Source organism: Hymenobacter arizonensis (assembly GCF_900115775.1).
GTDB classification, from domain to species: domain Bacteria; phylum Bacteroidota; class Bacteroidia; order Cytophagales; family Hymenobacteraceae; genus Hymenobacter; species Hymenobacter arizonensis.
Window position 1 is genome coordinate 55,415 of sequence record NZ_FOXS01000004.1, and the last position, 115,343, is coordinate 170,757.

Annotated in this window: 92 protein-coding genes (2 of these 92 running past the window's edge); 51 read left to right on the forward strand and 41 right to left on the reverse strand. The window is 59.4% G+C overall.

Translation table 11 applies throughout. From position 1 onward, the window contains the following. From porU to BMZ66_RS14720, 3 genes are all read left to right on the forward strand, one after another. Window positions 1-3,732, forward strand: partial view of a type IX secretion system sortase PorU gene (gene porU, locus BMZ66_RS14710; protein ID WP_177204739.1) — the 3' portion only. The gene continues 309 nt to the left of window position 1, outside the view; the window shows 3,732 of its 4,041 coding nt (coding positions 310-4,041); the start codon falls outside the window, past its left edge; it ends in the stop codon at window positions 3,730-3,732. Window positions 3,733-3,781: 49 nt separating this feature from the next. Continuing rightward, window positions 3,782-5,011 (forward strand): type IX secretion system outer membrane channel protein PorV, encoded by a 1,230-nt coding sequence (porV, locus tag BMZ66_RS14715; protein ID WP_092675056.1) that lies wholly within the window; start codon window positions 3,782-3,784, stop codon window positions 5,009-5,011. A gap of 156 nt (window positions 5,012-5,167) precedes the next feature. Continuing rightward, entirely contained in the window at window positions 5,168-6,475 is a 1,308-nt protein-coding gene (locus BMZ66_RS14720) for a M16 family metallopeptidase (RefSeq protein ID WP_092675059.1), read from the forward strand. Between the two features lie 142 nt (window positions 6,476-6,617). On the opposite strand, the gene BMZ66_RS14725 is transcribed toward BMZ66_RS14720, so the two are convergent. Together BMZ66_RS14725 and BMZ66_RS14730 are read right to left on the reverse strand one after the other, a co-directional pair. After that, entirely contained in the window at window positions 6,618-8,003 is a 1,386-nt protein-coding gene (locus BMZ66_RS14725) for an NAD(P)/FAD-dependent oxidoreductase (RefSeq protein ID WP_092675062.1), read from the reverse strand. Window positions 8,004-8,113: 110 nt separating this feature from the next. Beyond that, window positions 8,114-8,800, reverse strand: coding sequence for a carboxypeptidase-like regulatory domain-containing protein (locus tag BMZ66_RS14730; RefSeq protein ID WP_177204740.1), 687 nt, complete (start codon window positions 8,798-8,800; stop codon window positions 8,114-8,116). Window positions 8,801-8,902: 102 nt separating this feature from the next. Between BMZ66_RS14730 and BMZ66_RS14735 the strand changes: the two genes are divergently transcribed. The 4 genes from BMZ66_RS14735 (at window position 8,903) to BMZ66_RS14750 (ending at window position 12,597) form a co-directional block, all read left to right on the forward strand. Beyond that, entirely contained in the window at window positions 8,903-9,292 is a 390-nt protein-coding gene (locus tag BMZ66_RS14735) for an ArsR/SmtB family transcription factor (RefSeq protein WP_092676109.1), read from the forward strand. Between the two features lie 94 nt (window positions 9,293-9,386). Continuing rightward, window positions 9,387-9,704: a (2Fe-2S) ferredoxin domain-containing protein gene (locus BMZ66_RS14740; RefSeq protein ID WP_092675068.1), complete on the forward strand. Its 318-nt coding sequence runs from the start codon at window positions 9,387-9,389 to the stop codon at window positions 9,702-9,704. A gap of 114 nt (window positions 9,705-9,818) precedes the next feature. Continuing rightward, on the forward strand, window positions 9,819-11,057 hold the full coding sequence (locus BMZ66_RS14745; RefSeq protein ID WP_092675071.1) for a BamA/TamA family outer membrane protein: 1,239 nt from the start codon (window positions 9,819-9,821) through the stop codon (window positions 11,055-11,057). A 325-nt stretch (window positions 11,058-11,382) separates the two neighbouring features. Next, the gene (locus tag BMZ66_RS14750) at window positions 11,383-12,597 is read left to right on the forward strand and encodes a glycosyltransferase family 2 protein (protein WP_092675074.1); all 1,215 of its coding nucleotides are present in this window, start codon (window positions 11,383-11,385) and stop codon (window positions 12,595-12,597) included. A gap of 17 nt (window positions 12,598-12,614) precedes the next feature. Here the strand turns inward: BMZ66_RS14750 and BMZ66_RS14755 are convergent, their stop codons facing one another. The 4 genes from BMZ66_RS14755 to BMZ66_RS14770 all read right to left on the reverse strand — a co-directional run bounded on the left by BMZ66_RS14755 (window position 12,615) and on the right by BMZ66_RS14770 (window position 17,910). Continuing rightward, window positions 12,615-15,071, reverse strand: coding sequence for a S9 family peptidase (locus BMZ66_RS14755; RefSeq protein ID WP_092675077.1), 2,457 nt, complete (start codon window positions 15,069-15,071; stop codon window positions 12,615-12,617). A gap of 243 nt (window positions 15,072-15,314) precedes the next feature. After that, window positions 15,315-15,920, reverse strand: a complete 606-nt coding sequence (locus BMZ66_RS14760; protein WP_092675080.1) for a class I SAM-dependent DNA methyltransferase — start codon at window positions 15,918-15,920, stop codon at window positions 15,315-15,317. Further along, window positions 15,917-16,669, reverse strand: a complete 753-nt coding sequence (locus BMZ66_RS14765) for a PIG-L deacetylase family protein (protein WP_234795108.1) — start codon at window positions 16,667-16,669, stop codon at window positions 15,917-15,919. The genes BMZ66_RS14760 and BMZ66_RS14765 overlap by 4 nt, the downstream gene beginning before the upstream one ends. A gap of 20 nt (window positions 16,670-16,689) precedes the next feature. Continuing rightward, entirely contained in the window at window positions 16,690-17,910 is a 1,221-nt protein-coding gene (locus BMZ66_RS14770) for an acyl-CoA dehydrogenase family protein (protein WP_092675084.1), read from the reverse strand. A gap of 185 nt (window positions 17,911-18,095) precedes the next feature. Here BMZ66_RS14770 and purH point away from each other — a divergent pair, with 185 nt between their 5' ends. From purH to BMZ66_RS14800, 6 genes are all read left to right on the forward strand, one after another. Then, a complete protein-coding gene (gene purH / locus BMZ66_RS14775) occupies window positions 18,096-19,631 on the forward strand; it encodes a bifunctional phosphoribosylaminoimidazolecarboxamide formyltransferase/IMP cyclohydrolase (protein WP_092675087.1) in 1,536 nt (511 codons plus the stop codon). Window positions 19,632-19,915: 284 nt separating this feature from the next. After that, a complete protein-coding gene (locus BMZ66_RS14780; RefSeq protein WP_046244199.1) occupies window positions 19,916-20,941 on the forward strand; it encodes a rod shape-determining protein in 1,026 nt (341 codons plus the stop codon). Between the two features lie 155 nt (window positions 20,942-21,096). Beyond that, on the forward strand, window positions 21,097-22,035 hold the full coding sequence (gene mreC, locus BMZ66_RS14785; protein WP_092675090.1) for a rod shape-determining protein MreC: 939 nt from the start codon (window positions 21,097-21,099) through the stop codon (window positions 22,033-22,035). Then, the gene (locus tag BMZ66_RS14790) at window positions 22,032-22,559 is read left to right on the forward strand and encodes a hypothetical protein (protein WP_092675094.1); all 528 of its coding nucleotides are present in this window, start codon (window positions 22,032-22,034) and stop codon (window positions 22,557-22,559) included. The genes mreC and BMZ66_RS14790 overlap by 4 nt, the downstream gene beginning before the upstream one ends. Window positions 22,560-22,709: 150 nt before the next feature. After that, the gene (gene mrdA / locus BMZ66_RS14795; protein ID WP_092675097.1) at window positions 22,710-24,545 is read left to right on the forward strand and encodes a penicillin-binding protein 2; all 1,836 of its coding nucleotides are present in this window, start codon (window positions 22,710-22,712) and stop codon (window positions 24,543-24,545) included. 114 nt (window positions 24,546-24,659) lie between these two features. After that, window positions 24,660-25,376, forward strand: coding sequence for a 3-ketoacyl-ACP reductase (locus BMZ66_RS14800; RefSeq protein WP_092675100.1), 717 nt, complete (start codon window positions 24,660-24,662; stop codon window positions 25,374-25,376). A 318-nt stretch (window positions 25,377-25,694) separates the two neighbouring features. On the opposite strand, the gene BMZ66_RS14810 is transcribed toward BMZ66_RS14800, so the two are convergent. The 3 genes from BMZ66_RS14810 to BMZ66_RS14820 all read right to left on the reverse strand — a co-directional run bounded on the left by BMZ66_RS14810 (window position 25,695) and on the right by BMZ66_RS14820 (window position 29,535). Then, window positions 25,695-26,363 (reverse strand): M15 family metallopeptidase, encoded by a 669-nt coding sequence (locus tag BMZ66_RS14810; RefSeq protein ID WP_092675107.1) that lies wholly within the window; start codon window positions 26,361-26,363, stop codon window positions 25,695-25,697. Window positions 26,364-26,496: 133 nt separating this feature from the next. After that, window positions 26,497-27,897, reverse strand: a complete 1,401-nt coding sequence (locus tag BMZ66_RS14815) for an NADH-quinone oxidoreductase subunit N (RefSeq protein ID WP_092675110.1) — start codon at window positions 27,895-27,897, stop codon at window positions 26,497-26,499. A 171-nt stretch (window positions 27,898-28,068) separates the two neighbouring features. Next, a complete protein-coding gene (locus BMZ66_RS14820) occupies window positions 28,069-29,535 on the reverse strand; it encodes a complex I subunit 4 family protein (RefSeq protein ID WP_092675113.1) in 1,467 nt (488 codons plus the stop codon). A 243-nt stretch (window positions 29,536-29,778) separates the two neighbouring features. On the opposite strand from BMZ66_RS14820, the gene BMZ66_RS14825 reads away from it, so the two are divergent. Further along, a complete protein-coding gene (locus tag BMZ66_RS14825; RefSeq protein ID WP_092675116.1) occupies window positions 29,779-30,675 on the forward strand; it encodes a glutamate--tRNA ligase family protein in 897 nt (298 codons plus the stop codon). Window positions 30,676-30,807: 132 nt separating this feature from the next. On the opposite strand, the gene nfi is transcribed toward BMZ66_RS14825, so the two are convergent. Further along, window positions 30,808-31,497, reverse strand: coding sequence for a deoxyribonuclease V (gene nfi / locus BMZ66_RS14830; protein ID WP_092675119.1), 690 nt, complete (start codon window positions 31,495-31,497; stop codon window positions 30,808-30,810). A gap of 157 nt (window positions 31,498-31,654) precedes the next feature. On the opposite strand from nfi, the gene BMZ66_RS14835 reads away from it, so the two are divergent. Then, a complete protein-coding gene (locus tag BMZ66_RS14835) occupies window positions 31,655-32,236 on the forward strand; it encodes a DUF1990 family protein (protein ID WP_234795109.1) in 582 nt (193 codons plus the stop codon). Beyond that, on the forward strand, window positions 32,229-32,927 hold the full coding sequence (locus BMZ66_RS14840) for a DUF1990 domain-containing protein (protein ID WP_092675125.1): 699 nt from the start codon (window positions 32,229-32,231) through the stop codon (window positions 32,925-32,927). Before BMZ66_RS14835 ends, BMZ66_RS14840 begins: the two co-directional genes overlap by 8 nt. A 28-nt stretch (window positions 32,928-32,955) precedes the next feature. Here the strand turns inward: BMZ66_RS14840 and BMZ66_RS14845 are convergent, their stop codons facing one another. Next, window positions 32,956-33,261 (reverse strand): DUF3817 domain-containing protein, encoded by a 306-nt coding sequence (locus BMZ66_RS14845; RefSeq protein WP_092675129.1) that lies wholly within the window; start codon window positions 33,259-33,261, stop codon window positions 32,956-32,958. 168 nt (window positions 33,262-33,429) lie between these two features. Between BMZ66_RS14845 and BMZ66_RS14850 the strand changes: the two genes are divergently transcribed. Continuing rightward, window positions 33,430-34,476 carry an NAD(P)-dependent alcohol dehydrogenase gene (locus BMZ66_RS14850; RefSeq protein ID WP_092675132.1) on the forward strand — a complete coding sequence of 349 codons (1,047 nt, stop codon included), beginning with the start codon at window positions 33,430-33,432 and terminating at the stop codon, window positions 34,474-34,476. 98 nt (window positions 34,477-34,574) lie between these two features. Here BMZ66_RS14850 and BMZ66_RS14855 read toward each other — a convergent pair whose 3' ends face one another. The 3 genes from BMZ66_RS14855 to BMZ66_RS14865 all read right to left on the reverse strand — a co-directional run bounded on the left by BMZ66_RS14855 (window position 34,575) and on the right by BMZ66_RS14865 (window position 39,283). After that, entirely contained in the window at window positions 34,575-36,560 is a 1,986-nt protein-coding gene (locus tag BMZ66_RS14855; protein WP_177204741.1) for a T9SS type A sorting domain-containing protein, read from the reverse strand. 486 nt (window positions 36,561-37,046) lie between these two features. Then, window positions 37,047-38,069, reverse strand: coding sequence for a T9SS type A sorting domain-containing protein (locus tag BMZ66_RS14860; RefSeq protein ID WP_092675138.1), 1,023 nt, complete (start codon window positions 38,067-38,069; stop codon window positions 37,047-37,049). 395 nt (window positions 38,070-38,464) lie between these two features. After that, a complete protein-coding gene (locus BMZ66_RS14865; RefSeq protein WP_214607006.1) occupies window positions 38,465-39,283 on the reverse strand; it encodes a 3'-5' exonuclease in 819 nt (272 codons plus the stop codon). A 186-nt stretch (window positions 39,284-39,469) separates the two neighbouring features. Between BMZ66_RS14865 and BMZ66_RS14870 the strand changes: the two genes are divergently transcribed. Continuing rightward, entirely contained in the window at window positions 39,470-41,980 is a 2,511-nt protein-coding gene (locus BMZ66_RS14870; RefSeq protein ID WP_177204742.1) for a TonB-dependent receptor, read from the forward strand. A gap of 1 nt (window position 41,981) precedes the next feature. Here BMZ66_RS14870 and BMZ66_RS14875 read toward each other — a convergent pair whose 3' ends face one another. Both BMZ66_RS14875 and BMZ66_RS14880 read right to left on the reverse strand, forming a co-directional pair. After that, the gene (locus BMZ66_RS14875; RefSeq protein ID WP_092675144.1) at window positions 41,982-42,728 is read right to left on the reverse strand and encodes a LytR/AlgR family response regulator transcription factor; all 747 of its coding nucleotides are present in this window, start codon (window positions 42,726-42,728) and stop codon (window positions 41,982-41,984) included. After that, window positions 42,728-43,765 carry a sensor histidine kinase gene (locus BMZ66_RS14880; protein ID WP_092675147.1) on the reverse strand — a complete coding sequence of 346 codons (1,038 nt, stop codon included), beginning with the start codon at window positions 43,763-43,765 and terminating at the stop codon, window positions 42,728-42,730. The genes BMZ66_RS14875 and BMZ66_RS14880 overlap by 1 nt, the downstream gene beginning before the upstream one ends. 362 nt (window positions 43,766-44,127) lie before the next feature. On the opposite strand from BMZ66_RS14880, the gene BMZ66_RS14885 reads away from it, so the two are divergent. Beyond that, window positions 44,128-45,030 carry an ABC transporter ATP-binding protein gene (locus BMZ66_RS14885; RefSeq protein ID WP_092675150.1) on the forward strand — a complete coding sequence of 301 codons (903 nt, stop codon included), beginning with the start codon at window positions 44,128-44,130 and terminating at the stop codon, window positions 45,028-45,030. A gap of 217 nt (window positions 45,031-45,247) precedes the next feature. Next, the gene (locus tag BMZ66_RS14890) at window positions 45,248-48,832 is read left to right on the forward strand and encodes an ABC transporter permease/M1 family aminopeptidase (protein WP_234795110.1); all 3,585 of its coding nucleotides are present in this window, start codon (window positions 45,248-45,250) and stop codon (window positions 48,830-48,832) included. A 93-nt stretch (window positions 48,833-48,925) separates the two neighbouring features. On the opposite strand, the gene BMZ66_RS14895 is transcribed toward BMZ66_RS14890, so the two are convergent. The 6 genes from BMZ66_RS14895 to BMZ66_RS14920 form a co-directional block, all read right to left on the reverse strand. After that, window positions 48,926-49,483 carry a carboxypeptidase-like regulatory domain-containing protein gene (locus BMZ66_RS14895; protein WP_092675157.1) on the reverse strand — a complete coding sequence of 186 codons (558 nt, stop codon included), beginning with the start codon at window positions 49,481-49,483 and terminating at the stop codon, window positions 48,926-48,928. A gap of 287 nt (window positions 49,484-49,770) precedes the next feature. Beyond that, window positions 49,771-50,073, reverse strand: coding sequence for a carboxypeptidase-like regulatory domain-containing protein (locus tag BMZ66_RS14900; RefSeq protein ID WP_092675160.1), 303 nt, complete (start codon window positions 50,071-50,073; stop codon window positions 49,771-49,773). 361 nt (window positions 50,074-50,434) lie between these two features. After that, complete coding sequence (locus BMZ66_RS14905) at window positions 50,435-51,103, reverse strand: SdpI family protein (RefSeq protein WP_092675163.1); 669 nt, start codon at window positions 51,101-51,103, stop codon at window positions 50,435-50,437. 32 nt (window positions 51,104-51,135) lie between these two features. Further along, window positions 51,136-51,390: an autorepressor SdpR family transcription factor gene (locus tag BMZ66_RS14910; protein WP_092675166.1), complete on the reverse strand. Its 255-nt coding sequence runs from the start codon at window positions 51,388-51,390 to the stop codon at window positions 51,136-51,138. A 136-nt stretch (window positions 51,391-51,526) separates the two neighbouring features. After that, on the reverse strand, window positions 51,527-51,907 hold the full coding sequence (locus BMZ66_RS14915) for a hypothetical protein (RefSeq protein WP_177204743.1): 381 nt from the start codon (window positions 51,905-51,907) through the stop codon (window positions 51,527-51,529). 107 nt (window positions 51,908-52,014) lie between these two features. Continuing rightward, the gene (locus BMZ66_RS14920) at window positions 52,015-52,584 is read right to left on the reverse strand and encodes an RNA polymerase sigma factor (RefSeq protein WP_092675169.1); all 570 of its coding nucleotides are present in this window, start codon (window positions 52,582-52,584) and stop codon (window positions 52,015-52,017) included. Window positions 52,585-52,842: 258 nt separating this feature from the next. Between BMZ66_RS14920 and nuoK the strand changes: the two genes are divergently transcribed. From nuoK to BMZ66_RS14935, 3 genes are all read left to right on the forward strand, one after another. Further along, window positions 52,843-53,175, forward strand: a complete 333-nt coding sequence (nuoK, locus tag BMZ66_RS14925) for an NADH-quinone oxidoreductase subunit NuoK (RefSeq protein ID WP_092675172.1) — start codon at window positions 52,843-52,845, stop codon at window positions 53,173-53,175. 126 nt (window positions 53,176-53,301) lie between these two features. Then, a complete protein-coding gene (gene nuoL, locus BMZ66_RS14930; protein ID WP_092675176.1) occupies window positions 53,302-55,242 on the forward strand; it encodes an NADH-quinone oxidoreductase subunit L in 1,941 nt (646 codons plus the stop codon). 19 nt (window positions 55,243-55,261) lie between these two features. After that, entirely contained in the window at window positions 55,262-55,600 is a 339-nt protein-coding gene (locus tag BMZ66_RS14935) for a superinfection immunity protein (RefSeq protein ID WP_092675179.1), read from the forward strand. A gap of 93 nt (window positions 55,601-55,693) precedes the next feature. Here BMZ66_RS14935 and BMZ66_RS14940 read toward each other — a convergent pair whose 3' ends face one another. Continuing rightward, window positions 55,694-56,038, reverse strand: coding sequence for a winged helix-turn-helix transcriptional regulator (locus tag BMZ66_RS14940; protein WP_092675182.1), 345 nt, complete (start codon window positions 56,036-56,038; stop codon window positions 55,694-55,696). A 128-nt stretch (window positions 56,039-56,166) separates the two neighbouring features. Here BMZ66_RS14940 and BMZ66_RS14945 point away from each other — a divergent pair, with 128 nt between their 5' ends. Together BMZ66_RS14945 and BMZ66_RS26365 are read left to right on the forward strand one after the other, a co-directional pair. Then, entirely contained in the window at window positions 56,167-56,883 is a 717-nt protein-coding gene (locus BMZ66_RS14945) for a pirin family protein (protein WP_092675185.1), read from the forward strand. A gap of 186 nt (window positions 56,884-57,069) precedes the next feature. Next, on the forward strand, window positions 57,070-58,653 hold the full coding sequence (locus BMZ66_RS26365) for an OmpA family protein (protein WP_092675188.1): 1,584 nt from the start codon (window positions 57,070-57,072) through the stop codon (window positions 58,651-58,653). A 336-nt stretch (window positions 58,654-58,989) separates the two neighbouring features. On the opposite strand, the gene BMZ66_RS14955 is transcribed toward BMZ66_RS26365, so the two are convergent. The 5 genes from BMZ66_RS14955 to BMZ66_RS14980 form a co-directional block, all read right to left on the reverse strand. Further along, the gene (locus BMZ66_RS14955) at window positions 58,990-59,709 is read right to left on the reverse strand and encodes a DUF72 domain-containing protein (RefSeq protein ID WP_092676118.1); all 720 of its coding nucleotides are present in this window, start codon (window positions 59,707-59,709) and stop codon (window positions 58,990-58,992) included. A 32-nt stretch (window positions 59,710-59,741) separates the two neighbouring features. After that, window positions 59,742-60,491, reverse strand: coding sequence for a DUF72 domain-containing protein (locus BMZ66_RS14960; RefSeq protein WP_214607007.1), 750 nt, complete (start codon window positions 60,489-60,491; stop codon window positions 59,742-59,744). A gap of 27 nt (window positions 60,492-60,518) precedes the next feature. After that, window positions 60,519-63,917: an efflux RND transporter permease subunit gene (locus BMZ66_RS26110; RefSeq protein WP_234795111.1), complete on the reverse strand. Its 3,399-nt coding sequence runs from the start codon at window positions 63,915-63,917 to the stop codon at window positions 60,519-60,521. Beyond that, window positions 63,914-65,296 carry an efflux RND transporter periplasmic adaptor subunit gene (locus BMZ66_RS14975; protein ID WP_092675191.1) on the reverse strand — a complete coding sequence of 461 codons (1,383 nt, stop codon included), beginning with the start codon at window positions 65,294-65,296 and terminating at the stop codon, window positions 63,914-63,916. Before BMZ66_RS14975 ends, BMZ66_RS26110 begins: the two co-directional genes overlap by 4 nt. Window positions 65,297-65,494: 198 nt before the next feature. Beyond that, the gene (locus tag BMZ66_RS14980; protein WP_177204746.1) at window positions 65,495-66,817 is read right to left on the reverse strand and encodes a TolC family protein; all 1,323 of its coding nucleotides are present in this window, start codon (window positions 66,815-66,817) and stop codon (window positions 65,495-65,497) included. A 331-nt stretch (window positions 66,818-67,148) separates the two neighbouring features. Here BMZ66_RS14980 and BMZ66_RS14985 point away from each other — a divergent pair, with 331 nt between their 5' ends. The 6 genes from BMZ66_RS14985 to BMZ66_RS15005 all read left to right on the forward strand — a co-directional run bounded on the left by BMZ66_RS14985 (window position 67,149) and on the right by BMZ66_RS15005 (window position 76,562). After that, the gene (locus tag BMZ66_RS14985) at window positions 67,149-69,614 is read left to right on the forward strand and encodes a S9 family peptidase (protein ID WP_092675197.1); all 2,466 of its coding nucleotides are present in this window, start codon (window positions 67,149-67,151) and stop codon (window positions 69,612-69,614) included. Between the two features lie 228 nt (window positions 69,615-69,842). Beyond that, window positions 69,843-70,496, forward strand: a complete 654-nt coding sequence (locus BMZ66_RS14990; protein WP_092675200.1) for a response regulator transcription factor — start codon at window positions 69,843-69,845, stop codon at window positions 70,494-70,496. A gap of 176 nt (window positions 70,497-70,672) precedes the next feature. Beyond that, complete coding sequence (locus tag BMZ66_RS14995; RefSeq protein WP_092675203.1) at window positions 70,673-73,738, forward strand: sensor histidine kinase; 3,066 nt, start codon at window positions 70,673-70,675, stop codon at window positions 73,736-73,738. A gap of 480 nt (window positions 73,739-74,218) precedes the next feature. After that, window positions 74,219-74,422, forward strand: a complete 204-nt coding sequence (locus BMZ66_RS25160; RefSeq protein ID WP_143080228.1) for a hypothetical protein — start codon at window positions 74,219-74,221, stop codon at window positions 74,420-74,422. 211 nt (window positions 74,423-74,633) lie between these two features. Beyond that, window positions 74,634-75,848: an aminopeptidase gene (locus BMZ66_RS15000; protein WP_092675207.1), complete on the forward strand. Its 1,215-nt coding sequence runs from the start codon at window positions 74,634-74,636 to the stop codon at window positions 75,846-75,848. A 144-nt stretch (window positions 75,849-75,992) separates the two neighbouring features. Continuing rightward, window positions 75,993-76,562 carry a hypothetical protein gene (locus BMZ66_RS15005; RefSeq protein WP_092675210.1) on the forward strand — a complete coding sequence of 190 codons (570 nt, stop codon included), beginning with the start codon at window positions 75,993-75,995 and terminating at the stop codon, window positions 76,560-76,562. A gap of 246 nt (window positions 76,563-76,808) precedes the next feature. On the opposite strand, the gene BMZ66_RS15010 is transcribed toward BMZ66_RS15005, so the two are convergent. Then, on the reverse strand, window positions 76,809-77,255 hold the full coding sequence (locus tag BMZ66_RS15010; protein WP_092675213.1) for a hypothetical protein: 447 nt from the start codon (window positions 77,253-77,255) through the stop codon (window positions 76,809-76,811). A 1,018-nt stretch (window positions 77,256-78,273) separates the two neighbouring features. On the opposite strand from BMZ66_RS15010, the gene BMZ66_RS15015 reads away from it, so the two are divergent. The 3 genes from BMZ66_RS15015 to BMZ66_RS15025 all read left to right on the forward strand — a co-directional run bounded on the left by BMZ66_RS15015 (window position 78,274) and on the right by BMZ66_RS15025 (window position 84,251). Beyond that, window positions 78,274-82,086, forward strand: a complete 3,813-nt coding sequence (locus BMZ66_RS15015) for a S8 family serine peptidase (RefSeq protein ID WP_177204747.1) — start codon at window positions 78,274-78,276, stop codon at window positions 82,084-82,086. Window positions 82,087-82,384: 298 nt separating this feature from the next. Then, window positions 82,385-83,749 carry a PQQ-dependent sugar dehydrogenase gene (locus tag BMZ66_RS15020; RefSeq protein ID WP_092675220.1) on the forward strand — a complete coding sequence of 455 codons (1,365 nt, stop codon included), beginning with the start codon at window positions 82,385-82,387 and terminating at the stop codon, window positions 83,747-83,749. 100 nt (window positions 83,750-83,849) lie between these two features. Then, window positions 83,850-84,251, forward strand: coding sequence for an NUDIX hydrolase (locus BMZ66_RS15025; RefSeq protein WP_092675223.1), 402 nt, complete (start codon window positions 83,850-83,852; stop codon window positions 84,249-84,251). Between the two features lie 63 nt (window positions 84,252-84,314). Here the strand turns inward: BMZ66_RS15025 and BMZ66_RS15030 are convergent, their stop codons facing one another. Both BMZ66_RS15030 and BMZ66_RS15040 read right to left on the reverse strand, forming a co-directional pair. Beyond that, complete coding sequence (locus tag BMZ66_RS15030; RefSeq protein WP_092675226.1) at window positions 84,315-85,799, reverse strand: hypothetical protein; 1,485 nt, start codon at window positions 85,797-85,799, stop codon at window positions 84,315-84,317. Window positions 85,800-86,352: 553 nt separating this feature from the next. Next, entirely contained in the window at window positions 86,353-87,543 is a 1,191-nt protein-coding gene (locus BMZ66_RS15040) for a hypothetical protein (RefSeq protein ID WP_092675235.1), read from the reverse strand. 239 nt (window positions 87,544-87,782) lie between these two features. Here BMZ66_RS15040 and BMZ66_RS15045 point away from each other — a divergent pair, with 239 nt between their 5' ends. Continuing rightward, window positions 87,783-89,906 (forward strand): prolyl oligopeptidase family serine peptidase, encoded by a 2,124-nt coding sequence (locus BMZ66_RS15045; protein WP_092675238.1) that lies wholly within the window; start codon window positions 87,783-87,785, stop codon window positions 89,904-89,906. A gap of 343 nt (window positions 89,907-90,249) precedes the next feature. Here the strand turns inward: BMZ66_RS15045 and BMZ66_RS15050 are convergent, their stop codons facing one another. Continuing rightward, window positions 90,250-91,047: an ion transporter gene (locus BMZ66_RS15050; protein WP_092675241.1), complete on the reverse strand. Its 798-nt coding sequence runs from the start codon at window positions 91,045-91,047 to the stop codon at window positions 90,250-90,252. A 246-nt stretch (window positions 91,048-91,293) separates the two neighbouring features. Here BMZ66_RS15050 and BMZ66_RS15055 point away from each other — a divergent pair, with 246 nt between their 5' ends. Further along, window positions 91,294-92,229 carry a carbonic anhydrase gene (locus tag BMZ66_RS15055; RefSeq protein ID WP_214607008.1) on the forward strand — a complete coding sequence of 312 codons (936 nt, stop codon included), beginning with the start codon at window positions 91,294-91,296 and terminating at the stop codon, window positions 92,227-92,229. Between the two features lie 32 nt (window positions 92,230-92,261). Here BMZ66_RS15055 and BMZ66_RS15060 read toward each other — a convergent pair whose 3' ends face one another. The 3 genes from BMZ66_RS15060 to gntA all read right to left on the reverse strand — a co-directional run bounded on the left by BMZ66_RS15060 (window position 92,262) and on the right by gntA (window position 94,483). Next, on the reverse strand, window positions 92,262-93,032 hold the full coding sequence (locus BMZ66_RS15060; protein WP_092675246.1) for an oxygenase MpaB family protein: 771 nt from the start codon (window positions 93,030-93,032) through the stop codon (window positions 92,262-92,264). 211 nt (window positions 93,033-93,243) lie between these two features. Continuing rightward, the gene (locus BMZ66_RS15065) at window positions 93,244-93,831 is read right to left on the reverse strand and encodes a DUF1989 domain-containing protein (protein WP_092675250.1); all 588 of its coding nucleotides are present in this window, start codon (window positions 93,829-93,831) and stop codon (window positions 93,244-93,246) included. After that, the gene (gene gntA, locus BMZ66_RS15070) at window positions 93,803-94,483 is read right to left on the reverse strand and encodes a guanitoxin biosynthesis heme-dependent pre-guanitoxin N-hydroxylase GntA (RefSeq protein WP_177204748.1); all 681 of its coding nucleotides are present in this window, start codon (window positions 94,481-94,483) and stop codon (window positions 93,803-93,805) included. Before gntA ends, BMZ66_RS15065 begins: the two co-directional genes overlap by 29 nt. Window positions 94,484-94,837: 354 nt before the next feature. Here gntA and BMZ66_RS15075 point away from each other — a divergent pair, with 354 nt between their 5' ends. Continuing rightward, a complete protein-coding gene (locus BMZ66_RS15075; RefSeq protein WP_092675257.1) occupies window positions 94,838-95,458 on the forward strand; it encodes a class I SAM-dependent methyltransferase in 621 nt (206 codons plus the stop codon). 140 nt (window positions 95,459-95,598) lie between these two features. Here the strand turns inward: BMZ66_RS15075 and BMZ66_RS15080 are convergent, their stop codons facing one another. From BMZ66_RS15080 to BMZ66_RS15095, 4 genes are all read right to left on the reverse strand, one after another. Beyond that, the gene (locus BMZ66_RS15080; protein WP_092675261.1) at window positions 95,599-96,516 is read right to left on the reverse strand and encodes a pirin family protein; all 918 of its coding nucleotides are present in this window, start codon (window positions 96,514-96,516) and stop codon (window positions 95,599-95,601) included. A gap of 72 nt (window positions 96,517-96,588) precedes the next feature. Beyond that, window positions 96,589-97,101 carry a DUF2243 domain-containing protein gene (locus tag BMZ66_RS15085; RefSeq protein ID WP_092675264.1) on the reverse strand — a complete coding sequence of 171 codons (513 nt, stop codon included), beginning with the start codon at window positions 97,099-97,101 and terminating at the stop codon, window positions 96,589-96,591. Next, on the reverse strand, window positions 97,082-97,459 hold the full coding sequence (locus BMZ66_RS15090; protein WP_092675267.1) for a hypothetical protein: 378 nt from the start codon (window positions 97,457-97,459) through the stop codon (window positions 97,082-97,084). The genes BMZ66_RS15085 and BMZ66_RS15090 overlap by 20 nt, the downstream gene beginning before the upstream one ends. Window positions 97,460-97,563: 104 nt before the next feature. After that, window positions 97,564-98,052, reverse strand: coding sequence for a GAF domain-containing protein (locus tag BMZ66_RS15095; RefSeq protein ID WP_143080230.1), 489 nt, complete (start codon window positions 98,050-98,052; stop codon window positions 97,564-97,566). A gap of 395 nt (window positions 98,053-98,447) precedes the next feature. Here BMZ66_RS15095 and BMZ66_RS15105 point away from each other — a divergent pair, with 395 nt between their 5' ends. From BMZ66_RS15105 to BMZ66_RS15135, 7 genes are all read left to right on the forward strand, one after another. Then, entirely contained in the window at window positions 98,448-99,293 is an 846-nt protein-coding gene (locus tag BMZ66_RS15105; protein WP_092675279.1) for a phytanoyl-CoA dioxygenase family protein, read from the forward strand. An 83-nt stretch (window positions 99,294-99,376) separates the two neighbouring features. Then, window positions 99,377-100,240 carry an SDR family NAD(P)-dependent oxidoreductase gene (locus tag BMZ66_RS15110; RefSeq protein ID WP_092676129.1) on the forward strand — a complete coding sequence of 288 codons (864 nt, stop codon included), beginning with the start codon at window positions 99,377-99,379 and terminating at the stop codon, window positions 100,238-100,240. Between the two features lie 485 nt (window positions 100,241-100,725). Beyond that, window positions 100,726-101,493 (forward strand): DUF4142 domain-containing protein, encoded by a 768-nt coding sequence (locus BMZ66_RS15115; RefSeq protein WP_177204749.1) that lies wholly within the window; start codon window positions 100,726-100,728, stop codon window positions 101,491-101,493. A 337-nt stretch (window positions 101,494-101,830) separates the two neighbouring features. After that, complete coding sequence (locus BMZ66_RS15120) at window positions 101,831-102,406, forward strand: hypothetical protein (protein WP_092675288.1); 576 nt, start codon at window positions 101,831-101,833, stop codon at window positions 102,404-102,406. A gap of 147 nt (window positions 102,407-102,553) precedes the next feature. Further along, window positions 102,554-102,823 carry a hypothetical protein gene (locus tag BMZ66_RS15125; protein ID WP_092675291.1) on the forward strand — a complete coding sequence of 90 codons (270 nt, stop codon included), beginning with the start codon at window positions 102,554-102,556 and terminating at the stop codon, window positions 102,821-102,823. 173 nt (window positions 102,824-102,996) lie between these two features. Further along, a complete protein-coding gene (locus BMZ66_RS15130) occupies window positions 102,997-103,833 on the forward strand; it encodes a TlpA family protein disulfide reductase (RefSeq protein WP_092675302.1) in 837 nt (278 codons plus the stop codon). 231 nt (window positions 103,834-104,064) lie between these two features. Continuing rightward, complete coding sequence (locus tag BMZ66_RS15135) at window positions 104,065-104,790, forward strand: NADPH-dependent F420 reductase (protein WP_092675307.1); 726 nt, start codon at window positions 104,065-104,067, stop codon at window positions 104,788-104,790. A gap of 166 nt (window positions 104,791-104,956) precedes the next feature. Here the strand turns inward: BMZ66_RS15135 and BMZ66_RS15140 are convergent, their stop codons facing one another. Then, entirely contained in the window at window positions 104,957-105,922 is a 966-nt protein-coding gene (locus BMZ66_RS15140) for a sodium-dependent bicarbonate transport family permease (RefSeq protein ID WP_092675311.1), read from the reverse strand. A gap of 501 nt (window positions 105,923-106,423) precedes the next feature. On the opposite strand from BMZ66_RS15140, the gene BMZ66_RS15145 reads away from it, so the two are divergent. The 7 genes from BMZ66_RS15145 to clpB all read left to right on the forward strand — a co-directional run bounded on the left by BMZ66_RS15145 (window position 106,424) and on the right by clpB (window position 115,014). Next, entirely contained in the window at window positions 106,424-107,212 is a 789-nt protein-coding gene (locus BMZ66_RS15145; RefSeq protein ID WP_092675314.1) for a hypothetical protein, read from the forward strand. A 217-nt stretch (window positions 107,213-107,429) separates the two neighbouring features. Further along, window positions 107,430-108,905: a serine hydrolase domain-containing protein gene (locus BMZ66_RS15150; RefSeq protein ID WP_092675317.1), complete on the forward strand. Its 1,476-nt coding sequence runs from the start codon at window positions 107,430-107,432 to the stop codon at window positions 108,903-108,905. A 194-nt stretch (window positions 108,906-109,099) separates the two neighbouring features. Next, window positions 109,100-109,672: a DUF3800 domain-containing protein gene (locus BMZ66_RS15155; protein ID WP_092675321.1), complete on the forward strand. Its 573-nt coding sequence runs from the start codon at window positions 109,100-109,102 to the stop codon at window positions 109,670-109,672. Between the two features lie 55 nt (window positions 109,673-109,727). Continuing rightward, the gene (locus tag BMZ66_RS25570; RefSeq protein ID WP_177204750.1) at window positions 109,728-109,868 is read left to right on the forward strand and encodes a hypothetical protein; all 141 of its coding nucleotides are present in this window, start codon (window positions 109,728-109,730) and stop codon (window positions 109,866-109,868) included. A gap of 438 nt (window positions 109,869-110,306) precedes the next feature. Continuing rightward, window positions 110,307-110,915, forward strand: a complete 609-nt coding sequence (locus BMZ66_RS25165; protein ID WP_143080231.1) for a hypothetical protein — start codon at window positions 110,307-110,309, stop codon at window positions 110,913-110,915. 83 nt (window positions 110,916-110,998) lie between these two features. Next, window positions 110,999-112,219, forward strand: a complete 1,221-nt coding sequence (locus BMZ66_RS15165) for an ATP-binding protein (protein ID WP_177204751.1) — start codon at window positions 110,999-111,001, stop codon at window positions 112,217-112,219. Between the two features lie 185 nt (window positions 112,220-112,404). Beyond that, complete coding sequence (gene clpB / locus BMZ66_RS15170; RefSeq protein ID WP_092675335.1) at window positions 112,405-115,014, forward strand: ATP-dependent chaperone ClpB; 2,610 nt, start codon at window positions 112,405-112,407, stop codon at window positions 115,012-115,014. Window positions 115,015-115,089: 75 nt separating this feature from the next. Here the strand turns inward: clpB and BMZ66_RS25170 are convergent, their stop codons facing one another. After that, window positions 115,090-115,343, reverse strand: the 3' portion of a protein-coding gene (locus BMZ66_RS25170) for a hypothetical protein (protein ID WP_143080232.1). The gene runs 163 nt beyond the window's last position; only the last 254 of its 417 coding nucleotides appear in the window; its start codon lies off the right edge, out of view; it ends in the stop codon at window positions 115,090-115,092.

A 115,343-nucleotide genomic window follows, 5' to 3' on the forward strand; every position in this document is an offset into this window, starting at 1 on the left:
TTGCCCGCTGGCCCCGAGCCCGTGCTTAAGTCGGGCACCGAAATGAAGCAGGTGATAACTCACCTGAGTGTGCGCCCGGTGCGCCGCAACCCCCAAACCGGCCAGCCCGAACGGCTAATGTCATTTGACTACCGCTACGCTCCTGCTTCGGGGCCGGTAGCAGCCCGGCGCGCGGCCGCGGCGCGCACCCATGCCAGCGCATCGGTGCTGGCTACGGGCGACTGGTATAAGATGGGCGTGGCCGAAAGCGGCATCTACAAACTCGACAAAACGGCGCTGCTGGACATTATGGGCGTCAGAAGCCTGGACGGCATCAACCCCAACAACCTGCAGGTGTACGGCAACGCCATGGGCATCTTGCCCCAGGCCAACGCCGCCCCTCGCCCCGACGACCTGACCGAGAACAACGTGCTGTTTGTGGGCGATGGCAACAACGTGTTTGAAGACAACGAGTACTTTTTGTTTTATTCGCCAGGTGCCCACACTTGGGAAGCGCAGGGCGGCCTGTTTCGGCACCGCAACAACATTTACACCGACACTGCTTACTACTTCGTGACGGTGAAGAACGCGCCCGGCCGCCGGGTGCCTACCGCAGCCGCGCTAACCGCTGGCAGCAATTCGGCCACCATCACCACTTTCAACTACCGGGCATTCTATGAGCATGACCTGGCTAACCTGCTGCACTCGGGCCGCAACTGGGTAGGCGAAAGCTTTGCCAACGGCGGCACGCCGAAGGGATTTACATTTGGCGACGTCCCCGACCTGGTTCCAAATGCTCCGATTCGGGTTACGGCCTCGCTGGTAGCTCAGGCCGTTACGGCCAGTACGTTTCAGTTCACGCTAAATGGCACGTCGATGGGCGCTCAGTCGCTCAATGCCCGACCCGCCTACGAATACGGCGCCATTGCCACCGTGAACACCAGCACTAGGCAAGTTGCGCTGGCCAATCCAGGCAGTGAGCTGAGGGTAGGTATGACCTTTAATAGCGGCGACCCGAAGGGCGCCGGCTACCTCGACTACCTGGAAATCAACGCCCAGCGACAGCTGCGGCTGAGCAACGCGCAGCTTGAGTTTCGCTCGCTGGCCAGCACCGGCCCCCAGGCCCAGCACCGCTTTGAGCTAACCAACGCCACCGGCGCCGTGGTGTGGGACGTGACCAACCCCCGCCGGCCCGAGGCGCGGCCCCTGGTGATGGCGGGCAGCACGGCCAGCTTTGTGGCGCCGGCCGATACCCTGCGCGAGTACGTGGCCTTTCTGCCCACGGGGCCGCTCAACAACCGCCCGCGCGCCTTTGGCAAAGTGGCCAACCAGAACCTGCACGCCCTGAACAGCAACCCCAACGCGCTGGTCGACCTGGTAATTGTGACCTACCCAACGTTCAGGGCCGAAGCGCAGCGGCTGGCCAACCACCGCGCCCAAAACGACAACATGCGCGTGGCCGTGGTCACGACCTCCGAGGTCTACAACGAGTACAGTTCGGGTGGGCAGGACGTGACGGCCATTCGCGACCTGATGAAGCAGCTCTACGACCGGGCCCCGGCCGGCAAGCAAATGCAGCTGTTGCTGTTCGGCGATGCGTCGTTCGACTATAAATCGGACCCCTTCAATAACAAGGCCTTCCAGCCGGCCTGGTGGAAGGAGCGGACGCCTTTCCAGAATGACCCCGACTTCGACGCCTTCAACCAGAACTACGTGCCCACCTACGAGTCGCGGGAGTCGCTGGCACCTTTTTACCCCGACGGAGCTTTTGGCCGAGCCAGCTATTCTTCCGACGACTACTACGGCTTGCTGGACGACGACGAAGGCGAGTGGAACGAACTGCAGACCGGCACCGAGCTGCTCGACATTGGGGTGGGCCGCTTGCCGGTACGCACCCCCAAAGGCAAGGAAGGGCGAAGCAATACGCAGCAGGCCAAGCTACTGGTGGACAAACTCATTAGCTACGATGCATCTGCCGCTTTCGGAAAATGGCGCAATCGCATTACGCTGGTGTCTGACGATGGTGACAATGACTTGTTTGTGGGCGAAGGCTCGGAACCCATTGCTAGCATTATCGAAACCAACCATCCGGTTTACAATGTGCACAAGGTTTACATGGACTTGTATCCGCAGGTGGTGGTGGCAGCGGGCCAGCGCTCGCCAGCCGCCAAGCGGGCCGTTGAGGAGGCGGTAGAGCAGGGCTCGCTGATTGTTAACTATCTGGGACACGGAGGGCCCCTAAGCTTGTCCGACGAGCAAATTGTGACAAATGCTTCGGTTAAGGCTTTGCGCAATCCCAACAACCTCACCTTCTTCACCACGGGCACCTGCGACTTTAGCACTTATGACAACCCCGACTTCAACTCGGCAGGGGAGGAGTCATTAACCGACAACCCAACCGGCGGCGCGGTAGGCCTATTCACCACGACCCGCGTGGTGGATGCTGGCGCCAACGCCGGCCTGAACCAGGCGTATTTCAACCGCGTGCTGCGCCCCTACAATGGCCGCATGCCAAGCATCGGCACGGCCATTATGCTGAGCAAAAACGATTACCCTGGCGCGGGCCAGCCAGGTATTATCAACAACCGCAACTACGTGCTGCTCGGCGACCCCAGCATGACGCTGGCCTACCCCAAGCAAACCGTGACCCTAGATAGTGTGCAGACCCGCGTGGCGGGCGCCTGGGTTCAAGTAGATACCCTGCAGGCCCTGGCCCGGGTGCGCATGAAGGGCCGGGTGCTGAACAACAGCGCGACGAATACGGCTTTCACCGGCCGCGCCCAGGTTACGATATACGACAAGCCCACCACCGTAATGACCCTAGGCAATGAGTTCGACCCCGTTCGTCGGCCAAGAGACGCGCCCCGGCCCGTGGTGGTTCAGGAAAACGTGATTTACAGCGGACTGGCCGAGGTCAGGAATGGCGAGTTCAACCTGACCTTCGTGGTGCCCAAGGACATCAACTACAACGCGGGCTTCGGCAAAATCAGCCTCTACGCTTTCGACGGCACCAACCGCGTTGATGCCAACGGCTACCAGCGCAAGCAAGTGGGTGGGGTGGCCCTGAACGCGGAAAAGGACACGATTCCGCCGACCATCAAGCTTTCCATGGACCACGAATCGTTCGTGTTCGGGGGGCTCACCGGCCAAACCACCACGCTGCTGGCGCAGCTCAGCGACGACAGCGGCATCAACACCACGGGCGCCGGCATTGGTCACGACATCACGGCCGTGCTCGACAACGACCCCACTAAGCTTATTGTACTCAACGATAAGTACGTGACCAACGTAGGGGACTTTCGGGCGGGCAAGGTCGATAACTTGTTTAAGGACCTGGCTACCGGACCGCATACGTTGCGCCTGAAAGCCTGGGACACGCACAACAATTCGGCGGAGCAGGACATCGAATTCATTGTGGCCACCAACGAAAAGCTGGCCCTCACCCACGTGCTGAACTACCCCAATCCGTTTGCCACCTCCACTACGTTCTTCTTCGACCACAACCAGGCGGGCGGCGAACCCGGCAACCTGGACGTGCAAGTGCAGATATTTACCGTGGCCGGTCATTTGGTGCGCACGCTCACGGCCACCGTGCCCAGCACCGAGTCGCACCAGCGCAGTATTTCGTGGAATGGCCGCGACGAATACAATGACCAGCTGGCTCGCGGCGTTTACGTGTACCGGCTGAGCGTGCGCTCGCAGCAAAACGGCAGCACCGCTTCGAAATACGAAAAGCTCGTCATCCTCAATTAATCCGCTTTTATTTGTGCCCGGGCCCGGTAGGGTCTTCTTTCCCTCTTATATGCACTCACTCTTTTCCCGTTCGCGGCTGTTTCTGTTAGGTGGCTTGCTGGCTGTTGCAGCCACGTCGCATGCCCAATCCGAACAAAATCAAGGTGTCATCACCACGGCCGTTCCCATCCTCACCCTCAGCCCCGATGCGCGTGCTTCGGCCCTGGGCGAGGCGGGCGTTGCTACTTCGCCCGATGCTAACTCGGGGTTTTTCAACGCGGGTAAGCTGGGGTTTGTGCCCTATAAATACGGGGCCTCGGCTTCGTACTCGCCGTGGCTGCGCAACATCACCGACGACATGAGTTTGTCGTACCTCTCGGGCTACGGCAAAATTGGCCAGCGCTCGGCTCTGGGTGCTTCGCTGATGTATTTTGACCTCGGTACCATTGATTACCGCACCGGCGGCAACTTGCCCGCTGGCTCGTTTAGCCCCAAGGAATATGCCCTCACGGTTTCCTACGGCCAGCAGCTCACCGATAACTTCGGCGTGGGCATCTCGGCCCGGTACATCCGCTCCAACCTTGTGGGCACGGTGAACGGCAACGACGCCCGCCCCGGCAACGCGGCCGCCGTCGACTTGGGCGCTTACTACTCAAAGGATGCCACCATTGGCACGGGCTTGTACAACCTGGCTTTCGGCGCCTCCATCACCAACATCGGCAATAAGATAACCTATAACGACGCCGAAAACCCCAGCTTCCTGCCAACCTCGCTGAAACTGGGCACGGCCCTGACCCGCGAGATTGACCAGTACAACAAAATCACGCTGGTATTCGATGCTACCAAGCTGCTGGTGCCATCGCCGTACTACGAGCCGGGCGTGTTGCGCAACGACCCGCGTATCGTTGCCCGCAACCGCGAAATTGCTAACAAACCCATTGTGAGCGCCATGTTGGGTTCGTTCAACGACGCTCCCGGTGGTTTCAAAGAAGAGCTGCGCGAAATCAACCTCTCGACCGGCATCGAGTACAACTACAACGACCTGCTGTATGCCCGCGGTGGCTACTTCTACGAAGCGCCCGACAAAGGCGACCGCCAGTACGTGAGCTTGGGCTTGGGCGTCCGCTATCAGGTGTTCGGCATCGACGGCACTTACCTGGTGCCTACCGGCAACAACTCGCAGAATAACCCGTTGGCCCAAACCATTCGGATATCCCTGCACTTCAACCTGAACAAGCTGGCCGAAGCCTTCGACGAAGGCGGGGCCGGTGGCACCAGCGGCGACTTGCCTACCAACTAAGCAGCCAGGGGCTTAGCCCTGCTGCTGCCCGAACAACGTCATGCTGAACGCCTCGAAGCGGCAATTCTGCTTCGAGGCGTTCAGCATGATTTTCTTTATAGTACCTGCCTCAAGGCGTCAACAATCAACGCCTGGGCTACTCACTCAATCAACATTATGCTCGACCGTACCGTCGCTCCTCCCGTTCAGCCGCTGGCCCGCGTAACGCTGCCCGCGGCCGACGTATCTAACCTGCCCAGCGGTGCCCGCCTGCACGTGCTTGCCAACGCTGCCCAGCCCGTGGTGCGCCTGCAAGTGGTGTTCCGGGCCGGCAAAACTACCGAACACAAGTCCGGCCTGGCTTCCCTCACGGCCCGAATGCTGCTGGAGGGCACCACCACCCGCACCGCCCGCCAAATTGCCGATGAGGTGGCCTTCTACGGCGCCTCGCTGGAGTGCGACGCTGGCTACGACCGCTCCACGCTCACCCTTTATTGCCTGACCCGGCACCTGCCCGCCCTGCTGCCGCTGGTGACCGACGTGCTCACCCACCCGGCCTTTCCCGAAGCCGAGCTGCAGCAGCTCAAAACCCGCACCATTCAGAACGTGCGCGTGGAGCGGCAGAAAACCAGCTTCCTGGCCTCCGAGCGGTTCAATGAGCTGCTCTTTGGCTCCGAAACGCCGTATGGCCGGCCCTTCGACAGCGACGCGTACCAGGCCCTGACGGCCGATGAGGCGAAGCTTTTTCATCAGGCCGCGTACGCTTTTGGCAATGCCGAAGTGTTTCTGTGTGGCGATGTAGCGGCCGAGCGCGAGTTGGTGGCCGCCGCGTTTAGCGTGGTGCCATCTGGCGCCCAGCAGCTCATTGCCTCACCGGCCGCTGGCCTAGCCGGTATTCCTAGTGGGGAAGCGGTAGTGCTCCCCAGCCGCGTGGTGGTGGCAGGCAGCCTGCAGGCTTCCGTGCGCATGGGCCGCAGCTGGCCCGCGCCCACCCACCCCGATACCCACCGCCTCAAGCTGCTGGTGAACGTATTCGGCGGGTATTTCGGCTCTCGCCTGATGCGTAACATTCGCGAAGACAAGGGCTTGACCTACGGAATTTACGCCAGCGTGGCGCCCCGCGAGCTTGGGGCCAACCTCATTATCGGTACCGACGTGAAGGGCGAAAGCGCCGACTTCACCGTGAGCGAAATCGAAATGGAAATGCGCCGCCTGCAGGAAGAGCTGATTCCGGCTGAGGAGTTGGAAACGGTGAAGAACTACCTATTGGGCAAGTTTGCTAACGAGCTATCTACGGTGTTTGAGCAGTGCGACAAGTACAAGACGTTGGTCTTCATGGGCCTGCCAGAGAGCTACTACACCGATTTCATGCAGCAGACCGAAGCTGCCGATGCCGAAACCCTACGGGAGCTGGCGCGGGAGTACTTGTCGCCGGCCACTATGAAAGTGGTGGTGGCGGGGCCCGTAGATGGTCCGATGGATTAAGCTTGCTACCTGTCCGAATTAAAAATGCCCTCAGCATGAACTGAAGGCAGCCCTAAAACAAAAGGCCCCGTTGCTTGCAAGCAACGGGGCCTTTTGTTTTAGGGCTGCGCCCTAGGGAATGTGCCCGGCAGTAGCCTGAAAGCTAGGCTCTGCTTTCCGCCTCGGCCTGAATAGCCGGCGGCGTGGGGTTATACTCCGGCGTAGAGGTGCGATGCTCGTCTCGCTTCTTGCCTTTGTCGTCTTTCATGTCGCGGCGGCTGAAGGGGCGAATGATGAGCCGCAGGGCTTGGTCGGTACTGAAGTAGCTGAAGGCCCAGTCCACGAAAGCCACCACTTTGTTGCGGAAGCCCACCAGCGTCATCAAGTGAACAAATAGCCAGGTTGCCCAGCCCAGAATGCCATTGAAGTGCACGTTGCCGGGCAGGTCGACCACGGCTTTGTTGCGGCTCACAATGGCCATGGAGCCTTTGTTTTTGTACACAAAGTCTTTGGGAGTTTCGCCGCGCAGCAGGCGCATCAGGTTTTCGCCCAGTTGGTCGGCTTGCTGCTGGGCTACGGGTGCCAGCATGGGCATACCGCGGGGCATGTCTTCGGTTACCATGTTGGCCAGGTCGCCGATGGCGAAGATGTTGGCGTGGCCTTCTACCTGGTTCCAGCGATTCACGGTCACGCGCTTGTTGCGGGTCACCACTTCGGCGGGCAGGCCGGGCACTTCGGCGCCGTTCACGCCGGCGGCCCAGACCAGGTTTTCGGTCGGAATGTATTCCGTATCGGAGTAGTAGGCCCGACAGTTTTCAAAGTTTTTGATGGAGGTGTTGAGCATCACCTTCACACCCAGCTCGTCGAGGTAGCGCTTGGCATCGGACTGCGAGGCTTCCGACATGGGCCCGAGTAGGGCAGGGCCGGCTTCAACCAGAAAAATCTGCATCGACCGCAAATCCAGCTCGGGGTAGTCTTTGGGCAGCACGTGCTTGCGCATCTCGGCCAGCGAGCCGCTGATTTCGACGCCCGTGGGGCCGCCGCCCACCACCACGATGTTCATGAGAGCCTGCCGTTCGTTCGGGTTCTCCATCAGGAGCGCCTTCTCGAAGTTCTGGAAAATGAAGCTCCGCAGGTTCAGGGCATTCGGGATGCTCTTAATCTGCATGGCGTTGCGCTCGATGCTTTCCAGGCCGAAGAAATTGGTGAGCGAGCCCGTGGCTAGCACTAGGTAATCGTAGCGGATGTTGCCGACGCTGGTGACCACCGTGTTGCTGGCCGGGTCGACCCGCTGCACGTCGGCCATGCGGTAGTAAAAATTCTTCCGACCCGCAAAAATTTTGCGAATGGGGTAGGCAATGCTGCCGGCCTCGAGGGCACCGGTGGCCACCTGGTAAAGCAGGGGCTGAAAGTTGTGGTAGTTATTACGGTCGACCACGACCACCTGCACGGGAGCATTGCGCAGGGACTGGGCCAGGCGCAGGCCGCCAAAACCGCAGCCAATAATGACCACGCGCGGGTTAGCCGAAACGGGAAGGTTGGTATCCATGGGATAAAGCTAGAGTTAACCCTTACTTTACCCGGAAAGCCTTCAATATGTTGCCGCTAGCCCGCGTTTGGGGCCGGCTGCCAGGGCCATTTGCGAGCGGCCGGGACCTATTAATCGTCGTTGTCCTTCTTCTTGAACTCGCCTTTTTTTACCTGCTGAATCAACTGTAGCCAGCTGAAGGGATTGAGCAGCGGGTTGTTGGAGTATTGGCTGGGGCCCATGCCTTGGCGGCGGTCATATTCAAGTTGCTGCTGCTGCATGGTTTGCCGAAAATTTGCCGTCGGGCCCATGGGCTGCGAGTTGAAGATGCGGCGCATGAGCTGCTCGTTTAGGTTGTCGGCGGCAGCGGTGCCCTTTTCGGTGGGCAGGCGCAAGGCCAGGAAGGCTTTTTTGAAGTCGCGCTCGGTGGTGTAGGGAAATACCCGAACCTCGCCCAGCATGGTGGCATCTTCCTGCAGCTGAATGATGACGGAGTAGCTCTGGCGTTGGAAATCGGGCGGAATGACGATGGTTTGGTTGGCGTAGCCCAGCGAGCGAATCACGATGCTGTCGCCGGCCAGCACGGCCATCGAGAAGTAGCCGTAGGCGTTGGACGACGTGCCGCGGCCGGCCTTGGGCACGTAAATGGTGGCGCCGGGCACGCCCAGCAGGCTGTCGCCGCTGGCCACAATGCCGGTGAACTGTATCACCTTACGCTTGCCCTGGGCGTGCGCCGAAGGGGCTGCCAGGAGCAGCACGCCCAACAGGGCCACGGCAAAAAACAAAGAGAAGCGACGAAGGCGCAAGAGGTCAGGCATGTTCAACAGGTGGTTGTACAAATATACGACGCCGGGTTCGGGGCCGATTGTAACTTTGGCGAAAGGAAAACCGAAGGGCTTTGCACCCTTCTTATACAGCAGATGCGCTTGAAACATTTCACGGTTGCTTTTGGGCAGCAACTTTTTAAATCGTTGGGCGACGAAAGCCGGGTGCGCATCCTGCATCTGCTGTGGCGCAACCGCGAAATGGTGGTGGCCGACTTAGAGCAAGTGCTCGACTTTACCCAGACCAAAACCAGTCGGCAATTATCGTACTTAAAAAACGCGGGCCTCGTGAGTGTGCGCCGCCTCGACAACTGGATGTACTACTTCCTGAAGGAAGAGGCGGCCGAATTGCTGCAAGAGTTGCTTGGGCTCATGGAAGAAGACCCGCAGCTGCTACATGACCAGAAAGTGTACCAAACCCTGTGGTCGAACCGGGAGCTGGCCGCGTATAAGCTGCAAAACCGGCACTGGCACGGCGTAAAATGATGGTGAACGGCCAGTGGGCCAACGGCTAGCGGGCTCAGCGCCCGGCTTCACACCAGCACTACGCCAGCGCCGGCCGCTCACCACCACTCTATCTATGGACCACGACCGTCGTCTCTTTGTGTGCATTAATCAGAAATCCGGAGTAGGGGAGGCCGTGGCCAAGTCCCTGAAGAAGGAGCTAAAAGTACAGGGCCTGAAAAAACTGCTGACCGGCGGCGAACGCCAGCGGGTGCGGGTGCAAACCTGCAACTGCCTGGACATTTGCAAGCAGTGCAAAAAGGGCCCCGGTGCCGCCCTCATTGTGTACCCCGAAGGCACGGTGTATGGCAATGTGCGCCCCGCCGACGCGGCTGAGCTTGTGGCCGAGCACCTGGGCCGCGGGCACGTAGTGAAGCGCCTCCGCGTAGACTAGCCCACCGGTTCGGGCCCAAGCGGCGAATTTGTAGATGAGTTTTGCCGTGTATTCCAACCGTGGCAGGGGAGAATCCGTTGTTAGCTCAACTCAAAGATTTTTACTCCTCTACACATGCGCTTTATCCTCGCAGCCCTGGTATTTGCCGGGCTGACTTTCACCGCTGCTGCCCAGCCGGCCGGGCCCTCCGATTCCGTTTACGCAGTGGTGACCCCAACTCCCCCTCCCGGTTTGGCGCCGCTGGGTGCTCCGGTCCGAGCTCCAAAATCGTTCGGGCAAATTGGCAAGAACGGCCGCCTGACCCTGCTCCCCATTCCGGTATTGTTTTACCAGGCCGAAACCGGGCTCGGCTACGGCATAGGCGGGCTGCTGAGCGGCCGCTTTTCCGAAGACACCCTCACCCGCCCCTCCAACGCCCGTGTGCAGTACTGGACCACTCAAAAGGGCCAGTCGCTGCTGCAGCTGGTGCACACGGTCTACACGCCCGGCGAGAAATTCTACCTCAACGGTGAACTCAGCGCCTACGATATTTTGCTGAACTACTACGGCACGGGGCCCAAAGCCACCAGCGCCAACGAGTCGCAGACGGAGTACAAGCTCTTAATCATCAACCAGCGGCTGCAGAAGCAGATTGTGCCCAAGGTGTTTTTTGGTGCTCAGTACCGCCTCACCAACGTTACGGACATCAGCTTCCCTGCCCTTACCACCGACGAAAAGGCCCCCAGCGTGTTTCAGCGCGACCCGCGCATCACGGCCCGCGAGCGGCAGAACACTCGCGTGTCGGGCCTGGGTCCGGTTATTACCTACGACACCCGCGACGTGCCTTTGGCGGCGTTCCGGGGCGACCTGCTCGACTTTGGCGTGACGTTCAACGGCACGGGGCTGGGGTCTGACTACCGTTTTGTGCGCTATCAGTTCGACGCCCGCCACTTTCAGCCCCTGGGGTCAAATCGCACCATTCTGGCGGCGCAGTTCCTGGGGCAGTTCCATACCGGCGACGTGCCGTTTCGGGAGTTGGCCGGCATAGGCGCCAACCTCGGCGGCACGCTCTACAACAATGCCAACCTGCTGCGCGGCATCTACGAGCAGCGCTTCCGCGACCGGCAGATGGTGATGTTTCAGGCTGAAATTCGCCAGAAATTGTTCTGGCGCTTCGACGGGGCCGTTTTCGGCGGCGTCGGCAACGTGAACAACTACATCGACAAGTTTGAGCTGCGCGATACCAAGTATGCCGGCGGGGCGGGCATTCGCTTTCACTTCATCGAGCGCGACCGGGTGAACCTGCGTTTCGACTACGCTTGGGGCACGGGCAGTGCCCCGGGCCTCCTGTTTGCCATTGGCGAAGCATTCTAAGCGGTGCTACTTGGCTCAAGCCAATAAAAAAAACCCTTCTGCTTTGCAGGAGGGTTTTTTTGTGCCCGGTGAGGTGGGTGGGGCGCTAGTCAGCTGCTTGCTGTATGCGTGTGCTAAGGCCTCTGATGCGGGGGCTCCACGTTCGGTGCAGCCATGAGTTAAGCTGAGATTGATTGCGCAGGAAATATTGCGGGTGAGTCAGTGATTTAAATCCCTTGGTTCTTAGAACAAAAGGACAATTCCACGGTTCAGGATACACAAAAAAGTGAAGCTGTAGGGTAAGCTGAACACTATCGTTTGCTATTGCCTGACGTATAAAGCGGTAATGGACCACGCTACGCCTGCTCGCTTTCTCGGTTCTCACGAGGCCACTGCTTCAGTTGCAATTATTCCGCTGGCCAAGCTACCCGTGGTGCCGCGCCGGAGCCGCTACGCCAAGCTGCTGCACCAGCAGTTGCCGCCGCCCCGCGCTGGGCTACTGACCAGCGTCATCATCCCAGCCAAGAACGAGGCCACCAACCTGCCGGCCTCGCTGGCTGCCTTGGCCGCGCAGACGGACTTGCACGGCCACCCCCTGCCCCCTGACAGCTTTGAAGTAATTGTGCTGGCCAACAACTGCACCGACGCCACCGCAGCCACCGTGCGCCAGCAGGCCGCTGGTTTTCCAGAACTGGTGCTGCACGTGGCCGAGCTGGCCCTGCCCACGGCCAAGGCCCACGTGGGCTGTGCCCGCCGCCTGCTAATGGACGAGGCCTGTGCACGCCTGGAGCAAGCAGGCCCTGCCATCAGCATCATTGCCAGCACCGACGCCGACACGCACGTAGCGCCCACATGGCTGGCCGCCATCCAAGCCGAAATCGGGGCGGGAGCCGATGCCGTGGGCGGCCGCATCTTCACCGAAATCACCGAGCCTGCCTTGTTGCCGTTGCGCCGCATTCACGTGCGCGACACGGCTTACCGCCTGCTGTGTGCCCGTCTCGAACACGCGCTGGACCCCAACCCGGCCGACCCTTGGCCGCGACACCACCAACATTTTGGCGCTAGCCTGGCCCTTACCACCCGCGCCTATCGCCAGGTAGGCGGCCTGCCCGAAGTGCGGTTTCTGGAAGATGAAGCCTTGTGCCAGGCCCTGCGGCAGCACGATTTATCGGTGCGCCACAGCCCGCATGTGCAGGTGCTCACCTCGGCCCGTCGGCAGGGCCGGGTAGAAGTGGGCTTGTCGTGGCAGCTGTGCGAATGGCTGAAGATGAGCCGACAGCACCGCGAGCCCCACGTGGAAAGCCCGCGCCAGCTGGCGGCTTTGTGGCGGTTGCGGCGCCAGCTCCGCACGTATTGGGCCGCCCGCCCCGCGCACTGGGACGAGGTGCTAGCCTCCGTGGCAGCCCGGCTCGGCCTGCCCGCGCCGGCCCTGCTGGCCCAGGTAAAAAAGGCCCGCACCTTTGGGGAGCTCTGGGCTGGCGTGCAGGCAACCGCCCCAGGCGCAGCCGTGCCGCTGGTGCCGCTGTCTATGGCACTGTATGAGCTGCCGCTGCTGCTGTAGCGCGCGGCTGCTCCGGCTTACTTCTCTGTTTTGAGGCCAGTGGGCGGCGAGGCGCCCGGGTTCAGGTTGGTTTCGAACAGCTTCAGAATGCGCTTGTACTCGTCGGTCCAGGAGCTGGGCTCGACGAAGCCGTGGTCTTCGACGGGGTACACGGCCAGCTCCCAGTTTTCTTTGTGAAGCTCGATGAGGCGCTGCGACAGCCGCACAATGTCCTGGAAGTGCACGTTGGTATCGACCATGCCATGGCACATGAGCAGGGCACCCTTGAGCCCGGCCGCGTAGTTGATGGGCGAAGAGCGAGCATAAGCAATGCTGTCCTGGTAGGGCTCGTTCAGGATGTTATCGGTGTAGCCGTGGTTGTAGTGGGCCCAGTCGGTCACCGAGCGGAGCGCGGCCCCGGCTTTGAACACCTCCGGCTGAGTAAACATGGCCATGAGAGTGATAAAGCCACCGTAGCTACCGCCATAAATGCCAATGCGCTGGGGGCTGACGCCGTATTTCTCGGTCAGGAGCTTGGCACCGTCTACGTGGTCGGAGAGGTCTTTGCCGCCCATGAAGCGGTAGATGCCGGTGCGCACGTCGCGCCCGTAGCCCGAGGAGCCGCGGTAGTCAATGTCGAGCACCGTGTAGCCGCGGTCAACCAGCAAGTTGTGAAACATGTACTCGCGCGAGTACTGGCTCCACCACTTGTGGGCATTTTGCAAGTAGCCCGCGCCGTGCACGAAAATAACAGCCGGCCCCTGCGCCTGCGGGTTGGCTGGGCGGTAGAGCCGGGCGTACACGTCGACCCCATCCTGGGCTTTGATGGTAATTACCTCTGGGTCGCGCCAGGGGTATGCCTCGAACTCCGCAGTGGTAGAGTGCGTGAGCTGGCGCATGGTAGCGCCGGGCTTGTTGGGCATCACATACAATTCCCAGGGCTTGTTGGCGTAGCTGTAGCGCACGGCCAAGGTCTTTTCATCGGGCGAAAGCGTAACCTCGCTGGCGCCGGGCTTGGTCGTGATTTGCGTGAGGGCACCGCCTTCTACGGGCATCCGGAAAAACTGCTGCTCGCCCGGGTTGGTCTTGTTGGTGATGAGGTACCAGGTTTTCTTGTCCTGGCTGAGCTGGGCCTGCTGCACCTCAAACTTGCCGCTGGTGAGGGCCTTTTTCTGACCCGTGCTCACGTCCACGGTGTACAGGTGCGAGTAGCCCGATTCCTCGCTCTGAAACCACACCCGGCGGTTGTCGGCCAGCCAGCCCACGTTGCCAGCGCCGTTGCCAATGCCGGGCCCGCTAATCCAGGCCTCGTCGCGCTGGCGGTCGAGCAGGCTGATTTTTTGGGTGGCGGGGTCCAGCGATACTATCCACCGGTCTTTGTTGTCGGCGGCGCGCATCACCAGGAAAGCCCGCTGGCCATTGTCCGACCACACGGGCCGGAAAGGAATCACCCGGCGGGTTTCCGTGGGCTTTTTGGTTTGTTTGGCCTTAGTGGTATCCGCTGGCTGCGGGGCTTTGGCTTGCAGCTGGTATTCTTTGCGGTACGCCGGCAGCTCGTCCAGTCCTTTGAGCTCTTTGTAGCCCAGCACAAACGTGGTGTCGCGGCCGATGTCGTACAGCCCCATTTCATAGGCCGTTTGGTTGGAGCCCACTTTGGTGCGGGTCGAAATGTCTTCCGTGAAGCCCGACGCTGTCACAAAGCTGGGCACAATGGCGAGCTTCGCCTTATCGGCCGGCGTCACCAGCGAGTAGGTTACAAACCGGCCGTCGGGGCTGAGCTGCAGGTTTTCTACGGTTTTGGCGCCTAGGTAAATGGCTTTGGGGCGCAGCTGGGCCAAGGTTTTCTGCAGCTTCTCGCGGGCTTTCACGTCCTGGTCGCGCTGCCGGAGCACTTCGAACAGCGCCATTTGCTCGGCTTTCAGGAATTTCTCGGCCGGGCTCAGGTCGGTACCTGCGGGGCGGGGGCCGCGGCGCAAGTCGGTGCGCTGGGTGGTTTCGCCGGTGGCAGGGTCCCAGGTGAAGAGGTTGCCGTTGCGGGTGTAGCTCACCACGCGGTCTAGTAGGGCAAAATCAGGCTCAGTTTCGCGCTCGGCTGTGTTGGTTACGCGGCGGGCTTTCTGGGTTTTCAGGTCGAGCAGGTAAATGTCACCGTCCTTCTCATACACCTTGCGTGTGTAGCGCCGGTCGTACTGCCCGCGGCTGGTCGGCAGCGCCTGCTGCTCTCGCAGGCTCACTTTGCGCGCCTGGCCCCCGCTGGGCGCTATCGAGTAGAGCGAGTCGCGCCGCGCCTTCTCCGGGTTCCAGCTGAAATAGATGCGTTTGCCGTCTTCGCCCCAATACACGTTCGAAGGCGAGGCCCCGACCCACTGCGCCGGGTCGCGCATGATTTTTTCAACGGTAAGCGAAGCCGGGGCAGGCTTTCCGGCAGTCGGAGCCTGAGCACGTAAGGCCACGGGCAAAGCCAGCGGCAGGGCCGCAAGAAGAAGGAAACGCATAGAAAGTAGTCAGTTGGATAATAGCGCTAGCGAGGGCTGGTAGTAGCAGCTATTGCCACACCTGCAACCCAAAGTGCCAAGGCAACAAAGCTACTTATCTCAATGATGACAACGTACTGAGAGGACGGATATCAGCAAAGCTCTGTGGCTTAAGGTGCGAGCCCTGTTTCCGATACAGTATGTCTGAACGATGTAGAGACGCCAAGTGTCGCGTCTCTACATCGTTCAATGAATGCGAGTGACTTAGGGTTTCTCAACCCTTTCCAGCAAGTCGAGCCGGTAGGTTTCCTGCCGCTGGCCAACCAAGTGGCGCAACGGGCCATTGTCTCCAACTTGGGCTAGAAAGTGCTCGTGCACATAATCTCCGGTCAGCGGATAGTCGTGCACAGTTGGCGTCCAGTGCACCAAGAGCAGTTGGCCGCCTGGCCGCAACGCGCCTATTAGCAGCTGGGCGGCCCGAGCCAGGTCGCCCTCCGACCAATAATATCCCACCTCCGAAACCACAATAAGGTCGAACTCCTGGCTGGGGAACTCATCCGGCACCCGCAGCAGCTGCAAATCCACCTGTGGAAAGTCTGCGCAACGCTGGCGTGCTTGGGCCAGGGCCGCCTCGCTCACGTCAACGGCCAATAGGTGTCCACAGCGCGGCGCCAACTTGGCCGTGAGCACGCCTAACGAGCAGCCCACCTCAAACGCTTCGACGTATTGCGGATGGGGCAGCGCCGCCACGGTAGCCGCGTATTTGGCTTGCTCGTACGGACTGGTTTCAAAATTCCAGGGGTCGCGGTTGGCCTGATACACGTGGTCGAAGTATTCGGGCGGTAGCGTGTTAGGCTGGTTCTTATTCATGAATCAAGCACTTCAAAGTAGACTTCGTACGGACCCGCGAAATGCGCCAGCATCTGAGCCGATAGTAAAAAGCCGTCGGGGTCGTCGGTGAAAACGCCGGGTGCCACCTGCGAGCGGTGGGCGGCAATGGCCTGCTGCTTAGCCGCAATAGCTTCGCCGACATCGAGGCGGAAGCCGCGCACGCCATCAGTTGCCGTGGGAAGGTCTTCTGCTCCGGCTCGCTCCCAGGCCCACACCACGTATTCAAGGCGGTGCGGTGGGTGCGCCATTGCAGCTAATGCGGCCTGCACCAGCAGGCTGGTGGCGCGGTGGTCGGGGTGAGGGTCGCGCCGCCAGGGCACTAGTACCGTCGTGGCTTGGTGGGTTTTAAGGAACGCAGCCAGTTGAGCGGCCGCTTCCGCAAAGCCCGGGTCCTGCGGTGCGGCGGGCACCCGGCTATCGGGCAAACCGAGCAGCAGGGGTTCGGCAGTGACGCCGAGCAAAGCCAGCGCTTCCCGAAACTCAGCTTCGCGCACGGCCTGGCGGGCTAGAGCCGGAAAATGCACCGAGTTGGGGTGCGACATGGTGCCGTCGCTCACCAAAACGGCGGCTACGGGCTGGCCAGCACGGCGCAGCAAGGCCAGCAGCCCGCCGCAACCTAGGGCCTCGTCGTCGGGGTGCGGGGCCACTACCACCACCGAGCCCAGCGCTGCCACGTAGCTAGCCGGGCGCACGGGGTAAGAATCAGATGGCAGAGCAATGGCAGGCAAAACAGCGTAATGTTCTGAAGTTAGCTAACGAAACTCTTGCCTTCCAGCACGAAGCGGCCCACGTCGGCCAGCGAGCCATCGGGCGCGGGCTGGCGCAGGTAATGCGTCAGGTCGCGGTGCAGGCGCTCGAAGGGAAGGGGCTGCAGCAGGCCGCGGGCCCCTACGCTGCGCTCAGCCAGCTGCAACATCGTGAGGCAGATGGTCTCGATGGCGGTGCGGGTCATGTTGGCGTAGGCTACCGTGGCTTCGGCTGCTTCAGGCGTCGTGGCGTCGGGGCGGGCGGCGTGCTCGGCGGCCCCGCGCAGCCACTGCTGGCCACTTTCCAGGGCAATGGCCATTTCGCCCAGGCGCTGGCGCTGGTAGGGGTCGTCGGTGCGGCCCAGGACCCGCAAGAAAGCGTGCGTCTCTTCAAACACGGCGGCGGCTCCGCCCAGCTGCACGGCCGCAAACCGAATAGCGCCGCCGCTAAAGCCCGGCTGACGGTAATAAGAGTTAGGAGCACCAATTAAGTCTTCGGAACCAATTTCCAGGTCCGTTAAATCGGCTCGAAAGCTGGCGGTGGCCCGCATGCCCAGGGGCCGCCAGAAAGAGCGGTCCAGCTCGGGAGGCTGCTGGTCGGTGGGCAAAACGAACAATTGCCAACCTTGCCCGTCAGGCAAGGCGCCACTGATGAGCGGCCGCTGCAAATGGCCCGCCCCCGAGGCAAAAGTTTTGGCGCCCCGCAGCCGGTAGCGGCCATTGGCCAAGGCTTCCAATCGCACGCCTTCAGCAGGGTCTTCGGTGTTCCACACGCCAAATAGCAGCCCAGCCCGCGCATCGGCAGCGTAGCGCTTCACCTGAGCCGGGGTGCCCAGCTGCTGTATTAGCAACAGGGCATTCAGATGGCCCTCGTAAATGCGCCCCACGGCCAAATTCCCCTGCCCAATGTGCTGCAACACCCGCAATAGCGCCAAGGTAGCGGCGGGGTCCTGAAGTCCGGCTCCGCCCATAGCCGCGGGCAAGGTTGCCGTGAGCAAACCAGCTTTCCGCATCCAGTCGAATTCCTTGCTGGGAAAAGCCCCCACTACATCAGTTTCGGCAGCTTGCGCAAACAGGCGCGGCGCCATTTTAGCCGCCGCCGATTCTGCCTGCCCCGGGGTGCTCAGAACAGCAGAGGCGGCCGGAGTGCCGGTTGGCACAACGGCCTCAGCAGTGGCTGGCCAAAGCTCGACACTGAGCTGAGATTCGAAAGCAGTAGACATGGACTTAAGAAACGTGGCGGGGAGGAATAAGCTATACCGTAAGAGGGGGGCTATTGTTCAGTTTGGGCAATAGTTGTGCATAGCGCATGGCTGGTAACAATTCGGTAATGCGGGTGCTAGGCCCTCGCCGCATCGGGGCCGTACCTTCGCGGCGGCAATTGTGCCCTGCTTATTCGCCCCTTTTTATGTCGTCCCGCCCCATTCGCGCCGCGCTGCTTTCCGTGTACCACAAAGACCGATTAGCCCCCCTTGTGCAGCTGCTGCGGCAGCATGGCGTAACGCTGTACTCCACCGGAGGCACCCAGAAATTCCTGGAAGAGGAAGGTGCCGAGGTAACCGCCGTGGAAGACCTGACCGGCTTCCCCGAAGTGTTCGGTGGCCGCGTAAAAACGCTGCACCCCAAAGTGTTTGGTGGCATCCTGCACCGCCGCCACGACGATGCTGACCTCGCCCAGGCCGAGCAGCACGGCATTCCCCCCATCGACCTGGTCGTCGTCGACCTCTACCCATTCGAAGAAACCGTAGCCAGTGGCGCCGACGAAGCCGACGTCATCGAGAAAATTGACATCGGTGGGATTTCCCTGCTGCGTGCCGCTGCCAAGAACTACCGCGACGTGCTCGTGGTCAGCAGCCGCGACCAGTATGCGGCCGTGACCGAGCTGCTCACCGCCAAACACGGCACCACCGACCTCGAAGACCGCCGCCACTACGCGGCCGCGGCCTTTGCTACCACCTCGCACTACGACACCGAAATCTTTGGCTACCTCAGCAAGGGCACGGCCGTGGCCGGCACTACGCTGCGCCTCAGCGCCCAGCAGGCCACGCCCCTGCGCTATGGCGAAAACCCCCACCAGGCTGGCACCTTCTACGGCGACCTCTCGGCCCTGTTCGACCAGCTCCACGGCAAGCAGCTCAGCTACAACAACCTGGTAGATGTGGACGCCGCCGTAGCCCTCATGGCCGAGTTTGCCGAAGGCCAGCCCGCCTGCGCCATCCTCAAGCACACCAACGCCTGCGGCGTGGCCCAAGCTGCCACGTTGCGCGACGCTTATCTGAACGCGCTGAGCTGTGACCCGACCTCGGCTTTTGGCGGGGTTATTATCGTAAATAAAGAAGTGGACGCGGCCACCGCCGCCGAGCTCAACCAACTGTTTTTTGAAGTCCTGATTGCGCCCAGCTTCGCCGCCGATGCCCTGCCGGTGCTGCAAAGCAAGAAAAACCGCATTTTGCTGCTGCAAAAGCCGGTGCAGTTCCCCGCCAAGCAGGTCAAGACCTTGCTCAACGGCATCATCGAGCAGGATGCCGACCGCCAGAGCGAGGGCCCGGACGATTTCCGCACCGTGACCCAGTCGGCTCCGACCGACGAGGAAACCGCGGCCCTGGAATTTGCTGGCAAAATCTGCAAGCACACCAAGAGCAACACCATCGTGCTGGCCCGCGCCGGCCAACTGCTGGCCTCCGGCGTGGGCCAGACCTCGCGCGTCGACGCCTTGCGCCAAGCCATTGAGAAGGCCCGCAACTTCGGCTTCGACCTGCACGGCGCCGTAATGGCCTCCGACGCCTTCTTCCCCTTCCCCGACTGCGTGGAGATTGCCGGCGCCGCCGGTATCCGCGCCGTGGTGCAGCCCGGCGGCTCTATTAAAGATGCCGATAGCATCCGGACCTGCGACGAGCTGGGCATGGCCATGGTTCTCACCGGCGTGCGCCACTTTAAGCACTAAGCCGGCCGCGGCGGGGCAGGGAGCGAGGTAATCAGTGCCACTTCTTAACGCCCAAGCTGCTAGGCGAAAAAGCCCTGACTCCCGTCGAGTCGGGGCTTTTTTTATACTAAAACGAGGTGGGTTCCGTTCCCCGCTCTTGCAGCCAGGGAGCCAGGGAAGGTTGCGTGCTTCAATCTGCCGGCCGGCCCGGAAGTTATAATTAACCTCCGCCGAAACCTTCCGTACCTTTGCCCATTAATTCACTTAGGCCCCGGTCTAAGTTCCGCCTTATTGCAGCTAACTCAATGGGTTTCTTTAACTTCCTTACTAGCGATATAGCCATTGACTTGGGTACCGCTAATACGCTCATCATTCACAACGACAAAATCGTGGTGGATGAGCCGAGCATCATCGCCAAAGACCGAACCACCAATAAAGTCATCGCCGTGGGCCGCCAAGCCCAGCAGATGCACGAGAAAACCCACGACAACATCCGCACCATCCGCCCGCTGAAGGACGGGGTAATTGCCGATTTCCACGCCGCCGAGGAAATGATTAAGGGCATGATTAAGATGATTGACACGCGCACGCGGCTGTTTCAGCCCTCGCACCGCATGGTCATCTGCATTCCCTCGGGCATCACCGAAGTAGAAAAGCGCGCTGTACGTGACTCCGCCGAGCACGCCGGCGCCAAAGAAGTCTGGATGATTCAGGAGCCCATGGCCGCGGCCATTGGCATCGGCATCGACGTGGAGCAGCCCGTGGGCTCGATGATTATCGACATCGGAGGAGGCACCACCGAAATTGCCGTTATCGCCCTCTCGGGCATCGTGTGCGACCAGTCCATCAAAACCGCCGGCGACGTTTTCAACCAGGACATCCTCGACTACATGCGCCGCCAGCACAACCTGCTCATCGGCGAGCGTTCGGCCGAGCGCATCAAAATTGAAGTGGGCGCCGCCCTTACCGAACTCGACGTGCCGCCGCCCGACCACGAAGTGCGCGGCCGCGACCTGATGACGGGCATCCCAAAGGTTATCAAAGTCACGTTCTCGGAAATTGCCATTGCCCTCGATAAATCGGTGGCTAAAATCGAAGAAGCTGTACTGAAAGCCCTCGAAATTTCGCCGCCCGAGCTGTCGGCCGATATTTATGAAAACGGCATTCACCTCACCGGCGGCGGCGCGCTGCTGCGTGGGCTGGACAAACGCTTGGCCGCCAAAACCAAGCTGCCGATTCACATTGCTGAAGACCCGTTGCGCGCCGTAGTGCGCGGCACCGGCAAGGCCATTAAAGATATTCAGGCATTTAAAGGCGTATTGCTGACCTAATTAACACCCATCGGCTGTCATGCTGAGCGCAGCCGAAGCATCTCTACCACGCAACCAAATCCTCCGATTGGATTAGTGTTGCAGTAGAGATGCTTCGGCTGCGCTCAGCATGACGGTCCGTTAACAGACATAATCAAACAAACAAGTTAGCCTCCGTGCGGAATTTATTTCAGTTTCTATTTCGCTTTCGCGGGGCGCTGGTGTTTGGCTTGTTGGAGGTAGTCAGCCTGTATTTATTTGTCACCAATAACTCGTACCAGCGGGCGGCGTTTTTCAATTCGGCTAATAAATACGCCGGCATAGTTCTGGACCGGCGCACCCAGATAGCCGACTATTTTAAACTGGCCGAAATGAATCAGCAGCTGGCCGTTGAAAACGCAGCCCTGCGCCAGCAGCTGTTTCCGGAAGACAGCAGCCGCCGCGAGGCCGATTCGGTGGCGCTGCCCCCAGCCCGCACCGACTCGCTGCGGCGAGTTCGCTATCAGCGGCCCGCTGCCAAACCGGACACCTTATTGCTCGGTTTGCAACCCTTGGCCGCCCGAGACCGGAGTTATCCACTTATTCCGGCCCGAGTTATCAACAATATGCTCCGAAATGTGGATAACTATCTTACATTGAACGTGGGCAGCGCCCAGGGCGTGAACCCGGGCATGGGCGTGGTGGCCGCCAACGGCGTGGTAGGGCGAGTGAAAGTTGTGAGCGAGCACTACGCTACGGTTACCAGCCTGCTGCATTCCAAAACCAGCGTGGCCTCCAAAATCAAGCGCGACGGTACATTTGGCACCATCCGCTGGCTGGGCGACGACCCCACCCACGTAGCCCTCGACAACGTGCTTCGGGAAACGGAATTGGTGAAGGGCGACACCATTGTGACGTCGGGCTACAATGCGGTGTTTCCGGAGGGCGTTTTCATTGGTACCATCGACTCCTTCGTGAAGGAGCCCGACAAGAACTTCTGGACTATTCGGGTGCGGCTGGCCGTCAATTTTGCCAACCTGACTTACGTGTACGTCGTCACCAGTCGGCCCAAAATAGAGCGCGACACGATAGAAGCGCGCACGGGCATTAAGCCGGAAGGAGGGCCCCGCCCATGAGTGGCCTACGCTTTATTCTGGTGCAGGCCCTGCGCTTTATCATTTACGGGGGCGTGCACGTGCTGCTGATTAGCCGGCTGGTGCTGTTCGACCTGGGGTGGTGTTTCTTTTACCTGGGCTTTCTGCTGTTCCTGCCCATTGCTACGCCTATTGTGGTGCAGCTGCTGGTTTCCTTTTGCATGGGGCTGGCCATGGACATCTTCTACGATACCGGCGGGCTGCATGCGGCGGCGGCCGTGCTGCTGGGCTTTGCGCGGCCCTGGGTGCTGCGCCTGCTCACTCCGCGCGACGGCTACGACAGCGCCGATACGGTGAATGTGCACCAAATGGGCTGGCAGTGGTTCAGCGTGTACCTCACCCTGTTAGTCACGCTGCACCACGCGGCGTTCTTTCTACTGGAGCTGGGAAGCTTCCGGAATATCGGCATTACCATGGGGAAAATCCTGGTAAGCGCACTCTTTACCAGCCTTGCGCTGTTGATAGTGCAGCTGTTATTCTTCCCGGTGCGCCGGGGGCGCCAGTAATTCTTCTGTCATCCTGAGCTTGCGAAGGACCTTATTACCACAGCACGAAAAGCGCAACGGTGATAAGGTCCTTCGCAGGCGGACGCCAGACGAGGATGACAGACGAATTACAATCAAGCTAAAAAATTAATAATCAGATTATAATAACAAATGCAATACCTGGAAGGCCGTAAGTACGTTGTGCAAGGCATCTTTTTGGTGGTTGCTCTTATTTTTCTTACCCGCCTGTTTTTCATGCAGGTGCTGGATGGCACTTATAAGCTGGCGGCCGACAAGAACACGCTGCAGCGCATCGTCCAGACGCCCTACCGCGGGCTTATTTACGACCGAAAAGACCAGCTTCTGGTGCAGAACACGCCGGTGTACGACTTGATGGTGGTACCCCGCGAGGTAAAAGACCTCGACTCGGCCCGGTTCTGTGAGCTGCTGCAGATTCCCATCGAAGAGCTCCGCACAGGCTTGTTGGCGGCTAAGAAATACTCGCGCAATAAAGCATCTCCGCTGGTTCAGAACCTGACCACGCCCGACCTGGCCATTATATCGGACCAGCTGGCCGACTTTCCGGGCTTCCGGGTGCAGGCGCGTATGGCGCGGGCCTACCGCACGCCCAACCTGGCGCACGCCCTGGGCTACGTGGGCGCTATTACGCCGGCCTTCCTGGAGAAGCCGAAATACGCCAAGTACCGTCCCGGCGAAAACGTGGGCATTTCGGGCCTGGAGGCCTATTATGAGGAAACCCTGATGGGCCGGCGCGGCGTGCAGTACAAAATGGTGAACGTGCGCGGCATTGAGAAAGGCAAGTTTCGGGATGGGGAGTTTGATACGTTGTCGGTGGCCGGGCAGGACTTGCACCTGAGCATCGATGCTGAGCTGCAGGCCTACGGCGAAAAGCTGCTGGCAGGCCGGCGGGGCTCCATTGTGGCCATCGACCCCAAGACCGGCGAGATTTTGGCTTTTGTGTCGGTGCCAAACTATGACCCGCAGCTGCTCACGGGCAAGGGCTCGGGCAACCGCTACATGGCCCTACTGAACAACAAAGAGCGGCCCCTTTTCAACCGCCCGCTGATGGCCACCTACCCGCCGGGCTCGGTATTTAAGCTCGTGAATGAGCTGGTGGCTCTGCAGCTGGGCGTGGTGAAGCCGTACACGGCCTTCGAGTGCAACCAGAAGCTGGTGCGCTGCACCCACCGGCACGAGCCGCCCAACAACGTGAGCGTGGCCATTAAGCAAAGCTGCAACCCTTATTTCTACCAGGTAATGCGGGCCGCAGTGGTGCGCGGGCAGTCGCGCAACCGCTTCGAAGATGCCCGCCTGGGCTTGGGGCAATGGCAGAAGATGGTGAAATCCTTCGGCCTCGGCGAGAAACTGGGCGTTGATATGGCTCAGGAAAAGCGCGGGCTTATTCCCTCGCCCGACTACTACGACAAGCGCCTGGGACACCACCGTTGGAACTACAAAACCGTGTACTCGCTCAGCATAGGTCAGGGCGAGATTGGTATTACGGGCTTGCAAATGGCCAACGTGCTGGCCACCATCGCCAACCGGGGCTGGTACTACACGCCGCATTTTGTGCGTAGCATCGGCAATGGTGGGCCATTGCCGCAGTTTCGCGAGCGCCATTACACGGCCATCGACACCACGCTGTTTAAGTACATCATTCCCGGCATGATGCAGGTGGTGGATGGCAACGGCGGCACCGGCAATCTGGCTTCGTTGTCGCAGTTTGGCATATCAGTGGCGGGCAAAACCGGCACCGTGCAAAACCCTCACGGCTACGACCATGCCACCTTCGCGGCCTTTGCCCCCGCCAACGACCCCAAGATTGCCATTGCTGTCTTCATCGAAAACAGCGGTTTTGGTGGCACCAGCGCTGCTCCGGCTGCTGGCCTCCTCATTGAGAAGTATCTGCGCGGCAAGGTGGCGCCCCACCGCAAAACCTGGGAAGACTGGGTGATGTACGGCAACTTCACCAAGAAGCTGCACTAGCCGGGAAGGCGGCGCACCAGCAGAAACGTGAGCGAGCGGGCAACGTAAGAGAACCAACCTTTAGGCATGGGGCATGTTCTATGCCATCTCATTTATTTTCTCCCGACCCTCCGTATGGAATCTCTCCAAGGTAAAATCGCCCTCGTGACCGGGGCTGGCAAAGGCATTGGCCGCGCCGTGGCCCTCGCTCTGGCGCAGGAAGGCGTGCACGTGGGCCTACTGGCCCGCACCGCCAGCGACCTCGAATCCCTCGCTACTGAAATCGCTACACACGGTGTAAAAACTGCTTCGGCCGTGGCGGATATCGCCGACCGCAGCGCCGTTGAGGCCGCCATTGCCCAGATTCAGCAGGAGCTGGGCGACATCGACATTCTCATCAACAACGCCGGCATAGGCACCTTCGCCAAGTTCCTGGAAATGGAGCCTGAGCAGTGGGAGCACATCATCCAGGTGAATTTGCTGGGCACGTACTACGTCACCCGCGCCGTGCTGCCAGGCATGATATCCCGGCAGACGGGGGATATTATCAATATCTCATCTACGTCGGGGCAGCGGGCGGCCGCCGGCACCAGCGCCTACAGCGCGTCAAAGTTTGCCGTGCTCGGCCTCAGCGAAGCCCTTATGCAAGAGGTGCGCAAGCACAACATTCGCGTTTCGGCCCTCACGCCCAGCACCGTGGCCACGCCGTTGGCGCTGGATAACAAGCTGACTGACGGCAACCCCGAGAAGGTGATGCAGCCAGAGGACTTGGCAGAGTTCATGATAGCGCAGCTGAAACTGAACCGCCGCATCTTCATCAAAGAAGCCGGCATGTGGTCGACTAATCCGTAAGTTGCCTACTGATTTCACTTTGTGAAAGTGCCCTGGCTACGCAAGTGACCGGGGTACTTTTGCTTTCAGGTTATTGCTAAGTGAAGATAGCTAACGGTCATGCTGAGCATACCGAAGCATCTCGCTCGACTCGTTTGCCTAGCACCTGTCATGCTGAGCTTGCGAAGCATCTTCTCACCTCAGAACAACTCGTTGTGGCGTGATAAGATGCTTCGCAAGCTCAGCATGACAGGCGATTGGGTTGCTATCCCACGCGAGATGCTGCGCTGCGCTCTGCATGACGTTTTGCAACAAGCGACTAGGAAGCTGAAGTAGCTGCTATAGCTTGTCAAAAGGAACATCCTGAATGCGGTAGGATTTCCAATCGTTGTAATCGAAGTGCCACCATTCGGCGGCCAGCACCTTGAAGCCGTGCTTTTCCATCTTGCTGCGCAGCAAATCCCGCATTGCGCGCTGCTCGGGCGTGCCGCCCGTGTAGGCCACGTACGAGCGGGGGCTCATCTCGTCGTACTCGCCCGGCATGGCCACTTCCTTGCCGGAGCTCAGCTCGCATAGGCTCAAATCGACGGCACAGCCACGGTTGTGGCGGGAGCCAGTTTTGGGATTGGCCACGAACTTCTTGTTGGCTCTTGGGGTGCTGTCCCACATTTGTTTGGTGATGCGCCAGGGGCGGTATCCGTCAAAAACCAAAAGCTTGTATCCTAGCGGTTTTAGCTCCTGGTTCACTTTGGCCAAGGCTTCGGCCGCGGGGCGCTGCAAGAAGGCGCGGGCCTCAGGATAGAGAGGCCGATGCATGAAGTTACTGCTAGTTGCGTACCGAATATCTAGCTGAATGGTCGGGTCGAGGCGTTGTAGTTCCACCAAATTCGAAGCCTTGAAATCACCGGATTCGTGCGGCGGCTTGGCAGTGGCACAGCTAATTAATACCACAGCACAAATAGCCCATAGCTTTCGAAAAGCAGGACGTTTCTGGTCGAATTGGCTCATTAAACGAAGGCAAAAGTTTCTTCAATATAAACGCCAAATTTCAAGCCTTGCTTCCGGCCCTGGCGTCAGCAGCGATGCCGGGCAACAAAAAAGCCTCCATTGCGGAGGCCTTTTTGTTATTCAGAAGTGGATGCTACAAGATGCCACTCAGGAAACCTGGAGCAATGCCCAACGCTATGGTGAGCAGCACAAGCAGGGCCAGCGTGGCGGTTTGGATACCATCGACCGGCACGGCCGTAGCGCCCTCGGGCACCGGCTGTAAGTACATGGCAATGATGGGGCGCAGGTAATAATACAGGCCTACCATGCTCATCACCACGGCAAACACCACGAGGCCAATGTAGCCTTGGTCGGCCGCCGCTGCCAGCAGGAAAAACTTGCCAAAGAAACCGCCCGTGAGCGGGATACCGGCCAGCGATAGCATAGCTACCGTCATGGTGAAGGCCAGCAGGGGGTTGGTTTTGCCCAAGCCGTTGAGGCCAGCGTAGTCTTCGCGCTGGCGGTGGTCGGCCACCAGCTTCAGCACGCCAAAGGCGGCTATGGTGGCAATGGAATAGGCCAAAGAATAGAAGAAGATGCCGCTGGCGGCGTCGCCAGTTAGGTTGCCGCGGCTAGCCACGAGGCCGATGAGCAGGTAGCCGGCGTGGCTTACGCTGGAGTAGGCCAGCATGCGCTTTGTGCTGGTTTGGGCGGCGGCGCCTACGTTGCCGAGCAGCAGCGTGAGGGCGCACATGGCCTGAATGGTGGGCATCCAGAAGCCTTGGGCAGCGGGCAGGGCCACGGCCAAGAGCTTGAGGAAGGCGGCGAAACCGGCCGTTTTCACCACGGTGCTCATGAAGGCCGTGAAGAAAGTGGGCGTGCCTTCGTACACGTCAGGCGTCCAGAAATGGAAGGGCGCGGCGGACACTTTAAAACCAATGCCGATAATCATCATCAGGATGCCGATGTAGAGCATGGGCTGCAGGCTGGCATTTTCGGGTGCCGCAATGGCGGAAGCAAGCTGCGAGAGCACGAAGGTACCCGTGGCCCCGTAGAGCAGGGCAATGCCAAACAGCAGGATGCCCGTGGCAAAGGCGCCCATCAGGAAGTACTTGAGGGCCGCTTCGTTAGACCGCGAATCGCGCTTGTTAGAGCCCGCCAGCACGTACATGCAAATGCTCAGGATTTCGATGCCCACAAAGAGCATGATGAGGTGGTCGTAGCCAACCATCATCACGGCGCCTACCAGCGAGAACAGCAGCAGGGCGTAGTATTCGGCCAGATTGCTTTCGCCTGCCACCACGTAGCTGCGCGAGAAGGGCAGCAGCACGATGGTGGTGAGCAGCACGATGCCCGTGAAGGCTACCGTGTAGTTGTCGACCACCAGCATGTTGTTGAAGTACGGGGCGTGAACCACGTTCCAGTCGGTCAGGTTGACCCCAAACACGGCCAGCAGCAACAGCATAGCGCCGGGCAGCAGCACCTTGTTTGAGCGCAGGAAGCCCAGAAACAGGTTGAGGATGCCGAAGACGGAGAGGAGAATGATGGAAATCATGGGCTTACGTAAGGCAGAACGACATTAAGGTTTGTCATCCTGAGCTTGCGAAGGACCTTGTCAGGGTCGCTTCGTTGGGTTATTACTCAAATTTGCGCTAGCGTGATAAGGTCCTTCATTCCGCTGCGCTGCATTCAGGATGACAGGTGGAGCCTGCCGTCCAACTAAAGACTATCGCCCTACCAGCCCCAGAATGTTGATAACAGCCGGCTCGGAAAGGTGCAGGAAAGAACCCGGGAACAGGCCCAGCCAGAACACCAGTGCGATGAGCGGCACCAGTATCAGCAGCTCGCCGCCCGTCAGGTCGGTGATGGTTTCGGAGAAAGCAGAGTCGGGGCCGAGCATCACGCGCTGGAACATACGCAGCAGGTACACGGCCGAGAAAATGATGGTGAGGCCGGCAATGGCGCCCGCCCAGGCATTGTACTGATACACGCCGGCCAGGAGCAGGAATTCACCCACAAAGCCACCCGTGAGCGGTAGGGCCACGGTGCTGAGCAGCATTACCAAAAAGCAGACCGTCAGTACGGGCGTGCGGCGGGTGAGGCCGCCCAGGTCGGGGATGTAGCGGGTGCCGGTGCGGCGCTCAATGGCGTCGGCCACGAAGAACATGCCCACCACATTCAAGCCGTGGGCGAGCATCTGGATAACAACGCCTTGCAGGCCAATCTGGGTGAGCGAGAACACGCCCGCTGCCATCAGGCCCACGTGCGACAGCGACGAATAGGCAATGAGCCGCTTCATGTCGCGCTGGCGAATGGCGATGATGGCGCCGTAGATGATGCCGATGATGGACAGGATGATAACCAGCTTGCCCCACTGGCTCACGCCCAGCGGCACGATGGGCAGCAGCCAGCGCATGGTGCCGTAGATGCCCATTTTCAGCATGATGCCCGAGAGCAGCATGGTGGCCGGCGCCGGCGACTCGGTGTAGGTGTCGGGCTGCCAGGTGTGGAAGGGGAAAATGGGCATCTTCACGGCGAAGGCCGCGAAAATCAGCCAGAACAGCCACGACTGCTCGGCGGCGCTCAGCTTGAGGCTATAGAAGGCCGACAGCTCCGAAGAGTGGGAGGCCAGGCTGCCGGCCGCGGGGCCGGTTTGCAGGTAGAGGTACACGAAGCCGGCCAGCATAAACAGCGAGCCCACCACTGTGTAGAGGAAAAACTTGAGCGTGACCGCCACGCGGCGCTCGCCGCCCCAGGCGCCCGCCAGGAAATAAATCGGGATGAGGGCTACTTCCCAGAAGAAGTAGAACAGGAAGGCATCCAGCGACATAAACACGCCCAGCAGGCCCGTCTGCATGAACAGCACCAGGGCGTAGAAGGTAGAGGGGTTGTCGTAGTTGTGCTTGAAGGCGGCCAGCAGAATGAGCGGCACCAGGAAGGTGGTGAGCAGCACTAGTAGCAGGCTCAGCCCGTCAATTCCGATGTGGAAGTTGATGCCGGCCGAAGGTATCCAGGCGTAATTGAGGTTGAACCCGGCCGTGCCGCTGGTTTTGAAGGCGAAAGCGGCATACACCGCAAGACCAAATTCGAGGAGTGTAGCACCCAGGGCCAGGGCACGGGCGGCGGCTCCCTTGATAAAAAGCAGCAGCAAAGCGGCAGCCAGAGGGAGGAAAAGCAGTACAGCAGTCAGCATGAACGAGCGAGTTGGACGCGTTGCGGGCCAGGAGAACCGACCCGCAAATTGACCGCAAACTTACGCACTGAGTGGTAAGGCTCCGCAGTATAGTTGCAAGTTCTGCTGTCGGGCCACTTTCTGGCTCGAATGTAAGCCAGTAGCTACCCTGCCGTGCGACCTTTGCTACTCCTGCTATGCGCGCTGCTTAAAACGCGCTACAGAACCCGCCATCAAGCTCCCGCTCGGCCCCGACTCTTGCCCATGCTGCCACCTATACTTCCCGTCGTTTCGCGCCTTGCGCCCACGCCCAGCGGCTACCTGCACCTGGGCAATGCCGTGAACTTCGTGCTGACCTGGCTGCTCACCCGCCAGGCCGGCGGCACCCTGCACCTGCGCATCGACGACCTGGACCGGGCCCGCCTGCGCCCCGCCTACCTCGATAATATTTTCCGGGTCATCGACTGGCTGGGCATTGATTATGACCACGGCCCTACCGGCCCCGACGACTTCCTGCGTCACCATTCGCAGTTGCTGCATCTGCCCGAATACAATGCCGTGCTACGGCGCCTGGCCCTTTCGGGAACTAGCCAGCGGCCGGAACTGGTGCAGGCCAGCACCCGCTCGCGCACTACCGGCGCCGATGCACCCGCAACTCTTGAAACACCCGGCGCGGCCTGGCGCATCCACGTGCCCGCGGGCACTACGGTGTCCGTACCCGATGCCTGGCAGGGCCCAACCACTGTGCCGCTCGGCGCGCTGATGCCCGACTTTGTTGTCCGCAAAAAAGACGGTGTGGCTGCTTACCAGGTAGCGTCGGTGGTAGATGACCTGCGGCTCGGAACCACGCTCATTGTGCGGGGGCTGGACTTGCTGCCCAGCACGGCCGCGCAGCTTTGGTTGGCCGGGCAGTTATCGGAAACCGCCGCTTTCAATACGTCGCGCGTTCAGTTTTTACATCACCCCTTGCTGACGAATGCGGATGGACAGAAGTTGTCCAAGTCGCAGCAGCTGCCTTTAGATGCGGGGGTGTTAAGCGGAAGCATTGGACCTCAGGTTGTTTATGAGGCAATAGCCAGTCTTTGGGGGGTGCCGGCTGGGAATGGGGGTTCGTTGGAAGAGTTGAAGGGTCTGTTATCTACAAATCGCCCGTCATGCTGAGCCTGCGAAGCATCTTATCGCCGCCGAACGACTCGTTATGACGTGATAAGATGCTTCGCAGGCTCAGCATGACAGACGCGGCTCAACAGAACAGATATGGCTCAGCATGTCAGGAGGGGCAATGAGTTTTGATTACCGCACCTCTTTCTTGAACTGCTCGGCCCAATGGTCGGCTAGGCGCGTGGGTTCTGGTAGCTTGTAGCCGCGTAGGCAGGCTAGCGTGAGGCGGGTGGCAGTGGCTTGGTCGCAGCGGTGGCCGGGGCTCACGAACAGCGGCAGCACTTTGTCTTTGCTGCGAATGACTTCACCAATTAGCTCGCCGGTTTTGGCATCGGTGAGGGGCGAAATGTTGCCGCGCTCAATGCCGGGCTCGGCAAACGTGCCGGTTAGCTTCTGCTTGGCTACGCCGAAGGTGGGCATGTCGAGCAGCACGCCGAGGTGCGCGGCAATGCCCATGCGGCGCGGGTGCGCAATGCCGTGGCCGTCGACCATGATGATGTCGGGCTTGTTTTCAAGTTTAGCGAAGGTGTGAATGACATTGGGCGCTTCGCGGAAGGAGAGGAAGCCGGGCACGTAGGGCATGTCGACCACCCCGTAGTTGTACACCTTCTCAACTACTTCCAGCGAAGGAAATTTCAAGACCACGAATACCGACAGGATGGTATCGGGTGTGGGAAACGAAGAATCGCAGCCCGCAATGAGGCGCGGCTCCTGCGCCAGTGGCTCGGCCCGGACGCGCAGCCGCATTTCCTGCTGCTGCTGCGTGAGCGACTGTACCAGAACTGGGTCGGGTGGAGGGCCGGGTGGGCGGTAGTAGGCCATTGAGAGAGGTATGAAGGGTGAATTAATATGGAACGCGGAGAGGTGATGGCAGGCGGAGCGAGTAGCCAATACCACCCAGCCAAAGCGAATGGCGTATACGTGAAAGTGGTGCTTGCTTCTAATTCATCACGCATAATTCACTTTCTTACCCCTGACCGTGGCCAATCCCAACCATTCTGAGCAGCCGGCTGCCACCGGCTCGGGCCCGTGGCTTGAGCGCCGCTACTTCATCGACGTGGCCCGGCCGCGCCTCACGCCCACGCAGCTCATGGCCGCAGTGCAGGCCGATGTGCCGCATTTCGCGCCCGAGCTGCTGGCCGATTTCACGAAAAAAGAAGGGTCAGAAACGGGCTTGCGCGTGGGCGAAGAGTTTGAAATTTCCATCCTCGGCCCCTGGAATGGCTGCGTGCGCGTGACCGACGTCGGGGATACGCTCTTCGAGTTCATCACCCTGGAAGGCCACCCCGAAGCTGGCCGCATTCGCTTCGAAGCCCACTACCTGGACGAGTCGCCCGATACGCTGCGGTTTGAAATCCGCTCGCGTGCCCGCTCCCGCGATGGGCTTGTGGCGTTTGCCTACAGTACCCTTGGTGTAGGCAAGCGGGTGCAGGAAGCCACCTGGGTAGAGTTTTGCCGGCGCGTAGCGGCCGCCAGTGGCGGCCAGGCCCTCTCCGACGTCACAGTAGAAACCCTCACCCAAACCGAAGCCGGCTCCCATGACCTCGAACGCAATGCGTAGCCCTGCCGGGCCCGACCCAGCGGCCACCGCCCGCCCACCGCTTTGGGAACAGCACCGCGCCCGCCTCGACTCCTACGCCAACACCGAGGTCAACTACGACTTCACGCGCCAAAACGAGTACACCACCGCCACCGGTTGGCGCATCGACGACTACGAAACCGACCTGCCTGCCGAGGCGCCTGGGCCACCCGCCACGGCGGGCTCGTTTGCGGCGGCTCAGGATGTGCTGCAGCGCTACGCCTTCCCGCCGCCCGACCTCATCACTGGTATTTTCTCGCCCGATGGTCCGCTCGAAAACCGCATCATGGTGCTGCGAGCGCAGTTTCTGTTCTTTAAATTTTACTTCGGCGTGCGCGTGAGCGGCGTGACCGACGAGGCCGCCCGCGACACCCCCCACGGCCCCGAGCGGGTGTGGGGCTACGGCTACCGTACCCTGGAAGGCCACTTCGAGCGCGGCCAAATTGACTTCACCATTCACAAAAACCTCCAGACTGGCGCGGTGCAGTTTCGCATCCATGCCGTGTCGCAGTCCGGCCAAATTCGCAACCCATTTTACTGGGTTGGCTTCAAGCTGTTTGGGCGTATGCTCCAGCGCAAGTTCGCCCGCGAATCGTTGAAGCGCATGCGGGAAATGGTGGCGGCTGCCCTGGCCCAAGGAGCCGCCGCGCCGTCGGTTTCAGCCATAGCCTGAATGGCAACGCCCCGATGCAGGTGCTTTCCTAATTAAAAAGGCGCCGGTCGGCCCAAAAGGTGCCGAAGGGAAGCACCGACGCCAGCAGCGCCAGCGCAATCTTCCCAAACGACCACGAGCGCGCAATTCCTACCTGAATGACCAGCAGCACGTACAGCACAAACAACAGGCCGTGGGCCATGCCCACGTAGCGCACCGCCGTGGGCTGGCCCGCCAGGTACTTCAGTGGCATGGCAATGCCCAGCAAGACCAGCAGCGATACGCCTTCCAGAAAAGCAATCAGCCGCAAGCGGCCCAACGACGTAAGCAATAATTGACCGGGGGTAGTGGACATGGCGCAGGATGGAGGTGAAGGCACAAAGCTACCCCGCGCTTGCCGGGGCTGCCTTCTAAACCTTTACCAAAGCGTTTGGTTAGCCCGTGCCTACGCCTCCGGGTACAAGCCTCCAAAAAGCGGCTATATCAACTCATAACTCATAATTCAACACTCATAACTTCCCCAATGCTTCCTACCAAGGCTTATGCAGCTCCTGCTGCCAGTGTTCCGCTTGCTCCGTTTGATTTCGAGCGCCGCGAAGTCGGCCCGCACGATGTGCTCATCGACATTCAATTTTGTGGCGTGTGCCACTCCGACCTGCACCAGGTGCGCGACGAGTGGGGCGGCTCCGTGTTTCCCATGGTGCCCGGCCACGAAATCGTGGGCCGCATCAGCAAAGTGGGCGACCACGTGAAAAACTTTAAAGTGGGCGACCTGGCTGGCGTGGGCTGCATGGTCGACTCCTGCCGCACCTGCCCCAGCTGCCAGGAAGGCCTGGAGCAGTACTGCGAAGTGGGCATGGTGGGCACCTACGGCGGCCGCGAAAAAGGCACCGGCAAGCCCACCTATGGCGGCTATTCCAAGCAGATTGTGGTCGACGAGCAGTACACCCTCAAGGTATCCGACAAGCTCGACCCGGCCCGCGTGGCCCCGCTGCTCTGCGCCGGCATCACTACCTACTCGCCCCTACGGCAGTGGAAAGTGGGCGAAGGCCACCGCGTGGGCGTGATGGGCCTCGGCGGCCTCGGCCACATGGCCGTGAAGCTGGCCGCCGCCATGGGCGCCGAAGTCACGGTGCTCAGCACCTCGCCCAACAAAGAAGCCGACGCCAAGGAGCTGGGCGCCCACAAGTTTGTGGTGACCAAGGAGAAAGACCAGCTAAAAAGCGTGTCGAACTACTTCGACTTCATCATCAACACCGTATCGGCCCCGCTTGACTTGAGCCAGTACGTGAACCTGTTGCGCCGCGACGGCACCATGATTCTGTTGGGTGTGCCACCCGAAGCGCCCGAGCTGCACGCCTTTGCCCTCATCGGCAAGCGCCGCCGCATCGCCGGCTCCCTCATCGGCGGCATCGCCGAAACCCAGGAAATGCTGGACTTCTGCGCCGAGCACAACATCATGTCCGACATCGAAATGATTGACATCAAGGACATCAACGAAGCCTACGAGCGCATGCTGAAAGGCGACGTGAAGTACCGCTTCGTTATCGACTTGGCTACGCTTAACTAAGCCCCGCGCCAGCGGCTGCTCAAGGCCCTAAAATGCAAACGGCCGGCTTTCCCACGTGGGAAAGCCGGCCGTTTTAGTAAGCCGCAGATTCTGAGGGTTTATTCCTTCACCAGTTTCAGGCGTTGCACTTGGCCGTTGCTGTAGCGCACCTGCACCACGTAGAGGCCGCGGGAAAGGGACTGCAAATCGGGGAGACTCATGCTGGTCGTGGCGTCGGGGCCCAGCATTGGTTGCCAGGTGCGCACCTGGCGGCCGGTGCCGTCGAGCACGCTCACGGTGGCCGGCCCGGCAACCGGAGCTTGCAGCGTCAGGTTGATTTCAGACGTGAACGGGTTGGGAAAGCCCTGCACCGCAGTGGCCGCAACTGCGCCAAAAGTGACAGTGCGCGGGCCAAAGAAACTCTCCTTGCCGTCGAGGTCGAGCTGGCGCAGGCGGTAGTAGCGCGTTCCGGCGTTGGCGCCCGCCGCGTCGCGGTACTGGTAGTTGCGCGCAGTGCTGCTGTTCGCCATTTCGGCGGCCACAAAGCCCAGCGCACGGAAGACCACTCCATCGTTGGAAGCCTGCACTTCAAACCCTTTGTTGTTGATTTCCTGGGCCGTGGTCCAGTTTAGCACCGCATCGGTGCCGCTGGCTACTGCCGTGAAGCTGGTGAGGCCTACCGGCAGCGGAGCCAGCTGGTCGCCGAGGGTGAAGAGCGCTGCTAGTGTACCGTTGATGCCGGTGCGGGTCAGCACATTGTTATTTACGTCGAGCGTAGTTCGCTGCAGGTTGGTGAAGGGAACACCACCCGTAATAGAGCTAAACAGCACAAGGTTGTTCTCGGGAATGCCGTTCACTTCTGCATCCAAGTAGCGGAAGCTGAGGTCGAAGGTATGGTCATCGGGGTACTCACTCGCAAAGCTGAAACCGCGCTTGACGCTTTGGCTCGGTGGCACTCCGTTGAATATGAGGCCTGTGGTGCGCGTGGCCAGCGTAATGCCCGGCGATACCGGGTCAGTGGTAGTGATGCTTACTCCTATGTTCCCAAAGTCGTTGGGCACGCCAGAACTCAAAAACCGTCGGGCCCGCAAAAAGCCTAATACATAACTGGTTTCCGTTTCTCCCACAACTTGCGCGTTGGTGGCTAGGTCAATATTATATAGAATCGAATTGTCGGTACGGGTCGACACGATGCCGCCCGCGCCCGCGAATGTGAGAGAGTTGAAAATTTCCATTCGGCCGGTCAGGATTTTGGTGCCTCCGCCTTGCACCACAAACTCGCGGAAAATGCTGCCGTCGAAGGTCTGCGTTTCCCCCGCTAAGACGAATACCCCACCAGTTTGCCCAAACCCGTTGTTAGGGTCTCTGAAGTCACCGTACACCTCGAGCCTTCCCCCGGCCAGGAAATTGCGGGCGCCCTGGCCACCATCATGACCCAAAATGGTCAAGGTGCGCACTTTTGCCACGCCGCCCTTAATGGTAGGGTAGTTAGGTAGCGTTCCTTGTGTAGCTGGTATAAAAGCAATGGTCGCGTCAGTGTTTTCGTCAGGAAATCTCCCTGGGCTCCAGTTGCGCGTGTCAAACCAATCGTCGCTTTGGGCACCCGTCCACTGCACGGGCACAATGCCCGCCACGGTAAAAGTCGTGGTGTAGTTGTTGCCCGAGTTGTTGTCGAAGATGAAGGCTGAGCCCCCGCCGCCTCTCCTGAAGGTGTAAAGGCCCTGAAAAAAGACCTCCAACACGTAGGTGCCAGGGCCGCTGGTGGCCGCTAGCAGGTTGGGGTTGGTGGAGGTGTTCAGCCACTGTTTGTTGCGGGCGTTGGTGTTTCCTACAAGGCTCAGGGGCAATGAAGTAAACGTGGCAGGAGGAGTGCCGCCTTGGGGGTACACCCGGTAGAATAGCTGTACCGACTCGACTTCGTCGTTACCGGTTTCGTTCGTATTTGCTTCGGCACCCAAACGCAAAGAGCCACTTACACGGTCGAAGGTGCCAACATTGCCAATGCCTGTAAAGGGCTGCCCGCCACCCGCGCTGTTGTTGGTGTAGTAGCGGACGCCATTGAGGATGACGAAATCCCTCGTGAACTCTGTGGCGGCGGCTGGCATAGCCAGCGAGGTAAGCAGTAACAGGGCAAGTCCCATCAGCAACTGATGCCTGGGAAAGGAGAATGCTCTGTTTGAATAAGAGTGGATGTTATTCCGGACGTTGTTTATAAGTTTTTCCATGGCTTCTCATAGCTAAATTGGATTAGTCAGTAGAGGTAAATCTCCTGAATTGTGTACGAGAGAGCCGAGGGAAAAGTGCCGCTTATTGACTATTAATTATTGGTTTAATGCATTGAAAATTATCTATATATGAGAAGAAACAGCCCGTGTGATTTCTGTCAGCAGCTTCCTCCTGCCGAGCCATTTGCTTGGCTGTAGAGCTTGACTTGGTTAGTGCATTAAGCACCACGTAGCGGCTGGCGGCAAAGGGCACAAAAAAGCCCTCCCCCAGGGAAGAGCTTGGCCGCAGCGGTACTAAATAATTTGCCCCGAGCTGCGGCCCATTGCAGTGGGCCGTAACTCGGGGCAGCTAGTTAAACACGTTAATTAGTGGGAAACAATAAATCGTTTTTGGATAGGGGTAAGGGTAATGTTACTGGTTAGGGTCAGGATGTAGCTGCCGGGGGCAATGCCGGCGGGTAGGGGTAGAAGCGTGAGGTAGCGGGCATCGGGAGGCGTAAGGGCCTGGGCCACGAGCACCCGGCCCACGGTATCGGTGATGCGCAGGCGAATTTCTTCGCCCTCGTAAGACTGGGCCAACAACTGGATGGGCTGTCCTGCACTGGGGTTGGGGTACACGTCGAGGGCGCGGGCCAGGCGGGGAGCGGGTTCCAGAGCCACTACTGGGCTATACTTCACGGTGCCGTCGCGGTCTACCTGCCGCAGGCGGTAGTAGGTGCGTTGCACCAGCCGCTTTGGGTCGGGCCACTGGTAAGCGCGGGCCTGGGTGCTGAAGCCCGCCGCCAGCACGGGCCCAACCTCCGAATAGGTCACCCCGTCGGACGAGCGCTCTACTCCGAAGTAATTCGAGTTACGCTCGGTGGCTGTGTTCCAGCGCAGCGTGGCCAGGCTGCGCTCGTCTACCGAACCACTGAAATGGGCCAGCTCTACGGGCAGGGGAGCCATTGGGGCGTTGCGGGTAGCTACCGAAACGCTGGTGCCGCGGGTGTGATAAGCAATGCTGGTGCCGTCTGAGTTGTATTCGGCGTTGGTGATGTAGTAATAAGTGCCGGGCCGCAGGCCCGTGACCTTGGCCGAGTGGCCCGTGCCGCTGTACACCACGTGCCCCGACCCCAGCGTGCTGCCCTGGCCAAACTGTGCACTGCCGGTGTAAAACTGGTCATTGGCCGCTACCAGTGGCACTGGCATGCCGCCGGGCGTAGCCGCCATGGCTACTACCCGGCCCTGCCCGGTGCCACTGGTACCAAACTCCAACTCGATGGTGGTGGCTGTGACGTCAACAATGCTGACCTCGCCGCCCCGATTGGGCGCCACCACCTGAGCCTGAGCCCTGCCAAAGGATAACCCCGCTGCCAGCCACAACAGGGTGGATATAATATGCAACCGCATAAGAATAGGATAGTAAAAGTTAAGCTATAATTAATAAAGGGTAAAGGGTGATGGGCTTTTATAACTATTATAATGATGGCGAAAGAAATGTAAATTTTGTTTAAACTGGATAGCTTCTCTCTTTCGGTATGACAAATATAGGACTGAAATTTAATTAACAAGCCGTAAAAGCTTAAAAAGTGGTTTTAAGCTAAAAATTAATTGAAATTAAAGAAGGGCGTTGTTTTTGGAGTTTTTGCATAATATAGAATATTTGCAATTTATATTGTTAGCAATAAATGGTATTATATAAGACTGCGGTTTGGTTGTGAATAGAATTTGAACAGCGCTTAAACCAAAAAAGGGCAGCCGAGTGGCTGCCCTTAAGTGGGATGAAAAACAATGCAAGCGGTGCGCTAAGCCATCACGCGCATGGTGGGCACGACGGGCCAGGGCGTATGGGTGACTTGCACCTCGGGCCACAGGGCCTTCTGGCCGGTGTAGTGCAGGAAGACGCGGGCCGTGGTGATGACGTCCTTCTCGCAATAGGTGACGATGCGCTTAAGGTTTTTCTCGGTCCAGTAGGTGTGGCCCACCTGCGAGCCGTCGATGTCGTCTTTGGGGCTGGGGATGCCGAACACGCCGGCCAGCAGGGGCAGGGAAATGTGGCCTTTGTTGTCGCCGAATTTCCAAAGGTCCATGGTGTCGAGCAGGTGGGGCAGGTCCCAGGGCTTGTGGCCGGCAATGTCGAGCATGGGCGGGATGGCCTGCCCGCAGATGAGCATGCGGCGGCCCAGGTAGCCGTAGTCGAATTCGCGGCCGTTGTGGGCGCAGAGGTAGTAGCCTTCTTTGGTGGCCGAGGTCAGCTTGGGGCGGTACTCGGGGCTGGCCGGCGGGTAGCGCTCCAAAAACCGGCCGAAGCCGCCCAGCACCTCGCACTCGTCGTCGTCGGCAAAGGACTTGACCCGAAACTCCAGCGAGTCGTCGTTGAAATACCGGAAGTAGCCCACCGAAATGCACACAATTTTGCCGAACTCGGCGTAGAGGCCGGCTTTTTCATACAGCTCGGGGGGGGTTTTGCCGTCGGCTACCTCCTTGGCGTGGCGCTTGGTGCTGAACTTCTCCCAGAGCGACTGGTGGGCGGCGGGCAGTTCTTCGTGGCAGCTATGGCACGGCACGGTCTCGATATCAACGAAAAAGACTTTGGTGAGGTCAACGTGGCGGAGAATGTGCATGGCAGCGGCGGGCTATAGTCGAGTATGAAGGTAGGGCCCGGGCGGGCAACCAAACAAAAGTTTGGGTGGAAACGCGGCGTGCCACGAATTATCAATATCACTGTATTAAATAAAAACTATCGTGCAACGTTGGCGAACTTTGCTGCCTCATTGACTTACTTCTTTTTTCTGCACATACCGTTGCCCGTGACCTCATTCTACCGTTTTGCCCTGCTGGGCCTGCCGCTGGCGGTGGCCGCCCTGTTGCCCCCAGCTACCGCTCATGCCCAAACCAGCCCGGCGGCAACTGCGCCGCCACTCGCCGGCACCGGCTCGCTCACGGGCGTGGTGCTCGACTCACTGGGTGGTAAGCCCGTGCCCTACGCCACCGTGGTGCTGCTGCCCCCGGCCCCAAATGACAAGGCGATTACGGGCATCGCCGCCGACGACAACGGCCGATTTGCCTTCACCAAACTGCCGGCAGGCCCGGCCCGGCTGCGCGTCAGCTTCGTAGGCTACGGCAGCCAGACGCGGGCTGTGGTGGTTACGGAGGGTGCCGTGGACGTGGGCGCGTTTCGGCTGCCCACCGCCGGCACGGCCCTGGGCGAAGCGCTGGTAATCGGCACGAAGCCGGTGGTGGAAGTCCGGCCCGACCGTATTGTATATAACGCCGACCAGGACGTGACCAACGCTGGCGGCACCGCCGCCGACGTGCTGCGCAAGGCCCCGCTGCTGGCCGTTGACGGCGATGGCAACGTGAAAATGCGCGGCTCGGGCAACTTTAGGGTGCTGGTGAACAACAAGCCTTCGCCCACGCTGGCCCAAAACCTGGCGGAAGCGCTGAAAGGCATTCCGGCCGAGCAGATTCAATCGGTGGAAATCATCACGACGCCGCCGGCTAAGTACGACGGCGAAGGAACCGCCGGCATCATCAACATTGTGCTGAAGAAAGGCGTGGACCGGGGCCTGAATGGCCGGGTAAGCGCCTCCGGCGGCAACCGGAACTCCAACGGCAATGCCTCGCTCAACTTCAAGAAGGGCAAGCTCGGGTTCACGTCTTCGGGCGGCACTGGCGCTTGGTACGGGCCGAGCGAGTCGGACCGCACGCGCCTCAACAAGCTCGACGGCTCAACCCTAATTCAGCGGGGCACGGGCAACTTCGGCGGCCGGTGGTACTACGGCACCGTGGGCCTCGACTACGACCTGAGCGAGCGGCAAAGCCTGTCGCTGGCCACCTCGCTGAACCGCTACAATGGCAGCGGCTTCAACAACTTGGTCAACTACGTCACGGCCACCGACGGCACCCGTAACCAAGTATTTACCCGGCCCACCGAGAGCCTGTTCAGCGGCTTCAACGGCGAGCTCACCGGTACTTACACCAAAACCTTTGCCCAAGCCCGCCGGGAGTGGAGCGTGCTGGGCCAATACGCCCGCAACGACGGAACCTTCGGCTACGACTTCGACGAGTACCGGAATTCCTACGTGAACCTGGACACCCGTCTGGCCGACAAACGCGAGCGCAGCCGCGGCCGCACCCCCGGCAGCGAAGTCACCTTCCAAACCGACCTGGTGCAGCCGTTTGGCGATAAGCAAACCCTCGAAACCGGTCTGAAAACCATCTGGCGCCAAACGGCATCGGTAGCCAACGTGGACGCCCTCACCCTAGGCCAACCTAACTTTGAGCGCCTGCGGGACCGCGCCACCGACTTCAGCTACGACCAGAACGTGCAGTCTGCCTACGCCACCTACACCGCCAAAGTGGGCAAAAAGCTGAACCTAAGCCTGGGCAGCCGCCTGGAGCGCACCGCCCTGGCGGCCGATTTCCGCATCACCGATACAGGGTTTGAGCAGAGCTACTACTCGCTGCTGCCGAACGGCAACGCGCAGTACGCTTTCAGCGACAACAACAGCGTGCGCCTAGCTTACAGCCGCCGCATTACCCGGCCCTTCATCGACTACCTCAACCCGTTCGTGGACCGCAGCGACCCGCAGAACATCTCCTTTGGCAACCCCGAGCTCGACCCGGAGCTAACCGATTCGTACGAGCTGAGCTTTAACACCAACGGCAAGGCGGGGTCGCTGAACATCTCGGGCTCGGTGCGGCGCACCGACAATGCCATTGAGCCCATCCGCAAGCTGGCTCCTGAGTTGGGAATTACCGATGCGGCCCCCGGCGCAACCGCCCAAACCTTCGCCAACGTGGCCTCCAACGCCTTTTACCAGCTTAACTTCTACGGCTCGGCCAAGCCGGCGAAAGGCTGGGACATCAGCGGCGGGCCCGACGTGCAGTACATCGTGCGCCGCAGTCCCGCGCTGGGCATCACGCGCCAAGGCTTCACTGCCGGTTTGAATTTCAACACTTCTTACAAGTTGCCAAAGAAATTCACGCTGCAGTCGTTTCTGTACTCTTCGCTGCCTTCGCCCGACTTACAAGGCCGCGGCTCTGCCAACCTGTACTACTCGCTCGGCGCCAAGAAAACGCTGCTGAACGACAAGGCCGATATCACGCTCAACCTGACCAACCCGTTCAACAACTACTGGCCCTACCGCAATACCCTCGACACCCCGTTTTTTGAGGAGCGGCAGGAGTTTCGGCAGTATCAGCGGGCATTCCGCCTCAGCTTTAGCTACCGCTTTGGGCAGGAGCAGCAGGGCAAGCAGCGCAAGTCTATTTCGAACGACGACAAGAAGGGCGGCGGCAGCAAGCAGGGCGGCTAATTCACCGCAGGTGCAGCTGGCGCAGCACTTCCTGGCGGTAGGTGCTGCCCACGGGCACTTCGCGGGCCCCCACCAGCAGCACGTTGCCGCTGAGGCGCTCCACGCTGGCCAGATTTACGAGGTAGGACTTGTGCGTGCGCATGAACTGCGTGGCGGGCAGCTGGCTTTCCATTTGCTTCATGGTTTCGGCCGTGAGCAGCATGCGGCCGGAGGCCAGGTGGCACTTCACGAAATTGCCGTAGCCTTCCACAATGTGCAGGTCGGCAAAGCGAACCCGCTCGGTGCCCGCATCGGTTTTGAGGAAAATAGAATCGGCGGCCGGTGGGGCCTGGGCGACTGGCGGGGCAGGAGCAGGCGCGGGAGAAGTCGGCGGGCTACCCGCCTGCAAGCGGCTGATGGTTTTCACAAAGCGCTCGAAGCGAATGGGCTTGAGCAGGTAGTCGACCACGCCGAGGTCGTAGGCATCGATGGCGTGAGCGGCGTGCGCCGTGCACAGCACCACGGCCGGAGGTTGCGGCAGGGCGCGCAGCAGCTCTAGGCCGGTGAGCTCGGGCATGTCCACGTCCAGAAAAAGGACATCGACGGGGGTGGTGCGCAAAAACGTGAGGGCTTCTACCGCGCCGTAGCAGCTGCCGGCCCAGGTCACGAGGCCGGGTAGGCGGTCGAGGTAGGCGCGCATCACGGTGTGGGCCAGCGGCTCATCGTCAACCAGCAAACACCTCAATGGAGCAGGAGCAGAAACGGACATCAGAGCACGAGCTGAAGGTTGGTGGCGTAAAACGTGTCGGTGGCCTTGATGTCGAGCCGGTGGCGCTTGCCGGGGTAGTACTGCGCCAGCCGCGCCCGCAAGGTAGGCAGCCCCAGGCCCGATGGCGTGGCCCGGAAGTGCGGCGGAATGCTGTTGCCGGTGCGCAGGGTCAGGCCCACGTCGCTCTGGGTCAGGTGAATGTGAATAGTGTTTTCCCCGCTTGGGCCAATGGCGTGCTTGAAGCAGTTTTCGACCAATGGCAGGAGCAGGAGCGGGGCCAGGGGTTGCTCGGGCCGGGGCAGGTCTACCGTGAATTCTACCTGGGTGTTGTGGCGCAGGCGGAGCTTTTCCAGCCCGATGTAGTTGGCCAGGTACTCGGCTTCGGTGCCCACGGTCACGGCGCTTTGGCGGGAGCTGTCGAGCTGGTAGCGCATCAGGCCGGCCAGCTGCAGCAGGGCTTCGGGCATTTGGTCGGGCGCGGCCAGGCTCAGGCCGTAGAGGTTGTTGAGGGTGTTAAACAGGAAGTGCTGGTTGACCTGGGCTTTGAGCAAGCTGAGCTCGGTTTCGAGCTGCAGGGCCCGCATCTTCTGCATCTGAAAGTGGCTCACGATGCCGCGCCGCACGTAGCGGGCAATGGTGGCCATTATCAGCCCAAACAGCACATTGCCGGCGCCTTCCCCCAGCCTAAAAGCCCAGCTGACCGGCGCTTTCGCATCAGACATGCGGAAATGCACAAAATTTACTTCATCGACGTGCTCCACCAGCAGAAGCAGCGCCCCTCCGGCTAGCAACGTGGCCACCGTGGCTACGGCGTAGAGCGCATAGCGACGCTGCTCTAGCAGGTGCGTCAGCAGCCAGTAGTGCACATAAATGGCCAGGGCGGTCACGCTCAGCAAGGCTAGCGAGTACTGGCGGCCAAAAACCTTCAGGTGAGAACCCTGCGAGGGCGGCGACAGCACCTCGCAGATGCCGAATACCAGCAACCACACGATGCCGTGGCGCACGGCCCGACGTCTAAAAAAGTGGGCGAATGTCATGCTGCAAAACTACAGGGCGGGCCCGGGCGCTTGCGCTTAAATATGACGAACGACGTTTGTCCGCGCCAGCCGCCTGTTGGTCATTGAAGCTCCCCGGTTGGTCATATAGAAAGTGGAAGGGCTGGGCCAAAACCGACATTTGAGCTATTCATCCGTCGCAGGGCTGGGTCGCGCCGCACCGGAAGCTTGGTTTGAAGCAGTTGCACTTCTTATATCTAGTATATTGCAAAGCAACTATGCTGCTGTTTTCTTCATCTGTAGCTGCGAATTGTAATGCTAATGGCAATCGTGCGATTTATGATTTTAACTACGAACTGCCCCGTTCACTAACGTTTTTTCTAACTCACCTTTTTGCAAATAAGATGGCTCTCACCATTACCAACCTCTCCAAAACCTACCCCAATGGGACGCAGGCGCTCAAAAACGTCAGCCTGGACATCCCCACGGGCATGTTTGGCCTGCTCGGCCCCAACGGCGCCGGCAAAAGCTCGCTAATGCGCACCATTGCCACGCTGCAGGACGCCGACACGGGCTCCATTCACCTCGACGACATCGACGTGCTGCGCGACAAAGAGGCCGTGCGGCGCGTGCTGGGCTACCTGCCCCAGGAGTTTGGCGTGTACCCCAGCGTGAGTGCCGAGGAGTTGCTCGACCATTTTGCCACCCTCAAAGGCATTGCCAACAGCAAGGAGCGCAAGGAAATGGTGGCCGCCCTGCTGCACCAAACCAACCTCTACGACGTGCGCAAAAAGCACGTGGGCGGCTACTCCGGCGGCATGAAGCAGCGCTTCGGCATCGCCCAGGCCCTGCTCGGCAACCCCAAGCTCATCATCGTGGACGAACCCACCGCCGGCCTCGACCCCGCCGAGCGCAACCGCTTCCACAACCTGCTGAGCGAGATTGGCGAGAACCTGGTGGTTATCCTCAGCACGCACATCGTGTCCGACGTGTCAGACCTGTGCCGCCACATGGCCATCATCAACAAAGGCGAGGTGCTGCTCAACGGCGACCCCCTCACGGTGATGAACAACCTGCGCGGCAAAATATGGCGCAAGCTCATCGAGAAAGCCGAATTGCCCGCTCTGCAGTCGGCCACGCAGGTTATCAGCTCGCGGCTGTTTGCCGGCAAAACCGTGGTGCACGTCCTGGCCGATTCTTCGCCGGACAGCGGGTTTGAAATTGTGAATCCGGACCTGGAAGACGTGTATTTCTCGGAAATTAAGAACTATGAGTTGAAAAGTAAAAGCGGGGCAGTAGCTGCTTAGAGTCGTTGTCATGCTGACGAAGGAAGCATCTTATCACGGCTGCTTTTGTCAGGACTACTTCTGCAGATACCATTACTAACCCGCGCGGTCCGGACGTGATAAGGTCCTACGCTGCGCTCAGGATGACAACCACATGTTTCTCCCCATACTTCTTTTCGAACTGAAATACCGGCTCAAACGGCCGGCAACTTGGATATACTTTGCCGTCCTTTTCCTGATGGCCTTTCTGCTTGTGACGGCCGCTGGTGGCGGTTTCGGTACGGGCGTGAACGTGTCGCTGGGCGGCGACGGGCAAGCGGTGAAAATCAACTCGCCGTTTTCGGTGAGCATCACCGTGGCCATTCTCAGCGTGTTTGGCGTCATCATCGCCTCGTCGCTCATGGGCAACCCCGTGTACCGCGACTTCGAGTACCGCACGCATCCGCTGTTCTACACCACGCCCATCAGCAAAATCGGCTACTTGGGCGGGCGCTTTCTGGGTTCTTATCTCATTGCGGTGCTCGTGTTCAGCGGCATTGGCTTTGGGGCCGGTGTGGCCAGCATTATGCCCTGGGTCGAGGCCGACCGGTTTCTGGCGGCCACCCCTTCAGGTACTTACGTGTGGCCCTACCTCATGATAGTGCTGCCGAATCTGCTGTTTAGTGGGGCTATTTTCTTTACCATGGCCACGCTCACGCGCAACATCCTCAGTACCTACATCGGGGCCGTGGTGCTGCTGGTGGCTTACCTGGTGGCTTCAGCCTACCTCGAAGACCTGAAAAACGAGCACCTCGCCGCCGCGCTCGATGCCTTTGGCCTTGGGGCCCTCACCCTCACCACCCGCTACTGGACGTCGGTGGAGAAGAACACCCAGCTGGTGCCGTTTTCCAGCTACATTATTCTCAACCGGGCCGTGTGGCTGAGCCTGGGGCTAGGGCTGCTGGCGTTCTGCTACGCCCGCTTCCGGTTTTCGGCCCTGGCCTCGGAGAAGGTATCGAAGAAAGCCCGGCGCGCGTCGGCCGCTGATGCCGACGCACTGGCAGAGACCGAAACGGCGGGCCGCGGCCTGACCGGCGGGCTGCGCCTGCCGCGCGTGACGCAGGTGTTTTCCGGTTCCATGAGCGTCAGCCAGTGGTGGAGTCTCACCAAGCTGGAGTTCCGCGGCATTGTGCGCAGCCGCTACTTTGCGGCCATTGCGGGCGCGGGCGTCATCTTCCTGCTGGCCACGGCTTCGCAGGTTGGTAAGACTTTCGATACGCCTACCTACCCGGTCACAAGCGAGGTCCTGCAGCTGTCGCTGGGCTCGTTCTTTCTGTTTTTGCTGGCCATCATCATTTTCTACAGCGGCGAGCTGGTGTGGCGCGAGCGGCAAGCGGGCGTGGCCCAGATTGCCGACGCCGTGCCGGTGCCCAGCTGGGTGCCCTTCCTGAGCAAGCTGGCCGCGCTGTGGCTGGTGCAGGTGGTGCTGCTGGTCATAGTGATGCTCTGTGGCCTGGTTATTCAGACCTTCAAAGGGTATTTCAACTACGAAATCGGCTTGTACCTCCAAGCCCTGTTCTTGTACCAACTGCCCTTCCTCATGCTGATGTGCGTGCTGGCCATGGTGACGCAGGTAGTAGTGAACAACAAGTACCTCGGCTTCGCCGTGATGGTGCTGTACTACGTGGCCAATATTTTCCGGGGGCAAATCGGCCTGGGGCACCGCCTGCTAGGCTTTGGCGGTGGCTCCAACCCCGGGCCGTACTCAGCCATGAATGGCTACGGCCACTTCCTGCCCGCCTTCTGGTGGACCAAGCTGTTGTTTGTAGGCGTGGCCCTATTGCTGGTGCTGGCCGCTACGCTGCTGTGGGTGCGTGGCACCGACACCACCGGCCGCTTACGCGAAGCCAGCCGCCGCTGGGGTACAGGCAGCACGGCCACGCTGGCGCTGGGCCTGCTCATTAGCCTGGGCGCGGGTTCTTATATTTTCTATAACACCAACGTGCTCAACGAGTACCGGAGCCCCAAGGCCGGCGAGAAGCGCCAAGTGGCCTACGAGCAGCAGTACCGCCGCTACAAAGACGTGCCTCAGCCACGCATCACATCTGTCAGCCTAAATACCGACATTTACCCCAGCACCCGCGCGGTAGAGTTCAACGGTCAGTATATGCTCGTGAACAAGCAGGCGCGGGCCCTGGACACGGTTATCGTGAGCATTCCCGTGGAGCAGCACCCCCGCGTGCGGGCCCTGACGCTGGGCGCACCTGGCCAAGCCACCCTGGCCCTGAACGATACCACTTTTGGCTTTCGCATCTACCGCCTGGCCAAACCGCTGGCCCCCGGCGACTCGCTGCCCCTAACTATGAACCTGTTCTACCAGGAGCGCGGCTTCCCTAATGCGGGTTCCAACACTGACATTGTGCACAACGGCACTTTCGTCAGCAGCAACTACTTGCCTGGCCTGGGCTACCGCGAAGGCGCCGAGCTCAGCGGCGACCAGGACCGCAAGAACTACGGCCTCAAGCCCAAGCCCCGCATGCCCAAGTTCGATGATGTGAAGGGCCGCCAGAACACCTACATCAGCAACGATGCCGACTGGATTCGCTTCCAGACCACTGTCAGCACCGAAGCCGACCAGACGGCCATCGCCCCCGGCTACCTCCAGAAGGAGTGGGTGAAGGACGGCCGCCGCTACTTCACTTACGTGATGGACCGGCCCATGCTCAACTTCTATACCTTCCTCTCGGCCCGCTATAAGGAGTACAAAGACCAGTGGGTGGACACTGCCGGCCAGCGCACCATTCCCATCACCATCTATTACCAGCCGGGCCACGAGTATAACCTCAAGCGCATGGCCGAAGGCGCCAAAGACGCCCTGGCCTACTGCTCCAAGAACTTCTCGCCCTACCAGCACCAACAGCTGCGCATTCTAGAGTTTCCGCAGTACCAGAGCTTTGCCCAAAGCTTTGCCAACACGGTGCCCTTTTCCGAGAGCATCGGCTTCGTGGCCAACGTGAACGACAACGACCCCGAGGACCTGAACTACCCCTACTACGTGACCGCCCACGAGGTGGCGCACCAGTGGTGGGCGCACCAGGTCATTGGCGGCGCCGTGCAGGGCAGCACACTCATGTCGGAGGCGCTGGCCGAGTACTCGGCCCTCATGGTGCTCAACCACCACAACGGCCCCAGTGCCATGCAGCATTTCCTCAAGTTCGACATGCGGCGCTACCTCTCAGGACGCGCCTTCGAGCAGAAGAAAGAAGTGCCGTTGGGCTTGGTCGAGAACCAGCAGTACATCCATTACGCCAAGGGCTCGGTGGTGATGTATGCCCTGCAGGACTACCTGGGCGAGTCAACCCTGAACAACGCCCTGAAAAAGTATGTGGCCGCGGTGGCCTTCCAGCAGCCGCCCTACACCAACTCGCCGGAGTTCATCGGCTACCTGCGCCGGGCCGCGCCCGATTCGCTTCAGCCCTTCCTCACCGATTTGTTTGAGCGAATCACGCTCTATGATAACCGCGTGACGGCCGCTACCAGCAAGAAGCTGCCCGACGGCCGCTACCAGGTCGATTTCACGGTGAAGAGCGCTAAGTTCTACTCCGACAGCCTCGGCAACCAGCGCCCCGCCGACCAAACCCGCGACGCCCTGCCCGTGGCCATCTTCCCGGAGCTGGGCAAGGATAAGAAGCCCGTGCCCCCGCTGCTGCTCATCAAGCGCCGGCTTCGTACTGGCGACAACAAGCTCAGCTTCGTTGTAGACAAAAAGCCGGCTTCGGTGGCCGTCGACCCCTACCACCTTATCATCGACCGCCAGCTCGACGACAATACCAAAGAGCTGTAGCTTCGGCTGCTTTGATACTAAAAATGCCCCGACCGCAACGGTCGGGGCATTTTTTCTTACTGCTGCTCACACTGCTGGAGTCTGCGCGTCTGCCTACAATTGGCGCAGGGTGCGCTTCACCTGGCGTTGGGCCGTCTTCGAATAAGCTTTCATTTGCTGGCGGCGCGCAACTTTGATTTCCTGCACGGTGGTCAGCTCAACCGTAGTCGACTGGTCGGCTGGCGAAACAGTCTTGGTTTCGTCGGCAAAGCCAGCATAGCTAACCAGCAATTTCACCGGTGCGCTATTGGTTGTCAAGGTCAGGCTGAATGCGCCGTTGGCATCGGTGACCGCGCTGAGCTGCGTGCCTATCACTTCCACCACTGCACCCGGCAGGGCACCTTGGGGACTTACCACATAGCCCACAAAAACTTTGGGAGACTCTTTAAACGCTTCGACAATGGCTTTCTCCCGGTTCTCTTTAACAACTACTTTGTTCGCCGCCAGCTTCTTCACCGGCTTGCCGGGGCCATCGTTGCCCTTGCTGGCGGAAGTCCGCATCCACCATTTAGCATTGATGAAAGAAGTCTCATTCGAACGAGCATCCACACTGTTTTCAATCAGGAATACCATGAGCAGGGAAGCGGCGATAAAGAGCAAAGAGAAGCGCATGGTGCTAAAGAAAAAAAGGTAGCCAGTATCTTGATTTTATTGAACGATACAAACTTAGTATTGTAAATATTAAGGTTAAAGCTTCATTCGTTCAAAGTTTGAATTTCACCGGTCAATGATTGATTTGGCCAGGTAAATGAAATCCAGTCATTAAGCACTGGCTTTGATGCAATAAAAAACCCTGGTCCGTAGGGCCAGGGCTTTTAGGCTAAGGAAAGGATGGACAGAAAAAAGGCGGGTAAACCTTAAGAAAATGTGTTTTGGTATGGAAGAGGGCGTGTAATAAGCTATTTTTTGACCACGGTTTTGGGGCGGAGAAGGTAGACCGAACCCATGGCTTGCACGGGCGCCATCGTTACCACTTCTTCATGCAAGCCACCGTAGCTGCACGTGAGTTGTACCACTTTGGCTGTAGTGGGCACGCGGAGTTCAAATTCACCTTCCGAGTTGGTAACAACTACAATCTGAGTGCCGTGCAGCCACACAGTAGCGCCGGGCAAAGCCCCGTTGGCATCCTGCACCACGCCATGCACTAGTTTGTAGGTAGGGGCTTTGGGCGTTTCGTCGGCCTCCGTCGCGGCGCCTTTCATGGGGCTGGATACGCGGTGAAAAGCGTACTGTGCCTGGCTCGGGGTAGCGCTGAAAAGGAACCCAACGACTGCGATGGCAAAGACTTGACGGAAGAGGGTACGCGTTTGCACTACTTTGATGTTGAATTGAACGATGCAAACTTACAATGGTAACATACCATTTTCCAAATATTGTTTCTCAACAAACTCATTTTATTTCTAAGATAAACGCAAACTGAGTCCATTGGCTAAATTCCATTAAACAAAATCGCCCCTGCGTATGTGACGCAAGGGCGATTCGGACAAATCAGGGTGCTGAGCACTACAACGGCTGAACACCCTTTTAATATGAGTCTATTGCCTTAAAAACAAGTTATTTAGTTCAGTTGGCTGGCTCTCGGAATCGTTCTTCCCGGCGAAAAGCGAGATAGGAGTAGGCGTAGCAAAAGCCTGCCGTACCCAGCACTAAGGTCAGCACCAGGGGCTGCATCCAGGCTAGGGGCAGCACAAGGGCCAACCCAGCCATCAGCAGGCCTGACACAAAAAAGAGTCTGCCGCCCACGCGGTGGGTGCGTGCCCACACCGTGGGGCTCTCCAGTGTCCAGGGGGTGCGAATGCCCACAAAATAGTTGGGCTGCACGGTGCCAAGGTAGTTGCCCAGCAGCGCGAAAAACAAGCCCACTCCCACCAGCAGGGCCCTGCCATTGCCAGCACCGGGGTGCAGAGCCGTATACAGGCTGTAGCAAGCAACGGCGCTAGTCAGTGCCACCAGCGCCAGGCGCAGTTTCTGGAAGTTCACCGTGCTGGTGTCGAATCGGCGCTTGGGGTCGAGGAGGGGGAGGGCTGTGAGGAGGGCCGCAAGACCTACGGGCAGCGCCGAGGTGATAAGCCATATGTTGGCGCGGCTGGTGAAGCCGTTGGGAGTACCATCGGTTCCGAAGTGCGTGGGTACCTGCTCGGGCAACTGGAGCCACGCATAAAGCAGATACACCGTGGGCAATACCAGTAGCACTAGCGTGAGTAGTTGCCAGGGAAGCAGGTTCTTTTTCATGACAAAAGAGTGAAAAAATGCAGAATGAAGGATTAAGACTTGAATTGGTAAAGCCAGCCCAGCAGCTCGTCGAACACGGTCATGTTCAGGGTGTAGACCACAAACTGGCCTTGCTTTTCGCTTGTGACAAGCTCGGCCTGGCGAAGCAGGTCGAGGTGGTGGCTGATGGTGGGCGCGGAAAACTGGAACTGCTCGGCAATGGCCCCGGCGGTGGCTGGCCCATTGCGCAGCCGCTCCAGGATGGCGCGCCGCGTCGGGTCATTTAGGGCTTTAAAGAGGGCGTTCATGGTGATGTTTCAATGATTAGGCAAATGTCTAAATAATTTCGGAATAAAAAAGCGCGGCCTCATGGGGAAAGGCCGCGCTGCTAAAATAAAATTCTGAGTAGCGTGATAGCAACAAGGATGTAGAAAGCCAAGCGGCTTAAGCCGGCTGCTTCACTTCGGATGCTGCGGCGGGTTCGGGGCGACGCATAAAGCCCATGCTGCAGCGCTGCTGCATCTGCTGCCGGAACTTCTCACGTTCCTCATCGCTGAGGTTTTCCATGCGGCCGGCCATGCGCTGCTGCCAGGCTTTGCGGCGCCGGGCCCAGTCGCCGGGCTGCCCGCCCCGGAAGCCGCCAAACAAAATGCGGCTCAGCACCAGCAAGCCCAGGGTTTGGACGGCCGTGATGGACGGACCGTTGAAAATTTCGGGCACCAACCAGTTCCACAGGTACTGGGTGACAAACACCGCGGCCGCGATGAACAAGGCCGCGAAGAGAAAAAAGCGGAGGCCGCGAAGCAGCCAGAATTTACGGTCCATGATGGGTGAAATTTCGAGATGGTGAAATGGTGAGCAGCTGGGTTGGCGATGGACAGGTATGCGGCTATTCGCATCCTCATCGTTTTGCCACCCCGCCACCCCACTACTTAATCGGTAAATAATTCGGTGTACAGTTTCTGCAGCCGTTTGCGCAGGTGCAGCACGGCGTAGTGTTTGCGGGAAATCAGGGTTTTGAGCGGCACGCCGGTTTCTTCCTCCATTTCGCGGAAGGTTTTGTCCTCCAGCTCGTGCCACACAAATACCTGGCGTTGAGCCACGGGCAGTTCGGCCAGCGCTTCGGTGAGGGCATCCATGAGGGTTTCGCGCAGCAGGCGGTTTTCGGGCGAGTCGTCGGGGGCCGGGAGCAAGTCGGCCAGCAGCAGGCCTTCGCCGTCGTCCGATGCTTCGGCGGCACCGAAGGCTTCTTCTAGGCTCACGGGGCGCTTGCGGCGGTACAGGTCGGTGATGCGGTTGCGCGCCACCCGAAACAGCCAGGCCGCGGCCTGCTCCACGGGCTTGAGCATGCGGTAGCTTTCCACGAGCTCGGCGAAGACGTCCTGCAGAAGGTCTTCGGCCTCGGCCTCGTCGGGAATGCGCCGGCGGATGAACTGCAGCAGCCGCGGCCGCTGCTGCCGCACGGCATCGGCAATCTGGCGGTCTTGCTGCGTGGCCGTCATCGGAGCAAGGGGGGAGGGGAGCGAAAGAGCCATGGTTTCCATTCTGACCAAGCAGACGCCGGTACCTCTAAATTACTTTAAGTTTTCTGCTAGAACCGTAGCGTGGATTCAGTGGAGCCGCGCTAGAACGACACCCGCACGGCGCAGGTGCGGACTCGCAGAGTCCGCGCTACGTGAAAAAGGACCATCTTTTTCCTTTTTCAAGGATACCTTTGCCGGCCGGCCGGCTGCACTGTTCTATCGCCGGCCCTTTTTCGCATGGACCAAACTATTCCCGAAGTAATCCGCACCGTTCCGCTGCAGTACTACATCTTCTTCGCCTCGGCCTTGTTTGCCATTGGGGTCACGGGGGTGCTGGTGCGGCGCAACGCCATCATTATTTTCATGTGCGTCGAGCTGATGCTCAATGCCGTGAACATTTTGCTCACGGCATTTTCGGCTTATCGGGCCGACCCTAACGGCCAGATTTTCGTGTTTTTCATCATGGCCGTGGCCGCCGCCGAAGTGTCGGTGGGCTTGGGCATCATCGTCATGATTTACCGCAACTTCCAGACCACCGACGTCAATTTATTGAGCCGTTTAAAATGGTAGTCATCCTGTCATCCTGAGCGGAGCGAAGGACCTGATGCCAGTCGAACGATTAATGTTCTGGTGTGACAAGGTCCTTCGCTCCGCTCAGGATGACAGTTCTTTTAGTATCGCTAGCATAGCCCTACAATGCAAGAAACTGTTCTCCCCGGCGCCAACGCCCCTTACTCCACGTTTATCTACGTCCTGATTCCGCTGCTGCCTTTCCTGGGCTTCCTGCTGAACGGCCTGCTGAACCGGAAGCTGTCCGGTACTGTGGCCGGCCTCATTGGCAGCGCCACCGTGCTGGGCTCGTTCCTGATTTCGGTGATGCTGTTCCTCAACTTTGAGTACCAGTACACGGTGCAGCTCTTCAACTGGATTTCGGTGGGCTCGCTGCAAATCCCCTTCCAGTATCAGATTGACCAGCTCAGCCTGATTATGCTGCTGCTCGTGACGGGGGTGGGCTTTCTCATTCACGTCTACAGCATCGGCTACATGCACCACGACGTGAACGTGGGTAAGTTTTTCAGCTTCCTGAACCTCTTCATCTTCAGCATGCTGCTGCTGGTGATGGGCGCCAACTTCGTTATCCTCTTCATTGGCTGGGAAGGTGTGGGCTTGTGCTCGTACTTGCTCATTGGCTTCTGGAACAAGAACACCGACTACAACAACGCCGCCAAGAAAGCCTTCATCATCAACCGCATCGGTGACCTGGGCTTCCTGCTCGGCATCTTCCTGATTTACCTGACTTTTGATTCGGTGCAGTACGCCGAAGTGTTCCAGAAGGCCAGCACCATGCAAGTGGGCACGGGCGTTATTACGGCCATCACCTTGCTGCTGTTTGTGGGCGCTATGGGTAAGTCGGCCCAGCTGCCGCTCTACACCTGGCTACCCGACGCCATGGCCGGCCCCACGCCCGTATCGGCGCTCATTCACGCCGCTACCATGGTCACGGCCGGTATTTACATGGTGCTGCGCGCCAACGTGCTGTTCACGCTGGCCCCCGATACGCTGCAGGTAGTGGCCATTGTGGGTGCGGCCACGGCCCTGTTTGCCGCCACCATCGGCCTGGCGCAGAACGACATCAAGAAAGTGCTGGCCTACTCCACAGTGTCGCAGCTGGGCTACATGTTCCTGGCCCTGGGCGTGATGGGCTACAGCACCTCGCTGTTTCATGTACTTACTCACGCGTTTTTTAAGGCGCTGATGTTCCTCGGGGCCGGCTCCGTGATTCACGCCATGAGCAACGAGCAGGACCTGCGCCGCATGGGCGGCCTGCGCAAGGCACTGCCCATCACCTTCTTCACCTTCCTCATCGGCTGCCTGGCCATCTCGGGCATTCCGCCGTTCTCGGGTTTCTTCTCCAAGGATGAGATACTGGAGCACGCTTTCCAGCACAGCAAGGTGCTGTGGGGCATGGGCCTGCTTACGGCTTTCCTCACAGCCTTCTACATGTTCCGCCTGCTGTTCCTGGCTTTCTTCGGCGAGTTTCGCGGTACCGAGGAGCAGCGCAAGCACCTCCACGAGTCGCCAGCTAGCATGACGTTCCCGCTGATAGTGCTGGCCTTGCTGGCGGCAGTTGGTGGTTTCATGGGCGCGCCTATGTTCACGGGCCGCCATTTCCTGGCCGAGTACCTGGCCCCAATTTTCACGTACTCGCAGCGTTTGGTACCCGCGGCTTTTGCCACTGAGCTCGACCACAGCACGGAGCTTATGCTCATTGGCTTGTCGGTTGCGGCAGGCGTACTGGGCATCGCGCTGGCGTATGTGTTCTACGTGGCCCGCGCCCAGCGCCCAGTCGCAGACGAAGCCCAGCGTTCGGGCCCCGAAAGCCTGGTGTACCACAAGTACTACATCGACGAGCTGTACAACGCATTGTTCACGAAGCCCACCATGGCGCTGTCCAGCGGCCTGTACAAGTTCGTGGAGAACGGCATCATCAACCCCGTGGTCGGCGTATTTGGCCGGGCCGTGAATGGCGGCGGCACCCTACTGCGCTACGTGCAAACCGGCGCTGTGGAAACATATCTGATTCTGATGGTAGTGGGTATAGTGCTGATTCTGGCGCTCAACTTTGGGCGTTTTTAAGCCATAAGGCGAGGACGTGATGAGCAAGTGTTTATTATTTCTGGGAGACATCGGAGGAAGCGAAATGATGCTTCTGATGGTATCATTCCCCATCCTGCTCATCATCCACTTTGTTCCCTCGTTCATTGCGCGCAAGCGGCCCGATTTCTTCATTATCCTCCTTGTCAACATTCTGACTGGTTGGTCGATAATTGGTTGGTTGGCCGCTTTATACTTGGCGCTTCGCAAAGTGCCTGTTGTTGGACCTGTGGCTCAGCATTCCGTTGCTGACGAGTTGGCTAAACTCCGCGACTTACGCAACCAGGGGGTCATTACGGCGGAAGAGTTTGAGCGTCAAAAACATTTGATTCTGAACTAGTATATCGACGAGGACTAAGCTGCCAATAGTAAAATGAAAAGGGCCGCCTGCAGTAAGCAAGCGGCCCTTTTGTTGTGTCTAGCGTATGTCATCTCACTTTCCAGCCGCCAGTACTGTCCGGTTTTGCATGCCCCAGGCCTGGATGGCCTCGATAACCGGGGCCAGGGAGTGGCCACATTCGGTTAGGGAGTACTCAACCGTGGGAGGCACTGTGGGGTAGGGACGGCGCGTCACGATGCCGTGCGACTCCAGTAGTTTAAGCTCCTTGATGAGCATGCGGGCTGTGATGCCGGCCACGTCGCGCTCCAGGTGCTTGAAGCGCTGGGTGCCGTGGTGCAGCAGGCTGTGAATGATGGCGAATTTCCACTTTCCCTCCAATACGTCCAGCGTTTGGCGGAAGGGACAGTCCAGCACGGGTTTTTCTTTGGGGGTGGGCATATTTTATGAGCTTGATTATGAGCAAGAGTTACATATGCGTCTCCAGTATACAAGTGTGTAACTACTTGCAAAAGTATACTAATGGGTTGACCTTTGTTGCATACTAGTAACAACAAACAGAACGCGTTATGTCTCAATCCGTATTGCACCGCGCCGACACCCGCGGGCATGCCAACCACGGCTGGCTCAATTCCTACCACACCTTTAGTTTTGCGAACTACCACAACCCCGAGCGAATGCATTTTGGGGTGCTGCGGGTGCTCAACGATGACACCGTGGCCGGTGGCATGGGTTTCGGCAAACACCCGCACGACAACATGGAGATTATCTCCATTCCCTTGTCGGGCGACCTCGAGCATCAGGACACTACGGGGCGGCAGGCCGTCATCCGCGAAGGCGACGTGCAGGTAATGAGCGCTGGCACGGGCCTGGCCCACAGCGAGAAAAACCACAACCCCGACCAGGAAGTGAAGTTCCTGCAGATTTGGGTGTTCCCGAATAAGCGCAACGTGGCCCCGCGCTACGCCCAGCAAAGCTTTCGGGCCGAAGACCGCCACAACAAGCTGCAGCAGGTGCTCTCGCCCTCGCCCGACGACGAAGGCGTGTGGATACACCAGGATGCTTGGTTCCACCTCACCGACTTGGACGCGGGCGTGAGCCTGGACTACACGCTGAAGCAAGCCGGCAACGGCGTCTACGCCTTCGTGCTAGAGGGCGACGTCACCATCAACGGGCAGGCGTTGCACCGCCGTGACGGCTTCGGCCTGTGGGAGGTAGATGCGCTGGCCATTAAGGCCGACAGTACCGCCCGCTTACTGCTTATGGAAGTGCCCATGCTGGGTTAAATTCCCGCTGGGCAGTCGCTGCTTATTTATTGAGTAATCCTGATTGTTAGCTATTAAAGGATTCAGCTTGCCAGATTAGGCATTCATCGATTAAAAATAGCAACTTTTTTAGGTGGATAGGGTATAACGGCACATCTGCTGTCAGCGCCAACGTGGCGGTTGATTCACGACACTATTCACACTCCTATGCACCTAAAACCTCAACTCCTACGCGGCCTTGCGCTGGGTGCAGTCATGCTCGGCATGGCTGCCCCAGAAATCAAGGCCCAATCAGCCGATAAAAAAACGGCCATTAGCCTTTCGGGCAGTGCCTACCAATACAAGGGCAACTACGGTTCCTACTTCTGGGATTGGAGCAAGTCCAACGGCGGTCCTGGCATTTCCTTCAACCGCTACCTCACTTCCGGCCTCGATTTGGGCCTGCAGCTGGGCTATGTAGAGCTTAAGGGCAACCAAGAGATAATTACCACCAACCGGTTTCAAACCAATGTGGTGCACGGCAACCTGGCGTTCAAGTTCAAGCTGAACAACGGTTGGGCCTTCAAGGAAGACGCCTTCATTCAGCCTTACCTGACCATCGCGCCGGGCATGGCTTACTTTAGCCGGGATGCCACGTTTGCGGGCCGGGCCACCGAAACCAACGCCACGCACTTCGACTTGTTCGGCGCTGCGGGTATCAACTTCCGCCTTAGCGACGGAATCGGTCTCTTCATTCAGACTGGGCAGCATATTCCTTTCGGTGCCAATATCGACGGCCATCCGGTGCGCGATGATAACCGCATTGATGACCGTTTTCTGCAGCACACTGCCGGCCTGACCTTCGCCTTCGGCAAAATGAAGGACGAGGACGGCGACGGCGTATCCGATAAAAAAGACAAGTGCCCCGGCACGCCCGCCGGCGTGGCCGTGGACCCCAACGGCTGCCCGCTTGACCGCGACGGCGACGGCGTGCCCGACTACCAAGACAAGTGCCCCGACGAAAAAGGGCTTGCGACTCTGGAAGGCTGCCCTGACCGTGACGGCGATGGCGTGCGCGACAGCGAAGACCAGTGCCCCGACACCCCCGGCAAGGCTGAGCTGCAAGGCTGCCCCGATGCCGACAACGACGGCGTGCGCGACAGCGATGACAAGTGCCCCGACACCCCTGCCGGTGTAGCCGTAGACGCTACCGGTTGCCCGCTTGACCGCGACGGCGACGGTGTGCCCGACTTCCAGGACCGTTGCCCCGACCGTGCCGGTCCGGCTTCGAACCGTGGCTGCCCCGAGATTAAGGCGGAAGCCAAAAAAGTGCTCAACGAGGCCACGAAGTACATCAACTTCGAATTCAACAAGGCTCGCTTGCTGCCCACTTCGTATCCCAAGCTGCAGGAACTCGTGAAAATCATGAACGAGTACCCTGACTATAGCCTGAGCATTGCCGGCCACACCGACAACGTAGGTGCCGATACTTACAACCTCGGTCTGTCTTATGACCGTGCTGCTGCAGCCAAAGCTTACATGCTGGAGCAAGGCATAGCGATTGAACGCATCGAGGCACGTGGCTATGGCAAAACCAAGCCCATCGAGACCAATGCAACCAAGGCTGGCCAGGCCCTGAACCGCCGCGTAGACTTCGACCCCTTCCTGACCGGCGACACCAACCCCGCCGAGACGAAGTATGGTCCAGCACCGACCATCACCGAGTTGAGGAAGACCGGTACGGTTCCTTCGGCGAAGAAAGCTCCCGCCAAAAAGGCTCCGGCTAAAAAGGCTCCCGTGAAGCGTAAGTAAGCTGCCCCGCAGCAAGCGCTAAAGTGAAAAAAGGCCCGCTCGATGAGAGCGGGCCTTTTTTTGTGGCTGCTGCATAGCGTAGCCTCTCGCGGGGAGCCTGACGTCTGTCATTGCGAGGAGGCACGACGAAGCAATCCGTCCTGTAAGAACCAAACAGTTCACTGAAACGACAAGCCCCGGTTCTGCGCAGAGCCAAGGCTTGTCACCTTATGAACTTGGTCGCTGAGACCAGGACGGATTGCTTCGTCGTACCTCCTCGCAATGACAGGCGTCAGGCTCCCCTCTCCGCCAGAGAGGGGCCAGCAGGGGTGAGGTTCCCCCGCTTCGGCTTGCTTTTTACACCATCGCCAGCATCTGCCGCGCATTGCCAATGGCCGAGGCATCAATGTCGTTATTGAAATAAACGTAAGCCTGCTCTACGCCAGACTGAGCCTGAATCTCCGCGGTGATGCGCCGTAGGAAACCTTCGTCGTAAGGCGAGCGGTAGAGGTCGGGCACTCCGTGGAAACGGTAGTAGAGCACGGGGGCGGTGGCTACCACGGCATCGGGGAGCTGGGGGTGGCTTTGGCCGCAGAAGATGACTTTGCGCCGGGCTAGTTCTTCATACACTTCCGGCTGCCACCAGCTGGGGTGGCGGAATTCTAGCACGTTTAGAAAAGTGGGGTCGAGGCTGTCGAGGATGCGGGCCAGGCGGTCGGGGGCGTAGGCCGTGCGGGGCGGCAGCTGGAAGAGGATGGGGCCTAGCTTTTCGAGCAGGCCGCGGGCCGTGGTGTCGTAGAAGTCGCCCAGCAGCTGCTGCACGTTGTTGAACTGCTTGTAGTGGGTGATGAGCTTGGGGGCTTTCACCGCAAACTGAAAATCGGGCGGACTCTGGGCGTACCAGTTTTCCAGAAACGACAGCTGCGGAAACCGGTAAAAGGTCACGTTCAGCTCCAGGGTGCGGAAGTGTTGGCTGTAGTAGTCGAACCACAGCCGCATGGGCATTTTTTCGGGGTAAAAAGTGCCGCGCCAGTGGCGGTAATGGTAGCCCGAGCAGCCGATGTGGAATTGTGTCATACCGTCGGCAAACGGCATATGCGGCCGGGTTGTTAAGGTTGAGCTTGGAGCAGCAGCTGCATTTGGCGGGCATTTTCCACGCCCACGGCAGCTATGCCATTGTTGAAATACAGGTACACTTCCTTCACGTTTTTGGCGGCCTGCACTTCGGCGGCGATGCGGGCCAGGAATTCCGGGCTGTAGGGCGATTTATAGAGCTCGGGCACGCCGTGGAAGCGGTAGTAGATAACGTCGGTGTTGGCTATTACTTCGTCGGGCAGCTCCAGGGGCGGCGGGTAGCTCTGGCCCACGAAGGCCACGCCGTGCCGGGCCAGGGTGCGCTGCACTTCACCGTCCCACCAGCTGGGGTGGCGGAACTCGGCCACGTTGTTAAAATTGGGGTCGAGGCTGTTGAGGAGCCGCTCCATCAGCTCCTCGGTGTAGGCAGCTTTTGGCGGTAGCTGGAACAGCATGGGGCCCAGCTTATCGCGCAGGCCCTCGGCCACGGTGGCGTAGAAATCGGCCAGAATGGGCTGGGCTTCGGCGTTGAATTTCTTGTAGTGCGTGACCTGGCGCGGCGCTTTCACGGCAAACCGGAAGTCGGCGGGGCTTTGCGCGTACCAGGTTTCGAAGGCCTTCAACTCCGGCATGCGGTAGAAGGTCACGTTCAGCTCCAGAGTGTTGAACTGCGTGCAGTAGTACTCAAACCACTTGCGCGGCGGCAGGCCTTCGGGGTAAAACACGCCCTTCCAGTCACGGAAGGAAAAGCCGGAGCAGCCGATGTGGTAGGAGGGCAGGGGCATCAGGCGGAAAGCTGGTGAGGCTGGCGTTTACGCAGGCGCGGGCTCGGCAGTCGTGTCGGGCTGGCCTTCGGCGTCGTCTTGTTTTTCCTCTTCTTTTTTGTCCTCGGCTTCCTCCTTGAATTTCTCCAGCTCTTTCTTGCTGTACGCCAGCTTGGTAATCATGACATAGGTGACGGCCACCACGAACGTGCCTACGGCCGTGGCCAGCAGCAGGCCGCCAAAAACCGTCCAGCCGATGTGCTTCCGGCTGATGGCGCCCGCCCCGGTTGCGATGATGAGCGGCACCATGCCCAGCACCGCCGACATCGACGTCATGACGATGGGCCGGAAGCGCAGGCGCACGGCTTCCAGCGTGGCTTCGACCAGGTCGGCGCCGGCTTCGAGGCGCTCTTTGGCAAATTCTACGATGAGAATGGCGTTTTTGCCGGCCAGGCCCACCAGCGTTACCAGGCCGATTTGGGCGTACACGTTATTCGTCAAATCGGGCAATAGCGAGAGCGTGAGGATGGCCCCCAGCGAGCCAATGGGCACCGACACGAGCACGGCAAACGGCACCGTCCAGCTCTCGTAGAGGGCGGCCAGCACCAGGAACACAAACACCAGCGAAAGGGCGAAAATGTAGAGGCTTTGCGAGCCGGCCAGCTGCTCCTCCCGGCTCAGGCCCGAAAACTCGTAGCCGTAGCCGGGCGGCAGGGTTTCGGCCGCCACTTCTTCCAGGGCCTTAATGGCATCGCCGGTGCTGTAGCCCTCGCCGGGGTCCCCGTTGATATCGGCCGAGCGGAACAGGTTGTAGTGCGAGATGAGCGGGGCCGTGGCCGTGCGCTCGTAACTCGTGAGGGTGCTCAGGGGCACCATACCACCGCTTTGGTTGCGCACGTAGTACTGGGCCAGGTCGGCCATGTCGCCGCGGTAGCTGGTGTCGGCCTGGGCCACCACCCGGAACGTGCGGCCGTAGAGCGTGAAGTCGTTCACGTAGGACGAGCCCAGGTAGGTTTGCAGGGCCTGGCCCACGTCGGATATGCTCACGCCGAGCTGCTTGCACTTGTCGCGGTTGATTTCGAGGCGGACGCCCGGGGCGTTGGCCGTGAAGAAGGAGAAGCCCTTGGCGATTTCGGGCCGCTGCCGCATGGCCGTCAGGAAGTTTTGCAGGGTGCGGTCGAACACCTGAATATCGGTCTGGGCCTCGCGCTCCTGCAGCACAAACGAGAAGCCCGAGGTATTGCCCAGGCCCGGAATGGCCGGCGGCGGAATCACCACCACGCGGGCTTCGCGGAACCGGCTCAGCCGGCGCTGCAGGGTGTCGACCAGCGCTGGGGCCCGCAGGCCTTCTTCGTTGCGCTCGCCCCAGGGCTTAAGCTGGCAGAAGATGGTTCCGCTGTTCGATTTGGAGGAAAAGTTAATGGCATTTAGCCCCGCCAAACCTGAAAAGTGGTTGATGCCGGGCGTGCGCTTTAGCTCCTCCATAATGCCCTTGAGTGCGGCCACGGTGCGGTCGGTAGAAGCCGACTCGGGCAGGGTGAACGTGACGATGAGCCGGCCCTCGTCTTCGGTGGGCACAAAGCCAGAAGGCTTGGCCCGGTAGAGGAACACGGTGCCTACAAGGATAGCTGCAATGGCCGCCACCATCCAGCGCGGGTACTTAATGCCGGCTTCCACGCGCTTGGTGTACCACTCGGTGAGGCGGTCGAATTTTTTGTTGAACCAGGCGAAGAAGCGGTCGAGGAAGTTGTTTTTGTGGGGTTTGTGGTCGTTCGCTTGGGGAACCTCACCCCCCGGCCCCCTCTCCCGCGGAGAGGGGGAGCCTGACGATTCTTGGCTGTGCATGACCGGTGCCCCCTCTTTTTTGGAGAGGGGGTCAGGGGGTGAGGTTTCCGCCGTGGCACCTTCCTGCTCCGCACCTTCCTCTACCTCGCTATTCTTATTCCTTCTCAAAATCAGCGAGCACAGCGCGGGCGTGAGCGACAGCGCCGAAAAGGTGCTGATGGTGACCGCCACCGCAATAGTCAAAGCAAATTGCTGGTAGAGCCGGCCGGTGATGCCGCCGATGAAGCCCACCGGTACAAACACGGCGATGAGGATGATGGAGGTCGTGATAACCGGCGTGGAAATGTCGCGCATGGCGGCCATGGTGGCCTCGCGCGGGCTCATGTCCTCGTCGTCCATGTAGCGCTGGGTGGCTTCCACTATCACAATGGCGTCGTCGATAACGATGCCGATGGCCAGTATTAAGCCGAAAAGTGTGAGGGTGTTGATGGTGAAGCCCAGCGGCACGAACGCCAGAAACGTTCCTATCACCGCCACCGGGATGGCCAGGGTGGGGATGAGCGTGGCGCGCCAGTTCTGCAGGAACAAAAACACCACCAGTACCACCAGCGTCAACGATTCCAGCATGGTGAAGGCCACTTCTTTCATCGATACCTTCACCACCGAGGCGGCCTCGAAGGGAATCATGTAGTCGAGGTCGGCGGGAAACTGCTTTTTGAGGCGCTCCATGGTTTCCACCACGTTGTCGTAGGTTTCCAGGGCGTTGGAGCCGGGGGCCTGGTACACCAGCAGGTAGGCGGCGCGGTTGCCGTCGACGAAGCTTTGGTTGGCGTAGTTGTACTTGCCGAGCTCCACGCGGGCCACGTCGCGCAGGTACACCACTTTGCCGGTTTCGGGCAGGGTGCGCACTACCACGTTGCCAAACTCGGCGGGCGTAACCAGCCGGCCGCGCACAAACACGGTGAATTCAAAGCTCTGGCCCTTTTGCTGCGGGGCGCCGCCCAGCGAGCCGGCGGCGATTTGGGCGTTTTGCTCGCGCAGGGCGTTGGTCACGTCCTGAGCCGAGAGGCCGAGCTGAGCCAGCTTGTCGGGCTTGAGCCAGATGCGCATCGAAAAGTCGTCGGCCCGGGCGTTGATGTCGCCCACGCCCTTGGTGCGCAGCAGGGCGTCTTTGAGGTAAATGTTGGCGTAGTTGTCGAGAAACGTGACGTTGTGCGAGCCCTTGGGGGCGTACAGCGCCACCAGCAGCAGGATGCTCGGGTTGCGCTTGCGCACCGTGAGGCCCAGGCGCTGCACTTCTTCGGGCAGGCGGGGCAGGGCAATGCCGACACGGTTCTGCACGTCGAGGGCCGCCACGTCGATGTTGGTGCCCACTTCGAAGTTGACCGACATGTTCATCTGCCCGTTGTTGGCCGAGGAGCTGGTGAGATAGGTGAGGCCGGGCACGCCGTTTATCTGCGTTTCGACGGGCGTGGTAACGGTTTGCTCCACGGTTTGGGCATCGGCCCCCACGTAGTTGCCAGTCACCGACACGGTGGGCGGCGTGATGTCAGGGTACTGCGTGATGGGCAGATTGAAGATGGCCAGCGCGCCCAGCAGTATTATCAGCACCGAGCACACTATGGCTGTGACCGGCCGGCGAATGAAGGTTTCGGCTATCATGCGCGGCGGGTGCTGAAGTGTAATTTTAGTTGCTGCAGCCGGTTAACCTCACCCCCGGCCCCTCTCCCGCGGAGAGGGGAGCCTGACGACAGCTTGCGGAATTGGCTCCCCTCTCCGCGGGAGAGGGGTCGGGGGTGAGGTCCATCCGAGCGCGCCGTTGACACCGATTTCATCGAGAACGAATCAGCCCTACCTTTTCCATTTACTCCCGCGTTTTTCTTGCCTTCCTTAGGCGGTTTGGGCTTGCCGGTGGTCACGCTGGCGCTATCACGCAGTTGCTGCAGACCCTCGGATACTATTTTTTCGCCCGGCTTCAGGCCCTTGAGCACCACGATGTCCTCGCGTAGTCGGGGCCCAAGCTCCACGCGCCGCTGCAGGGCCACAGTGTCGCGCACCACAAACACGAAGCTTTCGCCCATCTGGTCCAGAATGGCCTTGTTGGGCACCACCACGCGGCGGCCCGACTGCTCATTAAGCACACGCAGCACCACCGTGAGGCCGTCTTTGAGTTCGCGGCCGGGGTTGTCGAACTGCATGCGCACCTGCACGCTGCCGGTTTGGTTGTCGACGCCGCGGTCCACGGCGCGCACCCGGCCGCGGCCTTGATAGATTTTGCCGCCCGGTAGAGCGAGCCGTAGGCTGGAGTCCTGCGCGCCCAGGCCGCCCTGCTGCTCGCCCTGCAGCGCCTGAAAGCGGCTCAGTTCCTGCTCGTTCACCACAAAGTCGACGCCCATGGGGTCTTCGCTCGAAATAGTGTTGAGCAAGGTGCTTCCGGCACTAATCTGAGCGCCCAGTCGCACCTGCGAGATGCCGATGCGACCCGCAAACGGCGCCCTCACCAGCGAGTAATCAAGGTCAGTTTGGGCGGTGGCTAGGGCGGCGCGGGCCACTTCCACCTGCGCGCGGGCGCTGGCTTCGGTGGTCACGGAGTTGTCGACAATCTGCTGGGCAATGGCGTCTTGCTGGGCCAGGCGCTGGTAGCGGTTCAGGTTGAGCTGAGCGTTGGCGAGCTGGGCCTGGGCGCTTTGCAGGCCGGCGCGGGCCTCCCGCACGGCAGCCTGGTACTTGCGCCGGTCTATCTCATACAGCGGCTGGCCTTTCTTCACCAGCTCGCCTTCCTTGAAGTAGATGCCCGTCACGAAGCCCGGCACCTGGGTGCGCAGCTCCACGATGTTCAGGGCCGCCACGCGGGCTGGGTATTCGTCGTAGTAAATGGCCTGCTGCTCTTTGGCTTCCACTAGTTTCACGGGCGTGGGGCCGGCTTGTGCTCCGCCCGCTTTTTTGTCTTCCTCGCCTTTTTTGCCGCACGCGGCCAGGGCCAGCAGCAGGAGCCCGGCCAGCAGGTTTCGGTAGGTAGAAGCTCGGCAGGTAGGGGACATTGGGATTTCAGTGTAATGATTGTTGTAGCACGTTCCTTACGGGAACCTCACCCCCTGACCCCCTCTCCAAAAAAGAGGGGGCACCGGAGTTGCGCTTAACAAAATCGCCAGGTTCCCCCTCTTTTTTGGAGAGGGGGTCAGGGGGTGAGGTTCTCCCGTGCGGCGCTCCACGACATTCTATAAAACATACAGTTTAACTTACTCCACTTCTAGCTCGCCGCGCGCCCGCAGCACTTCCACCTTACTTGTCAGCACCTGAAACAAAGCCACGTTGTATGTCAACTCGGCGGAGCGCAGGGTGGTTTGTGCCACCAGCACATCCAGGTAAGGTTTGATGCCTTCGCGGTACTGCAGGTTTACCACGTCGAAGACTTCGCGGGCCAGCGCCAGGTTTTGCTTGCCGTACTGGTAGTCGGCGTAAAAGCTTTTGTAGCTGGCCAGGGCCTGCTCGAATTCGGTGTTGATTTGGTTGCGGGTGGCGGTCACGTCCTCGTCTAAGCGCTGGTCGAGGAGGCGGGCGCGGCGCAGGTTTTGCAGCCGCCGACCGCCCTGCAGAATGGGCAGGTTCAGTTGCAGCCCCGCAAACGAGCTGGGAAACCGCCGGCTGTACAAGTCGCCCAGGTTGTTGTTCTGAAAAGTCGTGTTGTAGCTACCATACGCTTCCAGCTCCGGCAAAAACCCCCAGCGGTAATAGCCTATTTGGGCCGATTGCAGAACTTTCTGGGTTTGCAGGAGCCGGATTTCCAGCCGGTTGCCGGGCTCCAGGCCGGTGGTAGTGTCGAGAGCGGCCTCCAGCTCCAGGCGGGCCGAGTCGTATTGCACAGCCAGGGGCTGGGCCCCGGGCAGCCCCATGAGCTCCTTAAGGCGGGCGGTGCTGGCTTTCACACTTTCCTGAGCCTGCTTGCGGGCTGCCCGTGAGGTGTTGAGCGAGATTTCGGCCTGCTTAAAGTCAATCTTGTCATTAACACCAGCCTCGTAGCGGGCCCTGGCGTCTTTCAAGCCGCGGCTGAGGCGCACGAGGTCCGATTCGTACACGCGCACCTGCTGCTGGGCCAGCAGCACATCGTAGAAGGTGCGGCTCACGTTGGACACCAAGTTGGTACGCACCAGGGCTGTGTTCTGCCGGGCAAACTCCCGCGAAGGGCCTGCCTGCCGGCGTGCCAGCCACACATCCTGATTATAAATAGCCTGGGTGCCGCTCAGCGTGAAAGTCGAGGTGTTGATGAGGCCCACCTGCCGCGGCGACAGGCCGCCTTCGGCATTGGGCAGCACCACGAAGGGCAGCTGAAAGGCCCGCTGGGCATTGCCGGTGAGGCCCACTTGAGGCAGCCAGCCGGCCAGCCCAATGCGGATGTCGGCCTCGTTCACCTGCTCATCGATTCGGGCCTGGCGCACCAGCGGCTGGTTTTGGAGGGCGTAGCGCACGCACTCGGGCAGGCTGAGCGGGGCCGCAACGGCGGGCGCTGCACCCAGCACGGTAGGCTGCGCCAGCGCTGGCGGCGCACCTGCTACCCATGCCAATAGTATTGCCCAGTGTAGTCCTACTAAAAAGCTTGCGCGCATTTTTCTCATGAACTACACTGTGCCCCATCCAAGTTGCCGATGGCTACCTCCTTACCCAAGGCCGGGTTCTAAGGTTGCGTCAATTTTCATTCGGCAGTAACCAGGTAGACAAGGCAAGGTTCTGCAATGCCAAAATCGTGTTCGGGTGCAACCTTGGCCAGCGCCCTCCATACTGTTGGCGAATCTGGCCCCGGGCTGCACCTAAAAGTTGTACCCCGCACACCCCTGGCCAGCATTACCTTTCGGACTCGGCAGCCCGCCGAATTGGTTTCTCTTTTCATTCCCGTGTATGAAAAAACTACTTCTTTCCGCCACCCTTTTGCTCGCCACTGTTGCCGTGTCGCAAGCGCAGGATTTCCAATACCAAACCCCGCCCAAGGCCCTGCAAGACCTGCTGCTGGCGCCGCCTACGCCGCGCGTCAGCCTCTCGTCCGACGGCCGGGTCCTGGCCCTGCTGCAGGTGCAGGACTTCCCCACCATTGCTGAGCTCTCGCAGCCCGAGCTGCGCCTTGCCGGCCTGCGCATGAACCCCCGCACCAACGGCCAAAGCCGCGTGAGCTACGCCGTGGGCATCAAGCTCAAAATGCTGCCCAACGGCGCCGAAATCGACGTGAAAGGCCTGCCCGCCCAAGCCCGTATCAGCGGCCTGAGCTGGTCGCCCGACAATAAAACCATGGCCTTCGCCCTCACTACACCCGGCTCCGGTACCGATGGCCGCGTGGAGCTGTGGGTGGCCGACGTGGCCGGCGCCACCGCCCGCCGCCTGCTGGAAACCCCGCTCAACGACGCCTTCGGCAGCTCGTTTGAATGGGTGTCGGACAATAAAACCATCCTGGCGCGCACCGTGCTGGCCAGTCGTGGGGCTGCCCCCGCGGCCGATGCCGTGCCAACCGGCCCAGCCGTGCAGGAAAGCGGCGGCGGCAAAAAAACGGCCGCTCCCACCTATCAGGACTTGCTGAAAAGCCCCGCCGACGAGCGGCAGTTCGACTACTACGCCACCTCGCAGCTGGTGAAGGTGAATCTGGCCGATGGCGCCGCCCAACCCCTGGGCCAGCCCGGCATCATTCAAACCGCTTCGCCCTCGCCCGATGGCAAGTACGTGCTGCTGCGCACCCGCCACCGGCCGTATTCCTACACATTGCCCATCAGCCGTTTCCCGCAGCGCATCGACGTGCTGGACCTAGCCAGTGGTGCCCCGGTAAAAACCGTGATTGACCTGCCCTTGGCCGATGCCGTGCCCATCGGTAATGACGCCGCACCTGCCGGCCCGCGTGGGCACGCCTGGCGCGCCGATGTACCGGCCACCATCTACTACGTCGAAGCCCAGGACGGCGGCAACCCCAAAACGAAAGCCGACATCCGCGACAAGCTCTTCACCATGGAAGCGCCGTTTACCGGCGCACCCCAGGAGTTGGCGGCCCTGCCCATGCGCTTTAGCGGCCTGAGCTGGGGCAACAACCAGCTGGCCCTGGCCGACGGCTACCGCTGGGCCGACCGCCACCAGACTACCTGGCAATTGAACCCCAGCAAGCCGGGCGCGTCCCTCACTGTGCTGTTCGACGGCTCGTCGGAAGACAAGTACAAAGACCCCGGCACGCCCTACGAGCACCGCAACGCCCAGGGCAAGTCCGTCCTGCTCACCGGCGGGCCCATGAGCCAGAGCATCTACCTGATGGGCACCGGCGCCTCGCCCGAAGGCGACCGCCCTTTTGTGGACGAGCTCGACTTAGTTAGCAAGAAAACTACCCGCTGGTGGCGGTCGCAGGCGCCGGTGTACGAGGTGCCCGTGGCCATCATCGACGCCAGCGGCAAGAAGCGCCAGCTGCTCACCCGCCGCGAGTCGCTCACTCAGTCGCCGAACTACTACCTGCGCGACGCCACCAAAAAGGACAAGCTCACGGCCGTCACCAAATTTGCTAACCCCTACGCGGCATTTGGCGGCAGCTTCCCCAAGCAGGTGCTGAAGTACAAGCGCGCCGACGGCGTAGAGCTAACCGCCAACCTCTACCTGCCCCCCAACTACAAGAAAAGCGACGGTCCGCTGCCCACGCTTATGTCGGCTTATCCCCTGGAGTTCAAGGATAAAAGCACCGCTGGCCAGGTGAGCGGTTCGCCCTACACCTTTACGCGCATAAGCGGCGGCTCGCCAGTGTTTTGGGTGACGCAGGGCTACGCCGTACTGGAGAACGTGAGCGTGCCGATAGTAGGGGAGGGCAGCAAAGACCCCAACGATACCTACATCGAGCAACTGGTGAGCAGCGCCAAAGCGGCTATTGACGAAGGCGCCCGCATGGGCGTGGTCGACCCCGCCCGCGTGGGCGTGATGGGCCACAGCTACGGCGCCTTCATGACGGCCAACCTGCTCACGCACTCCAACTTATTCAAGGCCGGCATTGCCCGCAGCGGCGCCTACAACCGCACCCTCACGCCCTACGGCTTCCAGGGCGAAGAGCGCAACTACTGGGAGGCGCCGGAGGTGTACAACGCCATGTCGCCGTTCAACTACGCCAACAAAATCAAGACGCCCATTCTGCTCATTCACGGCGAGGCCGACAACAACACCGGCACCTATCCCATTCAGAGCGAGCGGTACTACGCTGCCCTAAAGGGCCAGGGCGCCACCGCCCGTTACGTGGTGCTACCCGCCGAATCGCACGGCTACGCCGCCCGCGAAAACCTGCTGCATGTGCTGTGGGAGACTAATGCGTGGCTGGACAAGTACGTGAAGACGCCCGCTCCCCAGCCGGCTAATTAAGCAAGCTGCTTGCGAGGGTGCATATTCCTTCGCGCTTAACTTTTCCGAAAGCCCAGCCTACTGTGTAGTAGGCTGGGCTTTTTTATGTGGTCCCTGAGCTCAGGCTTTCAGAAATACCAACCTCTTCCTGAATAGCGGCGTTCCGGTGGTCCAGGCCCGGCGGGATAATCCGCCGTATCCCCCATTTGTGTCATAGCGCCGCATGGCGGAGGGCGCTACTTTTGCCCCATGCAAAACAGGCTCCCCCTGGCCATCATCGAAGACCAGACTCCCATCCGGGAAATGCTGCACCAGTACCTGAGCGCCCAACCCGAGTTCGAGTGCGTACTGGCGGCGGATTCGATGGAGGACTTCTTCCTGCGGCTGCCAGCCCTGGGCACCCCGCCGGCGCTGGTGCTCTCGGACGTGGGCCTGCCCGGCCGCTCGGGCATCGAGGGGCTGCCGCTCATCCTGGCGCGGCTGCCAGAGGCGCAGGTGCTCATGCTGAGCGTGTACACGGACGCACCCCGCGTGTTCGAGGCCATTTGCGCCGGGGCAGTGGGCTACTTGGTGAAAAATACCCCGCTGCCCGTCCTCAAGGCCCACTTGCTGGAGGTAGCCGCCGGTGGCTCGCCCATGTCGCCGGCTGTGGCGCGGCACGTGCTGCAAGCGTTTCGACGGCAGCCACCAGTGACGGTGGCGGCCACCGCCACTGCCCGGCTCACGGCCCGCGAGCAGGAGGTGGTGACGGCCGTGGAGGAGGGCCTGAGCTACAAGCTCATCGCCGACACCTTCAGCATCAGCCACGAAACGGTGAAAAACCACCTGCGGGCCGTGTACCGCAAGCTGCACATCAACTCGAAGGGCGAGCTGCTGGCCCTGGCCCTGAAGCGGCGCGGATAAGTCGGCGGTGGAGACAGCCGCAGGGTATTGGCGAACCCGTTCACGGCCGGGGCCCACACCCGGCGGCGGGCCGGCACCTTAACCGCAAGCAATGCCCTGATTCTGAATAACCAGCATGGAGCAGTTGGTACGAAAGCTGAGCGTTATTTGCACTCCCATTTCAACGCCCAACGTGCATGCTGACGAAGCTAATAAAACCTCTGCAGTGGCTGGTGGGCGCCTGGCTGCTGTTAGCCGGTCTGGTCGGGCGGACCCAGCCGCTGGAGCAGCAGCCCGACCGCGTCTTAAGCACGGTGGGTGTCCGCGACGTGAGCAGCGACCCAACGGGCTTTGCCTGGGTGGCCGCCCGGCAGGGCATGTTTCGCTACGACGGCCGGCAGTTGGTGCCCCTCAACCAGTTGGTGCGGCAAGGGCCCCAGCTGCGCGGCGAAGCCTACCGGGTGGCGGCCGATTCGGCCGGCACGGTGTGGGTGGGCATGCACGACGGGCTGTACGCGTTTGTGCCCGCGACTGGCGAGCTGCGCCAAGTGCCTCTGCCCCGCCTTACGGGCCGGCACGGCCACATCAACGCCTTGCTATTATACCGGGGAGCGTTATGGTTTGGCCGAGGCATGGACCCATGCCAGGTGTTCCGGCTGTCGCTCCGCCCGCCCCGGCAGCCTGCGCGGCTGGTGTGGCAGCACCCGCAGGGCCTAATCGCGGCCATCGAGCCCGATTCGGCGGGGCAGCTTCTTGTGTTCAGCTTTGAGCGCAGCTGGCGGCTGGGGCCGGGCGGCCGTGTGCAACCCGTGGCCAGCCTCAGCCACCGCTACCGGGTGCAGCAGGCCGATGGCTCCCGCCGGACGCAGCTGGCCCGCTACCCACTGCGCCTCCCCTACGGCCCCTACTTCCTAACCGACAGCGTCCTGTACGAGCGCCGGCCGTCGCAGCCGCCGCGGGTGCTGGCCCGCTGGCTTCGCAACCATTCCTCCGCCGCCGTGCCGCGCCTGAACGTGTTGGAGCTCGACAGCACCTGGTACTGGCTGGGCAGCGGCGAGCTGCTGGCCTTGTCCATCCGGCGGCAGGGGCCGCCGCCGGGACTCCAGCACTACCCGCTGCCCCTGGCCCGCGAGTGGAACGGGTGGTTGTGCTTCAACCGGGACCGGACGGGGCTGTGGGCGTTTGCCGAAGGCATGCCTGGGGTGATTAAGTTGCGGCCCCGACAGGCGCCCATTCAGGCCCTGCCCGTGGCTGGGGGGCAGCGCCTGAGCACTCGCTCCATCGGCCGGGGGGCCGATGGCCGGCTGCTGGTGGGCAGCTACTCGGGTACGTTTACGCAGGCGGCCGACAGCCCGCTGGCCCCCCTGCGCCGCTGGCCGGGCGAAGCGCCCGGCCGCGTCTGGTACTGCAGCTTGCGCCTGCCCGATGGGCGCGTGGTGGTGGGGTTTGAAAACGGCAGGAGCGTCGGGCTACTGGCCGGGCAGCGGTTTCAGGAAATTGAGTGGGCCGGGCCCCACCCCGACCCTACGGGCAAAACCATCTTCTGCCTGCTGCGCGACCGGGCTGGGCGGCTGTGGGCAGGCGGGCAGCAGGGCCTGTTTGAGCTCGACCTGACCCGCCGGACGCGCACGCGCTACCGCGAAGGCGACCCCACTTGGCCCTTGCACAACTGCGAGATTGAGGCCCTGAGCGAAGGCGCAAACGGCGAACTGTGGCTGGCTAGCAACCGGGGGCTGTACTGCCTGCAGCCGGCCACTGGCGCCCTGCGCCACTACGGCCCCGACGAGCCAGCGCCCTATCAGCTGCCCACTGGCCTGCTGCGCGCCGTGCTGGTTTCGCACCCCGACAGCGTGTGGGTGGGCACCCTCGACGCCGGGCTGCTGCTGCTACACCCGCGGCGGGGCGTGCAGCGGCAGCTCACGCTGGGCCAAGGGCTGCCCAGCGAAGCGGTAGCCTTTGTGATAGCCCCCCGGCCGGGGCGGGTGCTGTGGGTGGGCACCCACAATGGCCTGGTGCGCTACGAGCCCCGCACCGGCCGGCGCAGCGACCTGACCACCGCCGAAGGCTTGGCGACCAACGAGCTGAACCGCCAATCGAGCTGGTACGACTCGGTGCGGCAGCGCCTATACGTGGGCGGGGTAGGGGGCCTGAGCTTTCTAGAGCCCCAGAGCCTGACTACGGCCGAACACCAGCCCCGGCTGCTGCTTACCGGGCTCACCCAGCACCACGCCCAGCCCGATATCATCCGCACCGACTACCTGACCGGCGCCTTACCCCAGGGGTTAGAGCTTGCCCCCGGCGATGCCTTTGCCGACTTGGCGCTGAGCCTGAGCGACGACGTCGGACCCGAGCTGGGACGCTTCATGTACCGCTTGCGGAGCACCGGGCCTGCGCCCTGGCAGGAGCTGGGCACCAGCAACCGCCTGCGGCTGCAAGGGCTGGAACCGGGCGACTACACCCTCGACATCCGGGGCGAAACCGAACTGGGCACGCCCACCCGCAACGTGCTACGCGTGCCGGTGCGGGCGCGCACCTATTGGTGGCGGCGGCCCGGCGTGTGGGCCGCCCTCACGGGCCTGCTGCTAGCGGTGGCGGTGGGTGGGGTGTACCGGTGGCAGCAGCGCCGGGGTCGGCGGCGCGAGCGGCACTGGCAAGCCGAACACGCCCTGCGCCAGCGCATTGCCGCCGACTTGCACGACGACGTGGGCAACCTGCTCACCCAAATCAGCATGCACAGCGATTTGCTGCGCGAAACGCCCCACACCCCAGCCCAGACCCGGGACCGGCTCGACGCCCTGGCCATTGCCTCGCGCCAGGCCGCCCAGCAGATGAGCGACGTGGTATGGAGCCTCGACGCCGGCCCGCTGCGCCTCAGCCAGCTGCTGGACCGCATGCGCGACCACGCCCAGGAGCTATTGCCCTATGCCGGCCTCGACGTGCAGTTTCGCGTCGCCCCCGAACTGCCCGACCCGGTGCTGGACCCGGCCCTGCTCCACAACTTCTACCTCATTTATAAGGAAGCCTTGCACAACGTGGTGAAGCACGCCCGCGCTACCACGGTCACGGTGCAGCTAGCGGCGGCCGCGGCCGGCCTCACCCTCACCGTGGCCGACGACGGCCGCGGCCACGACGGCCGGCCCCGCCCCGGCGGCCGCGGCTTGGCCAACATGCAGGCTCGCGCACGGGCCGTGGGCGGCACTGTGCGCTACGAGCCGTTGCCGACGGGCTTCGCGGTGGTGCTGGCCGTGCCGCTGGCAGGGTAGCGCCCCAGCACGCGCACCCTCAGAACTGCGCGGCTTCCCTAGGCTGCAGCCTTCGGGTCCTTCTACTCCCCCAACCCTGGCCCGCCCACGGGGTGCAGTAGGCCGAGGTGTCACGCATCGACGATGCCCTGGTCAGTTCCTGCTTCTCTGCCGAGTGGCCCGCACAGGGGCTAGTACGGACGGTTCCTAGCAACACCCCTTTTCGGAAGAGTGTAGCCGAAATGTGTCTTAAGTTGTTGTTTTTGAAATAATTGTGCTAGACTTGCGCCCGATTGTCCTGAGAACGGCCGGGGGTTTTTGCATTCAGCAGGGTGCGTGTTTCGCGGAAAAGTAATAAGTAATAACAAAATTTCACATGACACTAACGTGTCATATCGCAGCCTTGCTATGCTTGTTATCTTTGTATAATTATTTGATTGAATTGTGTTGGTCAGCCGCTTCCTCGGAGGGAGTAGCGAAATGCTTCTTTTTCCCAATCGCATGCGTACACGCTACTTCCCGACCACTAGCCGCAGCACCGACGCCGCGCTGGTTTCTGCTACTTGCGGCACAGGCACAGGCACCGCGCCGGCGCCCACTACCCACAGCACTGACACCACGCCAGCTTCCTCCGCCTTGGCTCTCCTCCCCCGCGCCGCCCGTCACCAGTTCTGGCACCTAGCTCTCTGCGCCGGTCGATTCTAAGCTTGCTGTTGCTGACTATGCTGCCTGTGGCAGCTTACGCCTCCGGACCAAAGGCTACCCGCCCTGAGCACCGTGCCTGACCCTGACTGCTCCCTGCTGGCCTGTCTTACCAATAATAACTGTCCAGGCAAGAGCGCGACTGCATAGGCGAAGCCGCCGTGGTGACCCAAGACTTTTTTCTTCCTCAACCTCATCCCTAACCCCAATTAACATGAAAAACTGTTACGTTTTGACCAGTGGCCTATTGGGCTTGCTTTCAATGGCCAGCCCCGCATTCGGCCAGAATTACGAGCAAATCGCCAAGCAGATTGTCAACGCTTCCGCTGGCGTCAAGCCCGGAGAGTTGGTGGCGATAACCGGCGGCCAGCACACCCTGCCGCTCATGGAAGCCATTGCCGTGGAAGTCGCCCGCGCGGGCGGAGAGCCGGCGATGTTGGTGAGCACGGACAAAGTGGAGCGGGCGGGCGCCATCGAAATGCCGGAATCGGCCATTCAGGCCTCGAAAGCGAACAACTGGATTTTGCAGTCCGATGTCCTCATCACGCTGCCTTCCGTAGAAAACAACAAAGCCGTGCTGGCCGGCCTCACAGAAGCCCGGCAGGCGAAGTTTGACAAAGCGGCCGCCGAGAGCGGGTTCACGCAAAAGCTGGACGCCAGCAAGCTGCGGGGGGTATTTGTGAGTTACCCCAGCAAAAGCTTAGCGGCGAATCAGCAAATGGACTACGCGGGCTACGAACAGATGATTTGGGCCGGCGTTGGTGCGGATTATACGGCCATTTCCGCGCAGGCCCAGCAACTGAAACAACTGCTGGCAACGGGCAAAAAAGTCCGCATCACCTCGCCCGCGGGCACCGACCTGACCTTTCAGCTCGCCGCCCGCCCCGTGTTTGTTGACGATGGCGTGCTGACCGCCGCCGACCAGCAGGAGAAGCTCATCTATAACCGCACCGCCGCTCTGCCCGGCGGACGGGTCTTTGGCACCTGCCAGGAAACCTCCGGCACGGGCCGGTTGGCGGCCTCCCCCAGTACGTGGAACGGCAAGCCTTTCAAAGGATTTAAGGCCGACTTCAAAAGCGGGCAGTTAACGAACGGGAAAGCGGAAGTGGGAGACGAGGATTTTCAGAAGTGGCTGGCGTTGAATGATGCCAGCCAGATGAAACTCGGCTACTTTTCCATCGGCCTGAACCCGGCCATGAAGGCGCAAGAGGAAAAAGGCTATACCCCAAGCACGGCCGCGGGCATGGTGTTGGTGGGCGCCGGGGGCAATGAACTGCAGGGCGGTCAAAACAAGGGCACGACCGGCATCAACTTCGCCATCGCCAACGCGACCGTGGAAGTGGACGGCACCGTGATTGTGCGCAACGGCCAACTCGTGTCACCGGCCACTGCTAAAGCTGCCTCTGTAAGCAAGAAACTTCGGAAATGAGGCAGAATATTTTTCGTCTGACTCCCCATCGTTTTTCTGAATAGGGAAGCGGTGGGGAAGCAAGCCGCCCAAAGGCATGGCTTGGTGATGCCCATACTCCTTACCGAATAATTTTTTTGTAACCCGCCCTAAAATCCTCCAACTATGAAAAAAATCGGCACGCTCACGCGGTGCTTGGCCGTCCTCTCGCTGCTCGGGGCCGCCACTTCCGCCCATGCCCAAACCAAAGCCGGCACGCCGCAGCGCTACAAAGACACCGTGGAGGCCAATCCGACAGCGGATGCGGACATCCGGGTCGTGACCGAGTACGTCAACACGCTGGTGGGCGGAAACGCGGAGAAGGCGAAAACAATGTTGGCCAGCACCTACAAAGGGTACGGCCCCTCCGCCGTCGATTCCACGACAACCGAGCAGCTGCTGCGTCAGTGGCAGCGGAATTACACCACCCAAACCAACCGAAAATTCACTTTCGTCGCCGCCACGTTTCGCGTAAAGTCGGGCAGCCTGAAAGGCAACTGGGTGTCGCTGTGGGGGAATTACGCCTTCACCCAAAACGGCAAGAATGCCACATTCCCCATCCATTACACCGCCCACGTAACCAACGGAAAGATTGACGTAGACCGGATTTACTACGACAATTTATACGTGTCCCAGGCCCTGGGCTACAAGCTGGTGCCACCCGCTACGGCGGCCGCCGCAGCCGGAGGGAAATAATGTTTCGGGACGCCTCGCAATAAAGCCTGGCCGCAAGCAAGTGCTTACGGCCAGGCTTTATTGCGAGGCGTCTCTGCATATCCTACCAGTCGATTCGCTGAGCTGACTTTTCCTCATTTCGCAATTTGGACCGTTTTTCTGAACGCAATGGCATAGCGGGTTGTCGGCGCCCATCCGGTGCACCCGTCTCATCGCCCCGTTGAGGGGCCGGTCGGCGCGTTCGCGGCTCCGCGCCGCCGCGGGCGGCTATTTTACCGACTGGTACTCGAGTCTGGCGCCGTCGCACGCCTGGGTCGAACTAATCAGGGTTTCATTGCCTTCAAACGCCAGGCCCTCGGTCGACGCGTTCGCGACGCACGACCGGACGAGGGGGCCGGCGACGGCGTAGGCAAGGAGGACGTAGCGGCGGCCGTCCGCCCCGTTCTGCCGGGAAAAGGTGCCGCGCGCCTCGGTGTATTGGTCGCCTTGCAGGCGCGTTTTGAGGAAGGTGCTGTCGGCCCGGAAGAGGACCGTTTCCTGAAACGGCAGGTTCGCGCCCGTCTTGGCGCCGGGTATGGAACCCGTGAGTTTTACCAACCGCCACGTTTGGGGGTAGGGGGCCGCCGCAGCTTCAGGCGCCGCGGGGGCCGGGCCTTCTTGGTGGCAAGCTACTGCGGCGGCTAACACGAGGGGGAACAGGAGGAATGGCTTCATGGCAAGCAGGAGTTATGGGTTCGGCGCGATGACCGGTCCCGCGCCGAGAAGGTTGCGCGGGCTCCTGGCCAACACGCGCATCTTTTTTCCGAGCGGTTTCCCAATCGCTCGTTTTCCTGAACCGTGGCCTGGTAGTACAAAGTAAATGAGTTGCTTAGGTAACGCCCGGCTCAGATTGAGTTCAAAAACTGTTTTACAAAATCAAAGTACAGAAAATGTATTCGGGCCTGAGTTTCGTGAGCCTCGCTACAATGTTTCACGATTGGCGCCGCCCGGGTAGTGATGCGGCTGGCGCCTACGGGGCTGGCTGCCCCCGGCACAGCATGGTGAGCTACGGTGCTATGCTGCCGAACCGCACCTGAAACATAGCCACCGGCCTTCAACTGCAGGGATAAAGCCGAAGCTTCTGGCTGCTTCAATGGCTGAGTGGTCGTTGGGGTACTTTTTTCTCGGCAACGTTCCCAGCAACGTTTGCGCGCGATGCCGCTACGGCGGGTGTTACGAAAAAGGCTAGGCCGAAAGCCTCTGGTCCCGCTTCAAAATCGAAGGGCTTGAACGCCGGGCACGGCCGGTTTTGCAGACCTAGCCGAGGCGCAAGTCAGCGCAACTAACTATCTGTTTCATCAATGATTCAACACCCTGTCAATACGGCTTAATTATAAAAGTTACCTCAATTCATTATAATAATATGTAAGCAGCTTTTAAACATATTAAAAATGCAATTTCACGCCTGGGTAAATGAAATGAAATTGTGATTAAATTTACAATTGTGATTTGGTTGTAGAAATTTTAGTTGTAATTTTTCTGCGTTATTGCTCACAAAATCAGAAACATTCCCACCAAATCAAACACTCATTACATGAAGAGAAATTACTTTTTAAGAGGCGCACTTGGGCTATTGCTAGCCGGGCAAGTCTTCACAACAAATGCACAGGCGCTTGACGATGTCCAGCTTACTTCAGCGGCCCCATCACAACAGACACCAGATGAAAAGGCGTACCACGATGATAAAATCTTTGTGAAGTTTCGCCAGTTGCAAACGGGTACTGCCCTTGAATTCAATGGCAAAAACGAAAGAGCCAGAACCCTTAAAGCAGACAAAATCAGCAAAGCGCTGCTGAAGGCCGATGCTCGCCTAATGCGCCAAGCCGCTGGCAAAGGATTCGGGCAGAACGTCTCCAGAATCTTCCAGGTGGAGCTAGACGGCTCCCGCACTTCGGTAAAAGAACTCATCGCCGAATTGAAGGCCATGCCGGAGGTAGAATATGCGGAGCTGGTTCCCATCTACTACATCCACGCTGCCCCCAGTGACCAGGGCTACACAGCCGGCCAGCAATATTCACTGAATATTACCAAGGCTGTGCAGGCCTTCAGCTCTTTCAACGGCACTGCAGCGCCGGTAAGAGTGGCGATTGTGGATGACGCCGTACTAATCAGCCACCCCGACCTGGCTGCCAATATCTGGAGAAATGCTGGTGAAATGGGCCTCGATGCCAATGGCAACAACAAAGCCACCAACGGCATTGATGACGATGGCAACGGCTATATTGATGACTTGAACGGGTGGGATGCCGCTGACAAGGATAATAACCCCAATCCTCCCACCGTTCGGACTGCTAATGGCAACCTGGCTGGGCCAAACACTTTCTCACACGGTACCCATTGCGCAGGTATAGCCGGGGCAGTTACCAATAACGGGGTAGGGGTTGCGTCGGTTAGCTATAACCGCGTGCAGATTGTACCGGTAAAATGTACTTTCAACAATGCCCCCAATACCAGAGCTATTAATACTTCTTTTGATGGCTTAGCCTATGCCATTCGGGGCGCCAAAGCCAACGTGGTGTCCATGTCTTTTGGGGGCTCGGGCTACTCCCAGGCTTTCCAAGACCTAATTTCAGAAGGTGCTGATACGGGAACTGTTATCATTGCTTCCGCCGGCAATAACAATAACGACATAGAGCAGTATCCTGCCAATTACCAGAATGTTATCTCTGTTTCTAACACGGATGCTGGTGATAAGAAAAGCAGCTCTTCTTCCTTTGGCAGCTGGGTAACCATTGCGGCCCCGGGCACCAACATCCTGAGCACTGTTGCGGGAGAAGGAACAGCTGCTCAAATCGCAGCCGGTTCTTACATCAACTACACGGGTACCTCCATGTCGGGCCCGATGGTGGCAGGCTTGGTAGGCTTTATCAAAGCCCAGAACCCGTCCTTAACCCCAGCCCAGATAAAGCAAATCCTGACCTCTACGGCCGATAACGTTGATGTGCTGAACGCCGGTTTTGAAGGGTTGTTAGGAACGGGCCGCATCAATGCCTATCAGGCCATAGTGGCAGCGGGCGGTACTGCCTTGGCGCCCACTGTGGATTTTATCTCCAACAAGACAAGCGCTGTAATTGGTGAAGAAGTAGCGTTTGCTAACCGTTCTACGGGAGACAACCTGACGTATTCCTGGACATTCCAAAACGCGAACATCGCCACTTCTTCTGCCAAAAACCCAGTAGTGAAATTTACTGCTGCCGGTTCGCACGAAGTGAAGCTTACCATCAACGGTGGAGCTTCTAAAACGATGGTGATAAACGTGTCTGGTTTTACCTCCACGGACATCCTGGGCTTGCCCTTGGCTGGTACAGTTGGGGCCTCTGGTATTAATGGACATAGCAACAACAACATTCCGGCCATTGCCAACCTGTACAAATACAGCACCGGCCACCTCATTGCCGGAGTAAATATCTCTTTCAGATTGGCTATACCCCTAACACCAAGCTCTACCATTCGGGTGAAGGTATGGGAGAGCGAAAGAGGCCTTCCTGGACGTGCGCTGTATACCCAGACAGTTAAAATTTCTGACCTAAAAGCTAACAACTTGGTTAGCACCCTTAGCCCGAATTACTTCTACTTCGATAAGCCGGTGCAGGTGCCTGCCAACAGCAACTTCTATGTGGGCATTGAATACGACTACCCTGTGCCTTTTGTAGCAACTGCACCACGCGACAACGTCTCCATTCACCACGTGAACTCGCCAGCGGCGGGAACGGACGCGGCTGTGTTCTTCAACAATAGCTGGCAGATAAACGCACAAGTAGGCGTTGCCTGGACCTTCGCCATGTTCCCCATTTTGGCGGATGCGGCACAATACCCGGCTGGTACGTTCACTGTTTCTACCAAAGAGGCATGTGTAAACAACGCAGTTGATTTTAACGCAAGCAGCATCACAAATGCTTCTGCATACCGGTGGGCTTTTGGCAATGGTGCTACTGCCGAAGAGGCTACTGCTTCTGCCACTTACGCTGCTGCCGGTACTTTTATGCCGACGCTGACGGCTACTCGTAATGTGAGCATCACCAAAGGGGGTGTCGCTTACCCAGTAGAGTTGCGCCAGACATTCTCTCAGATGTTGCGGGTAGCCGATTGCGCTACGGCTCCAGTTGCTTCGTTCCAGGCTTCTGCTTTATCAGCGAATGTCGGCTCCACTATTACCTTCTCTAACACCACCACCAATGCGACTAGCTACGAGTGGCTGATTTCGCAGGGAGGCACGAGAATCAGGTCTACCGAAGAGAGCCCCGTAATTACGTTTGCCACCAAAGGCAAGTACGATGTGACGTTGACGACCCGCAACCCCAAAGGAGAAATTGCGCAGTTAACTAAGAAGCAGTATGTAGAAATATTCACTGCTGGCCAAGACTGCGGCACCGCTGACTTTCTGTTCCCTACGCGCCTCACTTCGTTTGGAGCGGCAGCCGGAGGTACTTTCTCGGGACACAATGGCAACGGAATCGCCAATTACGCGAAAGCCTTTGACCTGACGGCCGGCACGGTGGTTACCAAAGCCATGCTGAATGTGCTCTCTGCCGTTGCCACAGCGCCAGCCGCCTCGTTCATTACGGTAAACGTATGGAACGCTGAAGGGCCGGATGGTACGCCAGGCCAAGTGCTCAGCTCTGCTAAGGTGTCTTACACCAAACTGATGCAAGCGGTGGCTAACAACCGCGGAAACATTGAAGCGGTGCTTGAAAAACATGTGGTATTGCCCGCAGGTGGACGCATTTACGTGGGATACACCATCAACTACACCCCTGGCGACAACTTGGTAGTAGGCTCTCTACTGGCTGGCCCGAACATGGGCGACCGTTCCCTGTTCCTCTTTGGCGGTGACTGGTACACTTTGAAGGAAATACTTAGCATCCAGTCAGAGTATGCCATTGCCATTGCTACCTTCAATAACATTGACAAGCTGCCTATTGCCAACTTCACGGTGTCTGCTTCTAAAGTAGCCGTAGGTGAGGCAATCAGGCTGGATGCTAGCTCAAGCAAAAAGGCGCAGGTATACAACTGGGAAGTAGTTGGTGGCACCCTAACCTCTATGGGCGAAACTGCCGCTTCCGCGAATTATGACCCTACCAAGGCAGCCGTTTCCTTCAGCAAACCAGGCGTTTATAACATCACCTTGGTAGCCATGGGAGATTGTGGTGCCAAAGTAGCTACCAAAACCATCCAGGTAGAGGTGGGTGCCGTTGCTAAGGGTACCATTGCTACCTCCGCAGACAGCAAAGCAGCTGGCGCAACAGAGGTTAGCGTAAGCGAATCGGTGGTGTATCCAAACCCATCAAATGGCCAATACAATTTGGTACTGAAGGGCGAAGCGCAGCAGAAGGTACTGGTCACCGTGCTGGACATGGCTGGGAAAGAAGTGACCAGCAAATCGGTTACCCTCAGCAGCGACAGCGAAGTGCATCAGATTGATGTGGTCAGCAAGCCAGCAGGCATGTACCTGCTCCGCGTGAAGGCCGGCAACAAAGTGCAGTTCTATCGGGTCGTAAAAAACTAAGTCGCGGCTTTTACAGCCCACTTACTTCTCACTTGAAAAGCCTGGCCTTGTGCCAGGCTTTTCTTTTTTAAAGAGAATGGAGAATAGGGTAGGCCAGAAGGGAAGCCATGGGGCCCCAGACTCGGGCGTTGTTCTACTCCCAACGGTGTGCCCGGGACGTTGGCAACGCAAAAGCAGCGGGCAGCGCATCGTAGGGCACGCGCCCGCCTAAGGCCGGCGGCCTGCAACAAATATGGGATGATGCAGTAAAACAGGGGCGCACTGATACCGCTGCTGCGCTTTACCACACCCCCTTCTCATGTCTACGAAACCCTTTGTGCTTACTGCGGCTTTAGGCCTGCTGGCCGCCTGTGGTGGCCCCAGCAAACAAGAAAAGCAGGAAGCTGCTGCCGCCAACCCGCCCCAAACGGTGGAGACCCCCGCCGATGAGGTGAAGCTGCCGGCGCCCTACGCCACCAAGTCGGTTTCGAAGCGAGTGAACATTGAAGCCTGGCCCGCCGGCAAAACGCCCACGGCCCCGGCCGGCTTCACGGTGGCCCAATATGCCGACAAGCTACGGAGCCCGCGCTGGATGTACGTGGCCCCCAACGGCGATGTACTGGTGGCCGAGTCGAGCACCGTGCCCAATGGCAAGCCCACCCGCGCCGTTGTCGCTGCCCTCAAGCTCGACAAGTCTCGTTCGCTGCGGGCCGAAAGTGCCAACCGCATTACGCTGTTTCGCGACACCAACAACGACGGCACGCCCGACCTGCGCACCACCTTCCTGGCCAATCTGAACCAGCCCTTCGGCATGCTGGTGCTGGGCAACTACTTCTACGTGGCCAACACCGACGGCGTGCTGCGCTTCCCCTACCAGCCGGGCGCCACCAAAATCACGGGCCAGGGCCAGAAAATCCTCGACCTGCCCGCCGGCGGCTACAACAACCACTGGACCCGCAACCTGCTGGCCAACACCGATGGCTCGAAAATCTACGTCTCGGTGGGTTCGGGCAGCAACGTGCAGGAAAACGGCGCGGAACACGAAGTGCGCCGGGCCAACATCCTAGAGATTAACCCCGACGGCAGCGGTGAAAAAGTCTTCGCCAGCGGCCTGCGCAACCCCGTGGGCATGGACTGGGCCCCCGGCACCAACACCCTCTGGACGGCCGTGAACGAGCGCGATGAGCTGGGCGACGAGCTAGTGCCCGACTACCTCACCAGCGTAAAACAAGGCGGCTTCTACGGCTGGCCCTACGCCTACTTCGGCCCCAACGAAGACCCGCGCCGCAAGGGCGAACAGCCCGAGCTGGTGAAGAAAACGCTGGTGCCCGAGGTGCCCCTGGGCGCCCACACCGCTTCGCTTGGTCTGGCATTTTATGACAAAGACGCCTTCCCAGCCAAGTACCGCAGCGGCGCCTTTATTGGTCAGCACGGTTCCTGGAACCGCTCTGCTTTTTCGGGCTACAAGGTGGTGTTCGTGCCCTTCAAGAATGGCCAGCCCTCCGGCCCGCCCGAAGATTTTCTAACCGGATTTTTGGTGGGTGGCGACTCGAAAGATGCCTACGGCCGGCCCGTGGGCGTGACCACCCTGCCCGACGGCTCGCTGCTGGTGACCGACGACGCGGCCGACCGCATTTGGCGGGTAAGCGCCAGCCAGGATTCCAAAAGTGTCGGGCTTAGGTAGATTATTGGTGCTAATGTCAAAAAGCCGTCCTGTGCGCATAGCAGCAGGACGGCTTTTTTTGTTTCTAATGGAACATGATTCCATAAAATGACGACTCCGCATGACGCTAATCGATAAAATTGCCTGGCTGCACTTGCACGAAGGCCAGTTGCTAAGCACCCGCAGCCGCGGCCGAAACCGCTACTACATACCCGGCGGCAAGCGCGAGCCCGGCGAAACCGACCAACAAACGCTGCTGCGCGAAATCAAGGAAGAACTGACCGTGGACCTGGACCCGAGCAGCCTTGTGCATGTAGGCACTTTTACAGCGCCCGCCCACGGCCACCCCGACGGCGTGCTGGTACAGATGACCTGCTACTCGGCCCACTACAAAGGGACTTTGCAGCCAGCTGCTGAAATCGAGGAAGTTGTGTGGCTGACATACCGCCACCGCCCCGAAGTATCGGCTGTCGACCAGCTCATTTTCGACTGGTTGCAGCAGCAGGGTTTGCTGGCTGAATAAGACTTGCTTTGTAGCTAATCTCGATAAGCTGCAGTGAAAGTACTCATGCTAAGCATACTGAGCTTAAGGATTAAGTTCTTCCTGCTGGTAATAGCGCTTGGGGGTTTTGATGATGCCCCAGTAATGAAGTAGCTCGGCATTGATTCCGGACTGATGGTAATCGGTGACTGGGCGCCAGTCCATTAAGGTGCAGGTGGCGGGCAGGCGCGCAATGGGCTCGGACGACGCCGCGAGCTGGGCAAATAAGCTCCGTTCGCAGGTATTGGATTCGCTGGCTTTGTACCGGTCAGTGATGGTGAATAGCGCCAAGCATGCTACCACTGCGGCTGCGTAGCGTTGCTGGGCAGGCCTCGGCAGGTGCTTAAGCAGGTAGTAGGCCGATAAGGTGACGAAGCCAATCAGGCCCAGTGTGATGGGCAGAATGGTATCGCGCCGAATAATGTATTCGCGGTAGGAGCGGTACCCACCTAGGGGCAGTAGCAGCACGTACACCGCTGCAAACAAGACCAGCCATTTAAATACGGTCAGGAATTTGCCAGCCAGAGGCGCCGGCAGTAGCCGCCAAACGGCAACCACATTGGCCAGGGCCAGGGCTGCCAGGAAGGTATAGCCGTATTTATCGGTGGGCTGGTAGTAGCCCGTGAACAGGTAAAGCAGGCCACGCGGCACCCGTTTGTAGCGCTCAGCCAGGGGCAAGCTTACCCATAAGTTTTCAGAATTGTTCATGCCAATGAACATGGAATACAAGCTCAAAAGGCTAAACAACCCAAACGAAACCAGCAAAATACGTGGCACGTCGCCTAAGGCGCGAAGGGCGCGCGGCCACACCGGCTCGGTGGCTGGGCGGGCGGCAAACCGGCGGTACCAGCATAGCAGCAGCACCGTTGGGCACACAATCAGCACCACGGCAGGCACAATGGCTCCGTTGAAAGACAGCAGCAGCACGAGCCCTAGCAGCCCAACATATCCTATCCACGATTCGCGGAGCGGCTCGCCGTGCAGTGCGGCCCGTAAAAAAGGCAGGAAGAACAAGAGCAGCAGGCTCATGGGCAGTGCATAGAAAGCAGTGTAGGTAATCGACCAATCGATGATACCCATGGCGTTATTGAACCCCGACGTTTGGAAGAAGGGCGTAATAAGCGCGGCGGCCACTAGAAAGCGCTTGCTCAGCACGCTGACAGAGTTGCTGACCGCCACCGCCAGCACATACACCACAAGCATGTGCACAGCCAGTTTGAGTAGGCCGCAGGCCACGTACACACTGTCAACGGGGTTGAGCATCAGCTTTTGTAGTAGCAGCGGCACATACCGGAAGTACACGTAGATGGTGTAGTGGGCAAAAAATCGGTTAGGGGCCGCGTACACGTCGCTATCTAGCAACACACCCAGGCCAAAAGGGTCGTGTAGCAACCGAGCATAAGACTCGCTGGGCCACACTATGGGGGCTAAATCCCCGTCGAGCGCAAACTGCATGTAGTGCCAGAAAGAGTAGCTCAGGTCGAGCAGCAGGAACAGGAGTAGCAGGTAATGCCAGTTTCGTTTTAGCACGGAGGTAGATTTAGATACAGAAGGCAATGCTGCTGAGTGAGGGGTGGTTTTCGAAAGGTCGGGCGAAATTACGCGGCTTGCCGATAGCAAGGGGCCTGTTCAGTTCATCAAGCTGCTTGCATTCTCAATTGGCAAACGACCTATTGGGCTTGGCTGGGCAATCGGTTGGCACCAGTAACTACAGTGGCTCCCGCTATGCGGGCAAATAGCAAACTAAAAAGTTGGCTGCTGGCTACGCCGGCACAGCGCTGGGCCGTGGCGCTCACCGCCAATGAAGCTTACCAGTTGCTGGAGGTGCTCAATGTAACCGCGCTGCTGCTGGAGAGCAGTTCATGCACTCAGGTGGGGCCGGGCCGGCGGCGGCGCCTGCGCAGAATGCCCTTATGCTAGCTGAGCAGCGAAGGTCTTTAATTGATGGGTAGGTCTGCGTGCATTCTCTAGTAAAAGTTTCTATTGGCAGCCACGAGAGCTGCTTGAGAAGCAGGCGCAGAGAGAATGTCAGTAGTCATTTAATTATCCGGCAGGCAAGTTAGGAGGCAGCGCCGATGACAGCCTAATAAACCGGTTTGATGACGCGGCAGCGCAAGTTGCTGCTTACCGTGTCGATGTAAAAAGCAGCCCGGGTGCCGCTTTCCGTTTCAAAATGTATTCGCACCTCTGTAGGGTGTTGGGGGGCTCGATATACGGGGATTTCACTCAGCTTTAGTAAGCGCGCCGGAACGGGGTTATCAGCCGAGATGATGCCCAGTTTATTGTTCGCTTCGTCGAAGAGGTAGTGGCTGCGGGTTTGCCTCACGTACTTGGAAAACATCTGGGTACCCAAGCCTCCGTTTATGCTTTCGAGGGCGAAGGAAGCCAGCTTACGGCCATTTAGGTCCATCAATTCGGCGTTGGGGCCTTTGATTTCTACTTGGTTGCCCCTGTTGTCATAGCCGGGCGCATAGGCCACCAGTACGGTTTGGTCGTTGACCAGCAACGTGCCGCCCACCGAGCGGCCGGATTTATTATCGATGGGCGTAGCGCGGCCGTTGGCTTGCAGAATCTCAGTGCTGGTGAGCAGCGTGCGGCCGTTTGGGGAAAGCACCGCCGCCGAATTGCAGCCCGAATTCCAACGGGCCATCTGCTTATGAATTACCTGCCCCGTGGTGGCATTAAGCAGCAGAAGTGCCTCGCCGCCGGCATCACTGCCCTCGGGGTAAAAGCCTAATTCAAACGCCAAGGCGTTGAACGCCGGCAGGTAGCCGGAAAATACTGGAAGCATGGTAGTAGCATCTACCACCATGTCTTTGCCAACCTCTGCCGCGAAATCTGATTTTCGGAGCTTTTTTACGAATTGGGTTTTGCCGTCGGGCCGCAGCAAGCGGAAGGTGTACGTGCCTTCAAACCCGGTAATGGTGTTGCTTTGGGTTGAATCAGTACCCGGGCCGTCCTGAGAGGCCATGGTGGGGTCGGTGTACCGCAGGGGGCGGGTACTGTCGGTACGGGCCGTGGTTTGGAGCCGATACAAGGTACCGTTGATGCGTACCTGCGGGGAGGCTTTCACAGAGTCGTAAAACGAAGGCAGCGTGGTGTAAGGAGCGGCCGTATCAGCAAAAGCCAGCGAGCGGGGTTGTGCGATAGGGGCCGCCGCAGCGGCTTCTGCTAGCGTGTTCTGCGGCGGGGCGTCTTCCTGCTGCAGAGCTGCTTTTTTCTGTTCGCAGCCAGCTAGGAAGCACAATGCGAACAGGAGGAAATACGGGCGCATAATTTATTGAAAGTGTAGCTTGCCAAAGCTAATGCGACGGCCGTTTGTTATGGGCGCCGGTTGTTGCGGTCCAGCGCAATCATCGGCCCCGGTTCACGCCCTTGGGCCGCGGTAGTGGGCCGCTTGCTTACCCATCTGTACCTTACCGCTCTGAAACGGAGCGGAACCACCACGCCAACAGCTGGGTTGCCGCTTTCCAGTTGCCTGTACTCATTTTCATTCTCTCCAACTCCCAACCTATGAAAAGTCGTTATGCCTCGCTGGCTGCCGTGCTGCTGGCCTCGCAAGCCTATGCCCAGGCGCCTATCAAAACGCTGCCGTACCCGCAAACGAAAAAGGTGGACACCGTGACCACCTACTTCGGCACCAAAGTGGCCGACCCGTACCGCTGGCTCGAAAACGACCAGGCCGCCGACACCAAAGGCTGGGTGCAAGAGCAAAACAAGGTGACCCAGAACTACCTGGGTCAGATTCCGTACCGCGACGCCATTCGCAAGCGCCTCGAAACGCTGTGGAACTACGAGAAATTTGGCGCCCCTTACAAAGAAGGCAAGTACACCTACTTCACCAAAAACACTGGCCTGCAAAGCCAATCGGTGCTCTACCGCCAGCAGGGCAACGGCGCCCCGGAGGTGTTTCTTGACCCCAATGCGTTTTCCAAAGACGGCACCACCTCGCTGGCAGGCCTGAGCTTCACCAAAGACGGCAGCCTGGCCGCCTACTCCATTTCGGAAGGCGGCTCCGACTGGCGCAAGGTGATAGTGATGAAGGCGTCGGACAAGTCCATCGTGGGCGACACGCTGAAGGACGTGAAGTTTTCGGGCACGGCCTGGAAAGGCAACGACGGCTTCTACTACAGCTCCTACGACAAGCCCACGTCGGGCAGTCAGCTGGCGGGCAAAACCCAGATTCATCGGCTGATGTACCACAAGCTGGGCACCCCGCAAAGCGCCGACCAACTGGTGTTCGGTGGCGAGAAAACGCCCCGCCGCTACGTAGGCGCCTACCTCACCGAAGATGAGCGTTTCCTGGTTATCTCGGCTCGCAACACCACCACCGGCAACGAGCTCTACATTCAGGATTTGAGCAAGCCCAATAGTGCCATCGTGCAGGTGGTCGACAATGAGAAAAGTAACGTGGGCGTGCTCGACAACGTCGGCAGCAAGCTCTACATCGAAACCAACTTGAACGCGCCCAACAACCGCGTGGTAACCGTGGACGCCGCCAACCCCAAGCCCGCCAACTGGAAAGACCTCATTCCCGAAGGCAAAAACGTGCTCAACGCCAGCACCGGCGGCGGCAAAATCTTCGCCAACTACCTCAAGGACGCCACCTCGCTAATTGAGCAGTACGACATGAACGGCAAGAAGGAGCGTAGCATTACCCTGCCTTCGGTGGGCACAGCCGGCGGCTTCAGCACCAAGAAAGACGAGAAGGAAACCTACTACACCTTCACCTCCTACATCTACCCGCCCACCATCTTCAAGTACGACATTGCCACCGGCAAATCCACCGTTTGGAAGAAGGCTGGCGTGCAGTTCGACCCCACCAAGTTTGAATCGAAGCAGGTGTTCTACACCTCCAAAGACGGCACCCGCGTGCCCATGATTATCACCCACAAAAAGGGCCTGGCCCTTACGGGCAAAAACCCCACGCTGCTCTACGCCTACGGCGGCTTCAACAGCAGCGTGACGCCGAGCTTCAGCACCTCCAACATCGTGCTGCTCGAAAACGGCGGCATCTACGCCGTAGCCAACCTGCGCGGCGGCGGCGAGTACGGCGAGAAGTGGCACAACGCCGGCACCAAGCTGCAGAAGCAGAACGTGTTCGACGACTTCATCGCCGCCGGCGAGTACCTCGTGAAGAACAATTACACCTCGAAAGACTACCTGGCCATTGCGGGCGGCTCAAACGGCGGCCTGCTCGTAGGTGCCGTGATGGCGCAGCGCCCCGACATGTTCAAAGTTGCCTTCCCCGCCGTGGGCGTGATGGACATGCTGCGCTACAACCAGTTCACGGCCGGTGCCGGCTGGGCCTACGACTACGGCACGGCCCAGGACAGCAAGGAGATGTTTGAGTACCTCTACAAGTACTCGCCCTACCACGCCCTGAAGCCCGCCAGCTACCCCGCCACCATGGTTACCACCGCCGACCACGACGACCGGGTGGTGCCCGCGCACTCCTTCAAGTTTGCCTCTAAGCTGCAGGAAACCCAGAAGGGCGATGCCCCGGTGCTCATCCGCGTGGAAACCAAAGCCGGCCACGGCGCCGGCCGCTCCACGGCCCAGGTCATCAGCGAGCAGACCGATAAATGGTCGTTCATGTTCCAGAACATGGGCGTGACGCCCTATCAGAACAACTAGCGGTAGCTCGCACTCTGGGGCAACTCACCCTCAGAGAGGATAGTATGACGCTAGGCTGGCGAGTTGCGTTTGTCATTGCGAGCGTAGCGCGGCAATCCGTCCTCTAATTGAGACTACCCTTGACATGTGACAAAGCTGTTTTTTTCAGTAAAAAGCCCCGGTTCTGAACAGAGCCGGGGCTTTTTCACATTAGAAGGCCGGTCGCTAAGACCAGGACGGATTGCCGCGCTGCGCTCGCAATGACAACGCGCCGCCGTGGCTCCACCTCTTGGAGAGGGGCCGGGGCCGTGCCCGGTAGGGGTGAGGTGCCCCAGGGAGCGAGTGCGTACAAGTCGCGTTTACATCACAAACTCCCCGTCTCCCTCCCTTTCCGCAAATCGGCCCGCAGCTGCCGCACTTCCTCGTGCAGCGCGGCCACTGCCGCCGCCCCGGCTACTTCCGCCTCCGGGTCGTCGGCGTCGCGGCCCATGAAGAACGAGGCCAGCGTGGCGGTGAAGTAGCCAAATACCGTAAAGCCATACAACGACAGCAGGAAGCACAGCGCCTGGCCTTCGGGGGTGCGGGGCCAGTAGCCGCTGCCCATGGTGGTGAGCAGCATGGCGGTCCACCACAGGGCTTCGGGGTAGGAGTGAAGGCCGTCGGGCGTGTCTTTTTCGAAGGCGAACATGCCGGCGGCACCCAGCAGCAGCACCACGCTCGTCAGGGCCAGCACATAGCCCACTCCGCGCCGCCCAAAGCTGTTGGCTAGGGCTTTCATGCCCCGGTTTAGGGAGCCTACCACCTTCACCAGGCGCAGCCCGCGCACGGCACGCGCCGCCCGAAACACCCGCGCCAGCCGAAACAGCCGCAGCGCCGGCACCACCAGCGAGATCAGGGTGACGACGTTGGATTTGAGAAACGGCAGCTTCTGCGGGGCCAGAACGAACTTGAGCAGAAAGTCCAGAATAAAGATTATCCAGATGGCAGTGCCCAGCATTTCCAGCGCTGGCGTGAGCCCCCGGATAAGCTCTATGCCCAGGAGCAGCAGCCACGCAAAGCCGAGCACCAGCATGGGCGTCTCTACCCACTCGGTGATTTGGTGCAGCAACTCGTAGCGCTCGTGCTGCAATTGTTCGTCTTCTTCGGAGTCGGGAATAGGCATAGATTGAAAAGGAATGGTCGTGCTGGCGCAAACCTGTTTTTAGGTGTTGGATGCTGGTTTACGGGCTATAAGTCAATAGACGGCAAGTAAAAGCATCTTGGTGCTCTTCATAGACAAAGGGTCGCTCATGAAGCTAGCCAAATCGAACAGGGCAGCAGTAGGTTTGCAAACTAATTGATAACATAATATTTAGAAAGCGGGTACACCAAGTTAGTCCTCCTGATTAACCCCTTAATGCTGACTGCTATGAGCATAATAACATCCTCCAAAAATGCGCCTGTCCGGTTGACAGCGTCTTCCGGAACCCTGCTCCTTGGCGGCCTGCTCGCGTTGGCCTCATGCAGCCAATCGTCGGAAAATCGGGCGGGCGAGGCTGCGCAAAACCAGTCCACAACCGAAGCCTCGCAGCCCGGCCAAAACGGGGCAGCGGCTGGTTCCGGAAAAGGAACGGATAGCCAGTTTGAAGCCGAGCTAAGTCGAATGGACCCCGCTCTGGCCCAGGCCATTCGCCAAGGGGCAACCATGGAGGAAATTGCCGCGCTTAGAGACCCCGTGGCTACCACGCCAGAACAGGCGTTGGAAGCCTTAAAAAGCGGCAATGCTCGGTTTTTCAGCGGGCAGGCCAAACGGCCCGGCCTGTCGGCCAACGAGCGGCGGGCCCAGATTCTGGCTCAGTCGCCTTTCGCCGTGGTGCTTGGCTGTTCCGATAGCCGCGTGCCCATCGAGCTGGTGTACGACCAAGGACTGGGCGACATGTTTGTGATTCGCATAGCTGGCAACGCCGTCGACCTGGGCACCGCAGGCAGCGTCGAGTACGGGGTGAAGCACCTCAAATCTCACATTGTGGTGGTGATGGGCCACGAGGGGTGCGGCGCCGTTAAAGCCGCCATGCTGCCCGCGGCCGACAAGCAGCAGGAGCCCGCCAATGTGCGCTACCTGCTCAATTTGGTCTCGCCATCACTGACCAACATGCCTAACATTCGCGACCCCAAAGCAAAAAAGCGCGAAGCAGTAGTGGCCAATGTGCTGTACCAAAAAGAGCAGCTTAAAAAGAACCCTGTGGTAGCCGAGGCCATCCGTACCGGCAAAATCATTGTGGTTGGTGCTTACTATGATATCAGCAGCGGCGCGGTAGACTTCTACGAAGACGGCGCAGCCAAATCAACTGCTTCCATCAATTAGAGCATTACGTTAGCAGCCCTCGGAAACGAGCATTACCGAAAGGCTGGCGCATGGTCCAGGGCCAGAATCTGGTCTTTGTAGTCAGGGGGCAGCAAGGCTGCTTTGGCCCAGCGGCCCGGGGCCATCTGCTGCGTGAGGCGATAGAGCGGCAGCACCGGTCGCACCCAGGACCCCGAGCCCAAGTGCAGCAGCGCACGCACGTGCGCCGGCACCACCAGCCGCTGGGCGTGGCGCAGCAGCCAGTAGCGTAACGGGCCGAGGTGCTTGCGGTATTGTTGGTACAGGTCGGCGGTGAAACGGCTGTGCTCCAGGTCGGCCACCAAGTGCTGCTGGCGAATGGGCAGCCACTCGGCGTAGGTACGGGGCAAATTCACCATGCCCATGCGCCGGCCCACGCGGGCAAACACATCGAATATTTCCTGTTTCTCAGCCAGCGTCAGGGGCCGTTCCAGCACCTCGAAGGAGCGAATGGAGTAGTCGATGAGCAGAAACAGAACGTCGCGGTAAGCCCAATCCGGAATGGCCATGCCACGCTTAGCCTCTACCGCCCCGTGAATGGCCGCAATGGTGTCGATGGCTTTTTCGGCATCGGCCTGCTTGGAGTACACAATTTTGCGGGCGTACTCTACCGTGGAGAAAAGCCGGGCCAACGGGTCGGCGGGCAGGCGCCCGGTAAAGTATAGCCAGTCCACGGCTTTATTAAGGGCGAACTCAGCCGCCGCGCCGGCAAAGATGAATAGCACAGTATCGGCCTTGCCCCAGATGGCGCGCACGACGGACCCCGGCTTCACAAAATATTCCATGCTGCAAGAACTGAAAGGACCGGCGAAAAGCTCCGGAGTTATTGCGGGTCCAGGAGTAATCCTAACTTGTTCTAGCGGACGCCTCACCCCCCGGCCCCCGCTCCGGTGGAGAGGGGGAGCCTGACAATTCTTAGGTGCGCATGATTAGCTCCCCCTCTTTTTTGGAGAGGGGGCCGGGGGGTGAGGTGCCCCCAGCACGAGCCGCGCCCTCTTACGCCAGCACTTCGTAGGCAATGGGCTTGAACGAATAGTTGTTCGACATCTCGGCCGAGCAGGCCGTCATGCCCACTATCAGGTCCATTTTAGCCTCAATTATCACGTAGTCGCCGGCGCGGCTCTTGGGGGGCAGCACGCCTACTTTGCCGGTGTCGCCGTCCACGGTTACGTGCATGAAGATGTTGAAGCAAATCGGAATTCGGTCGGGCGTGATGCCGTGCGGGGCCAGGGCCTCGCTAAGGTTGCCGAAGCAGCCGCGGTGGGGCTGCTCGTGCCCGTAAATGATGCGAAACGTGTCGGCCGAGCAGGGCGTGAGCAGGAAGTCGTGCCGGCCCACGGTGTCTTCCACCATCTCAAACATTACGTTGCTGCGGTTGGAGTAGAACGGGTGGCCGGTGGTCAGAAAGATGGTTTCGGCGTAGTCAATGGTGCGGCCCGACGACAGGTACTCGGCCGTGTCATTCAGGTTGAAGCACACAAAGTCCGACACCTGTTCGCCCTGTGGGTCAGTCACTTTCAAGCGCTGGCCCTGGCGCAGAATAAAGGCGGTGCCGCTACGCGGCGGTATTACGTGGTTGGGCATGTGGGCTGAGGAAGGGGCATTGCCAGGCGTTGTCGTAGGCTTTGCCGGTGTATTGGTACACTTCGGACGATTCGCCAAAGTTCTGCAGCATGGGGTTCACCGAGCCCGAGTAGGCCATGTCGCGGGTGCGAATGGTGTCGCGCAGGTTGTTGTAGCGGCCGTTGTTCCGAATCTTCTCGAACTGGTCGTGCGGGTTAAACACCAGCGTGGGGTACTTGAACTGCCGCGCCGCCCGCCCGCTGCCGGGGTGCAGGCCTACCACAAAAAAGGCTTCCTCTTTCAGGCTGAAGCTGAACTCCGGCGAGCTGGGGTCGGCCACCACACGTGGGTCGTAGCCAAACTTGCGGGCGTCGAGGTTGGCCAGCGACTGCATCCGTTGCCAGAACAGCTCCTCAAACAGCGCCTCGTTGGGCACGGTGGGGCCCCGAAAAATAATGGCCGCGCTGTGGTAAAGTTTTTCGGCCTGCCGGTACTTGTCGACAAAGCCATAGATGAAGTCCAGGATGGCTGCGTCGTCTTTGGGGCAGGCCAGGTGGTCAACCACCAGGCAATCAAGCTGCTGCCAGGTAAGGGCCGTTTTAGCGGCCACACAGGGAAAGTCTTTATTGCTGATGAAGTCGAAGTACTCCTGCACTTCGACATGTTCTTTCAAATCAATCATATAGGTAGTTTCTCAGCCGCCCGCTGCTGTCGGATAATTGTAAATAAGTGAGCTAGCTTACGGTTGAGAATAACCTTTTGTTAAGGAATAATGCAATAAAAGTTAAACAAATTGGTATTTTAGAAGGTGTATTTGCCTATAAATCAGCAGTGAAAACTGTCGGATACAGCCGAGTTATTAAACCTTGTGGCAGCCGGCGTAGGCTGCGCTCGCGGGGTGTGGGCACGGTTGGGCTTGATGAAGAAAAACCGGGTAAGCCCCGCCGTCTGTGTTTACTTGCGGCGGAGCCCGCCGTACAAGCACCTGTGCTGTGGCACGCCACATTCTGCCCTGCTTCCCTGGTCTATGCTTCCTTCCTTCGTAAAAGAATTTTTTCGCGACCCTTCCACTGTGGGGTCGTTGGTGCCGAGCTCGCAGGAGCTAACCGACCAAGTGATGGCACCCATCGATTTTTCCCGGGCCAACTGCATCGTGGAGTATGGGCCGGGCACGGGCGTATTCACCGATGCCATTATTCAGCGGCGGCGGGTCGAAACCGTGGTGCTGCTGGTGGAGGTGAACGAGCAGTTTTGCAAGCTCCTGCGCGAGCGCTACGCCGGCCAGCCCAACGTGCACGTGGTGCTGGGCTCGGCCGATAACACTGGCAAATACCTCAAAGCGCTGGATGCGCCGCCCGTCGACTACGTGGTGTGCGGCCTCCCTTTCACGTCCATGCCCCTGCGCCTGGATTGGCGCATTCTGGAGCATACGCGCGATGTGTTGCTGCCGCATGGCAAGCTCATTCTGTTCCAATATTCGCTGCAGAACACCAAGCTTTTTGAGCGGTTCTTCTGCCTGGTGCGCCAGGAGCACGTGCTGCGCAACCTGCCTCCGGCCCACGTGCTGGTGTACACTCCCCAGGAAAACTGCACGACCTCATCGGCCGACGATGCCCCCGAGGACCACGCTGACCACCCGCACGAATAAGCGCGCTGCGCAAGCATGAGGCGCAGCAGTCAAGCAGGTTGCGCGGTCCGTTAGCGTCGGCAGCAGGGCTAAGCTCCAGCTGCGGAAGCTGCCCTGGCTGCTCGGCGTGACTGTGTCTCAGCTGCCCAGTCGTCGGCCGCTTAGGAAAGCGCTTGCGGCGCGGGCGACGACCCCGCCGGCCGCGACTTGTCCTGTGGTAGGGGCACAAACTCGGCGTTGTCGTTCGGCGGCAGGGCAATGCGGCCCGCCTGCCAGTCGGCCTTGGCCTGGTCGATGCGGTCGCGGCGCGACGACACGAAATTCCACCAGATAAACCGTTCGCCCAGCGGCTCGCCGCCCAGCAGCATGAGCGTACTGGCCTCGCGGGCCACCAGCACGGGGTCGAGGCCGGGCGTGAACACGAGCAGCTGGCCCGCCGAGTACGCGTGGCCGTTCACTTCCACGCTGCCTTTGGCCACGTAGGCGCCGCGCTCGGGGTAGCCGCGGGGCAGGCCGAAGCGGGCGCCGGCTTGCAGCACCACGTGCAGGTAGAACAGCGGCGAATGTGTTTTCACGTTGTTGCGCAGGCCAAAGGCATCGCCGGCAATCAGGCGCATCCACACGCCGGTGTCGGTGAAAATGGGCAGCTCCTCGGGCTGGTAGTTGGCGAAGGCGGGCGCGGCTTCCTCGTCTTTTTCGGGCAGAGCCACCCAGGTCTGAATCATCTCCAGGGCGCCGCCGCTGAGCGTGGCCGGGTCCTCGAAACGCTCGGAATGGGCAATGCCGGAGCCAGCCGTCATCCAGTTTACCTCGCCCGGCCGGATGATTTGCTCCACGCCGAGGCTGTCGCGGTGCGTCACCTGCCCGCCAAACAGGTAGCTCACGGTGCTGAGGCCGATGTGCGGGTGGGGCAGCACGTCGAGGCTTTGCAGCTGCGCGGGCGCCACGGTCACGGGCCCGGCATGGTCCATGAAAATGAACGGCCCCAGCATGCGCCGCAGGCGGTAGGGCAGAATCCGGCGAACGTCGAACCCAGGGCTCAGGGCGGCCTGGCGGGCTTCAATGACAAGGTCGAGCATGGCAAGGAGTGAGAAGGGTGATGGGACCGCGCCGGAGCAGCAGTTTCGCCCTAAAAATAAGGCGTTGCCGCGCTATGCGCCAGCGGCCCCTGTGCGATGCGCATCGGCGCGGCCGGCCCGCACCAGCGCCCAGCCGCTGAGCAGCAGCAGCACCCCAAACCCCAAAAAGCTCAGGTCCCAAGCCAGCTGGTTGGGCGAGTACTCCCGCACGTGGTGCAGCCCCAGAATTTGGTGGTCGATGATGCCCTCTATCACATTAAACAAGCCCCAGCCCAGCAGCAGCCCGCCCCACAGCGTGCGCCCCGAGCGCGGCACGTCGGGCCGGCCGGTGGCAGACCACAGCAGGCGCAGGCCCACGGCCGTCATTATCCAAACAGCTGCGTGAAACATGCCGTCCCAGTACATATTCACCTTGGCCCGCACCAGCGTATCGGGCGGGAGCTGGGCCGAGAGCATGTTGTGCCACTGCAAAATCTGGTGCAGCACAATGCCATCGACAAAGCCGCCAAGGCCGGCCCCGAGCAGGATGCCGGCGGCAATGAGTGGGCTGCGGCGCAGTGGTGCGCTAGGGGAGGGGTGTTGCATAGGGGCGGGCAGAGCGAGTGGTGAGTTTATCCCAATAAAATAGGCCCAGTCCCAGGCCCAGCAGCACAGCCACGGGCAGCAGCACCAGCAGCAGGTGAGGCGCGTAGTCGGCCCCGTATATGCCGGCTTCTACTTTGGGGCGGCACACGGGGCAGGCCTGGGCCGCCGTGGCAAAGAATTGCGAGGCCAGCAGCAGGACTGCGAATGTTGTGCTACGGCATCGGCCCTGTGGAGAGCGCTGCCGCGCCCAGGCGGCCAGCGCCAGCAACGCGGGCCACGCACCCCGGGCAATGAAAGCCTGGGCCCGGAGCAAGGCGAGGTCGGTGGTTTGGCCAGCAGACAAGGGCGGGAGGCGCATGGCAAGGACAGCAAAATGTGTCCGATGACGTACGCCACCCACCCGAGGGAGTTATGGTTGAGCTTTAATCGTTCGCTCGCGGTTGAGCTGTAACGGGCTGGTTGTTAGCTGCTCTTGCCTACGTGTGAGTACAGCAGCGAAGCGGCGGCTTGCATCAGTGGCTGGTCGGTGGTGCGTTCCTGGCAGCGCTGCATGTCGTAGTGGCACAGCGAGCCAAAGGGCTGGCCTTCGCTGTCGCGAATGAGCACACCGCAGTAGGACACCACGGGTGTATCGATGATGCCTTGCACCCGCAGGTCGGTTGCGGCATCGGTGATTTCCCAAGGCGCCTGGTCCCGGCCTACCAACGAGCAATACGTGGCCTCAATGGGGGCATCTTCGCCCTTCTTCAAGCTCAGCTCGTAGCGGTCGAATAGAACTTCGCTGCGCAGCTTGTCGTGGTCGAACCGAAAAATGCCGGTGTAGCGGTGGGGAGTGCGGCTGTTCAGGTATTGCAACGCTGCGTGCACCCCCTCTTTTTGGAGGAGGCCGGTAAATTCCTCGATTTCGTGCTGCAAAGGCGAGTCGTTGCGCCCATCAATCATATCACTCATACCTACAAAAATTGACGGCCGAATCAGAACCCTGGCGGTTCCAAAATTGGATTTATATTAAAAAAACAAGGACAAATATGCGAACAAGAAGGCGCATTGTAGCAATGCTACCGTCTGGTTTTTCTCATCTGGGGCATATAACGGCAAAAGCGAGGCAATGACTGCCCTGCCCAGCTGCTGCCTATAAGCCTGCAGGCCATAAGCTGCACCAGCAACGCCTGAGCAGCATACAAGGTCCTCAAAAAGAGAGCCCGGCAACCCGACGAGGAAGCTTAGCTGCCACCAAAACCGTAAGAAGTGCGTTAGCCAATGGGCAGGCCCCGCGTTTCGATTGCAGCAGCTGGCCCACTGCCACCACTTATAGGTATTTGCAACCCGGTCAACCAACGCATCTTATGGAAAAAGCAGCAGCAAATCCGCTCACCCAACCCGCCTACGAAACGGCTCCCATCATGGGCGGCCTCTATGGCGACGGTATTATTGGCCTGAAGGGCGCCTTTGGCCGCGAATGGGTGCAGCAGCTGGGCGAAGACATTGCCAGGCTCTATGCCGATGCCTTGCAGCGCCCCGGCGGCGCCCTGGGCCGCGGCCCCAAGCGCCACTACGTCGAAATTCACCCCGAAAGCATCCGGGGTTTCGTCGACCTGGCCACCCATCCCTGGGTTGTGGCCGTGTGCGAAGCCGTGCTCGGCCCCGACTACAAAATCGTGGAAATCGGCTTCGACGTGCCCAACCCCGGGGCCATGAACCAGCCCTGGCACCGCGACTTCCCCGCTCCCGACGATACCCTCGTAGGCCGGCGCCTCAACTCGCTGGCCTTCAACCTCACCACCGTGGACGTGACCGAGGACATGGGCCCTTTCGAGATTGCGCCCGGCACGCAGTGGGACTTGCCCACCAACTTCGAGCACGGCATGTTTCCGCCCAAAAGCAACAGCCCCCGCTACGAGCAGCGCGCCCAGCGCAAGCTGCCCCAGATGGGCGACATCTCGGCCCGCTCGGCCCTCACCATCCACCGCGGCACGGCCAATCAATCCGATAAATCGCGCCCCGCCCTGGTGCTGGGCGTCGATGCCCCCACCGCCAACAACGCCGAGCGCCACGACCTGCAAATCACCCGGGCCTACTACGCCACCCTGCCCGAGAGCCTGCAGCAGCACCTCACCTGCCGGCTGGTCGATGAGCTGGAGCCCATAGTGCAGGGCCACACCATTGAGGGCCTGATGATGGGCGAGGCGTAGCCCCGCCCGGCGCTCCCTGCCACCCCGGGCCTATGCCGCGCCAGTCCACCCGAACCGCGTTTAAAATTGCTACCTTCCGCACCATGGAAACTTCTTTGCCCAGCCTGGTCGTCACGGGTGTATCAACGGGCCTGGGCCTGGCCACGGCCCAGGCTTTTCTCGGCCGCGGCTACCGGGTGTTCGGCAGCGTGCGCACCCCCACCGATGCCACGCGCCTGCAAGCCGAGCTGGGCCCAAACTTCGTGCCCCTGGTGTTCGATGTGACCGACGCTGCGGCCATCGCCCAGGCCGCCTCCGTGGTCGAGCGCGCGCTGGGCGGCCAGCCCTTGGCCGGCCTCATCAACAACGCCGGTATTGCCCTGGGCGGCCCGCTGCTGTACCAGCCCATTGAGGTAGTGCGGCAGCACTTCGAAGTAAACGTGTTGGGCCTGGTGCAAGTCACGCAGGCTTTTTTGCCGCTGCTGGGGGCGCGGCCTGGTTTTCGGGGCACGCCTGGCCGCGTCATCAACATTGGCTCGGTGAGTGGGCAGGTAGCCTCGCCGTTTATGGGAGCTTACGTGGGCAGCAAGTTTGCGCTGGAAGGCCTTTCGGCCACCTGGCGGCGCGAGCTGCAGCTCTTTGGCGTGAAGGTGGTGCTCATTGGGTTGGGTGTAACCAAAACACCCATCTGGGACAAGGGCATCGACCTGGAGCCCTACCGCGACACGCCCTACCACGGGCCTGCCCAGCGCTTTGTTGGCTTCGTGAACCAGACCCGCAATAAAGGCCTCACGCCCGAATACGTGGCCGGGCGCCTGGTTAAGATTATGGAAACGCCACGCCCGCGCCTGCGCTATTCCATTGCGCCCGATATGGTTCGCAGCTGGATAGTGCCCCGGCTCATCCCGGCCCGCCTCCTCGATTGGCTGCTGGGCCGGGGCATTGGGCTGTTGCCTCCCAAGCCCTAGAGCCGTGGGGTAAAAAAAGCTATTGGCTGATTGCTGGTAGCGCTGTCAAAACACACCTTTTTCCCTGAAGATGTTGCGCCTCAAGCGAGGTGGGCCGGGGTGCGTGGCCAGTAGGGGCGGGGCGGGACTTATGCCTGCGCCTTATACTGAGCCTGAAACTGCTCCGGTAGCTCCGGTGGGCGTCTGGGTGCAGAATAGAATTCTTGTTCCACCGCAGGCATTGCCCAACTGGCCGGAATCTGGCCGAGTGCAGCCAGGAGCCTAAACTTCGCCGATAGGTTTTGCTCTTGTTTCGAATAGCTTTTGCAGGTGGTGCGCCTACTGTCGGAACAGACCTGATAACTAGCGAGAAAAGTTGCTTAACTGGCTAATATATCAGGGGTTGGATAAAACTTATGGCCCGAAAAAAGCTCAAAAACGTCTACCCAGCCGTGGGCTTGCCGTATAAAACCCACTTGGTTTTACCCTCTAATGTTATAAAAGCTATGAAAGTATTTCCTTATCTTCTGATGGCCGGAGCCATGGCATTGGGCACGGCCTGCAGCAGCACTAACACTGGCAGCGGCACAGCTGGCACCACGAGCGGCAGCACCGATGCAGGCTTGTATTCTTCGGCGGGCAGCACAGCTGCCGGCACCAATACCGGTGGGGCCGACGCCGGTACGAGCACGGCAGGCTCCGCTGCGGGCAGCACCAGCGGCAGTGCAGGGGGCAGCACCAGCGGCTCTGGTAGCATGGGGGCGTCGGGCGCAACCAGCGGCACTGCTACCTCGGGCATTGAGGCCGCGGCCGACCCCACGGCCTTTATGGCCACCTTCGCCACCATGCAGGACCCCGTGTTTCTGATGAATGCCGCCAGCAGCAACCTGCTGGAGATTAAGGCCGGCCAAATGGCTTCCCAAAAAGCCACCAACCCCGAAGTGCGCAAATACGCGCAGATGATGGTGAGCCACCACAACACGGCCACGCAAGAGCTCAAGGCCATTGCCATGCCGCTGGGCGTGACGCTGCCCCAAACCATGATGCCCGTGCACCAAGCCATGGCCGACCGCCTGATGAACAAGTCCGGTAAGGGCTTCGACGAAGCTTACATGGACATGATGGAGGCCGCTCACAAGATGGACATTGCCATGTTCGAGGTGAAGAGCAAAGCTGCCGAGCAGCCCTCGGTGCAGGCGTTTGCCACCAAAACCCTGCCCATGCTGCGCTCTCACCACACTATGGCCGACAACCTGGAGAAGAAGGTTGATTAAGCTGACCAACGCTGCTAGCCGCCAAGGTTAGCTTAGTGCTCGCCTCAACTTCGCCCCATTCTGTTGCCCAGGCAACGGAATGGGGCTTATTATTTCTGGCAGAAAACGGCCACCATCTCGCTAAAAAGCTGCTTTAGCTTCGGCGTAACAACCCTAAGCTATAGATTTTCCGTACACATACTTTGTAATGCAAAGTTCTTTCACTTGATTTGTATTGGTCACAATCACCCTGCCATGAGCCATGTGGCTATGCGCGTGCCCAAACGCCGGTGCGCCACTCCGGTACCGCCTTATCAAGAAGTCCTCATCTCACGTTTCACCTCAAAGCCCTGCTGTCATGACACTCACTAGAAGCATTTCTTTCGTTGCGCTGGGTACGGCGCTTCTATTGCTCATCCCGCTCACAGCAAAGCTGTTCCTCGCTGAAATGGCCTGGAGCGTGGGCGACTTCGTGGCCGCAGGGATTATGTTATTCGGCTCGGGCCTCATGTTTGTCCTCATTGCGCGGATGAGCGACAACACCTGGTACCGGCTGGGCACCGCCGTGGGGGTGGGAGCGGGGCTGATGCTCGTATGGGCGAACCTGGCAGTGGGGCTTGTGGGGAGCGAACACAACCCCGCCAATCTGCTGTATGTCGTGGTGCTTGCGGTTGCCCTTATTGGGGCCTTTGTGGCGCGTTTCCATCCGCACGGGATGTCCAACGCCATGTTTGCGGCGTCGCTGACCTACGTGTTGGTTACTGCCATCGCGTTGTATATCTGGAAGCCCACGGGTGCGGCTGCCGAACCCAATGTGGGCCTGGTAACAGTGCTGGCAGCGAATGGGCTTTTCGCCGCGGTATGGGCCTTTGCGGGGTTGCTGTTTCGCCGCGCCAGCACCAGCGGCTCAAAAGCAGGCCCTCGGCTGGCCTAATTGCTTTTGCCAACAACACGATAGGAGGAAAGCTGTGCCTTCAATCCCTGTGAGCCAGTAGCAAAGGGCTGATTTGAGCCCTGGCCCCATGTTCGTGCAACTTCTGCTTGTGGGCGGTGTAAGTAAGCAACCACCTTTCCTCTCCCGATGAGAAATGCTCTCGCTTACCTGCTTCCCCTAGCGCTACTGGTGTCAGTACAAGCTGCTCAGGCGCAAGCCACGCCGGCGCCCAAACCGAAAACCACGCCCACGGCCCCTGCCCGCCCGGCCAGTGGCACTACCCGCCCCCGCCCAAGTTACGTGCCTCCCCGGGCCGTCATAAAGGATACTGCGGCGTTCAACCGCAGGTTCCGCCGTTCCGCCAGCCCGGCCGCCGACAAGGTGCCCTCGACGCCCCAGCCCCGAAAAATAAACTAAGCCTACGCAGCTGCGGCATCATTCTGTAGGGCATTGCGCCACTTCTGGTAGAACGCAACCACCTCCACGGCTGAGGCCAGCGGCAGTAGCTACAAGCTTGCATCTGTCTGGTAGAGCAATACTTATTCACGTAGTTCGTTCGCAACAGGCAGTCAACTTGTGCCACGTTGCGAATGAAAAATTTCTACTTCCTTTTCCTTCTCGGAGGTGCCTTGGGTTTGTCTTTCTGCAGTGGCGACAATGCCGCGACCACGCAGCAGGAAAGCCCTAACGCTACGGCACCAGGTACCGAATCGAACCGGCAATTCACTGTCAATAGCGCAGCGCTGCAAAAGGATTTCACCACTTGGTGGAATTACACCTATTACAACGTCAAGCTGTCGCAGGATTTTATGGGACTGGATACGGATTCTATGGTCATCAGAAAGGCCGACTTCTTATCTCGCCTGACCTCGGGCCGGGTGGTGCCTTTCAAAATCATGGTGCGGGACGATGTGACGTACTACCGCCTGTACCCCATCAATGAATCTCAGCCAAGTATAAGGGAGACAATCAAGCAGAAGGCGGCCAGCGAAATCGAGCATTACGAGAAGGAAGGCCAGTTGCTGCCGGCCTACCAGTTCACGGACATCACGGGCAAAACATACAGCCCGGCCAGCACCAAAGGGAAAGTGGTGGTGCTGAAATTCTGGTACATCGGCTGTGTGGCCTGCGTCCAGGAATTCCCCGAGGTGAATAGGGTGGTCGACCGTTACAAAGGCCGGGAGGATATTCTATTCGTCAGTTTAGCATTTGATGACAAAGAAGCCTTGGTCAATTTCCTCCAGGGCCATGAGCTCAAATACGCCACGGTGCCCAACATGCAGGACTTTCTGCAATTCAAGCTGGGCATCTCTTCCTACCCAACGCATATTCTGCTGGACAGGGCCGGGAAGATTGTGAAGGTGGTAGACCGCATCGACGAGCTGGCGCCGTTTCTGGAAAAGCAAGCCCTGGCAACCTCGCTGTAGAGTTGCGCCCCGTAGCAACCCCGGCATCCAGAACCTGCAAACCCCGACGGCCGCCCTCAACGACTACCACGACGCCCGCGTCCGCGCATTAGCCCTTGAGTAGCTATTCTGTATGCCGCTCACTTGCTGCGTGTAAGGTGCGCGGGCGAAACAATCCTGCCGCGGGAGCAGTCTTAGCACGGGCCGCTTCACAACCTAGCGGCTCACTAAGTACACACTTATCCTACTAGTATGAACATTGGAATCATTGGGGCCGGCCACATCGGCAGCGCCCTCGCCGTGCGGCTCACCAGCCTCGGCCACTCAGTACAAATTGCCAACTCCCGCGGCCCCGAAACGCTGACGGACGTGGCCCAGAAAACCGGCGCTACCCCCGTCACGGCCAAGGAAGCGGCCCGCCACGGCGAAATCATCGTGGTAACCATCCCACTCAAAAACATCCCCGACCTGCCCAAGGACCTGTTTGAGGACGTGCCCGCCGATGTGCCCGTCATCGACACCAGCAACTACTACCCCTACCTGCGCGATGGCCAACTGCCCGAGCTGGAAAGCGGCGACCTCACCGAGAGCGAATGGGTGCAGCAGCACCTGGGCCGCCCGGTGGTGAAGGTGTTTAACAACATCTACGCCGACCACCTCCAGAACTCTGGTAAGCCCGCCGGCACGCCCGGCCGTGTCTCGCTGCCCGTGGCCGGCGACGATGCCGCCGCCAAGCAAAAGGTAATGGCCCTGGTTGATGAGCTGGGCTTCGACGCCGTGGACAACGGCAGCCTGCACGAGTCGTGGCGGCAGCAGCCGGGCACTCCCTCCTACGGGGCCGATATGCCCGCCGCCGAGCTCCAGCAGCACCTGGCCAGCCTGGGCACCCAGCGCACGCCCGAGCAGCACGCCGAATACCTGGCCAACCAAGCCGCCGCAGAAAAGCAGATGGAGGCTCAAGGCATCAAGCTGAAGTAGCCGCTGCAGCCACCTGCTTCGGCCGCCCCACCGCTAGCCGGTGGCTTTAGGCCCTGAAACAAAGAGCCCCGGCAACTGGCGGGGCTCTTTTGTTTTGGGCTTGTTCGATAAAGTGGCGTTGCGAGGTGCTCAGGCCGTTTCGAACGCAGCGCCACCTTCATAGGACCTACGTATGCTGGACCACGGCAAAATACAGCGGCATGCCTAGGGTAATGTTCAGCGGAAAGGTCACGCCCAAGGCCATGGGCAGGTACAGGCCCGGGTCGGCTTTGGGCGCGGCCAGGCGCATGGCGGCCGGCACGGCAATGTAGGAAGCACTGGCCGCCAAGATGGCGAAGATGAACCGGTTGCCTACGCTGTCGGTCACCCAATGGCTGGCCGCGGCCACCAGGCAGCCGTTGAGCAAGGGCACGAGCACGGCAAAAGCCGTGACGAAGCGCCCGTAGCGCAGAAACGCAGCGAAGCGTCGGGCCGTGACCATGCCCATTTCGAGCAGGAAAATAGCCAGGAACCCCTTGAAGATGTCGGTGGTAAAGGGCTTGATGCCATCGGCCTGCTTGGTGTCGGCAATCAGCCCAATCACGAGGCTGCCCAGCACCATGAGCACGCTGCCGTTGGTGAAAGAATGCTGCGCAATGGCTCCCAACCCGTGGCCCTCCACGCTCGGGGCATCGTCGTAGCGCAGCATCAGCATAACGCCCACGATGATGGCAGGCGCTTCCATCAGGGCCATGACGGCGACCATGTGCCCGCCAAAATGCAGCTGCTGGGCGTCGAGAAATGAAACGGCCGACACGAACGTCACGGCACTCACCGAACCGTAGGCGGCGGCCACGGCCCCGGCATCGGCGATGCTGAGCCGCCGTTTCAGCACGAAAAACGTGTAGAGCGGAATCAGGCTCGCAACCAGCAGGCCGAAGCCCAGGGAGTAGACGATTTCGGCGCTGAATGCACTGTGGGCCAGTTCCTGCCCTCCCTTAAACCCGATGGAAAACAGCAGGTACAACGAGATAAACTTGACCGAGGATGGTGGTATTTCCAGGTCGCTTTTCACGGCTGTCGCCACGATACCGAGCACGAAGAAAAGGAGGGTGGGATTGGTTAGGTTCGAAATCAGTAGGGGTGCATCCACGCAGAAAGAAGAGAAAGGAGAAAAAGAATGATTACATGCTGAAGCTCTTAAGGAGCTATTACAGCTACTGCCAGCGCCTAATTGGCGATGGCCGCTATGGTAAGCGGCTGCAAAACTAGGACATATTTGTAGTAAAACACTTGCAGAAGATTAAATAACTTTCTTGATTAGTAGTAATACTATCAAGACAGGAGACTGGACTGCCTTTACCGAGTATTATTCGGCGTCTGGTTACCATTCTTGTCCGTTCTTCTTTGCCTGGAGAGGTAAACAAGGCTCCTCGCCCCTGCCCCCGCCGCCGAAGAAAAGGAGCTTCTTTCGCTGCCTGCCTAAGGAGCAAGCCAGACCTCTGCAGGAGCACGGCTGGTTTTGGGCTTGGGGATAATCGGATGCAGAACTGCTTGGTGGTGTAGCTTGCCAAGCCATATCAGCAGCCAGGGTTTTTACCTGCCGGCTCGTGCTGGTGGTCCGACGCTGGACGCAACCAGCACCCCAAGTATCATGAAGCGCATACAGCTGTTTGAACTGGAAGATTATCCCTGGTTTCCTCATTGGCTGCGCGCCTGCCTGACCCGGCTGATGGTGGTGATGCACAACCTACTGGGCACCCCTGCTGATATTGCAGCCCTACTTACCAAGGCCTTGCGGCACACGGGCCAAAACACCATTGTAGACCTTTGCTCGGGCGGGGGTGGCCCCATGCGGGAAGTGTTTCAAGCGCTACAGGCCCAACCCGGCGGCGACCAGCTGCGCCTGACGTTGACCGACCTCTACCCGAACCGGGAAGTGGCGGCCGAAGTGAACAGCGGCCCCAATCCGGCGCTGACGTATCGGCTAGTGCCGGTAGATGCGCTGCAGGTGCCGGCCGAACTGGCCGGAGTGCGCACCATGGTGGGCAGCTTTCACCACATGAGCCCGGCTACGGCGCGCCGCATTCTGCAGCACGCCCGCGACAGCCGCCAGGCCATCTGCATCTACGAGATGAGCGACAACAGCCTGCCCATTGTGCTGTGGTGGGCTTCGCTGCCCATGATATTTCTGATGGTGTTCTTTCTCACGCCCTTCGCCCGGCCCCTCACCTGGAAGCAACTGGTCTTTACGTACCTGCTGCCCGTAATTCCGCTGTGCTTTGCCTGGGACGGGGCCGTGTCCAATGCCCGCACCTACACACTGGAAGACTTGGGCCAGCTGCTGGCCGGGCTCGAAACCGATGGCTACAAATGGGAGCGAGGATGCATCACCGGCAGGGCCAAGAAACTGTACTTACTAGGGCTGCCGCAGCAGAGCTAGTAGAAGCTGCCGCTGTTTATAAGGAATAAGCTCGGCCGCGCCCGCTGCCCCCGCCGCTAAAAGAAACTAGAACTTCTGTCAAAAATCTTCAGGCAAGACTGCCTATGGCCTCAAGCCTGGGCTAATTTAAAAGGACAATGGAGGTTTGTAGTCATATTTATTATTAATTAAGATACATTTAGAAATCTCTCCAACACTTGTCATTTCAATTCACTTCATGATTATACCTTCTACGTCTATTAAAGCCGCGCTTTTTGCCTTACTACTTGGCATCACTATCGGCACGGGATATGGGCAAACCGCTAAAAAATACTCCAAGGAAGTAGAAGAGAAAATCACTCAGGTAGAGCAAAACCTGAAGGCGGTGAGAAACCTGGAAGGCCAGCCTAGTAAATGGACGCTAGAGGACCGAATGAAGCACCACCGAATCAACGGCGTAAGCATTGCGGTGATAAAAGACTATAAGGTGGAGTGGGCCCGGGGATACGGAATGGCCGATGCTGAGGAAAAGCGGCCCGTAACGGTGAACACCTTGTTCCAAGCTGGTTCAATCAGTAAGTCCCTAAACGGAGTAGGCGTGTTGAAGCTGGCGCAGGATAAGAAACTCAGCCTCGATGCCGACATCAATGAGTATTTGAAGTCGTGGAAATTCCCTTACGACTCGCTGGCCAAAGGCAAAAAAATAACGCTGGCCAACCTGCTGAGCCACACGGCGGGCCTCACGGTACACGGCTTTCCCGGGTATGAAGTGGGAGCCGCTATTCCCACGCTCCCGCAAGTACTGAATGGCGAAAAGCCCACCAACACGGCGGCTGTTCGCTCCAAATATGCGCCATCGCTCAAGTACGAATACTCCGGCGGCGGCACTACCATTTCGCAGCTGCTGGTGCAAGACGTGACTGGCCAGCCCTACGATAAGTTTATGTACGACAACGTGCTGAAGCCCATGGGCATGAAGGCCAGTTCGTACACGCAGCCGCCCACTGCCGCGCAGCAACCCCTGCTGGCCTCTGGCTACCAAAGCGATGGGAAGCCAGTGAAAGGCAAATACCACCTGTATCCGGAGCAAGCGGCAGCCGGCCTGTGGACCACCCCCACCGATTTGGCCATTTATATAATTGAAACGCAGCGCGCCTTGCAGGGTAAATCAGCCAAGGTTCTTTCCCAGGACATGAATAAGCGTCGCCTTACCCCTTACGTTGATTCGTTGGCTGGTTTTGGCGTATTCATCATGAACAAGCGGGGAGTGCAGTATTTCCATCACTCTGGCGCAGACGAGGGTTTCGTCAGCAACTACGTTGGCAGCATGGATGGTGGCAATGGCGTGGTCGTGATGACTAACACCCAAAATTCTGCCTTGTTGGGAGAAATAATTAATAGCGTGGCCACCACCTATAACTGGAAAAACTATTACGCCCCAGTTAACCTGAAGCAGGTACTACAGCCCAATACTGTATTAGCGCCCTATGTTGGGAAATACAAAGTGCAAAACCAGGAGTGGGCAATTGAGCTAAAAAATGACGGCCCGTGGTTAGCTGTTAATCCGACAACCGCGTGGAAAATGTATTTCACCGACCCCACTCACTTCTTTGTGCTCGAACAGTCAGCCAAGTTCAGCATGATGCTGGATGGTGCTGGCAAGGTCAATGCAATTGCTGTAAACGACAAGCCAGTCGCAACCAGGGTAAATTAGAAGCTTGCCTGTCGGGGCGGCCTCATCCGGACTGCGCGAATTCGCCGTGCTATTTCCTGTGTTCCACAGGGCAGCATGCGCAGCCACGCTCGTACTGCTGATGCTCGGCACCCCCGCCCCGCCCGCTGCCCCCGCCGTTGAACGAAACAAGCGCTTCGTTGTAGCTTGCTTCCTCTATCAGCAGCTACTACTTCATGTATCTACTCTACGCCGATGAAAGCGGCGACACTGGCTTAGTAGCCAGTCCAACTAAGTACTTCATCCTTTCTGGCTTGGTAGTGCATGAAACAAGGTGGCGCGCCTTCCTGGATGATATCGTTGCATTCCGGCGGCATTTGCGGGCCACAAAAGGGTTGAAGTTGCGCGAGGAAATCCATGCCGCGCCGTTCATTACCAACCCAGGTCCGTTGGTTCGCATCAAGCGCAACGACCAGCTCGATATCCTCAAGCAGTGCCTGGATTTCCTCGGGAATCGCAGCGATATCAGTCTCTGCACCGTGGTAGTGAATAAGACAACGAAATCAGTTGGCTACGACGTGTTTGAGAGTGCTTGGCAAGCCTTGATTCAGCGTTTCGACAACACCATGCGGAACCGCACTACCCCGGCGCTTTTGCCGACCAGCGCGGGCTGGTGCTGCCCGACAACACCGACGGCGGCAAACTCACTGCCCTCATGCGACGCATGCGGCACTACAATCCCGTGCCCAACAACCCTGCTCACCAAACCCAAGGCGCGGGATACCGCAACCTGGCGCTACAATCCGTGATTGAGGACCCGTTCCTTAAAGATTCTGCGCACTCTTTCACCAACTAGTGGATGTAGTGGCCTACGCTGCCCGGCAACTGTATGAGCCCAATGCCTACATGCGCAGTAAACAAGGCCACAACTTCTACGCCCGCCTGCGCCCCGTGCTCAATACCTACGCCAATCGGGCCCATTCGCTGCATCTCGTGCAGCTGTGAAATAAAAAGGGGCCACCTTGCGGCAGCCCCGGGTGAATCCTACTAGGGCGACTAGCACCCGTTCAGATTCACTACAAACTTACAGCTTTCTGTAAGATTAAGTTTCACAGGCGAAAAGCATCTGCTCCACCCACCGCCCCGCCCGCTGCCCCCGCCGCTGAAGAAACGGGAGCTTCTGTGTTGCCTGCTTTGAGATATAAAGGCCCAAGTATGAACCTTTGACTTGTATGGGCAGTATTACAACTGCCTGTTACTACTTTGGCCCGGACCTTGTAACTTTGCTTTCATGAACACGACAATTCCTAAGTCTAACGCTATCAAGACGGTTGCGCCTGCTGTTACACCTCCAACAGGATGTGTGAGTCAAGTAGGAACTTTCCGCCCTGTACAGCCAAAAGAGTTAGAGGCTAAGCGCCGTAAAGCATACCCTTACTTATTTTGATTCCCGGTGATTTCCCGGGTAATGCTTACCCATTCCGCTTTATTATCGAAAAGCCGCCCTATTCCCCAGGCGGCTTTTTGCTTGAGCGCTACATCTGTCCGTTTCAAACGAAAAAGGGTCGTCATTACATTATTCAGGCCGAACAATACCAGCATCATATTTACGTGCTGAAGTTTTACCTCAAAGCTCATCGTTACGAGCGTGACCCTGAACCTAAGTACGCATACCAAACCAACGATGGCCCAGCGGAAGCTATTCGAATTTTAAATACCTGCTTAGCTGTAATGCTCCATATTCTGAAACGTGACCCATTGGCTTCTGGCGGATTTATTGGCACACCAAAGCCAATTGAACTAAAAGATGATCCAACCAATGCCCAACGGTTTCGCATTTATTCGCAGTTAGCTAGTGACTTTTTCCCGCCTGAACGGTGGGACCACCAACACAGCCCTGAAACTAACGCTTATCTTTTGCTTAATAGGACTGCGTTAGACGAGCATCCATATTTACTCGAAAAGGCGCAGGCTATGTTTCAAGCACTCTATCCTGAGTTCTCTACAGCTACTACCTTGCGCCCGATAATTCCAATCGCCAGGATAGGTTAGTATGCGGAAGCTTTTTAGTTTGCTTTTGCTTAGAATTCTCCCGGTATAATAAAATTAAGAGTAATAATATGGCAAGCGCAAAGATGATGACGAAAGAGGATAAACTTTTGCGCTTAGAGGACGTTTTCAGTCCTACTGCGCCAATCGAAAATAAAGACCTTTTTTATGGACGCAGAGAGCAGTTTAAAGGTTTATACGATGCACTTAAGCAGCGTGGGTCGCATGCAGTATTGTATGGCGATAGGGGGGTTGGGAAAACCTCTCTGGCCAATATGGCCGTAACCTTCTTTCCTGATACGATAGCATCGAAAGTTACTTGTAATAGAACAGAAGACTTTAAAGCTATCTGGGAGAAAGCTTTAAAGAAAATAAAGTTTTATGCAGACAAGAAAGGCGTAGGATTTACTGCAGAAGTACGTCAAGAGTCTGTTCAACTGGACCTTTTTCTTCCAGAAAAGGATGAATTAGATTCCACAGATATTCAACAAGTATTTGAGAACCTTTCAACTCGCCTACTAATCATATTTGATGAGTTTGATAGCATTACTAACATAGAGACAAAGACTCGGATGGCGGATACCATCAAGGCTTTGTCAGATAACGTTCATAATGTCACTGTCCTCATTGTTGGTATCGCGGACAATGTAGCAGATTTACTTGGCGAGCATCCATCGCTAGAGAGGTGTTTGATGCAGATTCAGATGCCACGGATGTCAGATGATGAATTAAAAGAAATTATTGATAATGGGCTTAGGAAGCTCGATTTGGAAATTATCGAAAATGTCAGAGAAAAAATTATTGAATATTCTTCGGGGTTTCCTCATTATACTCATGCTATATGCAAATCTGCAGCTGCATACGCAATAAACAGTGAGTCTAATACTGTATCAATAACACATTTTACTTATGCGGTAAAAAGAGCTATTCACAGCACCTCTCAATCTTTGCGTAACTCATATCAAAAAGCAATAATAAATTCCAAGGGGCCATCTCATTTTGAGGAAGTATTAGCGGCTTGTTCATCTGCCTATTTAGATGACTATGATTGTTTTACAAATAGTGGAGCGTTAGAGCACTTTAAAGGCAAAAAGAAGACGAATTCTAATATGACGACGACTGATTTTCGTTATTATTTGGATGCGCTCTGCAAAGATGAAAAGGGCCCAATCTTGGAGAAGGTAGGTCAAGGGAGCAACCTTCGTTATAAGTTCATAAACCCAATTATGCGAGCATTTATACGGTTAAAGGTTTATGATAAGCGAATAGAGAATAACAAAGTGTTCGAACAGGATAAACTTATTTAATTCTAGAAGCCGAATGAATTATTTGTGAGGTTACGTATTGACGTTGTGGGCTGAAATTTTGTCTGAACACACATCCTCAGATTTATAATTTTCCGCCAAAAAGTCCGAAAAAGCCCCTTAGCACCCCCTTTGCTAGTCCCCTCGTAGAACTTCTACACTGAAGCACCTACTAAGAGACTACGACAATGGACTTTAAAAACTTCACCATCAAGGCGCAGGAGGCCGTGCAGAAGGCCACTGAAATCGCCGGGGGCAACCAGCAGCAGGCCGTGGAAACGGGCCACCTGCTGAAGGCCCTCTTCCAGAGCGACGAGAGCGTCTTCTCGTTTCTCGCCAGCAAGCTCGGGGCGAACCTCAACATCCTCACCCCGCGGCTCGACGCCATCGTGGCCGCTTACCCCAAGGTGAGCGGCGGCTCGCCCTACTTCGCCAACGAGGCCGCTGCCGCCGTGCAGCGCGCCACCGCGGCCATGAAGGACATGGGCGACGAATTTGTATCCGTGGAACACCTGCTGCTCGGCATCCTCGGCGGCAAGGACGCTGTGGCCACCCTGCTCAAAGACACCGGCTTCAACGACAAGGACCTGAAAGCTGCCATCAAGGAGCTGCGCGGCGGCCGCAAAGTCACGAGCCCGAGCGCCGAAGACCAGTACCAGAGCCTGAACCGCTACGCCCGCAACCTCAACGAGCAGGTGCGCGCCGGCAAGATGGACCCCGTGATTGGCCGCGACGAGGAAATCCGCCGCGTGCTGCAAATCCTCTCGCGCCGCACCAAAAACAACCCCGTGCTACTCGGCGAGCCCGGCGTGGGCAAAACCGCCATTGTGGAGGGCCTGGCCCAGCGCATCGTGGCCGGCGACGTGCCCGAAAACCTGCGCGACAAAACCATCATGAGCCTCGACATGGGCCTGCTGGTAGCAGGAGCCAAGTACAAGGGCGAGTTTGAGGAGCGCCTCAAGGCCGTCATTAAAGAAGTGACCGACTCCGAAGGTCAGATTGTGCTCTTCATCGACGAGATGCACACCCTCATCGGGGCCGGCGGTGGGGGCGAAGGCGCTATGGACGCTGCCAACCTGCTCAAGCCCGCCCTGGCGCGCGGCGAGCTGCACGCCATCGGGGCCACCACGCTCAAGGAATACCAGAAGTACATCGAGAAAGACAAGGCCCTGGAGCGCCGCTTCCAGGCCGTGATGGTGGACGAGCCCAGCATTGAGGACGCCATCAGCATCATGCGCGGCATCAAGGAGAAGTACGAGCTGCACCACGGCGTGCGCATCACCGACGACGCCGTGATTGCGGCCGTGGAGCTGAGCGCCCGCTACATTACCGACCGCTTCCTGCCCGACAAGGCCATCGACCTCATGGACGAGTCGGCCGCCAAGCTGCGCATCGAGCTGAACTCCATGCCCGTGGAGCTCGACGAAATCCAGCGCCGCATCATGCAGCTCGAGATTGAGCGCGAGGCCATCCGCCGCGAAAACAACCACGACCGCGAAGCCGTGCTCAGCAAGGACCTGGCCGAGCTCAACGACAAGCGCGACAGCCTCAAGGCCCGTTGGGAAAGCGAAAAAGGCATCCTAACCGGCATCCAGACGCAGAAAGAAGCCATCGAACAGTTCAAATTGGAGGCTGAGCAAGCCGAGCGCCAGGGCGATTACGCTCGGGTAGCGGAGCTGCGCTACGGCAAGATTCAGGAGGCCGAAGTCAAGCTCAAGGAGCTGCAGGAGCAAGCCAACGAGAACAAAGACGGCGGCACCATGCTGCAGGAAGAAGTCACCAGCGAAAGCATTGCCGAGGTGGTGGCCAAGTGGACCGGCATCCCGGTAAGCAAAATGCTGCAGTCGGACCGTGAGAAGCTGCTGCACCTGGAAGCCGAGCTTGGTAAACGAGTAGCAGGACAGTCCGAAGCCATCGCGGCCATCTCCGACGCCGTGCGCCGCTCCCGCGCCGGCCTGCAAGACCCCAAGCGGCCCATCGGCTCGTTTATCTTCCTCGGCTCGACCGGCGTGGGCAAAACCGAGCTGGCCAAGGCCCTGGCCGAGTACCTGTTCAACGACGAAAACGCCATGGTGCGCATCGACATGAGCGAGTACCAGGAGCGCCACGCCACCTCGCGCCTGATAGGCGCGCCTCCCGGCTACGTGGGCTACGACGAAGGCGGCCAGCTCACCGAGGCCGTGCGCCGCAAGCCCTATTCGGTGGTGTTGCTCGACGAAATCGAGAAAGCCCACCCGGACGTGTTCAACATCCTGCTGCAAGTGCTCGACGATGGCCGCCTCACCGACAACAAAGGCCGGATGGCGAACTTCAAGAACACCATCATCATCATGACCTCCAACACGGGCGCCGACATCATTCAGAAGAATTTCAAAGAGCTGAACGAGTACAACCACGACGAAGTGGTGGACCGCACCCGCGAGGAAGTAGTAGAGCGCCTCAAGCAGCACATGCGCCCCGAGTTCCTGAACCGCATCGACGAAATCGTGATGTTCCAGCCCCTCAAGCGCAAGGAAATTCGCAAGATTGTCGACATCCAGTTCAAGCAAATCCAGCAGCGCCTGGAAGAAGCCGGCATCCGGCTGGAAGCCACGCCCGAAGTGCTCGACTACCTCGGCGAGGCCGGGTTCGACCCGCAGTTTGGTGCCCGTCCGCTCAAGCGCGTGCTGCAGCGCGTGATTCTTAATGAGCTGTCAAAGGACATTCTTTCGGGCCGCGTGACAAAAGACGCGGTGGTAGAAGCGGTGCTGGAAGACGGCGCGGTGAAGTTTGAGAACGTAGAAATGCCGGCGGTGTAATTGTCGGTTGGTTTTAAATAAAAAGGCCCCCAGGAAATTTCCAACGGGGCCTTTTTTTATTGCAGGTTCACGAATTTAATTGGCGAAATACTTCGACCTTCTCAGCCGGCGTTGAACGTAAGCAGGCAGTGTTTTGCCTGCTTCGTACTCACTTAATAATCTGCTTTCCCGGGCGCTACTAAAGCGAGTGAGTTTACTAATGCCAATGACAGCAGGTATGCCGCCGAATAGAGCTACTCCGGTTGCAGTGCCAGCAGGTGTACTTGTAAATCCTCCGGCAGTACTGCTACTGGCTGCTACTGTAATAATGCGAATAGCAAAAGCGCTTC

Bases quoted from the DNA above. Each gene is read 5' to 3' on its own strand.
- BMZ66_RS15095 (WP_143080230.1), bottom strand. From the start codon at position 98,052: ATGAGTGATATGATTGATGGGCGCAACGACTCGCCTTTGCAGCACGAA.
- BMZ66_RS14790 (WP_092675094.1), top strand. From the start codon at position 22,032: ATGAGTGGCCTACGCTTTATTCTGGTGCAGGCCCTGCGCTTTATCATT.
- BMZ66_RS15005 (WP_092675210.1), top strand. From the start codon at position 75,993: ATGAAAAAAATCGGCACGCTCACGCGGTGCTTGGCCGTCCTCTCGCTG.
- purH (WP_092675087.1), top strand. From the start codon at position 18,096: ATGTCGTCCCGCCCCATTCGCGCCGCGCTGCTTTCCGTGTACCACAAA.
- BMZ66_RS15000 (WP_092675207.1), top strand. From the start codon at position 74,634: ATGAAAAACTGTTACGTTTTGACCAGTGGCCTATTGGGCTTGCTTTCA.
- BMZ66_RS15075 (WP_092675257.1), top strand. From the start codon at position 94,838: ATGCTTCCTTCCTTCGTAAAAGAATTTTTTCGCGACCCTTCCACTGTG.
- BMZ66_RS14810 (WP_092675107.1), bottom strand. From the start codon at position 26,363: ATGAGCCAATTCGACCAGAAACGTCCTGCTTTTCGAAAGCTATGGGCT.
- BMZ66_RS15055 (WP_214607008.1), top strand. From the start codon at position 91,294: ATGAGCATAATAACATCCTCCAAAAATGCGCCTGTCCGGTTGACAGCG.
- mrdA (WP_092675097.1), top strand. From the start codon at position 22,710: ATGCAATACCTGGAAGGCCGTAAGTACGTTGTGCAAGGCATCTTTTTG.
- BMZ66_RS14865 (WP_214607006.1), bottom strand. From the start codon at position 39,283: ATGCACATTCTCCGCCACGTTGACCTCACCAAAGTCTTTTTCGTTGAT.
- BMZ66_RS14995 (WP_092675203.1), top strand. From the start codon at position 70,673: ATGCTGACGAAGCTAATAAAACCTCTGCAGTGGCTGGTGGGCGCCTGG.
- BMZ66_RS14850 (WP_092675132.1), top strand. From the start codon at position 33,430: ATGCTTCCTACCAAGGCTTATGCAGCTCCTGCTGCCAGTGTTCCGCTT.
- BMZ66_RS15155 (WP_092675321.1), top strand. From the start codon at position 109,100: ATGTATCTACTCTACGCCGATGAAAGCGGCGACACTGGCTTAGTAGCC.
- BMZ66_RS14985 (WP_092675197.1), top strand. From the start codon at position 67,149: ATGAAAAAACTACTTCTTTCCGCCACCCTTTTGCTCGCCACTGTTGCC.
- BMZ66_RS14990 (WP_092675200.1), top strand. From the start codon at position 69,843: ATGCAAAACAGGCTCCCCCTGGCCATCATCGAAGACCAGACTCCCATC.
- BMZ66_RS14745 (WP_092675071.1), top strand. From the start codon at position 9,819: ATGCGCTTTATCCTCGCAGCCCTGGTATTTGCCGGGCTGACTTTCACC.
- BMZ66_RS15135 (WP_092675307.1), top strand. From the start codon at position 104,065: ATGAACATTGGAATCATTGGGGCCGGCCACATCGGCAGCGCCCTCGCC.
- BMZ66_RS14720 (WP_092675059.1), top strand. From the start codon at position 5,168: ATGCTCGACCGTACCGTCGCTCCTCCCGTTCAGCCGCTGGCCCGCGTA.
- BMZ66_RS15080 (WP_092675261.1), bottom strand. From the start codon at position 96,516: ATGCTCGACCTTGTCATTGAAGCCCGCCAGGCCGCCCTGAGCCCTGGG.
- BMZ66_RS14840 (WP_092675125.1), top strand. From the start codon at position 32,229: ATGCGTAGCCCTGCCGGGCCCGACCCAGCGGCCACCGCCCGCCCACCG.
- BMZ66_RS15120 (WP_092675288.1), top strand. From the start codon at position 101,831: ATGACACTCACTAGAAGCATTTCTTTCGTTGCGCTGGGTACGGCGCTT.
- BMZ66_RS14740 (WP_092675068.1), top strand. From the start codon at position 9,387: ATGGACCACGACCGTCGTCTCTTTGTGTGCATTAATCAGAAATCCGGA.
- BMZ66_RS15050 (WP_092675241.1), bottom strand. From the start codon at position 91,047: ATGCCTATTCCCGACTCCGAAGAAGACGAACAATTGCAGCACGAGCGC.
- BMZ66_RS14845 (WP_092675129.1), bottom strand. From the start codon at position 33,261: ATGTCCACTACCCCCGGTCAATTATTGCTTACGTCGTTGGGCCGCTTG.
- BMZ66_RS14825 (WP_092675116.1), top strand. From the start codon at position 29,779: ATGCTGCCACCTATACTTCCCGTCGTTTCGCGCCTTGCGCCCACGCCC.
- BMZ66_RS14755 (WP_092675077.1), bottom strand. From the start codon at position 15,071: ATGCGTTTCCTTCTTCTTGCGGCCCTGCCGCTGGCTTTGCCCGTGGCC.
- BMZ66_RS15010 (WP_092675213.1), bottom strand. From the start codon at position 77,255: ATGAAGCCATTCCTCCTGTTCCCCCTCGTGTTAGCCGCCGCAGTAGCT.
- BMZ66_RS14905 (WP_092675163.1), bottom strand. From the start codon at position 51,103: ATGAAAAAGAACCTGCTTCCCTGGCAACTACTCACGCTAGTGCTACTG.
- BMZ66_RS15125 (WP_092675291.1), top strand. From the start codon at position 102,554: ATGAGAAATGCTCTCGCTTACCTGCTTCCCCTAGCGCTACTGGTGTCA.
- porV (WP_092675056.1), top strand. From the start codon at position 3,782: ATGCACTCACTCTTTTCCCGTTCGCGGCTGTTTCTGTTAGGTGGCTTG.
- BMZ66_RS14760 (WP_092675080.1), bottom strand. From the start codon at position 15,920: ATGAATAAGAACCAGCCTAACACGCTACCGCCCGAATACTTCGACCAC.
- BMZ66_RS14855 (WP_177204741.1), bottom strand. From the start codon at position 36,560: ATGCCAGCCGCCGCCACAGAGTTCACGAGGGATTTCGTCATCCTCAAT.
- BMZ66_RS15040 (WP_092675235.1), bottom strand. From the start codon at position 87,543: ATGCGCCCGTATTTCCTCCTGTTCGCATTGTGCTTCCTAGCTGGCTGC.
- BMZ66_RS14910 (WP_092675166.1), bottom strand. From the start codon at position 51,390: ATGAACGCCCTCTTTAAAGCCCTAAATGACCCGACGCGGCGCGCCATC.
- BMZ66_RS14940 (WP_092675182.1), bottom strand. From the start codon at position 56,038: ATGCCCACCCCCAAAGAAAAACCCGTGCTGGACTGTCCCTTCCGCCAA.
- BMZ66_RS14945 (WP_092675185.1), top strand. From the start codon at position 56,167: ATGTCTCAATCCGTATTGCACCGCGCCGACACCCGCGGGCATGCCAAC.
- BMZ66_RS15065 (WP_092675250.1), bottom strand. From the start codon at position 93,831: ATGCCCAACCACGTAATACCGCCGCGTAGCGGCACCGCCTTTATTCTG.
- BMZ66_RS14750 (WP_092675074.1), top strand. From the start codon at position 11,383: ATGGACCACGCTACGCCTGCTCGCTTTCTCGGTTCTCACGAGGCCACT.
- BMZ66_RS15085 (WP_092675264.1), bottom strand. From the start codon at position 97,101: ATGCAACACCCCTCCCCTAGCGCACCACTGCGCCGCAGCCCACTCATT.
- BMZ66_RS15020 (WP_092675220.1), top strand. From the start codon at position 82,385: ATGTCTACGAAACCCTTTGTGCTTACTGCGGCTTTAGGCCTGCTGGCC.
- BMZ66_RS14735 (WP_092676109.1), top strand. From the start codon at position 8,903: ATGCGCTTGAAACATTTCACGGTTGCTTTTGGGCAGCAACTTTTTAAA.
- BMZ66_RS14900 (WP_092675160.1), bottom strand. From the start codon at position 50,073: ATGAAAGGCGCCGCGACGGAGGCCGACGAAACGCCCAAAGCCCCTACC.
- BMZ66_RS14725 (WP_092675062.1), bottom strand. From the start codon at position 8,003: ATGGATACCAACCTTCCCGTTTCGGCTAACCCGCGCGTGGTCATTATT.
- clpB (WP_092675335.1), top strand. From the start codon at position 112,405: ATGGACTTTAAAAACTTCACCATCAAGGCGCAGGAGGCCGTGCAGAAG.
- BMZ66_RS15090 (WP_092675267.1), bottom strand. From the start codon at position 97,459: ATGCGCCTCCCGCCCTTGTCTGCTGGCCAAACCACCGACCTCGCCTTG.
- BMZ66_RS14975 (WP_092675191.1), bottom strand. From the start codon at position 65,296: ATGTCCCCTACCTGCCGAGCTTCTACCTACCGAAACCTGCTGGCCGGG.
- BMZ66_RS14730 (WP_177204740.1), bottom strand. From the start codon at position 8,800: ATGCCTGACCTCTTGCGCCTTCGTCGCTTCTCTTTGTTTTTTGCCGTG.
- BMZ66_RS14875 (WP_092675144.1), bottom strand. From the start codon at position 42,728: ATGTCCGTTTCTGCTCCTGCTCCATTGAGGTGTTTGCTGGTTGACGAT.
- nuoL (WP_092675176.1), top strand. From the start codon at position 53,302: ATGCAAGAAACTGTTCTCCCCGGCGCCAACGCCCCTTACTCCACGTTT.
- BMZ66_RS14800 (WP_092675100.1), top strand. From the start codon at position 24,660: ATGGAATCTCTCCAAGGTAAAATCGCCCTCGTGACCGGGGCTGGCAAA.
- BMZ66_RS15165 (WP_177204751.1), top strand. From the start codon at position 110,999: ATGATGACGAAAGAGGATAAACTTTTGCGCTTAGAGGACGTTTTCAGT.
- BMZ66_RS15110 (WP_092676129.1), top strand. From the start codon at position 99,377: ATGGAAACTTCTTTGCCCAGCCTGGTCGTCACGGGTGTATCAACGGGC.
- BMZ66_RS14880 (WP_092675147.1), bottom strand. From the start codon at position 43,765: ATGACATTCGCCCACTTTTTTAGACGTCGGGCCGTGCGCCACGGCATC.
- BMZ66_RS14895 (WP_092675157.1), bottom strand. From the start codon at position 49,483: ATGCGCTTCTCTTTGCTCTTTATCGCCGCTTCCCTGCTCATGGTATTC.
- BMZ66_RS25160 (WP_143080228.1), top strand. From the start codon at position 74,219: ATGCGTACACGCTACTTCCCGACCACTAGCCGCAGCACCGACGCCGCG.
- BMZ66_RS15130 (WP_092675302.1), top strand. From the start codon at position 102,997: ATGAAAAATTTCTACTTCCTTTTCCTTCTCGGAGGTGCCTTGGGTTTG.
- BMZ66_RS14815 (WP_092675110.1), bottom strand. From the start codon at position 27,897: ATGATTTCCATCATTCTCCTCTCCGTCTTCGGCATCCTCAACCTGTTT.
- BMZ66_RS14960 (WP_214607007.1), bottom strand. From the start codon at position 60,491: ATGCCCCTGCCCTCCTACCACATCGGCTGCTCCGGCTTTTCCTTCCGT.
- BMZ66_RS15145 (WP_092675314.1), top strand. From the start codon at position 106,424: ATGAAGCGCATACAGCTGTTTGAACTGGAAGATTATCCCTGGTTTCCT.
- BMZ66_RS14915 (WP_177204743.1), bottom strand. From the start codon at position 51,907: ATGGACCGTAAATTCTGGCTGCTTCGCGGCCTCCGCTTTTTTCTCTTC.
- BMZ66_RS15150 (WP_092675317.1), top strand. From the start codon at position 107,430: ATGATTATACCTTCTACGTCTATTAAAGCCGCGCTTTTTGCCTTACTA.
- nfi (WP_092675119.1), bottom strand. From the start codon at position 31,497: ATGGCCTACTACCGCCCACCCGGCCCTCCACCCGACCCAGTTCTGGTA.
- BMZ66_RS26110 (WP_234795111.1), bottom strand. From the start codon at position 63,917: ATGATAGCCGAAACCTTCATTCGCCGGCCGGTCACAGCCATAGTGTGC.
- BMZ66_RS15115 (WP_177204749.1), top strand. From the start codon at position 100,726: ATGAAAGTATTTCCTTATCTTCTGATGGCCGGAGCCATGGCATTGGGC.
- BMZ66_RS14770 (WP_092675084.1), bottom strand. From the start codon at position 17,910: ATGTCTACTGCTTTCGAATCTCAGCTCAGTGTCGAGCTTTGGCCAGCC.
- BMZ66_RS14935 (WP_092675179.1), top strand. From the start codon at position 55,262: ATGAGCAAGTGTTTATTATTTCTGGGAGACATCGGAGGAAGCGAAATG.
- BMZ66_RS15025 (WP_092675223.1), top strand. From the start codon at position 83,850: ATGACGCTAATCGATAAAATTGCCTGGCTGCACTTGCACGAAGGCCAG.
- BMZ66_RS14885 (WP_092675150.1), top strand. From the start codon at position 44,128: ATGGCTCTCACCATTACCAACCTCTCCAAAACCTACCCCAATGGGACG.
- BMZ66_RS26365 (WP_092675188.1), top strand. From the start codon at position 57,070: ATGCACCTAAAACCTCAACTCCTACGCGGCCTTGCGCTGGGTGCAGTC.
- BMZ66_RS15060 (WP_092675246.1), bottom strand. From the start codon at position 93,032: ATGGAATATTTTGTGAAGCCGGGGTCCGTCGTGCGCGCCATCTGGGGC.
- BMZ66_RS14820 (WP_092675113.1), bottom strand. From the start codon at position 29,535: ATGCTGACTGCTGTACTGCTTTTCCTCCCTCTGGCTGCCGCTTTGCTG.
- BMZ66_RS14780 (WP_046244199.1), top strand. From the start codon at position 19,916: ATGGGTTTCTTTAACTTCCTTACTAGCGATATAGCCATTGACTTGGGT.
- BMZ66_RS14890 (WP_234795110.1), top strand. From the start codon at position 45,248: ATGGCCTTTCTGCTTGTGACGGCCGCTGGTGGCGGTTTCGGTACGGGC.
- BMZ66_RS15045 (WP_092675238.1), top strand. From the start codon at position 87,783: ATGAAAAGTCGTTATGCCTCGCTGGCTGCCGTGCTGCTGGCCTCGCAA.
- nuoK (WP_092675172.1), top strand. From the start codon at position 52,843: ATGGACCAAACTATTCCCGAAGTAATCCGCACCGTTCCGCTGCAGTAC.
- BMZ66_RS15105 (WP_092675279.1), top strand. From the start codon at position 98,448: ATGGAAAAAGCAGCAGCAAATCCGCTCACCCAACCCGCCTACGAAACG.
- BMZ66_RS14860 (WP_092675138.1), bottom strand. From the start codon at position 38,069: ATGCGGTTGCATATTATATCCACCCTGTTGTGGCTGGCAGCGGGGTTA.
- BMZ66_RS14955 (WP_092676118.1), bottom strand. From the start codon at position 59,709: ATGACACAATTCCACATCGGCTGCTCGGGCTACCATTACCGCCACTGG.
- BMZ66_RS14920 (WP_092675169.1), bottom strand. From the start codon at position 52,584: ATGACGGCCACGCAGCAAGACCGCCAGATTGCCGATGCCGTGCGGCAG.